This window comes from Olivibacter sp. SA151 (assembly GCF_054130995.1).
In genome coordinates this window covers 5,939,099-6,054,441 of sequence record NZ_CP096391.1, presented here as the reverse complement: position 1 = coordinate 6,054,441, position 115,343 = coordinate 5,939,099, and the positions used below count along the sequence as shown (strand labels likewise).

The 115,343-nt window shown below is 39.8% G+C and carries 107 protein-coding genes and 1 riboswitch (2 of these 108 running past the window's edge); of the genes, 56 read left to right on the top strand and 51 right to left on the bottom strand.

What is annotated here, in order from left to right; translation table 11 throughout:
- The 5 genes from M1D52_RS24785 to dusB form a co-directional block, all read right to left on the bottom strand.
- Nucleotides 1-849 carry the beginning of an Ig-like domain-containing domain gene (locus tag M1D52_RS24785; protein WP_437394131.1) on the bottom strand. It extends 858 nt beyond the left edge of the window, so 849 of the gene's 1,707 nt are visible here — the first part of the coding sequence; its start codon is at nt 847-849; its stop codon lies off the left edge, out of view.
- Between the two features lie 74 nt (nt 850-923).
- Nucleotides 924-2,786 carry a tRNA uridine-5-carboxymethylaminomethyl(34) synthesis enzyme MnmG gene (mnmG, locus tag M1D52_RS24780; protein WP_149105139.1) on the bottom strand — a complete coding sequence of 621 codons (1,863 nt, stop codon included), beginning with the start codon at nt 2,784-2,786 and terminating at the stop codon, nt 924-926.
- Between the two features lie 50 nt (nt 2,787-2,836).
- Nucleotides 2,837-4,678, bottom strand: coding sequence for an ABC-F family ATP-binding cassette domain-containing protein (locus M1D52_RS24775; protein ID WP_437394132.1), 1,842 nt, complete (start codon nt 4,676-4,678; stop codon nt 2,837-2,839).
- Nucleotides 4,679-4,916: 238 nt separating this feature from the next.
- A complete protein-coding gene (apaG, locus tag M1D52_RS24770) occupies nt 4,917-5,303 on the bottom strand; it encodes a Co2+/Mg2+ efflux protein ApaG (protein ID WP_013664593.1) in 387 nt (128 codons plus the stop codon).
- A 74-nt stretch (nt 5,304-5,377) separates the two neighbouring features.
- On the bottom strand, nt 5,378-6,379 hold the full coding sequence (dusB, locus tag M1D52_RS24765; RefSeq protein ID WP_437394133.1) for a tRNA dihydrouridine synthase DusB: 1,002 nt from the start codon (nt 6,377-6,379) through the stop codon (nt 5,378-5,380).
- 190 nt (nt 6,380-6,569) lie between these two features.
- On the opposite strand from dusB, the gene M1D52_RS24760 reads away from it, so the two are divergent.
- Nucleotides 6,570-7,445 carry a CPBP family intramembrane glutamic endopeptidase gene (locus M1D52_RS24760; protein WP_437361303.1) on the top strand — a complete coding sequence of 292 codons (876 nt, stop codon included), beginning with the start codon at nt 6,570-6,572 and terminating at the stop codon, nt 7,443-7,445.
- A 17-nt stretch (nt 7,446-7,462) separates the two neighbouring features.
- Entirely contained in the window at nt 7,463-8,263 is an 801-nt protein-coding gene (locus M1D52_RS24755) for a phosphatidate cytidylyltransferase (protein WP_149105143.1), read from the top strand.
- An 82-nt stretch (nt 8,264-8,345) separates the two neighbouring features.
- Here M1D52_RS24755 and hisS read toward each other — a convergent pair whose 3' ends face one another.
- Nucleotides 8,346-9,737, bottom strand: a complete 1,392-nt coding sequence (hisS, locus tag M1D52_RS24750) for a histidine--tRNA ligase (protein ID WP_013664597.1) — start codon at nt 9,735-9,737, stop codon at nt 8,346-8,348.
- A gap of 172 nt (nt 9,738-9,909) precedes the next feature.
- Here hisS and M1D52_RS24745 point away from each other — a divergent pair, with 172 nt between their 5' ends.
- Together M1D52_RS24745 and M1D52_RS24740 are read left to right on the top strand one after the other, a co-directional pair.
- Entirely contained in the window at nt 9,910-10,422 is a 513-nt protein-coding gene (locus tag M1D52_RS24745; RefSeq protein ID WP_013664598.1) for a DUF2911 domain-containing protein, read from the top strand.
- A gap of 532 nt (nt 10,423-10,954) precedes the next feature.
- Nucleotides 10,955-11,428, top strand: a complete 474-nt coding sequence (locus M1D52_RS24740) for an Lrp/AsnC ligand binding domain-containing protein (RefSeq protein ID WP_013664599.1) — start codon at nt 10,955-10,957, stop codon at nt 11,426-11,428.
- 306 nt (nt 11,429-11,734) lie between these two features.
- Here M1D52_RS24740 and M1D52_RS24735 read toward each other — a convergent pair whose 3' ends face one another.
- The 3 genes from M1D52_RS24735 to M1D52_RS24725 all read right to left on the bottom strand — a co-directional run bounded on the left by M1D52_RS24735 (nt 11,735) and on the right by M1D52_RS24725 (nt 19,087).
- Nucleotides 11,735-12,718 (bottom strand): pyruvate dehydrogenase complex E1 component subunit beta, encoded by a 984-nt coding sequence (locus M1D52_RS24735; RefSeq protein ID WP_013664600.1) that lies wholly within the window; start codon nt 12,716-12,718, stop codon nt 11,735-11,737.
- A gap of 88 nt (nt 12,719-12,806) precedes the next feature.
- On the bottom strand, nt 12,807-15,719 hold the full coding sequence (locus tag M1D52_RS24730) for a PD-(D/E)XK nuclease family protein (protein WP_437394134.1): 2,913 nt from the start codon (nt 15,717-15,719) through the stop codon (nt 12,807-12,809).
- Nucleotides 15,720-15,742: 23 nt separating this feature from the next.
- Nucleotides 15,743-19,087 (bottom strand): UvrD-helicase domain-containing protein, encoded by a 3,345-nt coding sequence (locus tag M1D52_RS24725; RefSeq protein WP_437394135.1) that lies wholly within the window; start codon nt 19,085-19,087, stop codon nt 15,743-15,745.
- 49 nt (nt 19,088-19,136) lie between these two features.
- On the opposite strand from M1D52_RS24725, the gene M1D52_RS24720 reads away from it, so the two are divergent.
- Both M1D52_RS24720 and M1D52_RS24715 read left to right on the top strand, forming a co-directional pair.
- A complete protein-coding gene (locus tag M1D52_RS24720) occupies nt 19,137-19,631 on the top strand; it encodes a thioredoxin family protein (protein ID WP_437394136.1) in 495 nt (164 codons plus the stop codon).
- A gap of 108 nt (nt 19,632-19,739) precedes the next feature.
- Nucleotides 19,740-20,102: a TM2 domain-containing protein gene (locus M1D52_RS24715; protein ID WP_013664604.1), complete on the top strand. Its 363-nt coding sequence runs from the start codon at nt 19,740-19,742 to the stop codon at nt 20,100-20,102.
- 19 nt (nt 20,103-20,121) lie between these two features.
- On the opposite strand, the gene M1D52_RS24710 is transcribed toward M1D52_RS24715, so the two are convergent.
- On the bottom strand, nt 20,122-21,672 hold the full coding sequence (locus M1D52_RS24710) for a glycoside hydrolase family 10 protein (RefSeq protein WP_437394137.1): 1,551 nt from the start codon (nt 21,670-21,672) through the stop codon (nt 20,122-20,124).
- 240 nt (nt 21,673-21,912) lie between these two features.
- Between M1D52_RS24710 and M1D52_RS24705 the strand changes: the two genes are divergently transcribed.
- Nucleotides 21,913-22,881, top strand: coding sequence for a hypothetical protein (locus M1D52_RS24705; protein WP_437394138.1), 969 nt, complete (start codon nt 21,913-21,915; stop codon nt 22,879-22,881).
- Nucleotides 22,882-22,892: 11 nt separating this feature from the next.
- Here M1D52_RS24705 and M1D52_RS24700 read toward each other — a convergent pair whose 3' ends face one another.
- From M1D52_RS24700 to M1D52_RS24685, 4 genes are all read right to left on the bottom strand, one after another.
- Nucleotides 22,893-26,615 carry a sensor histidine kinase gene (locus tag M1D52_RS24700; RefSeq protein WP_437394139.1) on the bottom strand — a complete coding sequence of 1,241 codons (3,723 nt, stop codon included), beginning with the start codon at nt 26,613-26,615 and terminating at the stop codon, nt 22,893-22,895.
- A gap of 95 nt (nt 26,616-26,710) precedes the next feature.
- Nucleotides 26,711-27,598 (bottom strand): ACP S-malonyltransferase, encoded by an 888-nt coding sequence (gene fabD / locus M1D52_RS24695; protein ID WP_013664608.1) that lies wholly within the window; start codon nt 27,596-27,598, stop codon nt 26,711-26,713.
- Between the two features lie 50 nt (nt 27,599-27,648).
- Nucleotides 27,649-28,305, bottom strand: a complete 657-nt coding sequence (gene folE / locus M1D52_RS24690; RefSeq protein WP_013664609.1) for a GTP cyclohydrolase I FolE — start codon at nt 28,303-28,305, stop codon at nt 27,649-27,651.
- 5 nt (nt 28,306-28,310) lie between these two features.
- Nucleotides 28,311-28,724: a 6-pyruvoyl trahydropterin synthase family protein gene (locus tag M1D52_RS24685; protein ID WP_130854615.1), complete on the bottom strand. Its 414-nt coding sequence runs from the start codon at nt 28,722-28,724 to the stop codon at nt 28,311-28,313.
- Nucleotides 28,725-28,816: 92 nt separating this feature from the next.
- Between M1D52_RS24685 and mqnB the strand changes: the two genes are divergently transcribed.
- The 3 genes from mqnB (at nt 28,817) to M1D52_RS24670 (ending at nt 32,264) form a co-directional block, all read left to right on the top strand.
- The gene (mqnB, locus tag M1D52_RS24680; protein ID WP_437394140.1) at nt 28,817-29,431 is read left to right on the top strand and encodes a futalosine hydrolase; all 615 of its coding nucleotides are present in this window, start codon (nt 28,817-28,819) and stop codon (nt 29,429-29,431) included.
- A 106-nt stretch (nt 29,432-29,537) separates the two neighbouring features.
- On the top strand, nt 29,538-30,395 hold the full coding sequence (locus M1D52_RS24675; protein WP_130854614.1) for a 1,4-dihydroxy-6-naphthoate synthase: 858 nt from the start codon (nt 29,538-29,540) through the stop codon (nt 30,393-30,395).
- Nucleotides 30,396-30,470: 75 nt separating this feature from the next.
- Nucleotides 30,471-32,264 carry a glycoside hydrolase family 15 protein gene (locus M1D52_RS24670; RefSeq protein WP_130854613.1) on the top strand — a complete coding sequence of 598 codons (1,794 nt, stop codon included), beginning with the start codon at nt 30,471-30,473 and terminating at the stop codon, nt 32,262-32,264.
- A gap of 5 nt (nt 32,265-32,269) precedes the next feature.
- Here the strand turns inward: M1D52_RS24670 and M1D52_RS24665 are convergent, their stop codons facing one another.
- A complete protein-coding gene (locus tag M1D52_RS24665; RefSeq protein ID WP_130854612.1) occupies nt 32,270-34,447 on the bottom strand; it encodes a bifunctional alpha,alpha-trehalose-phosphate synthase (UDP-forming)/trehalose-phosphatase in 2,178 nt (725 codons plus the stop codon).
- Nucleotides 34,448-34,919: 472 nt separating this feature from the next.
- On the opposite strand from M1D52_RS24665, the gene M1D52_RS24660 reads away from it, so the two are divergent.
- The 4 genes from M1D52_RS24660 to rplS all read left to right on the top strand — a co-directional run bounded on the left by M1D52_RS24660 (nt 34,920) and on the right by rplS (nt 37,249).
- Nucleotides 34,920-35,450: a 30S ribosomal protein S16 gene (locus tag M1D52_RS24660; RefSeq protein WP_013664616.1), complete on the top strand. Its 531-nt coding sequence runs from the start codon at nt 34,920-34,922 to the stop codon at nt 35,448-35,450.
- Between the two features lie 121 nt (nt 35,451-35,571).
- On the top strand, nt 35,572-36,096 hold the full coding sequence (rimM, locus tag M1D52_RS24655; protein ID WP_437394141.1) for a ribosome maturation factor RimM: 525 nt from the start codon (nt 35,572-35,574) through the stop codon (nt 36,094-36,096).
- A 5-nt stretch (nt 36,097-36,101) separates the two neighbouring features.
- On the top strand, nt 36,102-36,779 hold the full coding sequence (gene trmD / locus M1D52_RS24650; protein ID WP_041388015.1) for a tRNA (guanosine(37)-N1)-methyltransferase TrmD: 678 nt from the start codon (nt 36,102-36,104) through the stop codon (nt 36,777-36,779).
- A 122-nt stretch (nt 36,780-36,901) separates the two neighbouring features.
- Nucleotides 36,902-37,249 carry a 50S ribosomal protein L19 gene (rplS, locus tag M1D52_RS24645; RefSeq protein WP_013664619.1) on the top strand — a complete coding sequence of 116 codons (348 nt, stop codon included), beginning with the start codon at nt 36,902-36,904 and terminating at the stop codon, nt 37,247-37,249.
- 59 nt (nt 37,250-37,308) lie between these two features.
- Here rplS and M1D52_RS24640 read toward each other — a convergent pair whose 3' ends face one another.
- Genes M1D52_RS24640 through M1D52_RS24630 form a run of 3 tightly spaced genes read right to left on the bottom strand, consistent with a single transcriptional unit; the run spans nt 37,309 to nt 39,483 of the window.
- Nucleotides 37,309-37,959: an HD domain-containing protein gene (locus tag M1D52_RS24640; RefSeq protein WP_437394142.1), complete on the bottom strand. Its 651-nt coding sequence runs from the start codon at nt 37,957-37,959 to the stop codon at nt 37,309-37,311.
- Entirely contained in the window at nt 37,956-38,345 is a 390-nt protein-coding gene (locus tag M1D52_RS24635; protein WP_013664621.1) for a cupin domain-containing protein, read from the bottom strand. Before M1D52_RS24635 ends, M1D52_RS24640 begins: the two co-directional genes overlap by 4 nt.
- Nucleotides 38,308-39,483: a THUMP domain-containing class I SAM-dependent RNA methyltransferase gene (locus M1D52_RS24630; protein WP_437394144.1), complete on the bottom strand. Its 1,176-nt coding sequence runs from the start codon at nt 39,481-39,483 to the stop codon at nt 38,308-38,310. The genes M1D52_RS24635 and M1D52_RS24630 overlap by 38 nt, the downstream gene beginning before the upstream one ends.
- Nucleotides 39,484-39,556: 73 nt before the next feature.
- Between M1D52_RS24630 and M1D52_RS24625 the strand changes: the two genes are divergently transcribed.
- The 3 genes from M1D52_RS24625 (at nt 39,557) to M1D52_RS24615 (ending at nt 42,645) form a co-directional block, all read left to right on the top strand.
- Nucleotides 39,557-39,922, top strand: coding sequence for a DUF3127 domain-containing protein (locus M1D52_RS24625; protein WP_013664623.1), 366 nt, complete (start codon nt 39,557-39,559; stop codon nt 39,920-39,922).
- A gap of 213 nt (nt 39,923-40,135) precedes the next feature.
- A complete protein-coding gene (locus M1D52_RS24620; protein WP_041387153.1) occupies nt 40,136-41,938 on the top strand; it encodes a sensor histidine kinase in 1,803 nt (600 codons plus the stop codon).
- 11 nt (nt 41,939-41,949) lie between these two features.
- The gene (locus tag M1D52_RS24615) at nt 41,950-42,645 is read left to right on the top strand and encodes a response regulator transcription factor (protein WP_013664625.1); all 696 of its coding nucleotides are present in this window, start codon (nt 41,950-41,952) and stop codon (nt 42,643-42,645) included.
- Here M1D52_RS24615 and M1D52_RS24610 read toward each other — a convergent pair.
- Both M1D52_RS24610 and amaB read right to left on the bottom strand, forming a co-directional pair.
- Entirely contained in the window at nt 42,642-43,523 is an 882-nt protein-coding gene (locus M1D52_RS24610) for a bestrophin family protein (RefSeq protein WP_013664626.1), read from the bottom strand. The two genes, M1D52_RS24615 and M1D52_RS24610, sit on opposite strands and share 4 nt — an antisense overlap.
- 67 nt (nt 43,524-43,590) lie before the next feature.
- Nucleotides 43,591-45,099: an L-piperidine-6-carboxylate dehydrogenase gene (gene amaB / locus M1D52_RS24605; RefSeq protein ID WP_437394145.1), complete on the bottom strand. Its 1,509-nt coding sequence runs from the start codon at nt 45,097-45,099 to the stop codon at nt 43,591-43,593.
- A gap of 416 nt (nt 45,100-45,515) precedes the next feature.
- On the opposite strand from amaB, the gene M1D52_RS24600 reads away from it, so the two are divergent.
- The 9 genes from M1D52_RS24600 to M1D52_RS24560 all read left to right on the top strand — a co-directional run bounded on the left by M1D52_RS24600 (nt 45,516) and on the right by M1D52_RS24560 (nt 55,366).
- Nucleotides 45,516-46,919 carry a tetratricopeptide repeat protein gene (locus tag M1D52_RS24600; RefSeq protein ID WP_013664628.1) on the top strand — a complete coding sequence of 468 codons (1,404 nt, stop codon included), beginning with the start codon at nt 45,516-45,518 and terminating at the stop codon, nt 46,917-46,919.
- A gap of 64 nt (nt 46,920-46,983) precedes the next feature.
- Nucleotides 46,984-47,745, top strand: a complete 762-nt coding sequence (locus tag M1D52_RS24595; protein WP_130854607.1) for a phosphosulfolactate synthase — start codon at nt 46,984-46,986, stop codon at nt 47,743-47,745.
- 88 nt (nt 47,746-47,833) lie between these two features.
- Nucleotides 47,834-48,613, top strand: a complete 780-nt coding sequence (locus M1D52_RS24590) for a shikimate dehydrogenase family protein (protein WP_013664630.1) — start codon at nt 47,834-47,836, stop codon at nt 48,611-48,613.
- Between the two features lie 26 nt (nt 48,614-48,639).
- Complete coding sequence (gldD, locus tag M1D52_RS24585) at nt 48,640-49,224, top strand: gliding motility lipoprotein GldD (RefSeq protein ID WP_130854606.1); 585 nt, start codon at nt 48,640-48,642, stop codon at nt 49,222-49,224.
- A 63-nt stretch (nt 49,225-49,287) separates the two neighbouring features.
- A complete protein-coding gene (locus M1D52_RS24580; RefSeq protein WP_437361260.1) occupies nt 49,288-49,929 on the top strand; it encodes an MBL fold metallo-hydrolase in 642 nt (213 codons plus the stop codon).
- Between the two features lie 13 nt (nt 49,930-49,942).
- The gene (locus M1D52_RS24575; protein ID WP_437394146.1) at nt 49,943-51,169 is read left to right on the top strand and encodes an ABC transporter permease; all 1,227 of its coding nucleotides are present in this window, start codon (nt 49,943-49,945) and stop codon (nt 51,167-51,169) included.
- Between the two features lie 30 nt (nt 51,170-51,199).
- Entirely contained in the window at nt 51,200-54,538 is a 3,339-nt protein-coding gene (mfd, locus tag M1D52_RS24570) for a transcription-repair coupling factor (RefSeq protein ID WP_437394147.1), read from the top strand.
- 4 nt (nt 54,539-54,542) lie between these two features.
- On the top strand, nt 54,543-54,773 hold the full coding sequence (locus M1D52_RS24565) for a DUF3820 family protein (protein WP_013664635.1): 231 nt from the start codon (nt 54,543-54,545) through the stop codon (nt 54,771-54,773).
- A gap of 35 nt (nt 54,774-54,808) precedes the next feature.
- The gene (locus tag M1D52_RS24560) at nt 54,809-55,366 is read left to right on the top strand and encodes an NADPH-dependent FMN reductase (RefSeq protein ID WP_437394148.1); all 558 of its coding nucleotides are present in this window, start codon (nt 54,809-54,811) and stop codon (nt 55,364-55,366) included.
- 5 nt (nt 55,367-55,371) lie between these two features.
- On the opposite strand, the gene M1D52_RS24555 is transcribed toward M1D52_RS24560, so the two are convergent.
- The 4 genes from M1D52_RS24555 to galK are packed head-to-tail and all read right to left on the bottom strand — an operon-like array spanning nt 55,372 to nt 60,034.
- A complete protein-coding gene (locus M1D52_RS24555) occupies nt 55,372-56,046 on the bottom strand; it encodes a DUF2461 domain-containing protein (RefSeq protein ID WP_013664637.1) in 675 nt (224 codons plus the stop codon).
- Between the two features lie 51 nt (nt 56,047-56,097).
- Nucleotides 56,098-57,768 carry a sodium/sugar symporter gene (locus tag M1D52_RS24550; RefSeq protein WP_437394149.1) on the bottom strand — a complete coding sequence of 557 codons (1,671 nt, stop codon included), beginning with the start codon at nt 57,766-57,768 and terminating at the stop codon, nt 56,098-56,100.
- A gap of 21 nt (nt 57,769-57,789) precedes the next feature.
- On the bottom strand, nt 57,790-58,863 hold the full coding sequence (locus tag M1D52_RS24545) for an aldose epimerase family protein (protein WP_130854600.1): 1,074 nt from the start codon (nt 58,861-58,863) through the stop codon (nt 57,790-57,792).
- Entirely contained in the window at nt 58,850-60,034 is a 1,185-nt protein-coding gene (gene galK, locus M1D52_RS24540; RefSeq protein WP_013664640.1) for a galactokinase, read from the bottom strand. Before galK ends, M1D52_RS24545 begins: the two co-directional genes overlap by 14 nt.
- A gap of 271 nt (nt 60,035-60,305) precedes the next feature.
- On the opposite strand from galK, the gene M1D52_RS24535 reads away from it, so the two are divergent.
- The 4 genes from M1D52_RS24535 (at nt 60,306) to M1D52_RS24520 (ending at nt 64,836) form a co-directional block, all read left to right on the top strand.
- On the top strand, nt 60,306-60,665 hold the full coding sequence (locus tag M1D52_RS24535; RefSeq protein ID WP_013664641.1) for a PadR family transcriptional regulator: 360 nt from the start codon (nt 60,306-60,308) through the stop codon (nt 60,663-60,665).
- Nucleotides 60,666-60,678: 13 nt separating this feature from the next.
- On the top strand, nt 60,679-62,325 hold the full coding sequence (locus tag M1D52_RS24530; RefSeq protein WP_289554220.1) for a PspC domain-containing protein: 1,647 nt from the start codon (nt 60,679-60,681) through the stop codon (nt 62,323-62,325).
- Nucleotides 62,326-62,416: 91 nt separating this feature from the next.
- On the top strand, nt 62,417-63,730 hold the full coding sequence (locus M1D52_RS24525) for a UDP-N-acetylmuramoyl-tripeptide--D-alanyl-D-alanine ligase (RefSeq protein WP_377613154.1): 1,314 nt from the start codon (nt 62,417-62,419) through the stop codon (nt 63,728-63,730).
- A gap of 14 nt (nt 63,731-63,744) precedes the next feature.
- Entirely contained in the window at nt 63,745-64,836 is a 1,092-nt protein-coding gene (locus M1D52_RS24520) for a DUF4407 domain-containing protein (protein ID WP_437394150.1), read from the top strand.
- Between the two features lie 49 nt (nt 64,837-64,885).
- Here the strand turns inward: M1D52_RS24520 and pyk are convergent, their stop codons facing one another.
- Both pyk and M1D52_RS24510 read right to left on the bottom strand, forming a co-directional pair.
- A complete protein-coding gene (gene pyk, locus M1D52_RS24515; RefSeq protein ID WP_013664645.1) occupies nt 64,886-66,316 on the bottom strand; it encodes a pyruvate kinase in 1,431 nt (476 codons plus the stop codon).
- Between the two features lie 189 nt (nt 66,317-66,505).
- The gene (locus M1D52_RS24510) at nt 66,506-66,925 is read right to left on the bottom strand and encodes an IPExxxVDY family protein (RefSeq protein WP_041387154.1); all 420 of its coding nucleotides are present in this window, start codon (nt 66,923-66,925) and stop codon (nt 66,506-66,508) included.
- Nucleotides 66,926-67,195: 270 nt separating this feature from the next.
- On the opposite strand from M1D52_RS24510, the gene M1D52_RS24505 reads away from it, so the two are divergent.
- From M1D52_RS24505 to rnc, 3 genes are all read left to right on the top strand, one after another.
- Nucleotides 67,196-67,432: an acyl carrier protein gene (locus tag M1D52_RS24505; protein WP_013664647.1), complete on the top strand. Its 237-nt coding sequence runs from the start codon at nt 67,196-67,198 to the stop codon at nt 67,430-67,432.
- 24 nt (nt 67,433-67,456) lie between these two features.
- Nucleotides 67,457-68,710: a beta-ketoacyl-ACP synthase II gene (gene fabF, locus M1D52_RS24500; protein ID WP_013664648.1), complete on the top strand. Its 1,254-nt coding sequence runs from the start codon at nt 67,457-67,459 to the stop codon at nt 68,708-68,710.
- 84 nt (nt 68,711-68,794) lie between these two features.
- Nucleotides 68,795-69,526 carry a ribonuclease III gene (rnc, locus tag M1D52_RS24495; RefSeq protein ID WP_013664649.1) on the top strand — a complete coding sequence of 244 codons (732 nt, stop codon included), beginning with the start codon at nt 68,795-68,797 and terminating at the stop codon, nt 69,524-69,526.
- 26 nt (nt 69,527-69,552) lie between these two features.
- Here the strand turns inward: rnc and M1D52_RS24490 are convergent, their stop codons facing one another.
- Entirely contained in the window at nt 69,553-70,833 is a 1,281-nt protein-coding gene (locus M1D52_RS24490; RefSeq protein WP_013664650.1) for a replication-associated recombination protein A, read from the bottom strand.
- Between the two features lie 158 nt (nt 70,834-70,991).
- Between M1D52_RS24490 and M1D52_RS24485 the strand changes: the two genes are divergently transcribed.
- The 3 genes from M1D52_RS24485 (at nt 70,992) to M1D52_RS24475 (ending at nt 75,196) form a co-directional block, all read left to right on the top strand.
- On the top strand, nt 70,992-72,173 hold the full coding sequence (locus M1D52_RS24485; RefSeq protein WP_013664651.1) for a tetratricopeptide repeat protein: 1,182 nt from the start codon (nt 70,992-70,994) through the stop codon (nt 72,171-72,173).
- Between the two features lie 160 nt (nt 72,174-72,333).
- Nucleotides 72,334-74,520 carry a carboxy terminal-processing peptidase gene (locus tag M1D52_RS24480; protein WP_049794960.1) on the top strand — a complete coding sequence of 729 codons (2,187 nt, stop codon included), beginning with the start codon at nt 72,334-72,336 and terminating at the stop codon, nt 74,518-74,520.
- A 103-nt stretch (nt 74,521-74,623) separates the two neighbouring features.
- Nucleotides 74,624-75,196 carry a nitroreductase family protein gene (locus M1D52_RS24475; RefSeq protein ID WP_013664653.1) on the top strand — a complete coding sequence of 191 codons (573 nt, stop codon included), beginning with the start codon at nt 74,624-74,626 and terminating at the stop codon, nt 75,194-75,196.
- Nucleotides 75,197-75,214: 18 nt separating this feature from the next.
- Here M1D52_RS24475 and M1D52_RS24470 read toward each other — a convergent pair whose 3' ends face one another.
- The 3 genes from M1D52_RS24470 to M1D52_RS24460 form a co-directional block, all read right to left on the bottom strand.
- On the bottom strand, nt 75,215-75,865 hold the full coding sequence (locus M1D52_RS24470) for a peptidase associated/transthyretin-like domain-containing protein (protein ID WP_013664654.1): 651 nt from the start codon (nt 75,863-75,865) through the stop codon (nt 75,215-75,217).
- A 67-nt stretch (nt 75,866-75,932) separates the two neighbouring features.
- The gene (locus M1D52_RS24465; protein ID WP_013664655.1) at nt 75,933-76,211 is read right to left on the bottom strand and encodes a NifU family protein; all 279 of its coding nucleotides are present in this window, start codon (nt 76,209-76,211) and stop codon (nt 75,933-75,935) included.
- Between the two features lie 44 nt (nt 76,212-76,255).
- Nucleotides 76,256-77,344, bottom strand: coding sequence for an Mrp/NBP35 family ATP-binding protein (locus M1D52_RS24460; protein WP_437361234.1), 1,089 nt, complete (start codon nt 77,342-77,344; stop codon nt 76,256-76,258).
- A 203-nt stretch (nt 77,345-77,547) separates the two neighbouring features.
- On the opposite strand from M1D52_RS24460, the gene M1D52_RS24455 reads away from it, so the two are divergent.
- From M1D52_RS24455 to M1D52_RS24430, 6 genes are all read left to right on the top strand, one after another.
- Complete coding sequence (locus tag M1D52_RS24455; RefSeq protein WP_437394151.1) at nt 77,548-79,584, top strand: transglycosylase domain-containing protein; 2,037 nt, start codon at nt 77,548-77,550, stop codon at nt 79,582-79,584.
- A complete protein-coding gene (gene hpt / locus M1D52_RS24450) occupies nt 79,584-80,117 on the top strand; it encodes a hypoxanthine phosphoribosyltransferase (RefSeq protein WP_013664658.1) in 534 nt (177 codons plus the stop codon). Before M1D52_RS24455 ends, hpt begins: the two co-directional genes overlap by 1 nt.
- Before the next feature lie 164 nt (nt 80,118-80,281).
- Nucleotides 80,282-80,959, top strand: a complete 678-nt coding sequence (locus M1D52_RS24445; RefSeq protein ID WP_013664659.1) for a phosphatidylserine decarboxylase family protein — start codon at nt 80,282-80,284, stop codon at nt 80,957-80,959.
- 22 nt (nt 80,960-80,981) lie between these two features.
- Nucleotides 80,982-82,007, top strand: a complete 1,026-nt coding sequence (locus M1D52_RS24440) for a sensor histidine kinase (RefSeq protein ID WP_437394152.1) — start codon at nt 80,982-80,984, stop codon at nt 82,005-82,007.
- A 115-nt stretch (nt 82,008-82,122) separates the two neighbouring features.
- A complete protein-coding gene (locus M1D52_RS24435) occupies nt 82,123-82,770 on the top strand; it encodes a DUF47 domain-containing protein (protein ID WP_013664661.1) in 648 nt (215 codons plus the stop codon).
- A 57-nt stretch (nt 82,771-82,827) separates the two neighbouring features.
- Nucleotides 82,828-83,835, top strand: coding sequence for an inorganic phosphate transporter (locus tag M1D52_RS24430; RefSeq protein ID WP_013664662.1), 1,008 nt, complete (start codon nt 82,828-82,830; stop codon nt 83,833-83,835).
- 34 nt (nt 83,836-83,869) lie between these two features.
- On the opposite strand, the gene M1D52_RS24425 is transcribed toward M1D52_RS24430, so the two are convergent.
- Together M1D52_RS24425 and M1D52_RS24420 are read right to left on the bottom strand one after the other, a co-directional pair.
- Entirely contained in the window at nt 83,870-84,532 is a 663-nt protein-coding gene (locus tag M1D52_RS24425) for an energy transducer TonB (RefSeq protein ID WP_437394153.1), read from the bottom strand.
- Nucleotides 84,522-85,094 (bottom strand): RNA polymerase sigma factor, encoded by a 573-nt coding sequence (locus tag M1D52_RS24420; RefSeq protein WP_013664664.1) that lies wholly within the window; start codon nt 85,092-85,094, stop codon nt 84,522-84,524. The genes M1D52_RS24425 and M1D52_RS24420 overlap by 11 nt, the downstream gene beginning before the upstream one ends.
- 150 nt (nt 85,095-85,244) lie before the next feature.
- On the opposite strand from M1D52_RS24420, the gene M1D52_RS24415 reads away from it, so the two are divergent.
- From M1D52_RS24415 to M1D52_RS24380, 8 genes are all read left to right on the top strand, one after another.
- Entirely contained in the window at nt 85,245-85,652 is a 408-nt protein-coding gene (locus tag M1D52_RS24415) for a DUF4199 domain-containing protein (protein WP_013664665.1), read from the top strand.
- A 122-nt stretch (nt 85,653-85,774) separates the two neighbouring features.
- Nucleotides 85,775-86,254, top strand: a complete 480-nt coding sequence (locus tag M1D52_RS24410; RefSeq protein ID WP_013664666.1) for a hypothetical protein — start codon at nt 85,775-85,777, stop codon at nt 86,252-86,254.
- Nucleotides 86,255-86,257: 3 nt separating this feature from the next.
- The gene (locus M1D52_RS24405) at nt 86,258-87,355 is read left to right on the top strand and encodes a Nif3-like dinuclear metal center hexameric protein (RefSeq protein ID WP_013664667.1); all 1,098 of its coding nucleotides are present in this window, start codon (nt 86,258-86,260) and stop codon (nt 87,353-87,355) included.
- Nucleotides 87,355-88,098 carry a zinc ribbon domain-containing protein gene (locus tag M1D52_RS24400; RefSeq protein ID WP_013664668.1) on the top strand — a complete coding sequence of 248 codons (744 nt, stop codon included), beginning with the start codon at nt 87,355-87,357 and terminating at the stop codon, nt 88,096-88,098. The genes M1D52_RS24405 and M1D52_RS24400 overlap by 1 nt, the downstream gene beginning before the upstream one ends.
- Before the next feature lie 117 nt (nt 88,099-88,215).
- Nucleotides 88,216-89,703: a hypothetical protein gene (locus M1D52_RS24395; RefSeq protein ID WP_013664669.1), complete on the top strand. Its 1,488-nt coding sequence runs from the start codon at nt 88,216-88,218 to the stop codon at nt 89,701-89,703.
- A 9-nt stretch (nt 89,704-89,712) separates the two neighbouring features.
- Complete coding sequence (gene pepT / locus M1D52_RS24390; protein WP_437361222.1) at nt 89,713-90,981, top strand: peptidase T; 1,269 nt, start codon at nt 89,713-89,715, stop codon at nt 90,979-90,981.
- Nucleotides 90,978-91,436, top strand: coding sequence for a D-aminoacyl-tRNA deacylase (gene dtd, locus M1D52_RS24385; protein ID WP_013664671.1), 459 nt, complete (start codon nt 90,978-90,980; stop codon nt 91,434-91,436). Before pepT ends, dtd begins: the two co-directional genes overlap by 4 nt.
- Nucleotides 91,437-91,459: 23 nt before the next feature.
- Entirely contained in the window at nt 91,460-91,792 is a 333-nt protein-coding gene (locus M1D52_RS24380; protein ID WP_013664672.1) for a nucleotide pyrophosphohydrolase, read from the top strand.
- Here the strand turns inward: M1D52_RS24380 and M1D52_RS24375 are convergent.
- Genes M1D52_RS24375 through thiS form a run of 7 tightly spaced genes read right to left on the bottom strand, consistent with a single transcriptional unit; the run spans nt 91,789 to nt 98,050 of the window.
- Entirely contained in the window at nt 91,789-92,805 is a 1,017-nt protein-coding gene (locus tag M1D52_RS24375) for a ThiF family adenylyltransferase (protein WP_437394154.1), read from the bottom strand. The genes M1D52_RS24380 and M1D52_RS24375 overlap by 4 nt on opposite strands.
- A 17-nt stretch (nt 92,806-92,822) precedes the next feature.
- Entirely contained in the window at nt 92,823-93,935 is a 1,113-nt protein-coding gene (gene thiH / locus M1D52_RS24370) for a 2-iminoacetate synthase ThiH (protein WP_437394155.1), read from the bottom strand.
- Nucleotides 93,935-94,708, bottom strand: coding sequence for a thiazole synthase (locus M1D52_RS24365; RefSeq protein ID WP_437394156.1), 774 nt, complete (start codon nt 94,706-94,708; stop codon nt 93,935-93,937). The genes thiH and M1D52_RS24365 overlap by 1 nt, the downstream gene beginning before the upstream one ends.
- The gene (locus M1D52_RS24360) at nt 94,693-95,367 is read right to left on the bottom strand and encodes a thiamine phosphate synthase (RefSeq protein WP_457941614.1); all 675 of its coding nucleotides are present in this window, start codon (nt 95,365-95,367) and stop codon (nt 94,693-94,695) included. The genes M1D52_RS24365 and M1D52_RS24360 overlap by 16 nt, the downstream gene beginning before the upstream one ends.
- On the bottom strand, nt 95,342-95,932 hold the full coding sequence (locus tag M1D52_RS24355; RefSeq protein WP_437394158.1) for a thiamine phosphate synthase: 591 nt from the start codon (nt 95,930-95,932) through the stop codon (nt 95,342-95,344). The genes M1D52_RS24360 and M1D52_RS24355 overlap by 26 nt, the downstream gene beginning before the upstream one ends.
- A gap of 10 nt (nt 95,933-95,942) precedes the next feature.
- Nucleotides 95,943-97,811, bottom strand: coding sequence for a phosphomethylpyrimidine synthase ThiC (gene thiC / locus M1D52_RS24350; protein WP_013664678.1), 1,869 nt, complete (start codon nt 97,809-97,811; stop codon nt 95,943-95,945).
- Between the two features lie 38 nt (nt 97,812-97,849).
- The gene (thiS, locus tag M1D52_RS24345) at nt 97,850-98,050 is read right to left on the bottom strand and encodes a sulfur carrier protein ThiS (protein ID WP_013664679.1); all 201 of its coding nucleotides are present in this window, start codon (nt 98,048-98,050) and stop codon (nt 97,850-97,852) included.
- A gap of 45 nt (nt 98,051-98,095) precedes the next feature.
- A riboswitch (TPP riboswitch) is annotated at nt 98,096-98,190 on the bottom strand.
- A 237-nt stretch (nt 98,191-98,427) separates the two neighbouring features.
- Here thiS and M1D52_RS24340 point away from each other — a divergent pair.
- A complete protein-coding gene (locus tag M1D52_RS24340) occupies nt 98,428-98,853 on the top strand; it encodes a YybH family protein (protein ID WP_130854580.1) in 426 nt (141 codons plus the stop codon).
- A gap of 32 nt (nt 98,854-98,885) precedes the next feature.
- Here the strand turns inward: M1D52_RS24340 and M1D52_RS24335 are convergent, their stop codons facing one another.
- The 3 genes from M1D52_RS24335 to M1D52_RS24325 all read right to left on the bottom strand — a co-directional run bounded on the left by M1D52_RS24335 (nt 98,886) and on the right by M1D52_RS24325 (nt 100,859).
- Nucleotides 98,886-99,653: an exodeoxyribonuclease III gene (locus M1D52_RS24335; protein ID WP_013664681.1), complete on the bottom strand. Its 768-nt coding sequence runs from the start codon at nt 99,651-99,653 to the stop codon at nt 98,886-98,888.
- A 75-nt stretch (nt 99,654-99,728) separates the two neighbouring features.
- Entirely contained in the window at nt 99,729-100,472 is a 744-nt protein-coding gene (locus tag M1D52_RS24330; protein WP_013664682.1) for a peptidylprolyl isomerase, read from the bottom strand.
- 18 nt (nt 100,473-100,490) lie between these two features.
- Complete coding sequence (locus M1D52_RS24325) at nt 100,491-100,859, bottom strand: hypothetical protein (protein ID WP_041387158.1); 369 nt, start codon at nt 100,857-100,859, stop codon at nt 100,491-100,493.
- 569 nt (nt 100,860-101,428) lie between these two features.
- Between M1D52_RS24325 and M1D52_RS24320 the strand changes: the two genes are divergently transcribed.
- Nucleotides 101,429-101,818: a group III truncated hemoglobin gene (locus tag M1D52_RS24320; RefSeq protein ID WP_013664685.1), complete on the top strand. Its 390-nt coding sequence runs from the start codon at nt 101,429-101,431 to the stop codon at nt 101,816-101,818.
- Between the two features lie 38 nt (nt 101,819-101,856).
- Here the strand turns inward: M1D52_RS24320 and M1D52_RS24315 are convergent, their stop codons facing one another.
- On the bottom strand, nt 101,857-102,486 hold the full coding sequence (locus M1D52_RS24315; RefSeq protein WP_457941610.1) for a porin family protein: 630 nt from the start codon (nt 102,484-102,486) through the stop codon (nt 101,857-101,859).
- 155 nt (nt 102,487-102,641) lie between these two features.
- Between M1D52_RS24315 and M1D52_RS24310 the strand changes: the two genes are divergently transcribed.
- Nucleotides 102,642-102,857, top strand: a complete 216-nt coding sequence (locus M1D52_RS24310; RefSeq protein WP_013664687.1) for a hypothetical protein — start codon at nt 102,642-102,644, stop codon at nt 102,855-102,857.
- A gap of 121 nt (nt 102,858-102,978) precedes the next feature.
- Nucleotides 102,979-104,721, top strand: a complete 1,743-nt coding sequence (locus M1D52_RS24305; RefSeq protein WP_437394159.1) for a S41 family peptidase — start codon at nt 102,979-102,981, stop codon at nt 104,719-104,721.
- Between the two features lie 4 nt (nt 104,722-104,725).
- Here M1D52_RS24305 and M1D52_RS24300 read toward each other — a convergent pair whose 3' ends face one another.
- Nucleotides 104,726-105,451, bottom strand: a complete 726-nt coding sequence (locus M1D52_RS24300; RefSeq protein ID WP_013664689.1) for a LytR/AlgR family response regulator transcription factor — start codon at nt 105,449-105,451, stop codon at nt 104,726-104,728.
- Nucleotides 105,452-105,467: 16 nt separating this feature from the next.
- Complete coding sequence (locus M1D52_RS24295) at nt 105,468-106,475, bottom strand: sensor histidine kinase (protein WP_013664690.1); 1,008 nt, start codon at nt 106,473-106,475, stop codon at nt 105,468-105,470.
- Between the two features lie 619 nt (nt 106,476-107,094).
- Here M1D52_RS24295 and M1D52_RS24290 point away from each other — a divergent pair.
- Together M1D52_RS24290 and M1D52_RS24285 are read left to right on the top strand one after the other, a co-directional pair.
- The gene (locus tag M1D52_RS24290; protein WP_437394160.1) at nt 107,095-107,466 is read left to right on the top strand and encodes a BlaI/MecI/CopY family transcriptional regulator; all 372 of its coding nucleotides are present in this window, start codon (nt 107,095-107,097) and stop codon (nt 107,464-107,466) included.
- Between the two features lie 28 nt (nt 107,467-107,494).
- Nucleotides 107,495-108,769, top strand: a complete 1,275-nt coding sequence (locus tag M1D52_RS24285) for a M56 family metallopeptidase (RefSeq protein WP_437394161.1) — start codon at nt 107,495-107,497, stop codon at nt 108,767-108,769.
- Nucleotides 108,770-108,856: 87 nt separating this feature from the next.
- Here the strand turns inward: M1D52_RS24285 and M1D52_RS24280 are convergent, their stop codons facing one another.
- The 6 genes from M1D52_RS24280 to M1D52_RS24255 form a co-directional block, all read right to left on the bottom strand.
- Nucleotides 108,857-109,636, bottom strand: a complete 780-nt coding sequence (locus tag M1D52_RS24280; RefSeq protein WP_013664694.1) for a succinate dehydrogenase/fumarate reductase iron-sulfur subunit — start codon at nt 109,634-109,636, stop codon at nt 108,857-108,859.
- 27 nt (nt 109,637-109,663) lie between these two features.
- On the bottom strand, nt 109,664-111,601 hold the full coding sequence (locus M1D52_RS24275; RefSeq protein WP_437394162.1) for a fumarate reductase/succinate dehydrogenase flavoprotein subunit: 1,938 nt from the start codon (nt 111,599-111,601) through the stop codon (nt 109,664-109,666).
- A 47-nt stretch (nt 111,602-111,648) separates the two neighbouring features.
- The gene (locus M1D52_RS24270; RefSeq protein ID WP_013664696.1) at nt 111,649-112,422 is read right to left on the bottom strand and encodes a succinate dehydrogenase cytochrome b subunit; all 774 of its coding nucleotides are present in this window, start codon (nt 112,420-112,422) and stop codon (nt 111,649-111,651) included.
- Between the two features lie 343 nt (nt 112,423-112,765).
- The gene (locus M1D52_RS24265) at nt 112,766-114,319 is read right to left on the bottom strand and encodes a Do family serine endopeptidase (protein ID WP_013664697.1); all 1,554 of its coding nucleotides are present in this window, start codon (nt 114,317-114,319) and stop codon (nt 112,766-112,768) included.
- A 285-nt stretch (nt 114,320-114,604) separates the two neighbouring features.
- A complete protein-coding gene (locus tag M1D52_RS24260; RefSeq protein WP_437394205.1) occupies nt 114,605-115,174 on the bottom strand; it encodes a DUF3109 family protein in 570 nt (189 codons plus the stop codon).
- 48 nt (nt 115,175-115,222) lie between these two features.
- On the bottom strand, nt 115,223-115,343 hold the final stretch of the coding sequence (locus M1D52_RS24255; protein WP_130855137.1) for a DUF3108 domain-containing protein. The gene runs 656 nt beyond the window's last position; 121 of the gene's 777 nt are visible here — the last part of the coding sequence; the start codon falls outside the window, past its right edge; the stop codon is at nt 115,223-115,225.

The following is a 115,343-nucleotide window of genomic DNA, read 5'->3' as shown; positions in this document are numbered from 1 at the left end:
GGGTCTATTAAAAATGAAATTTATCGTACCATTTTTTTCAATTTTACGGTCTAGCAGTCTGAAAGTTGTTGGAACAGGTTTAGATATCGCTAAACGAATATTACTAGTGTCCTTGTTCAATAAGAAGGAGTCAGTTAAAAAGCCAATTTCCTCGTCTGTTCCGTTAAATATACGATCATTATTTTTTTCTTTTAGAGCATAAATGCGATATGTATCTTCTTTTAGATTGTGAATCTTGAAATTGCCTGCTGAATCGGTAAGCGTAAAAATATTCGCTTTTCTCTTACCGAATATTGAATCTTGGCGGGTAGGGATAAGCATAACCGTCACCTCCTTTTCCTTTTCTAAAGTAAGTGCGTTGCTGACATTACCCGATATATTAAGTGAATCTATTTGATCGCCGGTAGCAAAGACATAGCTGTAATTTAATAAAGGATTTCCCTCGTTATAATCCCCGAGGGCTTTTCCAAAGTTTATGGTGTATGTTGTTTTTTCTTCCAGGGTATCAGGTAAGGTAATGACTAAGGATTTCTTCTTTATTTTATAAATTGGAATTTTATCCATATCAGGCGTTACACTGATTTCTTTCAGTTCGTTCTGAAGTTTAACAAATTCGTCAAACTCGATAACGATTTCTTTGGATTTAAAATTTCTGCTGAGGTTGATAGGCGTTTCTTTTAAAACTTTTGGAGGAATGCTATCCTTTGGCCCCCCCATCGGTTGCTGTATGCTTGCACAATGCGTATTGAATAATAAAGTGACGAAAAGGATGACTAAAATAAGGTAATTTGTATTTAAGCTTATTTTTAAGCCTTTTAACACGTTTTTCTTCTTTTTGGAGATTAGCATCGTTTTTTAAAAGATAATGTCTCTTATCGCTTTATTTAATTTTTATATAACGTATTGATATTCAATAATTTATATTAATTTGACATATGAACCATAAGAACACTGACGTCAGCTGGTGATACGCCGGAAATTCGAGAGGCTTGACCGAGCGTTCTCGGTTTTATCTTTATAAGTTTTTCTCGAGCTTCTTTTGAAAGGGATATCAGTTGATTATAATCAAAATGCGGATTAATTTCTTTATCCTCCATTTTCTTCATTTTATTTACAATCTCAATTTCTTTATCGAAGTAGCTATCGTATTTTACCTTTATTTCGGCCTGTTCTATTATTTCCTCGGAAAAATCAGCGAGCAAGTCCTTTAAGCTACTATTTGCTTCAGCTAAATTCCAGATATTTACCTGAGGTCGAGTAAGGACATTGAACATTTTTATATTTTGGGTGAGTGGACTGGAAGATAATTTTTCCAATATTGGATTCATTTTAGAAGCTTCAACAGACGTTTTGCGAAGGTACTCTACTATCTCATCAGACTTGCTAATTTTAGTTTTCACTTTATCTAAGGCCTCTTCCGAAGCTAAACCAAGTTGGTGGGCCAATGGTGTTAGTCGAATATCAGCATTGTCCTGTCTTAAAAGTAATCGATGCTCTGCTCGAGAAGTAAACATACGATAAGGTTCTTCTGTACCTTTTGTCACTAAGTCATCAATCAAAACACCTATATAAGACTCCGATCTTTTAAGTATGAGTTCATGTAGATCGTTAATTCGTTGATGCGCATTTATACCGGCAATGAGGCCTTGACTTGCTGCCTCTTCATAGCCGGTGGTACCATTAATTTGTCCTGCAAAAAATAGGTTTTTTACCTTTTTTGTTTCAAGTGTTAAATCCAATTGCATTGGAGGAAAATAGTCATATTCAATCGCATACCCAGGTCTAAACATTTTGGCATTTTCAAAACCTGGAATTTGCCTCAAAGCTTTGAATTGTACATCTTCAGGCAGTGATGTGGAAAAGCCGTTAACATAAATCTCGTGGGTTCTCCATCCCTCGGGTTCAACAAAAATTTGATGTCTATCACGTTCGGCAAAGCGATTTATTTTGTCTTCTATAGAAGGACAATACCGAGGGCCCAATCCTTTAATTCTGCCAGTGAACATCGGTGATTTTTCAAAGCCTTCTTTTAAGGTATCATGAACATTGGTATTCGTATAGGTGATCCAACAGCAGCGTTGCTCTTGAGGCAAATCAATGGATTGATAAGAGAAGCGACCTCTTTTCTCGTCTCCCCACTGCTCTTCCATTTTGGTATAGTCGAGCGTTCTTCCATCTACACGAGGAGGTGTTCCCGTTTTCATACGACCAGACTCAAAGCCAATTGAGATGAGTTGCTCGGTTAATCCGGTGGCGGCCTTCTCGCCCGTTCTACCTCCACCAAATTTTTTTTCACCGATATGAATAATACCATTTAGAAAAGTGCCATTCGTTAATACAACTGCATCCGCTTCGATTCGTATTCCCAGTGACGTAATAACACCTTTTGCTCGTCCTTGAGCTACAATAATTTCTTTAACGGTATCTTGCCAAAAGTCTATGTTTGATAATGATTCCAATTGGAGTCGCCATTCTTCAGCAAAACGCATTCGGTCGTTTTGCGACCGCGGACTCCACATGGCCGGACCTTTAGATAAATTCAACATTCTAAATTGAATGGTGGTTTTATCAGCGATTATCCCGGAATAACCACCTAGCGCATCTATTTCGCGAACTATTTGACCTTTAGCAACACCTCCCATGGCAGGATTACAACTCATTTGAGCAATTGTACCCATATTCATAGTAATGAGTAGCACTTTTGATCCTAAGTTAGCAGCCGCTGCCGCCGCCTCGCATCCGGCATGGCCGGCACCTACAACAATAACATTATATTTTGAAAACATAACTCTTCGTGTTTCACGTGAAACATTTTATTGTGTTTCACGTGAAACGTTTATATTAATTCTCCTAATTCTATCCAGCGAACACTCTTTTCTTCTAGATCGTTATTTAGTACTTCTAGTTCTTTCGAAAGTATCGTAATAAGTTGATGATCTGTAGTAGATAGCAATTGTTCGGTTTTTTCTTTAATTGTAAATTCTATATGTGTAATTTCCTGCTCTAAAATCTCAAATTCTCGTTTCTCTTTAAAAGATAACTTGACCTTATCTTTTTTAGGTTCAGTAGTGTTTGATGTTTTTGTTTCTTTCTTTACCGGGTTTTCCTCTAGTTTGAAATCCGAATAATTTCCATTATAGATTCTTATTGGCTGTTCTCGCTGAAAAATGAATAATTGATCAGTAAGTTTATCAATAAGGAAGCGATCATGTGAAACAAGAAGTAAGACTCCCGTATAATTTTCCAGAAAATTTTCTAAAACATTTAGGGTATCGATATCTAAATCGTTTGTGGGTTCGTCCAGTATAAGAAAGTTGGGATTCTTGATAAGAACACGCATTAATTGAAGCCGCTTCTTTTCGCCGCCACTTAATTTTTCAACTAAATTGTATTGCTTTTCGGGAGTAAAAAGAAAATGAGTTAAGAGTTGAGATGCAGTAATGATCTCCCCTTTTCCGGTTGTGATGTATTCAGCTACTTCTTTGACAACATCAATTACTCGTTGCTTTTCGGTGAAATTTAATCCGCCCTGCTTATAATAACCGAAAACAGTTGTTTCCCCTGTGATGATTTCACCACTGTCAGGTAACTCTTGACCGGTAATTAAATTGAGAAAGGTAGATTTACCGCTACCGTTTTTTCCTGCTAAACCGATCCGATCTCCTTTTTTGAAAATGTAAGAAAAATTATCAACTATGGTATGCTTTCCGAATGACTTATTAATATGATTCAGCTCTAATATTTTATTACCTTGTCTACTTAATTTAATGTCTAAACGAAGGCTGTCCTTTCTTTTATCACTTTTTGTTTTTTCCTCCAAATCGTAGAAGGCGTCAATTCTTGCTTTTGACTTGGTACCGCGTGCCTTGGGTTGGCGACGCATCCATTCAAGTTCCTTTCTTAATAAGTTTTTATTTTTCTCTAGAGATGCCGTGTCGGATATTTCGCGTTCTGCCTTTTTTTCTAGGAAATACCCGTAATTGCCTTTATAAGAATAAAGGTTTCCTTCATTAAGTTCCTTTATCTCGGTGCAGATATTGTCTAGAAAATAGCGGTCGTGTGTTACGAATATAATTGTTTTCTGTCCGATCGTTAGCAAATTTTCCAACCACTCAATTGTTTCAATGTCTAAATGGTTGGTTGGTTCATCTAATATATATACGTCCGGTTCGTCTATTAATAACTTGGCTAAAGACAGTCTTTTTCTTTGTCCACCTGAAAGCTTGTTGATTGGTTGTTCTAAATCAACAATACCCATTCTATTCAAAATGGTCTTAATATTATTTTCAAAATTCCAGGCATCTTTAATGGTAAGTATATCTGCCAATTCCTGTAGACGGGGATTACTCGTTTGCTCTGTTCGTATAAGAAAATCGTACTCCTTTATGAATTGTTGGATATCATTGTCTATGCTATAAATAAAATCTGACACTCGTGTCAGATTTTCAAAGGAAGGTTCTTGTTCGAGATAGCCTATTTTCAGATCTTTGGTTTTTACTACTTTTCCTTCGATAGGGATCGTCTTTCCGCTAAGGATTTTTAACAAGGTAGATTTGCCCGTTCCGTTAATGCCGACAAGCGCCACCCTATCCCCCTTCTGCAAACCAAAAGTGAGGTCCTTAAATAGCCATCGATCACCAAAGGTATGGCTTATACGCTCTACTGATAATATACTCAAACTATAATATTGTTATTTGTTATATGTAAATATTTGTTTTATAAGTAGTTATGTATTAAAAATGCTAATCTTATCTTGGCCACCATCTTTTACCATAACTATCAAGCTTAACAGTTCTTGAAGTTATTTATCATACTAAATTGTGCCTAGCCACACGCATTGGGAATAACTATCAAAGAATACCTAAATTTTTTGTAAAATTAAGTAATATCTGTCAATAGAAGCGGTATTGAATATGTTAATTGAGCTTATGGTCGGGAATTAAATGGAATTTAGGAATGACTACATCAAATACCGCTCCGTCTATTTCCCTCAACATTTGATAGCTGCCCTGCATACTGCCCATGTCGCTCTTCAAATTGCATCCTGATACATATTCATACCGTTCTCCAGGCGCAATGAGCGGTTGCTGGCCAATTACTCCTTCACCTTCTACTTCTCTATGTGTTCCATTTGAGTCAAATATAAACCAGTGTCTTCTTAATAATTGAACATTGTAGTCGCTCATATTTTCTATGGTGATTTTATAAGCAAACATGAAATGTTCGTTTTCCGGATTTGAATACTCCGGTTGGTATATTGCCTCTACCGAAACTTTAACACCTTCAGTAATTTCAGTAACCATTCTTTTCTTATTTTGAGGCAATATAGGAAATGGAGAATTAAAATAGAAATACTCCGTTATCAATTTTTGTTCATTTATACATCAGTCGTGACGTCCGCGAACTGAAATGCTATCTCGTCTAAAACTTCATTAATCTCCGGCACTTTATCTAAGCTTACTAGTTTCATTCTATATTCTTTGAAATTGGGAATACCTTTGAAATAGTTTGCGTAATGTCTTCTCATTTCGAATATACCTGTTTTCTCACCCTTCCATTCTATTGACTTTACGAAATGAGTCTTACACACATCCACTCGTTCTTTGATGGTAGGACCGTCAAGGTAGGTACCTGTTTCAAAAAAGTGCTTGATTTCGCGAAATATCCACGGGTAACCGATAGAAGCTCTGCCAATCATGATACCGTCAACTTCATATTCTAAACGCCAAGCAGCGGCCTTGTCAACGCTATCTACGTCCCCGTTACCGAAAATAGGGATATGTATTCGCGGATTTTTTTTTACCTTTTTGATCAAACTCCAGTCAGCACTTCCTTTGTACATTTGTGATCGTGTCCTCCCGTGTATACTAAGTGCTTGAATTCCAATATCTTGTAGTCTTTCCGCTACCTCATAGATATTCTTGGTATGATCGTCCCATCCAAGTCTTGTTTTCACGGTTACCGGTAAATGCGTTGCATTAACTACGGCTTTGGTCATTGCTACCATCTTATCAATGTCTTGCAATAAACTTGCCCCCGCCCCTCTACAAGCTACATTTTTAACCGGGCAGCCATAATTAATGTCAATGAGATCCGGTTTGGCTAAAGTGGCTATTTCAGTAGCTTCTTCCATGCTTTTGATATCACTGCCAAAAATTTGAATACCGATGGGGCGTTCATATTCGAAAATATCTAACTTCTGCTTACTTTTAGCCGCATGTCTAATCAGTCCTTCAGAAGAAATAAATTCGGTATACATCATATCTACCCCATTCTGTTTACATACATACCTAAAGGGCGGATCACTCACATCTTCCATTGGAGCAAGCAGCAACGGAAAGGCTCCTAAATCAATATTATTTCCTATCTTGACAGACATTATCTATATTCAACTCAATCATTAAAATAATTTCCTCTACAAAATAAGCTCTTAATGGCAGAGGAGAGACCGATAATTCCTTTTATATGCAACGCGATTATATTGCATATAAAAGGCAATTTATCTAAGTTTGCAAAAATATAAAAAATTGAGTGCTTATCCTTATAATCGTTCTGATAATCATCCAAGTATGTCTTTTCTTTACTTACTCATTACGGTATTGCTTTCTGCCACCGTTTTTAGTTTAGTGGGGGTGTTTATTGGTTTTTTACTTTTTGGGCGTGATGTTTTGCAAATAGGAGCCAAGGGTTTTACCGGATTAACAGCGGATGAGTTAAACTTTATCAGTATATCACAGATTTTTTCAGCGATAGGAACATTTGTGGTTCCATCCCTGTTGCTTAATCGAATAGAAAAGAACAACCGACCGTATTTTGATTTATCTTTTAAGCCTAATGTTAAGCTCTATGCATTGGTTTTATTATTAATGGTGGTGTTTTCACCCTTTTTTGAAATAACAATCTTATTGAACGAGCAAATGCATCTTCCGGATTTTATGAAGAATATCGAACAATGGATGCGCGAGAAAGAAGATGAAACCGGGGCTTTGACGAATGCCTTTTTATCCCGCAAATCTTTCACCGGGTTGATTATTAACATCTTCATGATCGGAATTTTAGCAGCCGTTGGTGAGGAGTTTTTATTCCGAGGATGCTTACAGAACATTTTTATTAAGTGGATCGGGAAGCCGCATATGGCGATATGGCTAACGGCAGCCATATTTAGCGCAATCCACGTTCAATTTTATGGATTTCTGCCCCGAATGTTAATCGGTGCTTTATGTGGATATTTATACTTTTGGGGACGAAGTATCTGGCTTCCGGTAACAGCGCACTTTATTAATAATGTATCAGCTATTCTTATTGCCTATTATCTTGTTAAATCAAACAAGCCTTTGGATTCACTATCATTTGAACTTAATCAGTGGCCTTTGGCGATCGCCAGCTTATTTGCGGGTATCTTCGTTCTGTATTTCTATAGACGAAAAGCGAAGCAAATAAATTAAAAATCATTATTATTCACATGAAAACGCGCGCAATAACAGGTTTTTTCTTCGTTTTAGTTATGCTGGCATCTGTACTTTCAGGGGCTTATGCATTTAGTATATTCTTTATTGTTTTAGCCATTCTTAGCTTAATCGAATTTTATAGATTAATAGATAAAGAGGGTGTAAAACCTGATCGTTTGGGCGGTACCTTATTGGGAATAGTTCTTTTTATAATCGTGGCACTACTGGATTTAAATTTTGTAACGCCTTCTGCATTATTGTATTCTGTTCCTCTTTTAGCCTTTATTTACATACGGGAGTTATATCGAAAAAACGAACGGCCTTTTTACAATATTGCACTTACTTTTTTAGGTGTTATCTATGCAGTAATTCCTTTCCTGTTTTTTTTCAGACTTGGATTCCTGGGAGGTCATTACGAATACTATCTTCCCATGTCGTTCTTGTTTATGCTTTGGGCAAACGATACCGGTGCATACCTTGTGGGTATGAAATTTGGTAAAACGAAGCTATTTGAACGACATTCGCCTAAGAAGACATGGGAGGGCTTTATTGGAGGTGTAGCTTTAAGTGTTGGTGTAAGTCTTATTTTACACCATTATTATGCCAATCTGGCTCGCTGGGAGTGGTGTGTGATAGCGGTTATAATTTCTGTATTCGGAACCTGGGGAGATTTAACGGAATCGATGTTGAAGAGAAGTTTTCAGGTAAAAGATTCCGGATCATTGTTGCCAGGACATGGTGGATTATTGGATCGATTTGACGGCTTGCTGTTGGCGGCGCCTTTAGTCTATTGTTTTTTGAAACTGGTTGCCTAAGCAAGAGGTGTTCGCAGTCTCCATCGAGCCGATCATATTTCTGCCTGACTTCAGGGCAGGCAGAAACAAGATGTGATACTTTTTAGTTTGGGTCAGCGGTGTTTATAAGATAGCTGAAGAGATCATCAGCTGCCATTTTTTCTTGCTCGCCCGTAATCATCTTTTTTATAGTTAACATACCGGAGGAGAGCTCTTCTGCCCCTATGAATATAACATAAGGAATCTTTTTCTGGTCGGCATAAGTTAGCTGCTTCTTAAGTTTTGCAGCTACTGGATAAAGCTCACTTGCTATTCCGTTTTTTCTTAAGGTTTGGAGTAAACTCAACGCATAATCTTCGGTAGACTGATCAAAGTTTGTTACCAACACCTGCGTTGTTTTCGTTGTACTCTCCGGAAATAGATCGAGTTCCAAGAGTACATCATAAATACGATCGGCTCCAAAAGATATTCCTACACCGGTGAGACCCGGTAAACCAAACATTCCGGTTAAGTCATCATACCTTCCGCCTCCGCCTATACTTCCCATAGAAACTTCGTTGGTTTTGACTTCAAAGATGCTTCCGGTATAATAGTTTAATCCCCTGGCAAGTGTAATATCAACTTCTATATAGGGCAACGCATTGGCATCTAATTTTTGCGCATAAGCCAGGACCATTTCAATTTCTTCGATTCCTTTTTGCCCCATTTCTGAACTTTTCAATACTTCCTTTAATGTGGCTAATTTATCGACATTGCTGCCTGATAAAGTAATAATAGGATCTAACATTGCAAGCTCTTCCGTTGAAAAGCCTTTAGCCGCTAGTTCTTGTTTTACACCTACCAATCCAATTTTATCCAACTTATCGATAGCTACGGTCATATCGATAAGTAGTTCGGGCTTTCCTATAATATCCGCAATGCCGGCCAGTAGTTTTCGGTTATTTAGTTTAATGACGAAGTCTTTTAGACCGAGGGATGACAGCGCTTCCTGGTATACAAGGATAAATTCCGCTTCATTTAACAAGCTTTCTGAGCCAACCACATCTGCATCACATTGATAGAATTCTCTATATCGACCTCTTTGTGGGCGATCTGCCCGCCAAACGGGCTGGATCTGGAAACGCTTAAAAGGCAATGTGATCTCATTTTGATGCATTACTACATATCTAGCGAAAGGGACCGTAAGATCGTAGCGTAAGGCTTTTTCAGCGATAAGGGGCGTAATCGAATTTGAATGAAGTGTTGCAAATTTTTCGGCGGATATTTTTGAAATGAAATCACCGGAATTGAGTATTTTAAATATGAGCTTATCCCCTTCCTCTCCATATTTACCGGTTAAGGTTTGCAAATTTTCAAACGAAGGGGTTTGTATTTCCTGATACCCATATTTCCTAAATACGTCTTTTATTGTATTGAAAATATAATTCCTTCTCTCCATTTCAAGTGGAGAAAAGTCACGTGTACCTTTTGCTAAAGATGGTTTAATTTGTGCCATGGCACAAACTTAGATAAAATTTTACTCTTTCAGATTGCTTAAAGCTATTAAGCGGAGGGGTTAACCAATAAAAAAGGAATTTTTTCTAATCAACCTACAAATCAAACGGAGCATACAAACAAAGCTTCAAAATAAATGTTTTATAGAGACATTATTATTTATCCATTAAATCATGAAAAGAAATTTAATTTTGGGTGCCATCCTATTATTTATGGGCCTAGGCGTTTATGCGCAACAAGATAAAAGTAAGCGCGCTAGTCCTCCTGACAGCCTTCGTATAACAACATCATCGGGAGTGACTATATCGATCAATTATAGCAGACCCTCTGTTAAAGGGAGAAAGGTGGGTGAGGATATTGCCCCGGTAGGAAAAATATGGCGGACAGGTGCTAATGAAGCAACAACTTTTGAAGTAAATAAAGACGTTACAATTGAAGGAAAAGCATTGAAGGCGGGCAAATATAGCTTACACAGCATACCGGGTGAACAAACTTCAACTATTATTTTTAACAAAGTATGGAAAAAATGGGGACTCGATTACGATGAAAAGGAAGATGCATTACGTGTAGAGGTTCCGACGGAACAGAATAGCCAATCAGTAGAACAGTTTACCATATCGGGTTCTAAGGAGGGAAGGATAGAATTGATGTGGGGGACTTATAAAATAGCTTTTACGGTAAAATAAGAGATTAAAGGATTAAATGACTTCCATGAAGTGGATGATTAATCGTTCATTTCATGGAAGTCATTTTTTATGATGTGTATACGGACATCATGTAAGATAAGTACGACCTAATTTCCTTAAAACTTTTGTATAAATTTTATTAATAAAACGTATTATCAAATAAAAGGTTTAAAAAGTTTCTCGAATGAGAAAAAAACTCATTATTTTTGACAAAATTTTTAAAATATAGGCATTCAATTAAAAAATATATATTTGGTATGGTGATATTTCGGGATAGGATGTTATTTTTTAAAAAGATGAAGCTCCTTTGGGAGAGGAGCTTCAACGCTAACCAATTATAAACCTATATTAAACTGAGGGGCAAAACCAGACAAAAGTTGAATTGTTTTTGATATCTTATCAATAACTTATTCCCTTCTGTTGATACAAACATAATAAAACTTCATAATATTTACCATATTTTTAATAAAATTTTTCATTTTTATAAATATTTTAAAAAATACCGTCAATAATTTATAAACATCAAAAAATCATGGAAAAAAAGTCTCAATTTTTAGAACTTGATAACTTAGATACGCAAATTTTATCTATTTTGATGAACGATGCATCAGTTCCATACACTGAAATTGCAAAAAAGCTAGTAGTTTCAGGCGGAACGATTCACGTTCGCATGAAAAAAATGGAAGAACTTGGCATTATCAGAGGTTCTAACCTAATTATTAACCCTCAATCTATAGGATTTGATATTTGTGCATTCTTGGGTATATATTTAGAGAAAGGATCTCAATATAAAACGGCCGTTGAACAGTTAAAAGAGGTTAAAGAAGTGGTAGAATTGCATTATTGTACAGGTCAATATAGCATGTTTGCTAAAATTATATGCAGGGATACCAATCATTTACGTCATGTTTTGAATGAAGATATACAAGCTATTAAAGGAATAGCAAGAACTGAGACAATTATATCGCTAGAAGAGAGCATAAAGAGACAAATTTCACTGATATAGTACAAAAAAGGTAATAAAAATGAGTAAAATGAGATTATTTTATTATTTTTCTGTTTTACCTGTTCTTTAACAGAAGCTTTATTACCGCTTTATTGTTCTGTAGGAGGATATGATGTTTATTCAATTTTTCTCTAAAATAAGTGCATATTTTTGGAAAGGGTGTAGTCGTTAAGCTAATTGCCGGATTTCAAACGAGGAAGAGAACGTTTAATTATCTCATTCGTATTTGTCATAGGTTTTAGGAAGATGGCACAAAAAAAGCCTATCATTTAATGATAGGCTTTTTATTTAAGAGACGAATGTTTCTTATTTTACGTAAGAAACTTCTTTTACTGCGTTTATAATCTTTTTAATGCTAGGTAAAGCGGCTTCAATAAGCGTTGGTGCATATGGAAGAGGAACATCTGCAGAGGTAACACGAATAACCGGGGCATCTAAATAATCAAAAGCATTCTTTTGAACATTGAAAGCGATCTCTGATGAGATAGAGGCTAAAGGCCAAGCTTCTTCTACAATGACCAGGCGATTTGTCTTTTTTACCGATTCTATAATCGCTGCATAATCAATCGGACGCACGGTTCTTAAATCTAATAAATCGACGGAGATGCCATCTTTAGCCAACTCTTGGACAGCAGGTATTACGACCCGTGGAATCATCTTACCAAAAGATACAATGGTTACATCCGTTCCTTCTTGTATTTTATGTGCTTTTCCTAACTCTAAATAATATTCTTCTTCCGGAACCTCTCCTTTGTCTCCGTACATCACTTCTGACTCCATGAAAATTACAGGATCCGGATCAAGGATGGATTGCTTTAATAAACCTTTTGCGTCGTAGGGATTAGAAGGAACAACAACTTTTAATCCGGGACAGTTTGCATACCAATTCTCAAAATTCTGTGAGTGTTGCGCAGCTAATTGGCCTGCATTACCTGTTGGGCCCCTAAATACAATTGGACAGGAATATTGGCCGCCACTCATCGAGTGGATCTTTGCTGCACCATTGATCACTTGATCAATGGCTACCAATGAAAAGTTGAAGGTCATAAATTCTATGATCGGTTTTAGACCTTTCATAGCTGCTCCAATACCGATACCAGCAAAGCCTAATTCGGCAATAGGTGTATCGATAATACGCTTAGCTCCGAATTCGTCAAGCATGCCCTGACTTACTTTGTAGGCACCATTGTATTCAGCAACTTCTTCGCCCATCAAGAAAATTTTCTCGTCTTTGCGCATTTCTTCGACCATTGCCTCGCGAAGTGCTTCTCTGAACTGTATTTCTCTCATTAGATATAAGTAATGTATTTAAATCAATTTTTTGTACGCAAAAGTACTTTAAAAAACTGAAAATATGAAGTAAATGATCGCTAATTCATTAATATTCACTTTCGATTTCAATATCTTGATCTACACCTGACCGAAAGAATTCCTGATAGTGATCATTATAGGGTAAATCAATACGCGGATCATGTTTGAAAGGTATTTGTTGGTTAAAAAGGTCTTCTAAAACCTGTCTTAAGCGAAGCTCAAATGCTTCTTTAAAGCTGGACAAACTTGCTTCTGAAAGCAGAAATTTACTGCCTCTTGATTTGGTATAAAACAAACTACCTTCTTGCCTTAATCTTCTTGCCACATACAGGTTCGGCTCCACCCCTATCTTGCCGGTTTTTTTCTCATAGATATATGTATAAAAGAGTGTTTGCAAGAGGGCTTTATTGAATTTTCCTGAAGATGGATCAAAAAGGGAATCGATATCGGTGTAGTCGAGCGCATCGCTTCCTGTTTTATAATCTACAATACGGATTTTCCCATCTTTTTCATCTACGCGGTCAATGATTCCATAGAGTTTAACAGATGATTCTTTCCCGTCGACTGTAATTGGAAAGTCAATGACATAATCTTGTTTATTCTCCAACTCGATAATCGTAAAGGGTGTATTCTTTAAATCATGGTGGATGAAAATCTGCGCATATTCTTTAACGATTTCAAGCACGATTTTTTCTGTACTGGACGGGCTATTTATGTCAAAATAAGCAGGATTGCCATAAAAATCTTTTGCCGTTGCCTTCAGACACAAATGATCTAACCGGCTCAATTGATCTTTTATCCGTTGTGCGGTGATATGTGGGCTTACACGTTTAAGTTCTTCGTAAAACCATTGCATGATTTCATGTATAATGGAACCGATCCTATTTGCTTCAAAATCTTCGGTTAACAATTGGGGTTCCTTTATCTTAGCTACGTATTTGAGGAAGAAAAGAAGAGGAGATTGAAGAAAGGTTGTGAATGCCGTTGCCGAAATACCGGGACGTAGGTTATTGTCACGGTTCAAATAGGACTGCAAAATCTTCCCAATCTCATTCACCTTTTTTATTTCCATTGCGGGGGGCGCTTCGTTTGTTTTAATTATTTGTTGCTGCTTTAATTCGATGAAATTAAAGTGACTTTCGAATCGTAGTTGTTTGACAAATCGACTAATCTCTCCCGAGCTGTTTTCATCCACATGGCCATTATAAACAAGTGTAATTTGCTCGGCTCGCTGCATGAGTCGGTAAAACAAATAAGCGGAAAGTGCCTCTTGATTTTCCAGTACGGGGAGACCGTGAGCTCGGCGAATAGAATCAGGGATAAAAGTCGCTGAAGAGCTTGTTTTTGGTAAAATGCCTTCATTAACACCTAGTATATAAATTTCTTTAAAATCAAGATTTCTTGTTTCAAGAAGACCCATAACTTGTACACCGGATAAGGGATCACCCTCAATAGCAGCCGTTATTCCTTGCAGCGATTTCCTGATCAACGAGATTGTAAATTCGACGCTGAGTGAGGGGAGTGTGCTCAATGCATCATAGAGTTGGTTAAGTATCTTGAATACTTCTGTAAAAATAGCCGCGTCGGGATAAGTTAATAGCTCTTTTTCTTTTCTGATCTGGAAAATTTCGCGAATAATTTCCTGCAGGTTTTTGATTAGATATCTTCCGTCGGTTCTTTTGTCAAAGAAAGAGGTCCGGCTTACCGCTTGTAATTCGGCAAGGGGCACATTTATATAATGATTGGTGTATATGAGTTGCTGAACTTGCTCTTTGATGGGATCAGGTGTATGAATAAGGGGATGGGAAAGAAAAATTTCGACATCTTTATAATATATAAGATCGCTCTTTTGCTGCAGATATCGTTCTTGTATCCTTAACCATAAATCGACAATTCCATAGATTGGAGATTGTGAAATTGGAAATCCCATGGTTATATTAGTCTCTATTGATACCGGAATGCTTTGTAATGTTGGAATTAACAAACGTTCGTCTGCTAACAATACTGCTATCAGGCCCTGACTGATAGCATCCGTGGATTTTTTATCAACAAGGAAGCTATCCAACAGCTTTGCCTGTGCCGTATAGCTTGTCGTTTGGACGATCTTAATATTTTGCTTACGATCTGCTAGCTGATTAAACGGGGCACCGAGTGCATGAAGCAATCCATGGCTGTTTAAATTACGACGGAGAAAAGCGCCAGCCTCTTGCTGAACGTCATCCAAATAGTATCGATCTACATCGAAATAAAAAAGTGCACGTTTCTCTTTTTGCCATTTTTTAAATAAGAGCGCTTCCGCTTTGTTCAAGGCATTAAAGCCGACGAAAACTAATTGCTTAAATTGGTATATATAAGACGGACTGGTTTCATCCCCTTTAGCAAAAGAGCGATAAAATTGGGAGTTCGTAGCTAGTCCCCGTTCTTTTAATGCCTGATGAAAATCCGTATAAAGCAGTGGAAGTGTTTTCCAAAGTTCAATAAAACGATCCTGTATATAACTGTGTTTTTCGCTGTTGAAGGTCGACCAGAATTGAGCCATAAACGATAATTGTTCTTCCGAGAAATGAGGGAACTGTTTTTCTATTAAGGCAATATCGTATAATTCGGTATAGACCTCATTCGGTTCAACCAGGTCGTAGTCTAATTGAGCAAAATCATTTAAGATAGTTTCGGCCATAGGATAGAATCGCTCTATACTCATTGTTTTTCCATCTATGCGTTGCTGGATGGCGTTGTAGCATTGATAGAGCGTAAGAATTTGAGTCAGTTTATCGGCCTCCCGCTCAACAAAAGCGTTATTGAAAAATTGTTGAACAGTAAAGAAAGAAGGACTCCAGATCGGTTTACCGATAAGCTCAGCTAAGTACTTCTTCATATACACTTCAGGACGCTTATTATTGAATATAATAGCAATATCCTTTAACGCTGAACCAAAGCGAGCGATTAAATCATTTGCAACTTCTTTTAAAAATGGGATCATTGTAAGCGAGATAAAGAGAAAAATTAAACTTCTACCAACCGGTTATTGAATGCATAAAATAAAAAGGTGCGTATATTTGGGTAACCCATTTCCTGTAAGTTTTGCTGGTATTCTTTCACCTGGGCAATATGTTGAGGTCTTTCCATTCCGGTAAACTTAAAATCCAATATGATCGTTTCATGCTCTCCAATTAATACTTTATCCGGGCGTAACACACTTCCGTCTTTCGTTATAATACGTTGTTCATTCAGACTTTGATAAGGCTTGTCCAAAAGCGCCGCTAATTGTTCATTATTACGAAGTCGTATGGCCTCATCAAGTAAAGTCATAAGCTCATCTTTTGTAATTAAGCCCTCACTTTGCATTGCATGGAGATAATTTGGAAATTCCGCTATTTCAGTTGTCAGGGATAACAGCTCATGCAGCAATAAGCCTTGACGTGTTGCTGCGTTCTGTTCGCCCAGCGAAAGCAGTTCCTTTTTTATTTTTCGGTTGTCTAAGGCTTCCTTTAACAATTCGGAAATAGGATATTTATTAAAGCTCCAATTGTAATTGGGTGGGCTTTCCCAGAAATCGATACACCCTTCTTGGTATTTAACCGGAAGTATAGGAGATTTTTTTATATCTTTAAAAGGCGTTGTTGATGGATAAATAATGCCATGGCTATATTCTATACCGAGTTCGTCGCTATGTAGTGCTAGTACCGAGCGGAGCACATCCGCAATTAAGGAGTCACTTTCTTTTCCTTCTTTAATATCAGGCGCACTTATATAAAGTTCCTTTCTGGCACGCGTAGTAGCTACATAAAGTAGGTTTAACGCATCCATATAGTTGAAAAGCATTTCTTCCAGGTATGCCTTGAATAGCGATGATTTGACCAGCATACTGTTGTATTTTACGGGAACACTTCGAAGAATTTCATAAGAGGTGCCACTTGTATCCACCCAAAAGTTGCTGTTAACCATTCCGTCAAGTTCCCAAGAGCAAAACGGAATCATTACAACATCAAATGCCAGACCTTTTGACTTATGAATAGTCATAATTTCTACCGCATTACTTCCTTCGTTTGCCGGCAATGCCTTCGTTTTTCCTTCTTCATCCCAATAACCAAGGAAGGAAGCGATGCCGCGTTCGCCCTGCGAACTAAATTCAGCTATAATGTCCCTAAAGGCTATTAAATAAGGAATGGTAGCTTCATCATGGGTTATTCCATAGCCATTGATCAACGATTCAACTAATTCTGTTAAAGGGTGTTGTTGCCATACGTACCAATTATTAATGACAATAGGGGGCAAGATCTTTCCCCAGACTTTAATATCGTATTGCGTGGCATTTAACCAAATCGAGGCTTCGTCCTCTTGATTTAATCCGTAAACTTGTTGATAAAGAAGGAGGCAATTTGCTCGATAAAGCGAGGCCTCCTCTACGGGTGTAATCATAGCTTTCAGGGTGTTAATAAGCAAGCGTATGCCGGGATTGTTGACCAATAAAAGCGCGTCTCCCGAGATTACCTCGAACTTATGAGATTCGTCCAGTTCCTTCTGAATGTGAAGTAAATACTCGATAATTTCGCGGGCCTCCGTGTTGTTTCGTACCAGAATACCTATTTGGCGAGCTTGGTATCTGCCCTCAGTCAGCCAATTGATAATCGTGTCGGATAGCGCTTTTAAAGCTGCTGGTTTAATCTCTTTACCGCGTGTTTTTGCGAAGGAGCTCGTAACGGGAAAAAAAGAAACGGTAACCCTGCCTCCTTCTTCGCCTTTGTCGGAGGGGATTTTTTGGACGGTTTCTGCATAGGCGTCGGTTAATATCTGTGTATATCCCGAAGCCTGCCACCATGAATTATATAAGCTATCACCTATTTCGGTGTAAATCTTATCATTTATTATTTGTTGTAAAAGTTTAGGTGCTTGAGTAAATAAAAAATTGTTGAATTTAATGATATTGGGAAGGCTTCGATAGTTCTCTTGAAGCGTCTGAAAACGGATGTGATGATCGCCTAAATCTCTTGTGGACTGATACTGTAGAATCCGCCAGTCGCCATTTCGCCAACGATAGATGCTTTGTTTAACATCGCCTACAATGAGGTGATGGGGAATCGATCGGTTCCCTTCTGTACTAGCCAGCGCATTCACCAACAGAGGTTGAAAGTTATACCATTGGTTCGACGAAGTATCTTGAAATTCATCGAACAGAAAATATTTATAACGATTCCCGACTTTCTCATAAATAAAAGAAATGTTTTGGTTCTGATGGCGATTGATTTCTTTCAGGAGATTTTGTGCATCACTAATAAGAGAGACGTCATGCTCTGCTCTGTAATCAGCAAGCAACACGCTCATTTCTTTTAGTAGACGTAGGTAGTAAAAATTAGCCTGAACCGCTTTTGCTAAAAAGTAAGTGCGACTATGTTCTTCTTTATAGTTTAGAATCTGCCGCAAAAGCGGATTCAGTTTATTATACAGGTCGGAAACAGCCCCACTGACACCATTCTTTTGCCACTTTTCCGGATTATCAATATAATCGGCAAACTTGTCGATGGCTTCTAAATTATCGGGAGCCAAGGACGGGATTTTAGGAATCAGGTTTTGCGATTTACGTAGAAAAAGGTCGCTTGATACCCCCGAGCTATTCACTATTTCGGTCGCAATTTTTAACAAGCGTTCGATTTCTTTTTCAAAACGAGTAATGAGTTCGTCCGAAAGATCGCTAATCGTTGTGAAAACCACTTGTCGATCAGCTTCGCTCAGCTGAGAAATGGCTTCGTCAAAAGGATGAAATCGTTCTTTGAAAAGTTCATCGGCAAGTTTTTTCAGTACCGTTGTATAATTCCAATTCCTGTCGTTCTCTATCTGCTTTCTGGCGTAATTGATAATCCACTGTAGCAAGTCATCACGATCGTTCAATAGTTTATTGAGCCGTACTACCAAATCTTGCTTCACTTTATCGCTATTCATTTCCAAGCGATAGGCTGCATTTAAGCCCAGTTCGAAGCTAAAACTTCTAATAATCTTTTGGTAAAAACCGTCGATTGTACTGATGGCAAATCGACTATAGTTATGTAAAATTTGCCTGTAAACCTCCATCGCTTTTTGCTGTATATCTTGCCTGGAGAGTTGTGGATGGACCTCTAATATAATATTGCGATAAGATTCGACCGCTTCGCTGCCTAGCGCGAGGCCTTCAATGACCGTTAAAATGCGGTGTTTCATTTCGGCAGTAGCCTTATTGGTAAAGGTAACGGCTAGAATTTCCGAAAAATGAACCTTACTAGTGAAGAGCAGACTGATATAATGAGCGGTTAAGCTAAAAGTTTTCCCGGATCCGGCCGAAGCCTTTAATATTTTTACTGGAGGAAGATTGGCCATATTAAACAAAACGCTTTACTTTGTAAAGTACGTAAATTTATTCAGCGTGATGAAGAAAATCCTGGGTATATTCTTTATTTATATTGTTTTTGTTTTGCAAGTGGCTGCACAGCAAGAAAGACAGAAATTGTACCACCCTGAAGCAGATGCACAATCTGAAATACAAGCAGCTGTCGAAAAAGCAAAAAAAGAAAGAAAGCATGTTTTTATCCAAATCGGAGGAAACTGGTGTGTCTGGTGCTTGCGATTTAATGAACTGGTTACCGGAAATGATACATTGAAGAATTATATACAACGTAATTATGAGGTTGTGCATGTGAATTATAGTAAAGAGAATAAGAATGAAGCCGTACTAGCTTCCTTAGGTTATCCACAGCGGTTCGGGTTTCCGGTATTTGTTATTTTGAACGAAAAGGGGAATCGGATTCATACCCAGAATAGTGCCTATTTGGAAGAAGGAAAAGGACATAGCGCCAAGAAGGTACTTGAATTTTTGGAGAACTGGTCACCCACAGCATTAGACCCGAAATCGTACAAGCAGTAATTTTTCAGGAGAATGTCTCGTGATGGAAATAAATGACGTATCATACTTTACTCATGAAGTTATGTAACAAAAGTGCTATATTAAGCTCCAATATTAAAAGTAAAGGTAATGAAAGAGCAAAAAATCTTGATGATGATTCCGGATATTGCACCGGAGGAAATGATATTTTTAAGGAGCGCTTTACAAGCTATTAAGGAAGAGAATGCAGAAGAATTTCTTTTTCTTTACAAAGGGAAAAGAAAAGGGACGCAAGAAGTGATGCTGATGACCTTAATAGGCTTTCTCGGCATTGCAGGCATCCAACGCTTTATGCTAAAACAAATCGGCATGGGCATATTATATCTTTTGACCTTTGGCTTTTGTTATGTCGGAACAATTGTAGATCTCATCAATCACAAAAGGCTTACGAGCGATTATAACGAACAAATGGCTCTTGAAACAATGCAGCTTATGCAAATCTATCGCGCTTAACTCCAAAGGGTTGCATTTGTCAGTTAGGTATCGTAGTCTGCATATTCGATGGCCCGCTTTCGTTTTTTAAGCGATCAATAGCTGTTATGACATAAGTGTATCGCGACCCTCCTCTGACAGCCTGATCGGTATAAAAGGTTCGATTCGCATCAAAGATTATTTCCAGGATATTTTGAGCATTATTTAAATTAATTTCCTCCCCTTCGTCAAATCGATACACAACATAGCCATAGGCCGTTTCCCCATCGGTTGCTATTGGGGGTTTATCCCATCGTAAGGATACACCGCCGGTAGTTAAATTATGATAGAGGAGATTTTGTGGAGCCAATGGAGGAATACTATCGAGCCAGGGCATGGTAGGTTGGAGGGATTTGTATCGATAGAAATTGTATTGTAAGGAATCCCTAAAGCCACCAAGATTATTCACAAGTGATTTGGAGCTAAAATAAACACTTCCTTGTATAGCCGAAAACTTCCTCAAGTGGCGAATTTGATTTGGAAGTTGACGTCTGTCCCTCCAGCCCGTGCTATTGTCCGCGGCTCGATAGGCGGCTTGTCCAATATATATATGCTTGCCGTAGCCATTTGTACTCCACCAATCGATGAGTATTTCATAGGCCGCAGCGCGATTATTAAAAGGGAAATATATCTGCGGATTAATATAATCAACCCAGCCATTTTGGAGCCATGTTCTTGCATCAGCGTACAATTGAGAATAACCACTTAAACCGGAAGTTTCAGAGCCTTCAGGATGTTGTTTTTTATTTTGCCAGATACCAAAAGGACTGATACCGAATTTTACATATTTCTTTTCGTGGTGGATACTATCTGCCAATGTTTTTATCAATTGATTGACATTATTTCTTCGCCAATCATCTATCCTTGAAAAGCCTTGTCCATAGCGTTGGAAAGTATTTGCATCGGGAATAGATTGTCCCCCCGCTGGATAAGGATAAAAATAGTCATCAAAATGAACGCCGTCAATATCGTAGTTTTTAACAACAGACATAATTACTTCCACAATGTACTTTTTTACTTCGGGGATACCCGGATTGAAGAGCTTTTTTCCTGCATAAGTGAAAAACCAGTCGGGATGTTGTTTGGTAATATGATTGCTACTAACATTTGCTTCGTTTAAGTCGAAGGTAGCACGATAAGGATTAAACCAAGCGTGTAACTCCATTCCCCTATTGTGGGCTTCTTGTATGGCAAAATCCAAGGGATCATATAAAGGATTGGGAGCCTGTCCCTGGCTGCCGGTTAAGAAGCGTGACCACAACTCCTTTCCTCGTGCATATATTGCATCGGCGGAGGGCCTAACCTGTAGAAATATAGCATTAATGCCCGCCCGTTGATGGGCATCTAAGAGCCGTAAAAGCTCTTGTTTTTGGATGTCGGATGACAGGCCGGCTTTACTTGGCCAATCTATATTGACAACAGTGGATACCCAAACACCTCTTAGTTCTCTCTTAGGAATAGGATCTGTACTTTGTGCTTGCGTACTCAAGCAAAGAAATGGAAAAAGGTAAAATAAGAGGCCTAATGATTTATTAAAGAGGTGAATGTTCATCAAATATACAGTATTTGTTTCAGTAGCTTTTCTTTATAAAAAGCTGTAAAGATAAGTATAGTATTGAGTATGAGAAAAAAATTGAGCAAAAGTGTAACTGCTGATCGCGGTATGTATTGATAATAGTACAGGCGAAGGTTTATCACCATGAAAGCATACGGATATACTGCTTTTTTAGGATAATTGTTGTTGGAACAATTTTTGCTAATCGTTTTGAGCCTAATGTTTAAACGTACAAAAATGGAAGAGAATGATATAGTCTATAAACCGTCTGTTAAACTAGATAACAATCGGGGTGTTGAGCAGCAAATAGACGTACAGGAACGAGGAAAAGACAATCCAAAGATTTATTTTTTCATTTTCGCTATTTTAGCGTTACTAGCTACGAACATTTATTTTTATATTAAATATAAGAGTTCCAGCGAACAACAAACAACGATATTGAGTGAGAAAATTCAGATGGAGACCGAGCTGGATAGGATCGAAGTGGAGTTGGACCGCGTTACCAAAGAAAACCTGAATTTAACGGAATCCTTAAAAGCAACACAAGATAATGCGCGGACCAAAATAGAGGAATTGCGTGCAAAACTGACTCAAAACGAATTGAATCGTACCGAGCTTCAAAGGGCGAGGGAGGAAATTGCCGAACTGAGAGGAGCAGTATCTAGGTATACAAAGGATATCAAGCAGTTGAAAAACGAAAATGCGTTATTGGTATCGGAGAGGGATCGTCTGAAAGAGAGTGTTACTACAGCGACAAAGAAAGCAAGCGAGCTGGAGAATATTAATAGTGAACTTGAACATAAAGTAGAAATTGCTACGGCATTGAAGCTTTCTTCGATCAATATAAATGCAGTTAGAGAACGAAAAAGCAACAATGAAAGTGTAGAGACCAAAGCAAAACGTACGGATAAGTTAAAAATAGAGTTTAGTATTGCCGATAATCCACTTGCAAAAAAAGCGATTTACGATGTTTACATCAGAGTGATAGAACCCAATGGAAATTTGTTGATTACAGAGAACCACATTTTCGAAGTAGACGGCGTGGAGATGCAATATACAGACAAGACGGGAATAGAGTTTTCAAACGACGGAAAACTTTATACGATTGAGTGGAAAGGCGCTGAAAATTTTAAACCCGGAACATACACCATTGTATTATATACGAATAAGGGAACCATGGGAAAGGGGACCATTCGACTGACGTAAAAACGGAAAGGTCAGAGTGGTATTTCTATAAAAAAGGTCGTTCCTTTACCGATTTCTGTTGAATAGCTGATCGAGCCTTTCATACTTTCAACGGTTTGTTTTACGAAAGCTAAACCCAGTCCGGTACCGGAGCTTTTGGTCGTGAAATTTGGCTGGAATATGCGATCTCGAACCTGTTCATCTATTCCATTTCCATTATCTTTAATGGCGATAATCAACAAGCTTTTATTTCTTTTCACAGAGATATGGATTAAGCATTTTCCGCGGCCAGCCTTTGCTTCTATCGCGTTTTTAATGAGGTTGCTAAAGGATCTTCGGAGTTGGTCTTTGTCTCCTCTTACCATCACAGATCCTTCTGCCTGGTTGCTGAAAGAAATCTCAACGGCGGCGGTGTTGTTGTAGATCGGTATTATTTTTTCTATTGTATCGATAATATCCACGTCTTCAAGCTGTGTGTCGGGCATTTTTGCAAAATTTGAAAATTCGGAGGCAATAGTGGATAAACTATCGATCTGCTCAATGAACGATTTACTAAAGCGCTTGAATTTTTGGTCAAAATTAGGATCATTTTCCTTCCACGAGCGTTCTAGTAATTGCACACCGAGTTTTAAAGGCGTTAGAGGGTTTTTTATCTCGTGAGCCACCTGCTTAGCCATCTCCCTCCAAGCAGACTCCCTTTCAGATTGCGCTATTCTGTTAGCGCTTATTTCCAAAGCCGCAATCATGTTGTTATATTCTTTGATTAAGGAGCCGATTTCATCGTTTCTTTTCCAGAAAATGGGCTCATTTGTTTTTCCGATAGAAGTTTTTGCTAAACTTCTCTGAACCAGGCTTAAAGGCGAGGTAATCCGGTTAGCAATAAACACGGCAAATAAACCTAAAGCGACTATTACTAGTGCGTATATATTTATCAGCGTACTTAGCAACATCCCTATCCGATCCGCAAATTCCTTTTCGTCAGAAAAATAAGGAAGGCTTAAATAAGCAATCGTTTCGTCCTGATCATTTTTTATAGGGGCATAAGCAACCGGGTATTCTAAATTGCCGATCGCTTCCTTATGGAAATATTCAGATCGCCGGAATTTAGACATATGCAACCAAGCTTTGGCGTTCATGTGTTTTGACGTTAAGCCCAGGTCGTAAATCTTACTTTGGGTGGTATAAAATAAAACACCTTCTGTATTGTAAAGACTGATATCGGTTGCGTTTGAAGTTGCGGTATTGTAAAGTTCTTTTTCAATTTCGGGATTTTTGGCTTCGGGATTTTTAAAGGCGGAAGATTCCAGCCCGGATGTAATGGTTTCTAAACCGGAAACCATTTGATTAATGCGTTTAACTGTATTTATTTCCTGTTGGTGTGCATATTGATTACTTACACTGAAGAAGGTAATAACACCGGCGATAATCAAGGTAATTACAACAGCCGAAACAACAAAAGCTTGTATACGTGTCCGATACAGGATCTTGTTTTGTGTTATCCAAAAAGAGCGCCTTACTGTTCGAAAACTGAAATCATAATTTTTAAAAGTTATAATCAACCATTGTGAGGCATAGACCGTAACCGCAAAAACCAGGAGTACAAGGAATAAAAAGGACAAGGAGGCTAATTGCATCCAAAGGCCTTGCCGATCTTTGCTTAATACCATTAATATATGCTCATTTGGTCGATACATGAGTTCCCCTCCCCCATTGACCGTGTTTACCCGAATAAATTGAAAACGTTCTTTTGGATAATCACGATCGTTTGCAGGAAAAAGGTGATCCCCAAACTGATTGAGCAACTTTCCGTTCCGGTAAAGGGCAAAGGAATATTGCTCTAGATTTTCTTGCTTATTAAGTCGACCATTACTCAGGATTTCAGGAAAGGATGCATAACGCTCGAAGGCCTTACTTGTCAATTCAATTAATGTCGTGCCCACTTCTTTTCCATCGGCAATAACCGGGATTAGACCAAAATATAAAAGGCTCCCGAAATTGTTGTTAATGCGATAAAAATATTCCGAAACCTTGATGGAACCAGATTCCACCTTTTCTTTGTAATAAGCTAATTTTTGAACATTCTTAACCTCATTGGTGAAACCTTTTTTCAGTTCATATATGTTAAATTCGTAGCGAGAAAGGTAACCGCTGAAATAGGTTTGTTTGATGTAATCGTTCAGCACATGAACATTATACTTTTGAGGTTGTGAGAAATAGTTTATTAGATAATGATCTTTCGCAACCGTATTTTCTATGCTGTAAAAAATAAATACAGCATCCGGGTCGTCTGCCGACTCCAAGCGCTGCAAGATTAATTTCTGGGTTTCCAGTTCTTTATTATTAATAAACTTAGTCTGATTTAAGGATGCAATCCACGCAAAAAGCAGCAGGGTGGTAATGAATACAACCAAGTTAAAATCTTTCTTGCTGAAGAAAGTTAAGGCTCGCAGTAAAATGATGCTGCTAAAAAGAAAGAAGGATAAGGTCAGTTCATTTATGAAAAGAAGAGTAACGCTGTAAACAACAAGTGTTATAAAAGACAACGTGAACCATTGGCGTTTGTGAATATCAAAGCTTAAACTAACTGCCATCAACACTTCCAACAGTAAATAAAGGTTGAGTATAACCAGGCATAAAGCAGAGATTCCCAGCCAGCTAAAAATGTTGAGTTTCAAAACATTCGTGACATCGAATTGAATATTTGAATTTCCGATTAACCCACTAAAAACCTGAACAATTTGAGAACTGATCAGATAAATAAGAAGTGATGATAGTACAAAAAATAATACCTTCAGAAAAGTATTGGTGGAAGGCCTCTTTACAAAAAGCTGAAATCGATAATTGTAGATATAGCACATAAACCAGGCACCGGCAATTACATTCAATAAAAAGGCGCCTAAAGAGGGGAAAACAAAGCTTGAGGCATAATATTTCGGATCAAAAATCTCATTAAAAAAGTGAGTGGCGAGTAAACCATTAGATAAATCGAGGTATCTTGTCAGGATAAAAAATGAGAGAAAGGCCAAGGCTGACAACTTTACTTTTCCTTTACCTGCCATCCACGCGCAAACGCTGTTCATTAGAACGGTTGCAAAAAACATAGCGGCAAGCCACATCGCCAGCTCTAACTTGGAGAAGAGCGTATTGTATGTCTGTTGTTTCAGCTTCACCGAAAACAGGTATTTCCCATCGCTACTTCGTATATTATATACAGGATTATCGTCGTAATTGGCAATCGTCAGATTCTGGCTACGGATTAAATCCGGTGAAAAGTCCTCGTTGAGATAATCGTTTTTTAGTGCATATTTCGATTTAATAGGAATTAGGCAAACTACAGAAAATCCACCTTTTGATCTTTTAATCGCTTCATACCAACCATTATCTGCTACAATTAATGAGCTTCCTTCGGGTAATCCGGCATCTGATTGCGGCACGATCTTATCGGAGCCCCAAAAGGTCAGCTCGCTATTGGAATAGGTATATACCAGAACTTTTTTCTTTTCCCCAAAATATTGAACAACGTGCGCCGTTAATTTCTCATTGTTTTGAATGTCTTTAAGCGCATTAAAACTGGCACTATCTTTAAGAAAAGCTTTTATGAAGAGTTCCTTTTTATGTAGGTTCTGCTCGATCCGTTTTGCCTCTATCCGTAAAATTTCTTCCTTTCTGAAAGTTAAATGAATAGTTAGTGCCGTGCCAATAAAGCAGAGTGTTAGTACCAGAAGTAATACCCGTATTTTTAAAGAGTTATTCAAAGTAAAAAGTATTGCTTTTGGTAAAAATATGAAAAAACCTCATACGTATAAAGAAAACGTATGAGGTGTAGAAAGAATACGGTATTCTCGTAAATTTAGGGGAGCTGAGCAGCGGCGGTCTCTGCTTGCCTATTTACCTTCTTTACCAGTCCCTGTAACACATTTCCCGGACCTACTTCTGTAAAAGACGTTGCCCCATCGGCTAACATGTGTTCAATAGTTTGTGTCCACTTAACGGCACCGGTTAACTGCGCAATGAGATTTTCTTTAATTTTAGCAGGATCGGAATAGGCTTTGGCATCAATATTTTGATATACCGGACAGATCGGTTCTTTGATGGACACTTTTTCAATGGCTTCTTGCAATTCTGCGCGTGCCGTTTCCATTAATGGGGAATGAAAAGCGCCTCCGACATTTAATTTCAACGCTCTTTTTGCGCCCGCCTGCAATAAGAGTTCACAAGCTTTATCGACTCCCGCAATCGTTCCGGAAATTACCAATTGTCCGGGACAATTATAATTGGCAGGAACAACGACGTCACTAACGCGCTGGCAAATATCTTCGACCGTAAAATCGTCCAAGCCTAAAATAGCAGCCATGGTCGAAGGCTGAATCTCGCAAGCCTTCTGCATGGCGTTGGCCCTTTTGGATACTAAGATAAGACCATCTTCAAAGCTTAGCGCTTGGGCTGCCACAAGTGCTGAAAACTCACCCAGTGAATGTCCTGCTACCATTTGTGGATCAAATTGATCGCCGAGTGCTTGAGCTAGAATAACGGAATGTAAAAAAATTGCGGGTTGTGTAACGTTCGTTTTTTTAAGATCGTCTTCTGTTCCTTCGAACATTATATCCGTAATACGAAATCCCAAGAGTTCATTTGCCTGTTCAAATAGATTACGGGTATTTTCTTTGTATTCGTAAAGATCCCGTCCCATTCCTACAAATTGGGCTCCTTGTCCAGGGAATAAATAGGCCTTCTTCATGCGTTTATGATTGTTTTAATGGATAATTAAGGAAAGAAAGATAAAGCAAATTAGTCTAGACTAGCGGTTATCAGCCGCAAGAACTCAGCTCTCGTGCGTTCGTGGGCGAATTCTCCGGTAAACGCAGAAGTAGTGGTAACCGAGTTCTGTTTTTGTATACCTCGCATAGCCATGCACAGGTGCTTGCATTCGATTACTACCGCAACTCCAGCCGGATTCAATGTTTCTTGAATACAATCCCTTATTTCATTGGTAAGCCTTTCTTGTACCTGCAGGCGGCGGGCAAAAGCATCTACTACCCGCGGGATTTTACTGAGACCAACAATGTGTCCCTTTGGAATGTAGGCAATATGTGCCTTTCCGAAGAAGGGTAAAAGGTGATGTTCACACATTGAATAGACTTCTATATCTTTTACGACCACCATTTGGCTATAATCTTCTTCGAACATAGCGCTTTTTAAGATGGCAGCAGGATCGATATCATAGCCATGGGTTAGGTATTGCAAGGCTTTAGCAATACGCTCGGGTGTCTTTAATAGGCCCTGACGTTTTGGGTTTTCGCCAAGTTGAGATAGAATGTCTTCGTAGTGGTTGGCTATACTCTCAATTTTATCGGTGTTATAACGATCAATTTTTACATAACCATCAAGCTCCTCATCATCCAAAGGGGCTTCGTTATTGTTAATATTCATCGGATTGTTCCTCATTATTATTAGTTTCCAAAATATTCCACCGAATTGTTTTCGGTTTCCTGAAGTTTTATACTATGCAGTTGTGCGCCTGCCGTCTCAATAGGGCTTTTGAGCTGGTTGAAGATCTCTACGGCAAGAACTTCGGTAGAAGCCATTTTACCACGCATAAAATCCACGTCCAAGTTTACGTTTCGGTGGTCCAGCTTTTCGACAACGTGTTGCAAAATAATAGTCTTAAGGATTCGTAAATCCATTACAAACCCGGTGGTGGGGTCTATCTCGCCCTTGATGGTAACAAATAGTTCATAGTTATGACCATGCCAGTTAGGATTGCTACATTTACCGAAGGTCGCTTCGTTTTCTTCCAAGCTCCAATCGTCGCGGTATAATTTATGGGCTGCACTAAAACGCTCTCTACGAGTAATATAAATCATAATCAATTATTAGCCCGCAAAGATAAGCTTAATAATTTTAACATTTTAGGATTTTGATGGATGAAAATCATTATATTGCCTTTCTATTACTTATGACCAAATGTTTAATAGTTGCAGCAACCGCTGCAGAGATAGGGCCCTTTATTCAATCTCTAGAAGGAAAGGAGCAAAAACCGGATATCTTAATAACAGGTGTTGGCATGGTTGCTACCGCTTTTGCCTTGGGAAAGACCTTACCTAACAAAAGCTATGATTTTGCGATTAATGTTGGGATTGGCGGGTCTTTCTCAAGGGATATCGGTCTTGGCGACATCGTTTTCATTGAAAAAGACCTGTTTTATGAATTGGGGGCAGAAGATGATCTGCAGTTTTTATCGATAGATGAACTGGGTTTTGGGAAGGCTGCGTTTCGGGCGATACCGGGCTTCCCCGCAGATCTTATCGGAAGGTTTAGAAGCGTAAGCGGGCTAACCGTCAACAGGGTTCATGGAAATGATAAAAGTATTAAGCTTGCACTGGAAAGGCAACAAGCGGAAGTTGAAAGTATGGAAGGTGCAGCGTTCTATTACGCCTGCGAACAAATAATGCTACCTTGTGTACAGATACGAAGCATATCCAACTATATTGAAAGGCGTAATCGGGAAAATTGGCAGATCGGGCTCGCTGTCAAAAATCTAAATGATTGGCTCATCTCTTATTTTAACTAAACAGCATCTTTTGAGATAAAATGACATTCTAAACAAGAAAGATGCTGCGGGTTCTGCTACTTTTGCTATGGATGTTCACATGAAATAGAACGTAAACAGAAAAGCAATGAATTTGACACTTGGATTTTCTCCCTGTCCCAACGATACTTTTATTTTTGATGCTATGATCCATCACAAAATTGATACGGAGGGATTAACTTTTGATGTATTTTATGAGGATGTAGAATCCTTAAACCATAAAACATTTGATGGCACGCTTGATATTAGCAAGCTAAGTTTTCATGCCTATGCTTATGCGCTTGAAAAATACGTCTTGCTGGACGCAGGAAGTGCTCTGGGTTTCGGCGTCGGCCCCTTGCTTATTTGCAAAAAGGAGGAACTGGTGCAGCAAGTGCTTCAGGGAAGGGACGAACAAGTTATATCGGATTTAAAAGTTGCAATACCGGGGAAGTATACAACGGCGAACTTTCTGCTTGGTTTAGCCTTTCCTCAGCTTCAAAACAAAGAGATACTCGTTTTTTCCGAAATAGAACCAGCGTTATTGAAAGAGCAGGTCGACCTTGGTTTAATAATTCATGAAAATCGTTTTACTTATCAAGATAAAGGGCTGCATAAGGTTCTCGATCTAGGCGATTTTTGGGAAAAAGAAGCCGGATGTCCCATTCCATTGGGAGGAATCGTAATAAGAAGAGATATACCGAATGATATCAAAATGAAGGTCAATCGTATTCTAAAAAGAAGTGTAGAATATGCTTTTGCACATCCGGATTCCGGCATTGATTTTATTCGTCAACATGCGCAGGAAATGAGTGAGGAGGTCATGTATAAGCATATTGAATTGTATGTTAACAAGTACTCGCTTAATTTGGGACAAGAAGGCAGGAAGGCCGTACAGGTTATGTTTGAGAAAGCACGCCAGTTAAATTTAATACCTGCGATCCGGAAAAACTTGTTCTTAAATTAGCAAAAAATGCCTTTTGATCCGTTGGCCTAAACAGAAACATGTTTTTGTTGTTCTAAAACTGAAAATACTTAAAGAATGAATAGACACACCTATCAAAGTGGAATAATAGGAAATTGTGCCTACATTGCGCATGTACAAACAAATACGAATATTTCTTGGTTATGCTGGCCGGCCTTCGATAGCACCTTTGTTTTTGGCAGTAAACTTGATAAGGAAAAAGGCGGTGAATTTTCAATTCTTCCCGATGGGAAGTTCCAGTCGGAGCAGCGGTATATTCCAAATACCAATATTCTGGAGACGATAATTTCTAATGAAGAGGGGACCTATAAAGTAACCGATTTTGCTCCTCGATTTAGACAATATGACCGCTATTTTAAGCCATTGATGTTAATTAGGAAGGTAGAGCGTATTAGTGGGGAGCCGCGTGTTCGCATGCGTTGTTATCCGGTAACCGATTATGGAAGGACTGCGCAGGACCGGCATAGAGGGAGTAATCATGTCGAATTTACGGGCGGCAGCGATCATATGCGGTTAACAACCAATGTTCCTATCAGCCATTTTTTTGAGCCAGGTACTTTTGTACTTCATGACACGAAGTATTTAATATTAACTTATGGAGAACCCTTAGAAGCGCCTCTTGAGGAGACGGCAGAAACATTTCTGCGACAAACCATAAATTATTGGCGTACGTGGATTAAACACACCACGATTCCTCCATTTTATCAGGAGGCGGTTATTAGATCGGCATTGGCTTTGAAGCTTCATCAATATGAAGATACCGGTGCATTCATTGCCGCGAGCACGTCCAGTTTGCCTGAGTCGCCGGGCAGCGGACGAAATTGGGACTATCGATATTGTTGGATAAGAGATAGCTATTATGTGTTGGCTTCACTGCTTCGTATCGGTCAGTTTGAAGAAATGGAACATTATGCCGAATTTATTTCGAATATATCTGCTAATGAAGAAGGGCGGTATCAACCACTTTATAGCATTACGGGACGAAAGGAATTAATCGAAGAGGAACTGAGTCATCTGTCGGGTTATATGGATAATAAGCCGGTTCGGTTAGGGAATCAAGCATATGAACACGTGCAAAACGATGTTTACGGCCAAGTTTTATTATCACTGCTGCCCCTGTATACAGACAAGCGCTTCGTAGGAAAAGAGAAAGGGCATTCCTCCGTATGGTTGGATATGATCATTGGTAAAATAGAGCAAACAATTGACGAAAAGGATGCAGGAATTTGGGAATTTAGAAATTTTGCCAATTACCATTGCTATACGAATCTCTTTCAGTGGGCAGGAGCTAAAGCTGCCTATCGGATTGCTAAGGAAATCCGGGAACCAAAATTAGAACAACGTGCAGAAGCATTGATTTTACGGGCTTCAAAGCATATTGAAGATTGTTATGATCCCCAAAGAAAAGTTTACACGCACGCGGTAGGTAGTGGGCATCTGGATGCCAGTACGTTGCAGCTTATTATCATGAATTATCTGGATCCGGCGTCTCAAAAGGCCCGAGATCATTTAAGAGCGCTTGAAGGAGAGCTCCGAGCTGAAAATGGTCTTTTCTATCGGTATCTTCATGCCGATGATTTCGGTAAACCCAAATCGACTTTTCTTATTTGTGCCTTTTGGTATGTCGAGGCCCTGGCTTCTGTAGGAAGGACACAAGATGCGATTGAAACCTTCGAGAATCTGTTGCCTTATGCAAACCATCTGCTGCTGTTTAGCGAAGATATTGATGCAAATAATGGCGATCAGTGGGGAAACTTCCCCCAGGCATATAGCCATGTGGGGCTTATTAATGCCGTTAACAGGATTGCTGTGAAATTAGGGACACCACGATTTTTGGTAACGGGATCTTAATCCCGTTACGTTTCTACCAAGAAAGTAAGCAAATCGCGGACCTCTTCCTGATCTTCCAAATAATACTTTGCTGCTGACACATTGCTACCAACCTTGATACTAATCGCTTTTTCAGGCAGGGCTTTGAAAGTGTCCTCGTCGGTTCTATCATCACCTATTGCTAGAATAAAATCGTAATCGGTGTCATGTAAAAGATTTAGTGTGGCCCGACCTTTATTTACGTCTGCATTTTTCACCTCTACGACTTTGTCCCCATCAAGCATTTTAAGACCGTAGGCATTTAAGTGGTATTGAAGATTATCCATCAGTTCGTTTGCACGAAGCGATCCTAGTCCCTTCTGTACCTTGCGATAATGCCAGGCTAGCGAATAACTTTTCTCCTCAATAAAGGAACCTGGTGTTTTATCCGTATAATCCTCCATCAACTTTTGCACTTCACTTTTCCAGTTAGTGGATAGTCCGGGAACTTGCTCCCAATCGCCGACGCTATTCTTTTTCCAAGCGCCGTGTTCGGCAATCAATGTATAGCTTTTTGCTCCGAACCATTGTTCGAGCGTGGTGTGTTTTCTTCCGCTTATAATGACCAAGGTGTTCTTTTTATCCGCAACGAAAGCATCCAATAAATTATATAAGGCCAGGTCGGGGGAAGCTTCGTCGATTTCCTTTTTAAAGCCAACAAGCGTGCCATCGTAGTCAAATAACAACAGGCGATTACGGGCTGCCTTATATCTTTCTTGTATGGCAAGCCGAATAGAAGCTTTCACTAAATTCGCCATCGAATTCTTTTGCATCTGTTTGACATCCTGTAAACGATTCATAAAAATCTTTACCCAATGTTTGATGTTGAATTTGAAAACGACCGCTCGCATGGCTTTCATTCTTTCTTCCATTTCGGCTTTCGGCATATTTAAAGCGGTTATCAAGGCCTTTCGAATTTCTGAAATATTGTTTGGGTTTACCAGTAAAGCATCGTTAAGTTCCTTTGATGCTCCCGCCATTTCACTAAGAATTAAGACGCCGGTATTATCGTTTCGGCTCGCAACATATTCTTTGCTTACTAAATTCATCCCATCACGCATCGGCGTGACGAGGCATACATCCGCAACATTATATAAAGCAGAGATAATTTCAATTGGGTACCCATGATAAAAATAAGCAATCGGGTGCCATTCGAATGTTCTAAATCGTGCATTAATGTGGCCCACAAGCCGGTCAATCTCGTCTTTTAATCGTTTATATTGCGGTACGGTGTCGCGGGATGGTACCACAATCATATAAAGAGTAACCTGCTCAATATATTCAGGGTTTTTTGAAAGTAACAGTTCGAAAGCATTTAATCGTTGAATAATACCCTTACTGTAATCTAACCGGTCGATGGATAGAATAATCTTTTTTCCATTAAAGTTTTGCTTGAAATTCTGAATATGCGCTAATACTTCCGGATCGTTTCCTAATCGCGAAAATTTCTCACTATCCATGCCCATTGGAAAAGGTTCAGCCAGAACAATACGATTTTCTACACGCAGCCGATTTGCATCTGCATGGATGGGAAGCAAATGTGTAGCTGCGCTAAGGAAATGACGAACATCGTCAAAGGTATGGAAACCGAGTAGATCTGCCCCCAACATCCCACGCAATAGTTCTTTTCGCCAAGGTATTAAACGAAAGAGTTCCTGCGAAGGAAAAGGAATGTGGTTAAAAAAGGCAATGGACACTTCGGGTTGTTTCAGCCGGATTAAGCCCGGTACCAACAAAAGCTGATAATCATGGACCCATACCGTATCGCCGGGATTTAGTTCGCGTAGGATAATGTCAGCAAATTTTTGGTTCACCTGAACATAAGCTAACCAATTTTGGTAGTTGTAGTTTGCATATGTAGACAGGTAATGAAATATAGGCCAAAGGACTTCATTGCTAAAGCCTTCATAGTAGCGCTTAATTTCTTCTTTATTTAAGAATACCGGAATTAAGTTGAGCGACTTTAGTCTTTGCGTAACCTCCTGTTGTTCACGTTCTCCCTGAACGTCTACTCCAGGCCATCCAATCCATATATTGTTTCCCTCTTTATAAATAGAGCCCAAACCGGTAGCTAGTCCTCCTTCACTTGGAATAAAACTCAATTCGTTATTTTCTTCAACAATCTTTACAGGTAATCTATTCGAAACGATAATTGTTTTGTTCACGATATTTTTAATTTTTTATGATTATTAACCAAAAAACGGATCAACAGTTTGGAAAAGGGCCAATTTTTGGTGTGCTTTTTACGAAGTTGTTAAATATAACAAAATTTATTTAGGGGCGGAGCGTAATCGAAACCTGTTAAAGTGCATCTTTTATAGTGAGAACAATAAGAATAAACCGTAGGTTTGACATCAATATAATGAAAAAGCTTTTACCATTTTTATTGATATTGTTTGTTGCCCTCTTCTCTTTTTATTACAAAGGCATGCCGGAAAAATTGAAGAGAGGTTTTGGTCGGGTACTTGTAGTAGCCATCGTTGTGTTTTGGGTATATTTGCTGTTAAAATACATATAAGTTTAAAGAGCTTCAAATAATTGCTGTAGTTTTTTATTTTTTAATAGGAATTTTTTTTATCTTTGCAGCCCCGCAGTATATAGCTCCGGGAAATATGTTGAATACATAAATTATCTCAAATGGCAACTAAAATAAGATTGCAAAGATTCGGTAAAAAGGGAAAACCTTTTTATCATGTAGTAGTGGCAGACTCACGTGCACCTCGCGATGGTAAATTTATTGAACGGTTAGGTTCGTACAATCCGAATACGAATCCGGCAACAATAGACCTAAATTTCGACAAGGCTTTAGACTGGTTAACGAAAGGGGCACAACCTACAGATACCGCGCGTGCTATTTTGTCTTACAAAGGCGTGCTTTACAAAAAGCATTTGTTAGGCGGTGTAAAGAAAGGTGCTTTTGATGAAGCAACGGCTGAAAGTCGCTTTCAAGATTGGTTAAAAGGAAAAGAGGAGAAAATAGAAGGAAAGAAAGACTCGCTTTCTAAATCAAAAGAGGAAGTTAAAAAAGCAGCATTAGCAGCAGAAGCCAAAAAGAAAGAAGAGAGAGCAGCGGCATTAGCGGCTAAAAATGCTCCTGTGGAAGAGCCTGCTTCTGAAGAGGCTCCGGAGAATGCTTCTGATAGCGAAGAAACTACAAGCGCTGAGTAATAGAATAGCGTATTAATATTAAGTGCCATTCTTAAAGAAACATCTTAAGAATGGCATTTTGTTTTTCAAGCTTTTTTTCAGGAGAGTACATATTCCATTAGCATTTACAAAGGAATGAGTCATGCATATTGAGGATTGTTTTTATATTGGTTATATCAGTAAAACAAGGGGTTTAAAGGGGGAAGTCCAGCTATATTTTGCGTTTGACGACTATAAAAAGTTAGATTTCGATACGGTATTTTTAGAGATCGAGAAAAAACTCGTTCCTTTTTTTGTCGATTCTTTTAAAATCCAATCTAATAAAACCGGATATTTCTTTTTTGAAGATGTGGAACATATAGACGCGGCAAAAGAGCTTTTGCGTAAGTCTGTATATCTGCCTAAAAGCAAAATGCCTGAAAGGGATGAAAATGAATTCTATACCTCCGATCTTGTAGGTTATTTGGTGTATGATGAGCATCATGGCGAATTGGGGGAGATTATAGCGATCAATGAATATCCCCAACAGGATATCGCGGTGGTTCACTATCGGTTTAAGGAGCTGATGTTTCCGGTGAATGATGATTTTATTGTGAAAATAGATGAAGAACAACATGTTTTGCATGTCGACCTACCCGAGGGATTGGTTGATGTTTACAATGAATGATAATTATGCGCTTTGATATCATAACCGTACTTCCGGGGCTTTTGGAAAGTCCTTTTGCTCATTCTATCCTGCAACGGGCCCAAAAAAAAGGATTGGTAGAGATTTATGTTCACAATTTACGTGATTATGCTACCAATAAACATAAAAGTGTAGATGATTATCCTTATGGAGGAGGAAGCGGAATGGTTATGCAGATAGAGCCTTTTGCCGCTTGCATTGAGAAGCTACAAAGGGAAAGGAATTATGACGAGGTCATATTTATGAGCCCCGATGGGGAACGTTTAAATCAAACGATTGCCAATGGGCTGGCTTTACACGAGAACCTTATCATTCTTTGTGGACATTACAAAGGGATTGATCAGCGAATAAGGGATCTCTACGTTACGAAAGAAATTTCCATTGGTGATTATGTATTATCCGGCGGGGAATTACCTGCTGCGGTATTGGTTGATGCAATTGCTCGCCTTATTCCCGGAGTCCTATCGGATGAGACTTCAGCGCTCTCTGACTCCTTTCAGGGAGAACTATTGGATGCACCCGTCTATACCAGACCTGCTGAATGGCGTGGGCATAAAGTTCCGGATATCCTGTTGAGCGGCAATCAGTCATTAATCGATAACTGGCGATATGAACAGTCGCTGGCAAGAACACGCGAAAGAAGGCCTGATCTCTTGGATGAATAGTTGATAAAGGCAAAAGCAAGTAAAAATAAAAAAGCAAAATAGGTTTTTAATTTTAAAATAAAATAGCTAATATTGCAGTCCGATTTTTACGGGTTAAAAATCGTTGTTAATTACTTAAAATCATGGATTTAGTAAAATTTGTAGAAGAGCAGGCGGTAGCAAAAAATGAAGTTCCTGCATTTAAAGCTGGTGATACCGTTAGCGTTCACTATAAAATTCGCGAAGGTAACAAAGAGCGTATACAGGTATATAAAGGGGTAGTTATTCAAAGAAATGGGGCAGGATCAAATGAAACCTTTACGGTTCGTAAAATGTCTAATGGCATTGGTGTTGAACGTATTTTCCCTGTAAACTCACCTAATATTGATAAAATTGTCGTTGATACATACGGAAAAGTACGTAGAGCAAAACTATTCTATTTGCGTAGCTTAACCGGTAAGGCCGCTCGTATTAAATCGAAAAGAGTATAAGCAGAGCGATTCATTCTGCGCACGAAATAAAAAAGCCTCTTAATGACAAGAGGCTTTTTTTATTGCTTTCCCTCCCATTCATTGAAAAATTGATGAAGAAAGTCTAGCATATATTGATGCCGTGATTCTGCCAAACGTTTTCCCGTTTCCGTGTTCATTTTGTCCTTTAGCAGCAAGAGTTTTTCGTAGAAATGATTAATCGTTGGAGCGGTTGTATTTTTATACTCCTCTTTGCTTTGGTTCTCTTTTGGTTTTATGGCCGGGTCGTACATGCTTCTGTTTTTGTATCCCCCATAATTAAAGGCACGAGCGATACCAATTGCACCAATAGCATCCAAGCGATCTGCATCCTGAACGATTTCTAATTCTTTTGACCAAAATTCAATTTTCCCTAAGCTTGCTTTAAAGGACATGTTCTTAATAATGTTGCAGACATGTGCAATCGTCGTCTCCTCAAGGTGAAGGGAGCTTAAAAAGGAACGGGCTATTCGGGGGCCTAATTCCTCATCGCCGTCGTAAAATTTGCTGTCAGCTATATCATGCAGTAAGGCAGCTAACTCGACAACCATGATGTTCGCTGTTTCATTTTCTAAAATGAGCCTTGCGTTTTTCCATACACGTTCCACATGAAACCAATCGTGACCTGCTTCAGCCGTTTTTAGTTTTGATTGAACAAATTCTTTGGTTTTTAATATAATGCCGTTGGTCATAAGTGTTCTTGAAAATTGATGGGTTCGTTCTCCTCAAAAGCAACATAGGCTCTTAACCAAGGATCGGTACCGATCAGCTTCCACTTATGCCCTTTGCCAGTGGTATCTGTCGCGATTAAAACCTCCCCTGTTTGTAGTATGAATGTCTTTCCCAAAGAAGTGGTAAACTCCAAGCTTCCCTTCAAGGTGATTACATATTGTGTCCGTGGTGCGGTATGCCAGTCATAAGATGCTTTAGCGGCGGTTTCTTTGAAGTGTAGATGCCTAACATCGGTTATTAAATCATTGGTAACGAAACCCTCTTTAAAATGAGAGTGGCCATCGGCACCGGTATACAGTATATACGCTTTAATCATGTTCAGGATGGGTTCTTCTACTTCCATCATAAAGTTCGTATGCCAGTAAGCGGCAATCCAATTTTCCATTGTAGAACTCTACCCGTTTATAGGTATGAAGCCCAATTTTTTTCGCAAGGTCGGGATTTCCTGTAAAGATAAAACCATTGTAACCTTTGCATGATTGTTTCATAAAATCACCCATGCGTTTATAGGTGTGTTCGAGTTTGGTGTGAACACCCAAACGTTCTCCGTACTCAGGATTAAAAACAATAACGCCGGAGGAAGAGGGCACGGTCGTTTGTGCAAAATCACAAACTTCGAATGTAATTAGCTGATCTACGCCGGCCGTTTTGGCATTAGCCTTTGCTATTTCCACGGCTTCTTGCGAAATATCGGAAGCAATGATTTTTAAATCCGTTGGTTTGATGATTTTTTCTTTTAGCGCTCTCCTTGCAGCGAAAAATACCTGCTCATCATAGCCCAAGAAATGCATAAAAGCATAATTCATGCGAAATAGGCCAGGTTTTCTGTTGGTTGCATGGAGCGCAGCTTCTATGGCTAGTGTCCCTGATCCGCACATCGGATTAATAAACGGTGATTTTTTGTCCCATTCCGTAGCAAACAACACGCCGCTGGCTAAGGCCTCTAACATGGGGGCTTTCCCGGGATGCTTGCGATAGCCATGTTTGGCTAAGGTTTCACCGGAAGTATCTAAGTATAGATCTGCCTTGCTTTCTTGCCAAAAGAGGTGAACAACAGCTTTATTAAGTTCCGCTCCCGAATTGGGGCGGACACCCTTCTTTTCTTTAATACGATCAACGATAGCGTCCTTTACCTTCAGGTTGGCAAATAATGGGGTTGTAATCGTTTCGTTATTAACGGTAGATGTAACGGAAAAATATCCATTAAAGTCGATCAAATCTTCCCAGGCAATTTTCTTTATTTCGCTGTAAAGCTGAGCGGCATCAGCGGCTATGAAAGAGCTGATCGAATATAGCACTTGACTCGCACAATGCAAATTGAGATTGAGCGTAATACAGTCGTTCATACTTGCGCTGATTTCGACGCCGGTACTAAAAGCTCTTTTAATGGAAAAACCGAGTGCTTTGACTTCTTGCTGCAAATAAGGTGACAATCTTTTATTGCAGGTAATGATAACTTTTTGAGGAGTGTTGAAAACTTGCATAGCTTATTGTGCGAAGTTACTGATTATTGTCGCCAAAAATCCTTAATTTTACAATTTATATCGTTTTAATGTTATGGAAATAAAAGGCAAGGTACATGAAGTTGGTGCGGTACAGCAGGTTACGGATTCCTTTAAAAAAAGAGATCTGATCGTTCAGTATGCTGAAAACCCGCAGTTTGTAGAATATATAAGATTTGAAGCTACGCAAGATCGGGTTAATCTTTTTGATAACCTGGCTCCCGGCGAAGATATAGAGGTTTCTTTTAATTTAAGAGGGAGACCGTGGACTAATAAAGACGGTGTTACAACCTATTTTAATTCTTTGGTTGCGTGGCGGGTTAATAAGGTTGCACCGGAAGGTGCAGGCGCAACCCCTCAGTATGTACCGCCTGTAGACATCTCCTCTGCCCCTGGAGACGACGATGATCTACCCTTCTAAAAGTCTTTCTAAGAAAAAAGAGCAAGCTACTTCTATAGCTTGCTCTTTTTTTTAAGATATCTATTAAAAACATCAGACAGGTTCTTCACACGTTTCTTAAATACTGAAATTTTTAATACTTCGTGGCATGTTTTGGTCATTGGCCTCAAGCTTGGTGTGTTAAAAATTGTTAAAAGAAGTCTGAAAAGCAAGTGCTTGCGTATTTTTGTGTATATGAGGCGTAAAAGTATAGGGCTGATTATCGGGTTAATGCTATTTGCCCTTTTGGGTGTAATAGCGATGCAATATTATTTCATTCATCAATCTTATAATCTTAAAGCGCAATTGTTTGATGAGGCCGTTAATGCCGCATTAAATACGGTTGTGCTGAAAGCAGAGAAAAAGGAAGCTATTGATTTTATAGAGGCTCAAGAAGCAAAAAATATTCGTAACAAACAGCTTCGGGAAAAGCAGCAACGGGAGATAGAGGAAGAGTGGCAGACAAAAGCCGTTGTTGAACGTATGCGCAGGCGCCAACGCCAAATGGAAGCTGAATATCGTGAGTTGGAGTCGGAGCTAAAACGACAGTTTCCAAGTGCTACGCTCATACCAAATTGGTTCTATGAAACCTATATGCGTGATCCCAAGTTGAAAAGATTGGTAAAAGTATCACTGAAGCAGAGCGCATCAGGTATTTATCAGAATAATAGCATGGAGATATATGCCGAGCGATCTGTTACCAATCCCAAAAAGGCCAAGGACGATAGTGTACGATACGTGATTTTGGACGATTATGCCAATGAATTTGCTGTCGTGGTGCTGCCTCCGCCAAGAGATCGTCAATTAGATGAGCAGATTAAACGCTATGAAGAACAGGAGAAGATTCGGCAAGCCACCCAGTTCTTCGATTCTTATATGTCGAATGCGCAGCAACCGGCAACTTCGGTTATTGAAAATTTGGCAAATGACTTTGAATTGGCAAAGCAGCCATTAAAGAAGCGTATAAACCCCTCCTATATCGAAGCAGAGCTAAAGGAAGAGCTGTTGCATCGAAAGATAAACCTACCTTTTAATATGGTGATAACCGAGGGAAGCGATGATTCTGTTCTTTTTCAGATGGCATCTTTTAACGGTAATTTTGACCTAAAGAACTCCTATGCCACGCTTCTATTTCCAAATAGCATGATTAAGTCTTCAGGAAAGTTGGCAATTAATTTTCCGAGCAGGACCTCTTTGTTGTTAGGTAGTATGGGCGTCATGCTTGGGTCGTCGGCGGCATTACTGCTTGTTTTGATCGGATGTTTTACTTATACGATTTTTATCATCTTGCGACAGAAGAAAATTTCGGAGATGAAAACGGATTTTATAAACAATATGACACATGAGTTTAAAACGCCCGTTGCCACTATTATGATTGCCAGCGAATCGTTAAAGGATCCGGAAATTATTACGGACGCTAAACGCGTAGACAAGCTTGCCAGCATTATTTATGACGAAAATGTCCGGCTAGGAAATCATATAGAAAGGGTGTTGAATATTGCCAAAATTGATAAAGGCGATCTGAAGCTTGATAAGCAGGAATTGAATCTTAATGATTTGGTGGCGGCAGTTGTTGATAGCATGGATTTACAACTAAAAAAGCGGGACGCACAGGTAGATATGCAAATTGAGGCGGCTAATCCCATTTTGTATGGTGATGAATTCCATTTATCGAATGTTATCTTTAACCTTATAGATAATGCTATAAAGTACAGTAAGGATATTCCTGAAATTACGATTAGAACTAAAAATGTCGGTAACCATCTCCATATTATCGTAGCAGATAAGGGTATCGGCATGAGTAGGGACCAACTGTCTAAAATTTTTGATCAATTCTATCGAGTATCCACCGGAAATCTACATGATGTTAAAGGTTTCGGTCTTGGACTGAGCTACGTACATGATATTATTAAACGAATGAAGGGAACGGTAAAGGTGAAAAGTGAGAAGAATAAAGGAACGGAGTTCGAATTGATTTTACCTACTATAAAGAACTAATCTCATACGGTATGCGGAAAATTTTATTAGCGGAAGACGACCCGAATTTGGGCGAAATACTAAAGGATTACCTAGAACTAAAGGGTAAATTTGATGTTAAACTATGCCAGGATGGAGAGGAGGCTTTGCGCACCTTTAGCAAAGAAGAGTTCGACCTGTGTATCTTAGATGTGATGATGCCGAAAAAGGATGGCTTTTCACTCGGGAAAGAAATTCGAAAAGTGAACGAAAGCGTACCCATCATTTTTGCTACCGCTAAAGGTATGATGGAGGATAAAACCGAAGCCTTCAATTTAGGAGGTGACGATTATATTACAAAACCATTTCGAGTAGAAGAATTGTTATTGAGAATTAATGCCCTATTGAAAAGAAGTTCCTTCCAGGAAAGGGGTGTTGAGGAGGAACTTCCGGTTAAATTCAAATTAGGGGAATATAACTTCGACTATACAGCCCAATTGATTAGCCGCCATGGCCAACAACAGAAATTATCTACTAAAGAGGCGGAGCTCTTAAGGATGCTCTGTTTAAAGAAAAATGACGTGCTTACACGGGAAGAAGCCCTGATAAAAATTTGGCATGACGACAATTATTTTAATGGTCGTAGCATGGACGTCTTTTTAAGTAAACTTAGAAAATACCTTAAAGAAGACCCGAAGGTAGAAATTGTGAATGTACACGGGAAAGGATATAAGTTATTAGTGGGCTAATGAATAAGCTCCCCAACATGTTTTCGGATATTATCTGTCATTTTTTCTAAGGGTAAGTCATTGACATCCGTGCCAAAAGGGTCTTCAATTTCTTCGGCGATAAGCTCGAGTGATGTTAATACATAAAAAGCAAAAACAACGGCCGGTACGACAAAGTATCCGAGTGAAAACACAAAGCCATACGGTAAGGTTAGTACATAAATTGAAATAAACTTTTTGATAAAAGAGGTATAGGTGAAGGGTATCGGCGTGTTTTTTATTCGTTCACAGGCGCCACATATATCCGTAAAGGACAAAAGCTCGGCATTTAATATTATTAATTGGTCTCCGCTGATAACGCCTTCTCTGTACAATGTATCCGTTCTTTTAAAGATCATAGCAGCCACCTGATTAGGGCCATGCTTGTTTTCATCTAGGTGGTTGAACTCCGGGTGATCTTTTTCGTCTAACATGAAACGTGTTTGACTGGACTGTAAATGCTCTCGAAGTGTGCTTGCAAATAAGGGTATACTCTTTTTATAGAAGCTTCGGTTTCCCTTATCACCCTCGGGCAAAAGACTTTCAATTCGCAATGCAAGGTTTCTGCTATTATTCGTTAACTGCCCCCATAACTTTCTCCCCTCCCACCAACGATCATATGCTGTGTTCGTTCTGAATACCAGTAAGATCGATAGGACAAATCCAAGCAAACTGTGCATAGAAGGAATATTTCGCAGCCAGCTTTTCTCAGACAATTTAAGGTATTCTATTTCGAGATAAGCAATCGCCCAGGCATAAATCGCCATTAAAATAAGATAGGGATATAATTTTTTTATAGTTTCAGAACGGTGAAAAGATAAAACGGCATGCAGCCAGTCTTTTGGATTGTAAATAATCATTGCTAGAAATGAAATTGTGCGTGTAAATCTAAAAAAAGAAGATTAAAATTTCATCGGATGGTAAATGCTATAAATTAAAGGTAATTCCTTGAGCCAATGGAAGCTTGTCCGAATAGTTGATGGTATTGGTCTGTCTTCTCATATAAGCCTTCCAGGCGTCAGACCCGGACTCTCGTCCTCCACCCGTTTCTTTTTCACCTCCAAAGGCACCCCCGATTTCGGCGCCCGATGTGCCGATATTGACGTTAGCAATGCCGCAATCGGAGCCGTTAATAGATAGAAAATGCTCTGCTTCTCGTAAATTGAGTGTCATAATTGCAGAAGAAAGACCCTGCGGAACATTATTTTGTATAGCGATTGCTTCTTCTAAATCTTTGTACTTCATCACATATAAAATAGGGGCAAAGGTTTCTTGTTGAACGATTTTGTAATGTGGTTCAACTTCCGCAATACATGGTTTAACATAACAAGGCGAAGGATACCCGTCTCCTTTCAAAACGCCCCCTTCTACAATGAACTTACCTCCCTCCTGTTTACATCGTTTAATGGCTTCAAGATAGGAGTTGACAGCGGCCTCGTCAATTAATGGGCCGACATGATTCGCTTCGTCTAGCGGATTTCCTATCTTTAACTGTTTGTATGCATCAACCAATTGGACTTTAAAGGATTCATAAATGGACTCATGAATGATGAGTCTACGAGTGGTGGTGCAACGTTGCCCTGCAGTTCCAACAGCGCCAAAAACACTGGCTAATAAAGCGGTTTTCGTATCCGCATGCGCTGTAATAATGATAGCGTTATTACCGCCGAGTTCAAGGATGGTTCTGCCCAACCGAGCAGCTACAGCTTGGGCAACCGATTTTCCCATACGTGTTGAGCCCGTTGCGGAAAGGAGCGGAATACGTGGATCTGATGCCATCTGTTTACCTAACTCGGCGTCACCCTGAATAAGGCAAGAAATCTCTTGAGGTAGGTCATTCCTATTAAATATTTCAGATACGATTTTTTGACAGGCTAAAGCAGTTATGGGCGTTTTTTCAGACGGTTTCCAAAGACAAACATTGCCGCAAACCCACGCAATTGCGGCATTCCAGCTCCAAACAGCAACCGGGAAGTTAAAGGCCGAAATAATGCCAACGATACCCAATGGAAGCCATTGTTCGAACATTCGATGAGCCGGACGTTCTGATTGGGTCGTTAATCCATACAATTGCCGGCTCAAGCCAACCGCAAAGTCGCAAATGTCAATCATTTCCTGCACTTCTCCCAAACCTTCTTGTAGGCTTTTTCCCATTTCGTAGGAAACGAGCCTTCCAAGATCTTGTTTATGAAGCCGTAGCGCATCGCCAATCTGACGGACAATTTCTCCTCTTTTAGGTGCAGGAACCTGTTTCCACTGTGAAAAAGCGACGCCGGCCTTTCCGACTAATGCTTCATAATCTACACGAGTGGTTATCGGGACAGCAGCGATAGCTTTGCCATCCACGGGGGAGAAACTCGTTATAGAAGGCGAGGTGCCGCTAACATTTTGAATACAAAGTCGTTCTAAAATCGAGGAAATATGAATCGCTTTCATAAAAATGCCTTTTCAATTGAATGTATGCTATACAAACCTAAAGTAAAATTCCGGAAAAATATGTATATTTGTATATATAGATACAAAGGTTAGTAGGGGTTGTTTAATCCTCCAAGAGATTGCCGCTGGTGAATGTTATTAACAAAGTACTTCAAAAAACAAAATTGTAAAAGCTTATGAGACAAAGCCTTGGGTTTTTATTTGTTTGTTTGTGGAAAACTAAATTCTTAGAATAAGAGTTTTAACAGTAATTTGAAGGCATTATTTCATCAGCAAGTGTATTAGCTAAGCTGTTCGTTTTTGTACATATTGGCATTATGATTGAACGTTAATAAAGATTCCGTCTGGAGTCTGGTTCTGTTTTATGTGATACGTGGAGGGGCAAAGATAAAGAACTACTAATTATTTTAATTGCGATGGAAGACGATTTTGATTTTGAATTCTCTGAAGACCCAAAGTTTTCGGTAGAACGTTACGAAGAGATGATCCGTAATGAGGATCAATACTTTTTTGACGCCCAAGCATTTGAGGGAATCATCGATTATTATATGGAGAAGAATGATCCCGTAAAAGCTCTTCAAGTAGTTGATTACGCGGTTAACCAGCACCCCTTTGCCGCCATTTTTTATATCAAGCAAGCGCAACTATACTCTGTGACCAATCAATTGGATTTAGCATTAAAGGCGCTAGACAAAGCTGAGTTATTGGAAGCTTCTGAACCCGATATATATCTTATTCGTGGCGGGATTCTTGGAACAATAGATCGATACGAAGAGGCTATTGCAAACCTGGAGAAAGCGCTGTCTCTAACAGAGAATCCGGACGAGATATTCTTGCAAATGGCTATGCTTTTTCAAAATAAAGGCGACTATGAGCAAGCGATCAAATACCTAAAAAAGAGCCTTGAGCATAATATGGAGAACCAGGAAGCATTATATGAACTGGCTTTCTGCTATGATGTTTTAGATCGGCAAGAGGAAAGTATCGGGTTTTATCTTCAATACATTGATAATGAACCATATTCCTATGCTGCCTGGTATAACCTTGGAAACGCATATCATAAATTAAGTTTGTATGAAAAGGCGATCGATGCCTATGATTATGCGATATTGATTAAGGAAAATTTTGCCTCGGCTTATTTCAACAAAGGAAATGCATTGGTAAATTTAGATCGATATGCCGAGGCGATCGATGTTTATAAGGAGACCTTTGAGTACGAGCCGCCTAGTGCGGAGACCTACTGCGCTATTGGAGAATGTTATGAGAAGTTGGAACAAATGGATGAAGCAAGGTCGTATTATAAAAAGGCAGTGAAAATTGATCCGAAGCTTGGAGATGGTTGGTTTGGAATTGGTGTGACGCTTGATTACGAAGAACGCTACTTTGAATCCTTACATTTTTACAAAAAAGCGTTGGATATTGATGATCAAAATCCGGAATATTGGTTTGCAATAGCTGATGCCCGCTATAAGTTAAAGCAAATCGCGGAGGCCGAGGCTGCTTATGAAAAGGTGGTGGAATTGAATCCGCTTGATACGGAAGCTTGGCTTGACTATTCATCGATTTTATATGAGCAAGAAAAACTTACAACCGCTATTGAAGTAATATCAGAAGCTATAAAGAACAACCCCGATGCTCCTGAGTTATATTATAGAATGGTGGCTTATATGTTTGCTGCAGGAAAATATACAGAAGCGCTGAATTTTCTGGAATTGGCCCTGACGGCGGATCCCGAAAAATATCACATACTATTTGAATATCTCCCCCAACTACAAGATAATAAGGTGATTCTAGAAATTATCAACAAGTTTACCAAGTAACAATTACATTTTATCAACATGAAAGTATAGCAGTGTTGATTTTTTTTTTCACCTTTGCATTCCTATGAACTTTGAGTTAAATAATATCCCAATACGGACGCTCAAGCCTCGGAATAATGGGATAACGATGGTGATGGATAAAGGTATGAGTACCCGGCAGGCTCAAGATTTCATCGAAGTTGCTGCACCACATACCGATATAGTAAAATTGGGATGGGCAACATCCATGGTTACTCCAAAGCTTGAAGAGAAGTTACAGATTTATCGCGATGCACAGATGCCTTTTTATTTTGGAGGCACCTTGTTTGAAGCTTTTTTGATAAGAAATCAATTCGACGCATATCGGAAAGTACTTGATAAGTATAAGATGGAATATGCAGAAATATCCGATGGATCGATCATCTTACCCCACGAAGAAAAATGTAAATATATTGACATACTGAGTAAACAGGTTACGGTCATCTCAGAAGTTGGATCAAAAGACGATAAAAAAATAATAGCGCCCTATCGTTGGATCGAGCTTATCAAAGCGGAATTAGCGGCCGGGTCCTGGAAAGTCATTGCCGAGGCGAGAGAAAGTGGTAACGTAGGAATTTATCGTGAAACAGGAGAAGTGCGACAGGGACTCATTGACGAGATACTAACGCAGGTTCCGCAAGAGTCCATTATTTGGGAAGCCCCTATAAAAGCGCAACAGGTTTGGTTCATTAAATTGATTGGAAGTAATGTCAATTTAGGCAATATAGCGCCACAGGAAGTTATACCTTTGGAAACAATACGTCTTGGACTACGAGGCGATACGTTTGACCATTTTATTTCTATGTAGTTTTGCTAAGTGAAAAACATAGTAAATATATGTTTGTTAAATTCTAACGAAAGACGGGGCAAAGGTTCCCCGGATATTATAAATAGTGATGAAGAAATTTGGATTGATTGGATATCCGCTTAAGCATTCATTTTCTAAGCAATATTTTAACGAAAAGTTCGAAAGGGAGGGTCTCAAGGATTACCATTATGAATTATTACCGCTCCCCAATATCAGCGATCTACCCGATTTATTAAAGCAGCAACCAGAGCTTTGCGGTCTTAATGTAACGATACCACATAAGATTGGGGTTATGTTTTATCTTGATAAAATATCGCCTGAAGCGAAAGAGATTGATGCCGTTAATTGTATAAAGATCGTAAAATCGAATCCGGTTGAATCTTTTTTTAGTGGAGAAATGTGCATGAAAAAGGTTCAGCTGGAAGGGTATAACACGGATGTTTACGGTTTTGAGGAGTCCTTAAAACCTTTACTGAAGAAACAGCATTCAAAGGCGCTCGTTTTGGGTAACGGCGGTGCCGCCCGTGCCGTCTTTTATGTGTTAAAAAAATTGGGGATCGACTATGAGGTGGTTTCTAGACGAGCAAATCCTAAGCAGTTTTCTTACGAACAATTAAATAAAGAAATAATTGAAGGGCATCTGCTTATTATTAACACCACTCCTCTTGGAACCTTTCCGAAGGTAGATGAAAAGCCCGAAATTCCCTATGAGTTTATTGGTGAACGGCACTTGCTTTATGATTTGGTTTACAATCCGGAAGAAACGGCCTTTTTAATGGAAGGAAAGAAACGTGGAGCAATCATAAAGAATGGTTTGGAAATGCTTCACCTACAAGCAGAAAAGAATTGGGAAATATGGAACTCATAACCATAGAGAATCGCTAACTTAGCAAGGTGACTTCGAGAGGAATAATAGTAATTATATGCGTTCTTCTTTTAGGGCTATTTTCTTCATGTGGAAGAGATTATGCGCCTAAGCCCCGCGGTTATTTTCGGATTAAGTTTCCCGACAAGAAATATCAAGCCTTTAAAGGAGCATGTCCTTTTCGTTTTGATTACCCTCGCTATGCGATTATTGAGCCAGATACCAATGTTTCGGCTAGACCTTGCTGGTTTGATGTAGTCTTTCCATCTTACAATGCCCGCATTCATCTGAGTTATTATCCGATTTCCAGCCAAAAAGTTTTTAATCAATTGGTTGAGGATGCCCGAACCTTTGCCTTTAAACATACGGTTAGGGCGACCGCCATTGATGAATCGACCATTTCATTTCCGGATGAGCGCGTGTATGGCATTTTATATTCCATAGAAGGCAACAGTGCGTCTTCGGTTCAGTTTTTTGTGACCGATAGTACCAGAAACTATCTAAGGGGGGCGCTTTATTTTCACGAAAAGCCAAGGCTTGACTCTATTCGGCCCGTATTGGATTTCCTTAAACAGGACATCAACGTAATGATCAAATCAATGAAGTGGCATTGACACACTCCGATTTGTTTTGTTGTTGTTGGAGAATGCCAAGCATTTTATCTAAGTTTGTTTATTATGATATACGTAAAAAGGTTTGAAAATAATCCCTTTGCCGAGAATACTTATATTTTATATGATGAGACGCACAACTGCGCCATAGTAGATCCGGGGATGTATACGACAGCGGAGGAAGAAAGTGTACTTCATTTTATTAGATCGAATAATCTGAAGCCCACCTTGTTATTGAATACCCATTGTCATGTAGATCATGTGCTAGGAAATAAGTTGATTTATGAGGAATTTGGGCTACTTCCCCAATTTCATGAGCATGAAGCGGCTGTGTTATCGGATGTACAAGTACGAGCGCCGATGTTCGGTTTACGGTATGAGCAGTCGCCTATACCAGAACATTTTTTGTCAATGGAGGGTAATGTGAGCTTTGGTAACACTTCCTTGCAACTTATCTTTGCTCCCGGCCATTCTCCCGGTCATTTGTGTTTCTATAATCAACAGGAAAAACTACTTATCGGTGGAGATGTGCTGTTTAGAAGAAGTATCGGTAGGACAGACCTTCCAGGAGGAAACCATCAATTGCTTCTAAAGCATATTAAAGAAGATCTGTATAGCTTACCGGATGATACCATTGTATACCCTGGGCATGGTCCGGAAACATATATAGGAGAAGAAAAGGTCAGTAATCCTTTTGTTAGAGCCTAAGTAACTTAATGTTATGAATACTGCCACCTTTATTGCCAAGCGGTACCTGTTCTCCAAAAAATCTGTTAATGCGATTAACATCATCTCGGCCATCAGCATGGTAGGTGTATTGGTAGCTAGTGGTGCGTTGATTGTAATCTTATCGGTTTATAATGGGCTAGAAGGTTTGATATTAAGTATGTATAGCTCCTTTTCCTCCGAATTGCGGATTGAACCAGCTTCCGGTAAAGTATTTAAAGAAGATACGGTTGTTTTTGAAAAAATCAAAAAGGATTCGCGAATAGCAAGCTATAGCCAGGTATTGCAAGAAAAGGTGCTTCTAAGATATCGGGAATACCAGTACATAGCAAACATGAAAGGTGTTGACCCATCTTATGGCCTAAATAGACCGGCAGATAACTTGTTATGGGATGGAACATTTGTGTTAAGCGAAAACGGAATAAATTATGCCCTATTGGGGGCGGGCGTTTTTACTAATTTAGGTATAAGTTTAAATAATATTCTAGCAGAGATTGAAGTTTTCTCACCAAAGAAAGGGGTTCGGTCAGCTCTCAACCCAGCTGATGAATTTAATGTTCGGAATATTGCACCTGCAGGGGTTTTCAAAGCACAACAAGAGCTTGATGATCTTATCATTGTTCCAATTGGTTTTGCCCGTGATGTACTTGGAGAATATGATGAAATTTCGGCGATTGAAATTAACCTTAAAAAGGGGGCCGATTTGAACCGTGTCCAGAAGGATCTTCAAAAGTTACTGGGAAAAAACTATAACATAAAAAACCAGGTGGAACAAAATCCGGGACTTTACAAGTTATTAAATAGTGAGAAATGGATGGTATTTTTCATTTTAGCGTTTGTATTGGTGATTGCAGCGTTTAATATCGTCGGATCATTGACCATGCTAGTCATCGATAAACAAAAAGATGTAGCGGTATTAAATAGCTTAGGTGCGCCACATGGACTGGTAAAGCGTATCTTCTTTTTAGAGGGAATCTTTATTTCCATGATGGGATGTTTAGGTGGCTTGTTATTAGGTGCAGTCTTTTGTATAATTCAGGAAAAGTTTGGTCTGGTACGTATGGGAACAACTACCATTGTCTCGGACGTTTATCCTGTATCCATGCGATGGTCTGATTTTCTTTTGGTATTTCTGACCGTATTACTAGTTTCAGGGACTGCGTCTGCTATTTCGTCGAGATTGAGTGTTAAAAATATGGAACAATTAAAGGCTTCGGAGTAGCTTCCGAAGGATTATTCTTAATTTATTACAGTGACAATAAAAGATATTTTACAACAATATAAGGAACACAAAGGAGTCTTATCGTTTACAAAAGCACTTCAGGGAGCCAAGCCTAGAATCCAATTAAAGGGATTGATAGGATCAGCCGACGCCATAACGGCGGTTTCGAGTTATCAGCTGCAGGAACGACCTTTTATTTTCGTATTACCCGATTATGAGGAAGCAGCGTTCTTTTTGAGTGATTTAGAGGGCCTCCTGGATAAGCAGGTTCTTTTTTTCCCCTCCTCTTATCGGAAACCCTTTGATTTTACTCAAGCGGATAGTGCGCATGTATTGCAGCGAGCAGAAACCCTCAGTACGCTGAATCACACTTCGGAATTGCCAAAGATGATCGTGACCTATCCGGAAGCGCTAGCAGAAAAAGTAATTAACCGGACTGAACTAAGTAAAAATACACTTGAAATATCCATTAATGCAAAGTTGGATATCGATTTTATCAATGAATTTTTGATAGAGTACGACTTTGAGCGAGTGGATTTTGTGTACGAACCGGGACAATTTGCAATTAGGGGAGGGATCGTTGATATTTTTTCATTCTCAAATGATTTACCCTATCGCATTGAGTTCTTTGGCAACCTTGTGGAAAGTATACGCACATTCGATACAGAGAATCAACTTTCTGTTAATAAGATTCATACGGTAACAATTGTTCCAAATGTGCAGGCGAAGTTTCTAACAGAGAACAATATTTCTTTACTGGAATATATCGATAGTGACGCCGTCATCTGGATTAAAGATGTCCAATTTACCCTTGACATTGTGCAATCTGGATACAAAAATGCCAGCAAACTTTGGTCCGCTTTATCGGCCCAGGACAAAGAACATAACCCCGAATGGATCGATCCTAAATTCAGCTTCACGGATGAAAAGATGCTTGCGAACCTGTTACAGGATTTTCCGGTAGTTGAGTTCGGTAAGCAATTTTTCTACGATGCTGATCATCAAATTCAATTTAATCAGCGACCTCAACCCTCTTTCAACAAAGATTTTGGACTACTTATTCACAATATAAAGGAAAATGAGGAGAAGAAAATCACCAATTGTATTTTTAGTGACTCTCCGAAACAGATCGAAAGGTTGTTTGCCATTTTAGATGATCTGGATAAAACGGTCAAATTTATTCCCATAAGTATTGCCTTGCGTGAAGGATTTAGCGATGAAGAGCTCAAACTAGCTTGCTATACGGACCATCAAATTTTTGATCGCTATTATAAATATAAACATAAAAAAGGCTATGCCCGGTCACAAGCGATTACTTTAAAAGAACTTCGTGACCTTAAACCCGGCGATTATATTACTCATATTGATCACGGGATAGGTAAATATGCGGGCTTGGAAAAAGTAGAAGTTAATGGCAAAATGCAGGAAATGATTCGCCTGGTTTACGCCGACAACGATCTGCTATATGTTAATATAAACTCCTTAAATCGGATTAGCAAGTATACGGGTAAAGATGGTACTGTTCCTAAAATGAATAAATTAGGAACCGATACTTGGGATAAGCTAAAAAGAACCACTAAAAAAAAAGTTAAAGATATTGCCCGCGATCTGATTAAGCTATATGCTCAACGGAAAGCGCAAACGGGGAATGCTTTCAGCCCCGACACTTATTTGCAAACGGAATTGGAAGCCTCCTTTATTTATGAGGATACACCAGACCAAGAAAAGGCGACCAACGATGTAAAAAAAGATATGGAGGCACCGCATCCGATGGATCGGCTCGTATGTGGTGATGTCGGTTTTGGAAAAACAGAGGTAGCTGTACGGGCTGCTTTTAAGGCAGTCGCTGATAGTAAGCAGGTGGCGGTGTTGGTTCCTACAACAATTTTGGCATTACAACATCACAGGACCTTTTCCGAACGGTTAAAGGGATTTCCTTGTAATATTGACTATATCAACCGGTTTAAAACGAGCAAAGAAATAAAGGACACGTTGAAGCGACTCGCCGAGGGTGAAATTGATATTGTGATCGGAACGCATCGCCTGGTAAGCAAAGATGTGAAATTCAAGGATCTCGGACTATTGATTATTGATGAAGAACAGAAATTTGGTGTAGGTGTTAAAGAGAAGCTTAAGCAATTGCGTGTTAATGTTGATACGCTGACGCTTACTGCTACGCCGATTCCTCGGACACTTCATTTTTCGTTGATGGGAGCAAGAGATTTAAGCATCATAAGCACTCCTCCGCCAAATCGTCAACCTGTACAAACGGAATTGCATGTATTTAATGAAAAACTGATACAAGAGGCGGTGGCCTATGAAATTAATAGAGGCGGGCAGGTCTTCTTTATCCACAATCGGGTGCAGGATCTTCGCCAATTGGGAGCTTTGATCACTAAGCTGGTGCCAAATGCAAGATGTGGTGTTGCCCATGGGCAATTGGAAGGTGATGCCTTAGAGGATGTCATGCTCAAATTTATTAATCATGAGTTTGATGTGTTGGTGGCCACAACGATTATTGAGGCGGGTTTGGATATTCCGAACGCAAATACCATTATTATTAACCATGCGCATATGTTCGGCCTAAGCGATTTACATCAAATGCGAGGGCGAGTGGGCCGATCCAACAAAAAGGCTTTTTGTTATTTATTGTCTCCTCCCCTTTCGACCCTTACACCCGAGGCACGTAAACGTCTGAGCGCCATTGAAGAATTTAGTGAACTGGGAAGTGGGTTCAATGTAGCGATGAGGGATTTGGACATTCGTGGAAGCGGAAATCTATTAGGTGCAGAACAAAGTGGTTTTATCGCAGAAATAGGCTTTGAAATGTACCATAAGATTTTGGACGAAGCTATCCAAGAATTGAAAGACGATGAATTTGAAGGGTTGTTTAAGGAGGAAAAGGCTAGAGTATATGTTAATTTTACGCAAATAGACACGGATTTAGAGGTATACATTCCAGATTCTTATGTAACCAATGTAGGTGAACGTTATAATCTATACAATCAAATGGCGTCGTTAAAGACCGAAAATGAAATCGAGTCTTTCGAGCAGGATTTGGCCGATCGTTTCGGGCCGGTACCATTGCCGGTAAAGGAGTTGCTAAATACGCTTCGTTTACAATGGCTTGGTAAAGAAATAGGTTTTGAGAAGATATCCTACAAAAAGAACGTGCTTCGGGGGTACTTCATTAGCAATAAAAAATCACCGTATTTTGAAAGTGAACGATTTGGAAAGGTTTTGCAGTTTGTTCAGCAAAATCCATCGGTTTGTAACCTAAAAGAAGTAAAAGGAAGTTTGCGTATCGGATTCGACAGAATTCAAAGCGTGGATGAAGCTGTTATGCTTCTTCAGGAATTAGCCCGTTAAGCGTATGGAATCTGATAGAGAAATATTAAAAGAGCTCGTTGTCTATAAAATGCCTTATGGAAAATATAAGGATTGGCCTATAAGCCGTTTGCCCGAGCACTACCTTGTTTGGCTCAGAAATCAGGGCTTTCCTAAGGGAAAATTGGGTGTTCTACTTGCTACAATGTATGAAATCAAATTAAATGGCTTAGAGCATTTACTTTCTCCGCTCGAAAATAAGCGCTTCAACAAATGAGCTATCGAATTGTTATCCCTTAAAGATTAAGGCTTATGATTCAGTTAAAAATTATCTTAGGAAGTACAAGAAATGGCAGAAAAGGGCATGCTGTTGCCTATTGGGTATATGAAACAGCAAAGAAATATACAACGTTTGATACGGAATTGATAGACCTAAAGAAAGTCAATCTGCCTTTTATGGATGAGCCGGTACATCCTCGAATGCAGCAATACACCCATCAACATACCAAAGATTGGAGCTCAAAGATCGGCGCTGCTGATGCTTTTATATTTGTCACACCGGAATACAATTATGGTATGCCCGCCCCTTTAAAGAATGCACTGGATTTCCTCTTTAATGAGTGGGCCTATAAACCGGTCGCCATGGTAGGGTATGGAGGTATAGCCGGAGGGACACGAGCGATTCAGCAGCTTAAGCAAGTTACCAATGCACTACAAATGTTCCCTTTCGATGGATTGCTACTCGCAAATTTTTCCAAACAGCTTAATGAGGAGGAATCGTTTGCTGCCACTGAAGCGAACGAAAAAGCAGCGGAAGCGATGCTCGTTAAACTTGAAAAGTTACATTATGCCCTGAAGGAGTTGCGATGATGAGCTTACTCTTCATCTAAGGCTTGATGAAGAAACAGCTTGAAGTCATACATAGCTTCCGCAAAATTCAATAAACGAGTAATGGATCGCCCATCATCCTCGGAGAGATCGGCATCACTTAAGGTGCTGCTGGCGGTGAAGCTCTTTAGTTTAAGAAATTCAATATCCGGGTGGTCAGCATCATAGCCTGCCGGAACTTTTTTGAGTTTATCTTCGTTATTTAAAATACAGAACTTAGTGAACTTGGGGGCGTTGATGATCTGTCTAAACTGGGTGCCGTTGTAATCAATTTCCTGTCTGATTGCCGCCAAATGTTCTTTCTCCGGACGCCAATAGCCACCGGCAATAAATGAATTTCCCGGTTGTATATGGAGGTAGTACTCCGGGCCATTCAGCTTTCTTCCGGCAACAGATATACCGGCACCGAACCAATTTTTATAGGGAGTCTTATCTTTGCTAAAGCGTGTATCCCGATATATCCTAAAAAGGCATTTTGAAACGGGAATATCCTCGCTAATATAACGGTCTATTTTCGATAGCGCGTGGATGAATTCGGCAACAAAATCTTTAACATTTTGATGTGCTAAATCATAGTCAGATTTGTGCTCCTGAAACCACTCTCTATTATTATTTTGTTGTAAGCTCGTTAGAAACGTGAATGTGGATGGGAAAATATGCATTATAAAAATAACTTTTGCTACGGGGTAAAGCCCCGTAGCAAAGATAATTAATTACCAAAACAATAAGTATAGTGCGGCAACAACGCCTGTTATTAACAAAGAACCTATCGCAAATCCCGGATGGACGCGGAACATTTTTGTGTCCACTTCCAAACCTTTTGGCTTAACACCACGGTTATTTTCGATGATGCTTATTATAAGCATCGCCGCTATACAGATAATGAAAACAAAGCCCATACGGTCAAGGAATGGTATTTCATAAATACCTTCTGCATTTTTGACGGCAAAACCGGATGAAGCCAAGAAAGATAGATCCATGACGTTCGGCAAAAATTTAAAAATGACAGAAAGAATGAATCCGCCGACAGTTGCAAACATTGCAGCAGAGGATGTTGCTTTTTTCCAGAAAAAACCTAAGATGAACATCGCGAAAATTCCAGGAGACACGAAACCGGTATATTCTTGAATATACTGAAAGCCACCCTTTTTATCTATCCCTAAGTATGGTGAAATGACGATGGCTAATAGCATGGAAACGATAATGGTTGTTTTTCCCACATTAACCAGATTTTTTTCAGAAGCCTCTTTGTTGAAAATCTTTTTGTAAACATCCAATGAAAAGATGGTAGCAATACTGTTGGCTTTTCCGGCTAAAGAAGCAACTACTGCTGCTGTCAAGGCGGCAAAAGACAATCCTTTTAAACCGGTTGGTAAAAGATTCAGCAGTACAGGATAAGCGTGATCAGGATTTACACTTCCATCCTGAAGCATTTCTTCCTGAAAATAACCTTCTTTATAAAGTATATAAGCCGCAATTCCAGGCAGTACTACAATAACCGGCATTAACAGCTTTAGTCCTGCCGCAAATAGCAAACCTCCCCTAGCGGTTTTGAGGTCCGCACCCAAGGCCCGTTGGGTAATGTATTGATTACAGCCCCAATAATTCAGGTTTACGATCCAAAGACCGCCTATGAGCACCGAAAGTCCAGGTAAATCGAGGTAGTTTTCATTGTCTTTGCCGAATATCATTTCAAAGTGGTCGGGAGCTTTATCATACATAAGTCCCAAACCGTTTAATGCCCCATGCACGCCAAAATGATCGGCTACCAAATTGAGTGCGATATAGGTTGTCGCCAGTCCGCCGAGAATCAAAAAGAACACTTGGATTACATCCGTAAACCCAATAACTTTCATACCGCCCAGTGTAATGATAATAGCGAAAATAGCGAGCGCGAAAATGCACACGGTGAAATTGATGCCTGATATACTGGATACGGCCAACGCGCCTAGATACAGAATTGAAGTAAGGTTAACAACAACATAGAGCAGCAACCAGAATATGGCCATGACGATACTTACGGTACTATTGTAGCGCTGATTTAAAAATTGAGGCATGGTGTATATCTTATTTTTAAGATATACCGGGATAAAGAAAATACCGACGATAATCAGTGTGATCGCGGCCATCCATTCATAAGCAGCGATCGCCAGGCCCATTTTGAAGCCCGAACCACTCATTCCGATGAACTGCTCTGCAGAAATATTGGAAGCAATTAGCGAAGCGCCGATTGCCCACCAAGTTAAAGAACCCTCAGCAAGGAAATAGTCTTTGGAATCTGCAGTGAGTGATTTCTTTTTTTGATATACCCAGTAGCCGTATAAAGCTACGATCAAAAAATAGAATAAAAAAACGAAGTAGTCAGTAGTGTGTAAGGTTTTCATTGGGCTTGTTTTATGGTGTTTTTATTTTTGCACATGAAATCGATAAATTGTTTGTGATCGGAATGGCTGCTTTGCCTTTAGTAAGGGTGATGGGAATTGTGCTTGGTTCGGTGCATCAGGAAAGTGTTGTGTCTCGAAGCAGAACGCGTGTTGCTTGGCATAGTGGTTTCCTGATTTCCCTTTGTCCTTTCCTGTGAGCGCATTTCCCGTATAAAATTGTATCCCGGGTTCGGTAGTAAGCACTTCGAGCATAATCCCACTCTTTTCAGAAAAGGCAGAAGCTGCGACTTTTTTACCGTCTTTGTTTGCTTCGTTTAGAACGAAGGTATGGTCATATCCCCCACCTCCCTTTTGGATTTGTTCATCCTCGCTTGATATGCCCAAGGATATACGCTTCGGTTTACGGAAATCAAAAGCTGAATCGCTTACCGGTCGGAGCTCTCCCAAAGGGATTTGAACCTCGTTAATGGGAAGGAACGTTTCGGCTGCGATTTCAACAACATGATCAACGATGGATCCCGAACCTTCGCCATCCAGATTGAAATAGGCGTGATTTGTAAGGTTAATAATAGTGTCTTTATCGCTATTTGCTCGATAATTTATTTGGAGCTCGTTTTCATCTGTCAATAGATAATCTACGGACACGGTTAGTGTTCCTGGAAAACCTTCTTCACCGTCAGGAGAAGTATAATAGAAGGTCACCTGATTGGGATTGTTAATTCTTCGATCCCATATTTTTGTGTGAAAACCATTTTTCCCACCATGTAGCGCATTAGGGCCGTTATTTGGTTCAATTTTATAGGGTATTCCGCCAAGTTCAAATGTACCGTTGCTTATCCGGTTGGCGTATCGCCCAATAGTAGCCCCATGATATAATTCATCCGCATGGAGATAATCCAAGATGTTGTTAAAGCCCAAAACAACATCTACCGAACTTCCGGTCTTATCGGGAACAATCATACTTACTATTCGCGCGCCATAGTTTGTAAGCGCCACCTGCATTCCTCTGTTATTTTTTAGTATGATCAGCGCGCTACTCTTATCGTCTCCTTTTGTTTTGAAATCTTTAAGTAGTGGAAGCTTATACCTGGCCATACGATGCTTGTGTTAAATCAACGATACTCGTTCCGGAATTTATTTCAGCAATATAATACGGAATCTCTATTCCTGTTTGTTCTTTATAAGCAGCAGCAACTTGTTGAGCCACTTCCTCCGCTTTATCAGCTTTCACAAGATTAATCGTGCAACCGCCAAAGCCCCCACCCATCATACGGGCTCCTAGCACATACTGATTGCCCTTTACTAACTGCACCAATAAATCAAGTTCCTTGCAACTCACTTCATACTGTTTCTCCAAGCCTTCATGCGTTTCAAACATACGTTGCCCGAAAGCTTTAAAATCGTCTTTTTTCAAATCCTCACAAGCTAGCTGTAAACGTGCAATCTCTGCGACCACGTAGCTACACCTTCGATATACAATTTCGTCAACGGGTTTTACATATTTGAGAAGCATTTCTTCCGTAGCGTGCCGCAAACTGGTAACTGAGGGGTGATGCCGACTGATCAACCGAACGCCCTCTTCGCATTGTTCGCGGCGTTCGTTGTAGGCAGAGGAAGCTAACGAGTGTTTAACCTGCGTATCGAGCAGCAATATTTTTATGTCGCTTGTCTTAAAAGGAATATACTCGTATGAGTAATCTGCACAATCTAATTTCACCAGGTGCTGTTCTTTTCCGAATACACTCGCAAACTGATCCATTAAGCCGCAATTTACACCGACAAACTGATTTTCAGCAGCTTGAGACAGAAGTGCGATATCCAGCTTACTTATGTGGAGCTCAAAAAGCGTGCTTAGAGCAAAAGCGGTAGCGCATTCCAAGGCAGCGGATGACGATAAGCCTGCTCCTTGCGGAATATCTCCGGAGAAAGCAATATCGAATCCTTCATTAATGGCGTAATTATTTAATTGCAATTGTTCAATGACGCCGAGAATATAATCCGGCCAAAGTTTGTCAGTCTTTTTTATAGCATCAACGGTGGTTTCAAAAGAATCGGATAGATCTATGGCATAAAGACGAACTTTATCCGTGTTATTTTTAGCAATAGCTAAGTATACATTTTTATTAATTGCCGCCGGAAGAACGAGCCCTTCGTTATAATCGGTATGCTCTCCAATGAGGTTTACTCGGCCCGGTGAGCGGACGATTAATGGATTCTGACTAAATTTTTCGATAAATAGTTTCTTTAGGTTAGCCGCTTTAATCATGCTTTTGTTTATAAGGAATTAATTTGTAAATGTATTGGATGAAATATTAAAAAGCAAATGTATTGTGTTAAAAATACACTATTTGATAACCGCGAAAACAGAAAGGCCAAACGAAATACCTGAAATAATCGAAGATATAGCTTCTGATAACATGCATTTTTGTCGGTATTTTAATTTTTTATCGTTGATTGTCAGTCATTTATAATTCAGTATGTCTTTAACAAGCTACTATGTATTGCATAATACCTACCAAAACATATATCTTTGTTATATGATAGTAGAAAATACGCAAACCCAAATGAGGAAAGGAATACTGGAATACTGTATTCTGTCAATTATTTCCCGAGGGGAAATATACGCCTCGGATATCATCAATGAGCTCAAGGCGGCTCGCTTATTGGTGGTAGAGGGTACACTATATCCTCTGTTAACCAGATTGAAGAATAACGAGCTGTTAAGCTATATCTGGAAAGAGTCCAGCTCGGGTCCGCCAAGAAAGTATTATCAAATAACCGAAGCCGGCCAAGAAGTGCTTAAAGCTTTAGATGAAACTTGGAACGAGCTTGTGTTTGCAGTAAAAACATCCACTGCACCTAGAAATACAGAAGAAAACAGCGATGTGAACCTTTAATAAATGATTAACCATGAATAAAACAATAATAATAAATATAAACGGCATCGTTTTTCACATTGAAGAAGATGCTTACGATGCTTTGCGGTCATACATGATCGATGTGAAAAAGCATTTTGCTTATACGGAAGACAGCAAGGAAATTGTAGGAGATATTGAAAACAGAATTGCGGAGATGTTCAACGAACGGATTGTTCCGGGAAAGAAAGAAGTTATTACGATGCAGGATGTGGAAGAAGTTTGTGCACAGATGGGAAAAGTGAGCGACTTTGAAAGTGATAATGCCGGTGATTCTTATGATTATTCGCGGCAATCGTATTATGGGTCAGGCTACTCAGGAACACGCAAATTATTTAGAGATCCCGATGATAAAGTATTTGGGGGCGTATGTTCCGGGTTGGGGCATTACCTCGATATCGAAACATTATGGGTTCGGCTTGTAATGGTACTCTTGTTTGTTTTTGCCGGAACGGGCTTCCTTTTATACATTATACTTTGGATTGTTGTACCCATTGCAAAAACCCGGGCCGACCGTATGGCGATGCGTGGGGAAGCACCGAATTTGCAAAACTTCAAAAAGAATTTTGAAGAGGAAATGGAGGGCCTCCGCGGAAATTTTACTATGGCCGGGGAAAGAATCAAACCCGGCCTAAATAAGGCGGCAGACTCGTTGGAGGGTGCTGCGAATTTTATTGCAAAAGCATTCATTGTATTCTTAAAAGTTATCGGCGCTCTTATCATTTTCGGGTTAAGCGCAGGAATTGTTGCGTTGCTTGTTTGCCTAATTCTGGCAATACCAGATTGGACCGGAGATGGCTTCGGGGGCTTATATGACCCGGATTTCCCCTTGTATCTTGTTCCTGAATCTTATAAGGGTATTGTCATTGTGGCCGCTTTCTTCAGTTTGGCGATCCCTCTGTTGGCACTTATTATACTAGCCATCCGTATTGTATTTAATAGGCGAATAGCGGGTAGTTATGTAGGATTCGGGCTCCTGGTACTATGGCTCGTAGCTGCCGGTACGCTCACCTATTATACGATTCAAACAGCACAAGATTTCAGAGAGGATGCTTCCATTGTTCAGGAGCGCTTACTAGCCCCTTTCCCTGCATATTATGTGGATGTAAACGATGTCAACGTCATTAAAAAGGTTGATTCCAGCGGGAATCGACTGGACTCTTTGGGTACTATTATAAAATCCAATCGAAAAAGAGGTAAATTCCGAAATATGAATTCGGTCGATATTAAAATAATAAAGGGAGAGACGAACAGTCCGGCAAAACTCGTTCAAGAGTTTCACGCCCGAGGGAAAAACTTTGATCTAGCAGCGAAGCGAGCAGAACGAATCATTTATAATGTGAATCAGCAGGAACAGCATATCGTATTTGATAATAACTCCACCTTGCCACAAGGTGAACTAATGCGCGACCAGCGAGTAAGTATTAAAATGCTGTTACCTGTGGGCGCAAAATTATTTTTAAGTAATGAAGCCGATAACCACATTAGAAATTTGCCGGTTTGGCAATGTAGAGAAAATTTTCCCGAGGAAAATAGAGCATCTTATACAGAATGGATTATGACGGAAGAAGGGTTGAAATGCATAGCAGAGATGAAAAAGGAAGAAGAACATCAAGCAGATTCAGTCCATATTGAAAATTAATCAGATAGCCAACTTAAGTGAAAAAGCCTCATAAGGCGAGTCATTATTCTCAATATTATAATATGTAAATTAGTCGCAAAAATCATTTTTTATGGAGATTGCAACACTTTATAGGCTTTTTCAAGAATGTCAAAAAATATCAACGGATACGAGAAATATTCTTCCCGGGTCCATTTTCTTTGCATTGAGAGGGGCTACATTTAACGGTAATCAATTTGCTGAAAAAGCGCTGGAATTAGGTGCAAGATTAGCGATCGTTGATGAGCCGGTACCCATTGTTGACGAACGCATCGAAGTGGTTTCGAATGTTCTGGAAACACTGCAAAATTTAGCGAGGTATCACCGGGATCAACTGCAGATACCTGTTATAGGGGTCACCGGTACTAACGGAAAGACGACTACTAAAGAGCTTCTACAATCGGTGTTGTCGCAGAAGTTTAACGTTTATGCTACAAAAGGTAATTTGAATAATCATATAGGTGTACCGTTGAGTGTGCTGGCTATTGATTCAGCTATTGAGCTTGCCATTATAGAGATGGGTGCTAACCATATTGGCGAAATCGCTTTTTTATGTGGGATAGCGAGACCGGAGCTCGGACTGATTACAAATGTTGGGAAGGCGCATTTAGAAGGTTTTGGAAGTTTTGAGGGGGTGAAACAGGCTAAAGGCGAGTTATATGAGTGGCTGGAAGAACATAAAGGGGTTCTGTTTTTACAAGGAGATAATAATCATTTGTTATCAATGGCCAACAATAAAACCTTCAAGCAAATCATAACCTATGGTTTAGACAAATCGAACAATATTAGTGGCGAATTGCTTTCCGTTAATCCCGTTTTAAATTTAGGTTGGAGTAGTATTAAGGCATATGGTTACGATCGTCAGGTGGTACCTACGCATTTAACGGGCTCCTATAACCTGGAAAATGTATTAGCTGCCGTAGCGGTAGGTTTATATTTTGGATTGAACCCCGAGGAAATTAACCGAGGCATTACAGCGTACAGCCCTACAAATAATCGTTCTCAGATCACGCAGACTGAAAAGAATACCGTTATTTGCGATTACTATAATGCCAATGCAAGTAGTATGTGGGCGGCTCTGGATAATTTGGAAAGTATTCATGCGGAGAAAAAGGTATCGATTTTGGGTGATATGTTTGAGTTGGGAGAAGAAGCACCGACAGAACATCGTCGTTTGATCGAACGTATACGTGGCATGAAGCTTTATCGAAAAATTTTTGTGGGTAGAAACTTTTTCGGACAAAGGCAAGAAGAACATGATATAGAATATTACGAATCGCTCGATGCGGCTAAGCAGGCTTTACAGGAGAAACCACTTGAAAATACGACGGTTCTTCTAAAGGCATCTAGAGGAATGGCTTTTGAAGGCTTGCTTCAATATCTATAATTTAAAAGGGAGTTATGAGGAAGGTTAATCATTTTTTTTGGTTTTGTAGTGGGGCGCACATACCTACCTTATTGAAAACTCCCTCAGAGCACAACAAATATGCAGGTATTGGAGCAACGATTTTTTTTACCGGTTTGTTTGCCGCTATCGCCGGTAGTTATGCGCTGTATTTTGTTTTTAGCGGAAGCACTTATGCCTTACTCGCTTCCATTTCCTTTGGTCTCATTTGGGGAACGGCTATTTTTAATATGGACCGCTACATCGTTTCAACAATTAATAAAATGTCGACACCCTTTAAACAGTTTCTCCAAGCAGCACCTCGTTTAGTCTTGGCGATATTGATTGGGATTGTGATTTCCAGGCCTTTGGAGCTAAAAATATTTGATAAGGAAATAAGAGAACAGCTTAAGATAAATTATCTAAATGGACAAAAACAACGGATCGATCAATTAAATGGCTCCTTTGATCGTAAATACAATAGCGATATTGCTAAATTAGAAGGACTAAAATCGGAACTTGATTCCCTTTCGAAAACAATTAAGCACGATCGTCAAAGTTTAAATTTTGAAATATTTGGAAGTAAAACAGCTGAGACTTCGGGTATGATGGGCTATGGCCCTTACGCCAAAAGAAAGGAGGAGGCGTTAAAGGAAAGAGAGAGACGAGAAGAGGATTTACGTTCACAGATAAGCGTTCAGGAGCGCTTTATAAAAGAAAGGAGGCAGATCGATGGCCTGCTTGACGAAAAGCTAATGACATCCAAGGAGTTGGATAGCATCGTGAAACTAGCTGGTTTTGCTGATAGGAATGAAGCCCTCGGACAGTTAAAATACAGTGATGCAGGGAAGACGAATGCGAGTAATTACTGGGCGATAACATTCATTGGGTTATTATTCATTTTTTTTGAATGCTTGCCCGTATTGGTTAAGCTGATGAGTGGCAAAGGTCCCTACGACGCTTTGATTAACGATGAGGAATTTTTGGTTATTTATCGGTCAGAGCAAGACAGAACTACTGAAGTAACCGTTCTTGATCAAGTTCAACCTGCCAAAGTAAGTGCGGGGATAAAGAAAATAAGAAGTGAGCTTGAAGGTATTACAGGATAATGCTCATTATTTAATGTTTTCATGCATTAAATAATGAGCGTTTATTATCTTATTTGATTTCAGTGACTTTAATCATATTCGTTCTTCCTTTTTCGCTGATCGGAATAGAGGCGGTGTTGACTACGAGGTCGCCTGAAGAGATCAGCCCGGCTTCTTTAAGCTGAGAATTTACATCTGCTATAGAAGAATCGGTACTTTCTTCCCCATCATAGTAAAATCCTTTTACACCCCAAAGTAAGCTAAGTGTATTAAGAAGCGATTTGTTTCCGGTAAAAATATGGATGTCTGAATCCGGTCTGTGGCTGGAGATTTCAAAGGCCGTGTAGCCGGATGAGGTCATTGCTACAATCGCTTTTGCTTTTACCTGTTGAGCGAGGTAAACCGACGATGCACAAATTGAATCCGGAATGGAGGTAGATGGATTATGCCCGGGCTTGCGTGGTGAAAAATAAGGATAAGCCGTGCCCTCTACGTTTTTGATAATCTTTGTCATCGTTTCGATTACAATTTCAGGAAACTCACCTACAGATGTCTCTCCGCTAAGCATAACGGCGTCAGCTCCATCCAAAACAGAGTTAGCAACATCATTAACCTCTGCTCGGGTAGGTCTAGGCGTAGTGATCATGCTTTCCAACATTTGCGTGGCAATAATCACTGGTTTAGAAGCATCGCGGCATTTCTGAACAATCATTTTCTGCAATAGAGGGACTTGTTCCATCGGGATTTCGACACCTAAGTCCCCTCTTGCAACCATAACCCCGTCCGTAGCGGCAATGATACTGTCGATATTTTCGATCGCTTCCGGCTTTTCAATTTTTGCAATGACCCGCGCTGTTTTGCCCCTCTCCGCAATTATTTTTTTGCATTGTAGAATGTCTTCGGCGGTACGAACGAAAGACATACCGATCCATTCAACATCATAGTTCAATACGAAATGAAGGTTATCTAAGTCTTCTTCCGTTAAACTGGGGATAGAAACTTTTGTATTAGGAAGGTTAACACCCTTTCTGGACGTCAGTACACCGCCGTGTACCACCTCACAGGTAACCGAGTCGACACTATTGGTCTTTAACACCCGAAGCTGAATTTTTCCGTCATCTAACAAGATGATTTCTCCTTCAGTAACGTCTTTTGGAAATTCTTGATAGGTAATATAGATCTCTTCTTCATTTCCTATCATTTCTTTAGTAGTAATGCGAAGCTGTTTTCCATTTAATAAAATGGCTCCGCCTTCTTTCATTTTTCCTATACGTATTTTAGGGCCCTGTAGGTCGGCCAAGATTCCGATATTCAAATTGTTTTCGGCGTTAATCTCCTTTATCGTATTAATAACCTTGAGGTGATCTTCTTGGCTACCATGCGAAAAGTTTAAACGACAGACATCTACACCTTTTTCAATTAAGCTGCTTAATATTTCTTTTGGCGATGAAGCGGGGCCTAAAGTGGCCACAATTTTAGTTCTCTTATGAACTTTTTTCATTTTATTGCTAGTTTTTAATGGCGTTGAACATACTATAAGCCCTTGGTTTACCGGAAATATAGTTGTTCTTTATGGTTGTTAATTCTATTATTCTGTTAATTACCTTTTCTCCCCTCGGGAAAAAGTCGTTGTTTTTATTCACAATAGTGTAAAAGTTACACGGGCAAAGGTAAGAAAATCATTCTCAAGCTAAAATACTAAATTTTCTCTCGATTTCAATTTATGTGGATCTATTTCGGATGCTACAACTACCTCTTTTAAATTATTTATCTGATCGATCTGCCACTCCAGCAGCTCATCATCGATGGCATTTTTTATCAATAAGAAAAAATCCGTGACTTTCATCTCCGGAATGAGTACCCCCCCCTCGAGACCTTTATTATTTAAAAGGTAGTAGGAAATTTCATTATTGCTGTCTTCATAGTAGTATCTTCCGAAATAAAAGGAATGTTGATTGTCTTGCCAAATTTCATGATCGTCTATTTTGTGTAGGTCCAATCCTGTAACTTTATTAATATAATAGCATAGCCGATAATCCTTTAAAGGGCAAGTTATGGCCACCAAATTGAAGTCGATATCCAATTCGTATTTTAATGTCAGCTTATTCAATGTTTCTAAAACTTTGGTGCAAACTTAGATAAATTGCTATTCTATTGCAATTGACATACTTAACACAAAACAAAAAATCATTTGTTATTAAGGACACTTGGCACAACAAGTGTTTAAGGGAAGTAATTTTCTGCCTTAAGTTGAACAAATTGCCTATGGTAAAATGTCTTTGAGAATAAAGTAATTAGGCCTAAAACTTAAAAAGGTTTGATTTTTGCTGAATTTTATTTTTCTTTGCACTGATTTATTAAACATTAAACCATAAAAATCATGTCTGATATCGCTTCAAGAGTTAAAGCAATTATCGTTGAGAAATTAGGTGTTGACGAAAATGAAGTTACACCAGAGGCTTCATTCACCAATGATTTAGGTGCTGATTCATTAGACACCGTAGAGTTGATCATGGAGTTTGAAAAGGAATTCAACGTAGCTATCCCTGACGACCAAGCTGAAACCATCAGCACTGTTGGACAAGCTGTAGCTTACTTAGAGAAAAACGTTAACTAACTAAAAATTAGGCCAATCGAATAAATGGAGCTTAAAAGAGTAGTAGTAACAGGATTAGGTGCGCTTACTCCTATTGGTAATACTGTTTCTGAATATTGGAATGGTTTGATCAACGGGGTAAGCGGAGCTGCTCCTATTACGCATTTTGATGCAGAGAAATTCAAGACAAGATTTGCGTGTGAAGTAAAAGGCTTCGATCCTACTCAATTTATGGATCGGAAGGAGGCTCGTAAGTTAGATCCATTTGTTCATTATGCCCTTGCCTCTACAGAAGAGGCTGTACGGGATGCCGGGTTAGAGTTTGACAAGTTAAATACAAATCGTATCGGTGTAATTTGGGGATCGGGAATTGGCGGATTGAAAACCTTTTTAGACGAAGTAAGTAACTTTGCTAAAGGCGACGGGACACCTAGATACAACCCCTTTTTTATACCCAAAATGATATTGGATATATGTCCTGGGCATATATCCATGAAGTATGGACTGCATGGGTTGAACTTTTCAACCGTTTCAGCTTGTGCTTCATCGACACACGCACTGATAGATTCCCTCAATTATATCCGGACAGGATATGCCGACGTTATTATTAGTGGCGGGTCAGAGGCCATTATCAACGAAGCGGGTATAGGAGGCTTTAACGCAATGCATGCACTTTCAACACGTAACGATGACCCTGCTACCGCGTCGCGACCTTTCGATAATGATCGGGATGGTTTTGTGGCCGGCGAGGGATCGGGAACGATTATCCTTGAAAGTTTGGAACATGCAAAAGCACGTGGAGCAAAGATTTACGCGGAGTTGATCGGTGGAGGCATGAGTGCGGATGCGCACCATATTACTGCGTCCCACCCGGAAGGTCTCGGTGCGCGGCTAGCGATGACCAATGCCATAAAAGATGCCCGTATTTCTAATGAACATATCGACTATATTAACGTGCACGGTACTTCAACGCCGGTAGGAGATATAAGTGAATCGAAGGCCATTCTTGATCATTTTGGAGCTCATGCCTATGAGCTTAACATTAGCTCAACCAAATCTATGACAGGTCACCTGTTAGGTGCGGCTGGGGCGGTAGAATCAATCGCTTCCATTTTGGCCATCCGAAATGGTATCATACCTCCAACGATTAATCATTTCACCGATGATCCCAACTTAGATAGCAGACTTAACTTTACGTTTAATAAACCGCAAAGTCGAACAGTCAACTATGCTTTAAGTAATACATTTGGTTTTGGTGGGCATAACGCCTCCGTTATATTCAAGAAGTACGAAGAATAATGTGTTTCTGCCTTGAGAAACGTATCTTTTCGAAAGCTTCGCTGAATCATATCTATGGAATTCTGAAAATTTTCCAAATGAATAATGTCTATTTTTAGCATTTATAAGCTCTACCTCTCGTCCAAACGAAAATACGTTCGGGCACTAAAAAATTTACTCGGATTTATACCGGGAAATTTATACCTTTACCAAATGGCCTTTCGTCATAAATCGGTTGCGGTACAGGTAAAGAAAGGAACAAAAAATAGCAATGAGCGGCTGGAGTTTTTAGGTGATGCTATTCTAGGCGCAGTTGTCGCCGAGCTTTTGTTTAAAATGTACCCTTATAAAGATGAGGGCTTTTTAACGGAGATGCGTTCAAAGATTGTTAGTAGAGTTCATCTTAACCAATTAGCCAGAAAGCTGGGTTTCGATGAACTCATACAATACGATTCGAAAATGGTAGGATATCCCGGGAAATCGAGCTCTTTATTGGGCGATGCCTTTGAGGCTCTCATTGGAGCAGTCTATCTTGACAAGGGATACATGTTTACCCGTAATTTTCTTCTCAGCCGCATTATAAAGCCTCACGTAGACATTCACCTGTTAGAGCAAACCGAAACAAATTTTAAGAGCCGATTAATTGAATGGTGTCAGTCCACGGGGAACGAAGTGTTGTTTGAAGTAGCGAATAATGCAGAAGGAGAGAGCGCTAAATTATTTACGGTAGAAGCTATTATTTCCGGGGAAGTCAGGGGAACGGGGCGCGACTATAATAAGAAAAATGCCGAAAAGTTGGCTGCGGAAAAAGCCTGCGAAGCCTTAGGCATCATTTAGCGGCGTAAAGGTTAGGTCGTTGCCTACTAGTATCCATATTTATCTTTCCATAGTTTCCGTAGATGCTCCCTTAGCTTTTGTTCTGAAGGGTTTTTTCCCGGATCATACAATTGTTGGCCTCTTATTTCTTTAGGCATAAATTCTTGTTCAACAAAATTTCCATCGTATGCGTGTGCATACTTGTACTCCTTTCCATAATTTAAATTCTTCATCAGTTTAGTAGGTGCGTTTCTTAAATGTAAAGGAACCGATAAATCGCCCGTTTGTTTAACAAGCGCCTGTGCTTTGTTAATCGCTTCATAAGCAGCGTTGCTTTTGACTGATGAGGCCATGTAGGTTACCGTTTGCGAAAGAATGATTCTTGATTCAGGCCATCCGATTACATTTACAGCCTGAAAACAGTTATTTGCAAGCAACAGGGCATTTGGGTTTGCGTTGCCGATATCTTCGGAGGCCAGAATAAGCAATCGTCTAGCAATAAAGGATGGGTCTTCCCCTCCTTCAATCATCCGTGCCAGCCAGTATACTGCGGCGTTCGGATCACTTCCTCGGATCGATTTGATAAAGGCGGAAATAATGTCGTAATGCTGCTCACCGGCTTTGTCGTAGAGCGCCATGTTCTGTTGAACCTGTTTGAGCACGAATTCGTTATTAATATGATGGTTGCCTTCAGGAAGAGCATTGCTAACCAGTTCCAATACGTTAAGTAGCTTCCGGGCATCTCCCCCTGAAATTCGGAGAAGAGCCTCATGTTCATCAATAATGATTTTTTTTTCTTTTAGGACCGGATCATTAGCGAGGGCTTTTTGTAAAAGTGTTACAAGGTCACTTTCGTCTAATGGTTTCAACGTATATACCTGACAACGGGATAGTAATGCTGATATAACTTCAAAAGATGGGTTTTCTGTTGTTGCTCCAATTAAGGTAACCAGTCCCCGTTCAACAGCACTTAACAGAGAGTCCTGTTGGGATTTTGAAAAACGATGAATTTCATCGATAAATAAAATGGGTTGATCCTGAAACATGGCCTTACTTAAGTTCGCTTGTTCAATGACTTCCCTAACATCTTTAACCCCGGCATTTATTGCACTGAGGTTAAAAAACGGGCGATTTAAACGCTTCGAAATGATATAAGCTAAGGTCGTCTTTCCAACCCCGGGAGGTCCCCATAAAATCATAGATGGAAGATTGTTACTTTCAATGGATCTTCTTAAAACAGCATCCGGGCCCAATAGATGATATTGACCAACATAATCATTTATATTTTCAGGGCGCATGCGCTCAGCCAAAGGAGGAGTTGTTGCCATCTTTTTTAGCAAACCTACTATTATTTTTATCTAAAAGCAATACCAACATTGCGACAAAGAAGTCGAAAAAATAGGTTATGTCTTGGATATCATAAAATTGCAAATCAAATCAATTTTATATAAGTTTGTATAATAGGAAATAAATAAAAACGGCGTACGTGCAAAAGATACTTAAATATACATTGGTTTCTTGCCTATTAATGGGTTTCTCACCGGGGGTAAAAGGCAAGTTATCCAAAAGAAGAAGTGATAGGGGGATTGTGCCAGACACAGTATCCGTAAAAGATTTCTCAGGAATTGGCCCTGTTTTATATGAACTTCCACCCGAGAAGACCAAGGAGCAATTGCTGAAAGAAGAGTTTGACAAAAAGCGCATGGCTGCGGTCTTCGTTACAAAAGGGTTGGAAGAAAGAGGCCTCAGCGCTGTTTTGCAGCAGACCGGGCAGTATTATCCTTTACCCACGCATACAAGTATAAATAGAGCCGATCTACAGAATTCTCTCCAACGTTCTTTACAGTCCTATTTGCAAATCGGAAATATGGAAATGGTATCAGATCTGCAAAACCGGCTGGCGCTCTTATATGTAGAAGACAGGGGCTATGAACAAGCTATTGGTAGCTTTGAACGAGCCTTTGCTATAAAGGGAGAGATTAACGACTTCCATGCACAAGCTATTATTGCAAATAATTTAGGGGCCTTATATGAGTTTCTGGACAATACCGATAAAGCCCTGCTCTATTATGAGCTAATGAGTAAAGCTGCATTAAAGGCAAACAGTACACATAACATGGCGATAGCCTTAGAGCATTTAGCACTTTTGAAGGCTAGAAAAGGACAATTTAAAGAAGCACAGCATGATATCATTAAACGAGTTTTGCCTTTGTACAAAAAAGAGAAAAACACCAGCGGTCGTGTGAGTGCTTATAATAGTTTGGCTGCCATTTATTTGTTGGAAAAAAAATATACCGAATCCAGGTGGTTCCACCTTCAGGCTGTAAAAGTTGCTTCGTTGGCAAGTAATGGTCAGCGTGATTTGTCGTATAGCTTATACCATCTTGGTAAAGTAAAGAAATTACTGAAGGAGTATGATCTAGCCATCACCGATTATACTTCTGCAGCCGCATATGCTTTACAGGCAGGTGATGAGATGTTGAGCTTACGTATATATGATGATCTAGGGGATGTGTATTTGCAGACAAAAAATTATACAAAAGCCTCTGAATATTTAACAGCTTATCACCATATCAAAAATCGGTTATTTCCCACTAGCGATGTAAAGGCCACGGTATCAAAAACAAAAGAAGATACCATGACAGTAATGCAGAATACTTCCATGTAACAAGCCCTCCGACAAAGTATAGCATCGCATAAATGTAAAATTTATATGATTTACAAAAGAAATAGTTTTATACTATATTGCTGTGTGGTTTTTGGTTCTTTTTTTGATAATTTTAAAGCCTTGAGGACAGCGTTGTCCAAGAGAGTATTACGTATAAATAATGGATATTAAATCGTTCCAAGAGATGTTGAAAAAATTGTTTTTGGCGTTGTTTATTGCTGCAGCAGTTGCTTGTAGTGCTAACCCGCGCGTTAAATTGGATGAAGGTTCAGGAGCTCTGCGGCCCAATGCCAAACAAGAAATTATAACCAAAGATTTAGTCGCCCTGCTTGAAAAGGCGCATTACAAAAAAGTTCCTTTTGATGACTCTCTGTCATCCGTCGTTTTTGATCTGTATTTGAAAAATCTGGATCAAGGGAAAAATTATTTTCTCCAATCGGATATTGACAGTTTTGAACCTTATCGTAAAGTCTTGTTAAATGATTTAAAGAATGGTGATCTAAGTGCCATGTTTCATGTTTACAATGTTTACAGAAAGCGCTTTAATGAGCAATTAAAATACGCCATTTCCCAGATAGACAAGAAATATGATTTTACTAAAGAGGAGTCTTTCGTTTACGATCGAGAGAAACTTGCTTGGTTCAAAACCGAGGCCGAGGCTCAGGAAAGCTGGCGGAAAAGAATAAAATACGATCTTTTAAATCTGAAATTGAGTAGTACCGGAAAAGAAGGCGAGGAGACAAAAAATAAAAAAACGCTAAAAGAACGGTACCAAAATTTGCTTTCACAGGAAAACACGTCTAATAATTATGATGCGTTTCAAATTATGATGAATGCTTTTACGGGCGCTATTGACCCTCATACCAATTACTTCACTCCGGAAGATGCGCAGCGCTTTAACGAGAGTATGGCCCGTTCGTTTGAAGGAATAGGCGCGCAGTTAATGATGGATAATGAAGTCGTAAAGGTAATGCGTATAGTGCCTGGCGGCCCTGCCTTTCGCGATAAAACCCTAAAGCAAGATGATCGGATTATTGCTGTGGCCCAAGGTGACGGTGAATTTGTAGACGTAGTTGGTTGGCGGCTTGGTAATGTAGTCTCTAAAATAAAGGGGCCTAAAGGAACAACGGTTCGATTGAAAGTAATTCCCGCTGGCCAAGAACTTACTTCTGCTCCAAAAATAATATCCTTAGTGAGAGATAAGATTGTAGATGAAGAGCAATCAGCAAAGAAAGAAGTGAAAGAGGTTAAGGGCGCTGATGGAAAAACGTATAAAATAGGAGTCATAAAAGTTCCGGGATTCTACTTGAATTTTAAAGAAATGCAAGCTGGAAATCCTGATTATAAGAGTACAACAAGAGATGTACGGCGGATATTAGATACCTTAAAACAAGAAAAGGTCGATGCGGTTTTAATGGATCTGAGGGCGAATGGTGGAGGGTCTTTAATTGAAGCCGTAGAATTGACCGGACTTTTTATTAAATCAGGGCCGGTTGTGCAAGTTCGAGACCCGAACAATCGCGTGGAAATTAACAACGACGAGGATGAAAGCATAAGCTGGGAAGGGCCGCTAGGCGTTTTAATCGACCGATTCAGCGCTTCAGCCTCTGAAATTTTTGCTGCCGCAATCCAGGATTATGGACGTGGAATTATTATTGGAACCCAGTCTTACGGAAAAGGGACTGTGCAAAGTGCGGTAGCCATGGATCAATTTATTAGCCGTGCCGATAGGTTGTTATTGAGTGCCAGAGATAAAACGAATGAAGCTTCCAATGTTGATGAAAGCATGCCTCAAGGTGCCCCGAAATTCGGACAAATAAATTTTACAACATTCAAATTTTATCGAATAAATGGAAGCAGCACTCAACATAAGGGAGTCACGCCTGATATAGAATTTCCTATGATTTATGCAGCAGATAAATTTGGAGAAAGTTCAGAAAAAGCAGCTCTTCCTTGGGACCAAATTAAATCTTCTTCTTATAACCCTTATGCCGATTTAAGTGCGATCAAACCCGCCCTGATAAAGAAGCATAATGAACGGATGAAGACGTCTACAGAATATAAATATCTTTTAGACGATATCGAAGCGTTCAATAAGCGTGAAGGAGAGACTTCTGTATCCTTGCAGGAAACGAAGTTAAAGAAGGAAAGAGAAGATCAAGATGCAAAAAATAGAGATCGTGTAAACGCTCGCCGGCAACTAAAAGGCTTACCGGCCATAGCAAAAGGACAAGCGCTTCCACGGATGGATAACGATTTCATCGAAGATGAAAGTTTAGACATCATGGCCGATTTCATAGAATTGAAACCTGCTGTTCATAATCAAGTGGCTGCTTCGGCAAAGTAGTTTTTTGGTTCGACGAACACATCGGACTCATAGCCATAGCCACTGCAAGTGGCTATGGCTTTTTATAGCATGTAGCAACCGTTCATTTAATTACGACAAACATATGTCTGCTGAAAAGATAATTCTGGATAATATAAAATATAGACGAAGTGTTTTTCCTGTAAGTTATATCGATCAAGATATTCCTGATGAAATTATAAAGGAACTTCTGACATATGCTAATTATGCACCAAGTCATAAGCTCACCCAACCGTGGTTTTTTACGGTATTTAAAGGGCAAGGGCTCCAAGCGCTTGCTGATAAGATGGCCGAATTATATCGAGTGCAAACGAAAGAAGAGCAGTTTTTGATAAAAAAGTTTGATAATATCAAGGAAAAAATTCTAAAATCTGCGGCGGTAATTGCAATTAACATAGCTTATAGTGGAATCGTTCCGCGTTGGGAGGAAATAGCGGCTGTCGGGTGTGCGACGCAAAATCTTTGGCTTGCAGCAAAAGCGAAAGGCATAGGTGGATACTGGAGTACGCCGGGTACCTTGAGTGGGATGAGCGATTTTCTGCAACTCAGTCAAAATGAGGAATGTTTGGGACTTTTTTATCTAGGATATCATCATGAAAAAGAAGCAGAAGGCCAACGAAAACCTGTCGAAGAAAAAATTCGATGGATAAAAAGTTAATCATGTAAGGGAGTACAGCTAATTATCGCTCGCTCGACTCTTATTTCCTTGCGTAATTTGGTTGATAAAATTTGCCCAGGCTAAGGGACTAAACAATGCGTTGGAATTGCGTTGATTGACAGTCTTATTGGTTAAACCGATATGTCTGCTGGTCGCGTCTAAATTTTGTATTTCGGTTGCGTTTCTTGGAACTACCTTAGACATCGCTACCAATGACTCATAAGAAAGGTTTCTTTGAGCGATTAGATAATCGTCATCGGCGATCTGCAAATTCATGAATGCGTAGTTAAATTCATCTATACTGGCCCATGGATAAACCGTGACGACGGGCAAATCGATGATTTGCGCCTTCATTGTTAAATTGACCGTCACTTTGTTAGTGGTGGTTTTAGGAATCACTAATTGCTCGGAACGATATCCTACAGCGCTGAGTTTTATCGTGTCCCCTTCATGGGCTACAAAAGAAAAGAAACCCTGATGATTTGCGTTAAACAGCTGCTTTTGATAAGAGAGATTTGTCAATGTTACATAGGGCACAGCGATATTTGAATCCGCATTATGTATAACTCCGCTAAACTGTACCAGCTTCTTTTCGGTATGTTGTTGGGCAAATGCCAAGGTAGACACACTTAAAATAAGCAAGCAGGTTACAAAAACGATTTTTTTCATAATGCAATAAAACTACCAAAACTCAGCAAAAGCTCCTGTTAAATAATGTTAAAAGGATTTGCGTCAATTAGTTAACACGCTGGGGCATGGTAGCATTCGGGTCATTTGGATCGGTAATGTTAATTGCTTCTACTGCGGTAATTTCGGGAACAGCTTTTTGAATGGCCTGTTCCAGACCCGCTTTAAAAGTCATAATACTCATTGAACAAGACGCACACGATCCTAGCAGGCGCAAGCGAACGACATTCTCTGACGTAATTTCTTCTATGGTTACATTACCACCATCCGCCTCGAGATAAGGCCTTAGGGTGTTTAGTGCTTCTTCTACTCTCTCCTGTAAGCTCATAACCTTTGTGGTTTTAAAATAGATGTAAAGATACTAAAAATTATTTACTGTGTAAAATCCGGCTTTTGTACTTCCTTTAAATTATGTTGTAAGGACAGTTGTTGCGCCACTTTTTCGGCAATTGATATAAAGTTTTTGGAAATAAGCTCGTCCTCATCAGTTACAATGGGATAGCCATTATCACCGGCATCACTAATGCTTTTGACCAAAGGAAGTTCGCCCAAAAAAGGAGCATCAAACTTTTCAGCCAGTCGTTTGCCGCCATCCTTTCCGAAAATATAGTACTTATTGTCAGGTAGTTCCGCGGGGGTAAAATAGGCCATGTTTTCAACAACCCCTAGTAGAGGGATATTAATCGCATTCATCATAAACATGCCAATACCCTTTGTCGCATCGGCCAAGGCAACATTTTGAGGCGTCGTTACAATAACGGCTCCTGCAACGGGATAGTTTTGAGCTACTGTGATGTGTACATCGCCGGTACCCGGAGGCAAGTCAACCACTAAATAATCTAATTCACCCCAATCAGCATCGTTAAACAACTGCTTGATAGCAGCACTTACCATTGGCCCTCGCCAGGGAATAGGCTGATTCGGATCCGTAAAAAAACCGATAGATAATAGTTTAATCCCGAACTTTTCAATCGGTTCTATTTTCGTTTTTCCATCGGTTGTCTTAGAAGCCTTGGGACGTGCGCCTTCTACACCAAACATCATAGGGATGGATGGACCATAAATATCGGCATCTAATAAGCCGGTTTTTGCTCCTTTAAGATGAAGTGCTAACGCTAAATTAGCTGCAACGGTTGACTTCCCTACTCCTCCTTTTCCTGAAGCCACAACGATAATATTTTTAATATTATCCAGTTGTTGATTGGGAGCCGATTTTACCTGAGATGTCATGTTAATGGAAACTTCAATCTCTTTGTCGACAAAGTGCGCGATCGCATTACGGCAAGCATGTTCAATATGATCTTTCATAGGACAAGCAGGCGTTGTAAGCACAACACTGAAGCTGATTTTATGTGGTGTGATTTCAATATCTTTGATCATGTTTAAGGTAACAAGATCTTTTTTGAAATCAGGGTCTTCAACAAAACTTAAAGCATGTAATATCTGTTCTTTAGTTATCATTTGAACTCCATATTTTGTACAAAAATACGAAATATAGGGTAGATAATGCGGTCTTTACCCGGGTTTGCGGTATTTCTACATTTTATAAACAAACGTACAGTATACATTGCGTCGATAGTCATCCCCCTATCTTTGATGTGAATGAACCATTAATAATGAGAGAATAGTGTTACTTTTGACGAATAATAGTGCGTCCACCCGTTATGATAAAAGAATATTTAAAAAAAATTCATCCGAAGCACATTAAAATTGCGCTAATCGTTCTGGGGACGATTTTGGTGGTGTTAGCGATCGCGCTCGGCGTCATCTATAATAAAAGGGAAAGCTTGTTGCAGCAAGCACTGCAGCAAATAAAAAAGCAAGCTCAAACGGATTATGACCTCTATGTAAAGATAGATAAAGCGTATTTTTCTGGCTTTAGTACCGTGACATTCGAAGGCTTTCGCGTGGTACCAAACCAACGGGAACAGCTATTGGGCGTTGATTATTTAGATGTCACCGTGAAACTTTGGCCACTTTTATCAGGAGATGTAAAAGTCTCTGCGCTGAATCTACACGATGCTTCCTTATCTTTTGTAAAAAAAGACAGCCTGAGTAATTATGATTTCTTGTTTAAGCAGAAAAAGGCAGATACTACGCAACGGGGCACCAAAATGAATTTAGCCGAATTGGCCGATAAGCTAATCAACAGCGTGCTTTATAAAATTCCCGAAAACATGAAGCTTGCCAATTTCGAGGCAAGTTATGTGGACGATAGTGCTAAGCAAATTATAACGGTACCAAAAGCCATCATTGATGACGGTGATTTGTCTTCTACTGTAAAAATTAATGGGAATGAAGCGGTGTGGCATGTTTTAGGGCGCGTACGTCCGTCTAAAAAGCAATTGTATTTTAAAGTTTATGCCGAGGGCAAAGCAGTTGAATTACCGGTTATCAAAAAGAAGTATGGACTTACCTTAAAGTTTGATACATTGGAAACGGATTTGCGAAAGGTGACGATGAATGGCGGAGAACTACAAATATCAGGAGGGTGGGCGGCCAAAAATCTTGTTGTTCAACACTGGAGGATAGCTGAGCAGGAAATCGTCATTCCACAGGGGCATATCGATGCGAAGGTCTTGGTGGGCGAAAACTATATCGGTTTGGACAGGAGTTCGGAAGTGAAAATAAAAAAATTGTCTGCCCATCCTTTTGGAAAGATAACCTTTAAACCACATCGTACGGTGGAATTGGGTGTAGATATGCCGGAAATTGATGCGCAGGATATGTTTGACTCATTTCCTCATGGAATGTTTGATAATTTGGAAGGCATTAGGGTTTCGGGAAAATTGAAGTACCACTTAGATTTATTTGTAGATTTAGATAATCCTGACAGTGTACGTCTCGCTGCGGGAATGGATAAAAAAGGGTTTCGCATAAATTCATGGGGTAAAACGAATTTAGCAAAGATTAATACGCCATTTACTTACATACCTTATGAAGACGGAAAGGCGATGCGTAGTATTGATGTGTCGCCCAATAATCCCAACTTCACGCCACTTAATGAAATATCACCCAATCTCAGGAATGCGGTGTTGACCACCGAAGATCCTTCTTTTTTTAGTCATAAAGGCTTTGTGATTGATGCATTTAAAATGTCTATTACGGCCAACTTAAAAGCCAAAGCTTTTAAACGAGGGGGTAGCACGATTTCCATGCAATTAGTAAAAAACGTTTTTCTTGGAAGAGAAAAGACATTGGTGCGAAAAATAGAAGAGATATTGATGGTTTGGCTGATTGAAAATAATCAGATAGTCAGTAAAAATCGAATGTTTGAGGTTTATCTTAACATTATTGAGTGGGGTAGAAACGTATATGGAATCGGAGAAGCATCGCGATTTTATTTTGGAAAGCACCCTTCCCAGTTGAATGTAGGAGAAAGCATTTATCTGGCCAGTATCATACCGAAACCAAAGACAGGCCTTTATCCATTCCAGTATGATGGCCATTTAAAGCCCTACCTAGGAGGCTATTTTAGGTTAATAGGCGGTATTATGGCCCGGCGTGGCCTCGTGCCGCGCGATAGTAGCAGTTACGGGTTTTATAACGTAACGCTTAGGGAGGCACTCCGGCCCGCAAGGCCCGATACGCTTCAAGTGGATACGGTTAAACCGGACATTTTGGAGGAAGAGCTTAAAGAAGCAAAAAGTTTTTTTGAAAGGCTTTTTGGAAAAGATAAAAAAGACGAGCAGCAGGATTGATGAAAATACAAATAGATCAGAAAGATTTTGAGCTAATGATCGAGCATGAGCAGGTAAAAAAGCGATTACGGCTCATAGGGATACAGCTAAATGTAGCCTATGAAAATAGAATACCGGTGTTCGTGGGTGTGCTAAATGGCTGTTTTATGTTCATGGCCGATCTGATGAAAGAAGTACATATTGCTTCAGAGGTATGTTTTGTGAAAATGGCCTCCTATCGAGGTGATCAACGGGAAGAAGAAGTGAAAAACCTAATTGGCCTCAGTCATCCGCTCAAGGGAAGAGAGGTTGTAATTGTGGAGGATATTGTAGATACCGGCAATACGCTGAAGAAAGTGATTGCGTTAATCGCGGAAGAAGAACCGGCTTCTATTGCTGTTTGCACCCTGCTGTTAAAACCGGATGCGCTTGAACATGATTTTGAAGAAATTGCCTATGTTGGTTTTGAAATAGAGAATCAATTTGTTGTGGGGTATGGTCTTGACTATAACGGCATCGGCCGTAATTTAAAGGACATATATCGTGCGATATAATCCATCCTATTATCTGTACCTGTGCATGATGCAATGAACAAACTTGATATGACACAGCGATATGGGCATGCAAGATTATTAATAATTTATTCTGAGGAAAAAATATGCTAAGTTTGTATCGAAATAATGACCTTACAGGGCACACACAATAATAAATTATTCTAATGAAATTCCATAAAGAAGGTTATACGACATTAGCGCTTTCAATATTATTTGTTTTTGTAATAAATGCGTTGGTGCATTTTTTTTACTCAGACAATAGTATATTGACGTGGATCGTATATATACTTTCGTTTGTACTTCTTGTGACGGTTATACAGTTTTTCAGGAACCCAATCCGTAAAATCAGTCCAAGTGAACAAAAGATATTATGCCCGGCAGATGGGAAGGTGGTGGTTATTGAAGAAACAGAAGAAACAGAATATTTTAAAGACAGACGATTACAAGTATCCATTTTCATGTCGCCGATTAATGTACATAGTAATCGGAGCCCCATTACCGGTATCGTCAAATTTTTTAAATATCATCCCGGGAAATACTTGATGGCCTGGAATCCAAAATCTTCAACACTTAACGAGCGAACGACAATCGTTGTAGAAAGCTCATTTGGCGTAGAGGTTTTGTTTAGGCAGATCGCCGGAGCACTAGCGAGGCGAATCGTATGGTATGTTAACGAAGGCAAAGAAGTCAAGCAAGGAGAAGAATTTGGCTTCATTAAATTTGGCTCTCGTGTAGATGTCTTCTTGCCTATAGGAACAAAGGTGAATGTAAAGCTGGGCGATAAAGTGAAGGGCGGCATCACCATCTTGGGTGAATTTGATGAAGAGCAGCCTATTAATTAAAAAGTTTTAAACTAAACCGGTTATGCAATTTAAGTTGCTGATCTCAATAAATGCATTAATTGTTGCTTTATCATTAAGTTCGGTAAACTTCTACTTTCAGCATAGTTGGTATTACTTCCTAATAACGTTTGTTATTGCGTTCATTTGCAGCTTTTTTGTTTTTTACTACCTCATTGAACGCTATATTTATCGAAAGATTACGCTCATTTACAAAATGATCCATAACCTTAAATTGGGTAAAGATTTAAAGGAAGCTTTGGGCGAGCAATTGGGTGACGATCCTATCAACGATGTGCATGAAGAAGTAAGAGCCTGGGCGAGGGAAAAGAAAATTGAGATAGATGCATTGAAAAACCAGGAACAATTTAGAAGGGAGTTCCTTTCAAATATATCGCATGAATTTAAAACACCTCTTTTTGCTATTCAGGGATATTTAGAAGCCGTTCAAGATGGACTTATGTATGAAGATCCTGAAAGAGCAGAAGTCTTTTTGCAAAAAGCCTCCAACAACATTGACCGGCTAAGTTATCTCATCAAAGACTTGGATGAAATAGCTAAGTTGGAAAGCGGTGAAATTAAAATAAATTACCAACGATTTGATCTTTCCCTGCTCGTTAAGGAAGTAATGGAATCCTTAGAACTAAAAGCAGAAAAGCATGATATAGAACTAATCTTTAAGCAGAAATATAGTTATCCAATTTTTGTAAACGCCGATCGAGAAAAAATTCGACAAGTTTTGGTCAACCTAATTAGCAATTCTATTAAGTACGGCAAAGAAAAGGGACACACCTATATTAAAACCTACGAGTTGCATGACCAGGTGCTCATCGAGGTAACGGACGATGGCATCGGCATTGAGGAGAAGTACTTGCCCCGCTTATTTGAACGGTTTTTCCGAACCGATCGAAGTCGTTCACGGCAAATTGGTGGATCAGGATTGGGATTGGCCATCGTGAAACATATACTGGAAGCGCATCAACAAACAATTTCCGTAAGAAGTACTGAAGGATTGGGTTCAACCTTTGGGTTTACTTTAGCAAAGGCTTAAATACATGAACCGTTTTCCTTGTTACACAAATGTTCATTTGGATAGAGTTAGCACAAACTTAACATTAACTTAACATAAAGGATATACCTTTGCAACATAATATATAAAAAACAAAATGTCGCTAAACAGTATATTCCAATACTTCGTTCCAAAAGACAAAAAGTTTTTCCCTCTTTTTGAACAGGCAAGTACTAACCTGATAGACATCGCCCAAGCACTTCACGAGGCAGTTAATACAGATGATCTAGAACAAAGAAAAACGCTTTATAAAAAGGTTAAAGATTTGGAGCACAAGGGGGATGAAATCACCCATCAAATACATCTGGAGTTAGGAAAGAACTTTATTACTCCCTTTGATCGTGAGGATATTCATACACTTGCAAGTGCTTTGGATGATATCGCTGACTATATTTTTGATTCTGCAAATCGGATGGAGCTGTATCATGTCGATACCATTACAGATCCAATCCGCGAATTAGCGGGGCTGATTGTGGAAGCGGTTACTGCGCTTTCCAAGGGTATGCATGAGTTAAGAAATTTGAAAAATGTGCGAAGCATCGCAGATGCTTGCGTTCGTGTAAATAGTGTGGAAAACAAAGCCGACTACGTTTATAATAAAGCGATAGGCGACCTGTTCTTATACGAAAAAGATGCGATATCTCTTATAAAGTATAAAGAGGTGCTTGCTACATTGGAAACCGCAACCGATATGTGTGAAGATGTGGCGAATGTGTTAGAAAGTATTTTAGTGAAAAATGCGTAGCATCTTGCGCGTGCTATTTTTACATTTAAGCCCTTCACTAATTAAAATTTAAAATCTATGTTAACCATACTGGTCGTTGTTATTGTGCTAGCCGTTGCTTTTGATTATATAAACGGTTTCCATGATGCAGCTAATTCCATTGCCACCATTGTATCAACTAAAGTGCTGACACCTTTTCAGGCTGTGCTTTGGGCAGCAGCATTTAATTTTGCGGCTTATTTCTATTTTACAGATCACAAAGTTGCCAATACGATAGCGAAGACAGTAGTTGAAAATTATATTACGTTAGAAGTTATCCTAGCCGGATTGATTGCTGCCATCAGCTGGAACTTATTTACCTGGTATTACGGAATTCCTTCCAGCTCCTCACATACGCTGATCGGTGGGTTTGCAGGTGCGGGCATGGCCCATGCGCTATTTCTGGGTGATTCCATTATGGGTGCCATCAACTTAGGACCTACCCTAAAGATAATTTCTTTCATTGTGTTGGCCCCTGTAATTGGTATGCTGATATCAATTGTTATAACGCTGATAATTTTGCACTTGGCAAAACGGTCTCGCCCGGCGGTTGCAGAAAAATGGTTTAAGCGATTGCAGTTAGTTTCGTCGGCCGCTTTGAGCTTTGCTCACGGAGGAAACGATGCGCAAAAGGTTATGGGAATTATTGTAGTTGCCATGGTAGCAGGCGGGTATTTACCAAATGCCGATCATATGCCGGAATGGATCCCTTTAACCTGTTATAGTGCGATCGCATTAGGAACCATGAGCGGTGGATGGAAAATTGTAAAAACAATGGGAACAAAAATCACGAAAGTGACAGCTTTAGAGGGAGTTGGTGCCGAAACAGCGGGAGCCTTGACCCTAGGAATTACCGAGCACTTCGGAATCCCGGTTTCTACAACCCACACGATTACAGGTTCCATTATAGGTGTTGGTTTGGTTAAGCGTGTGTCGGCTGTCCGTTGGGGCGTAACAATCAGTTTGCTATGGGCATGGGTACTAACCATTCCTGTATCCGCAATCTTGGCGGGCATCACTTATGGCATTATGCATTATATTTTATAAAGAGCTTCAGGTTTGTTTTTGAATAGAATTACATCTATTCAAAAACAAACTCAACTTCCCCCGATTTATTCGCTTCCCAAGCCGGTCCACCTTTCAATAGCTGTTTGATTTCGTTTAGCTGACTATATTCGGTGCCTTTTATTACCTGTATGTTGAATGGCCGTCCCTGTTGGTTTACTTGAAACCGAAGAACAATGACTCCTTTAGCCATATTGGACTTCGCTTTTTGCGCGATGTAATCATTAAAGTGATCCCATCCGGCTGCCGGCGATGCCGAGGGTGCTGTTAACTTTCTTGCAATTGATAATCCGTTGCCGGAAGGAATAGGGTCACCTGTGTTCAGTTCTACCGTTACCTCTCGGTTCGTCTTATTTGCTGTATTTCGGGCGTTAACCATCCAAAGCAAGACACAAGCCAAAACAAACAACAAACAAGCAACAGCTGCTATGCCGAGCCTTTGCGAAGTAAAAAGCATGCGGTTTCTTTCTTGTGGCTGCTCCGTTATTCTATTCTGTAAGCGTTGTTGAAGTAAAGTTAAGTGTTGTGTGTTTACACCCTTTTGTAGATAACCTTCCAATGCATCATTCAGAAAAGGATCATCCAATGCTTCCCGTTCCAATTTGTTCATTTCCTCAGGAGATAGTTCTCCTTTAAGGTATTGCTGAATTCGTATAATATTCGTTATGTTACTTGTCATTTTTTTCCATACATATTTTTAAGTTCCGTTTGCCATTTTGTATATAGCTTTTAACCTTACTCAAATCGTAGCCGGTGAGGTCTGATATCTCTTTGTAGCATTTCTGATCCAAGTAAAATAACCGAACACATTCTCGCTGTTCCATACTTAATTGCTCTAAGCATTTCTCCATCTGCGTGAGTTTGCTTTCAAGCATATCTTCTCCTAAGAATTGATGCTCAACGAGCTCATTTTCCATAAAAGAATTTTCTTCTATGGAGATGGTAGTCTCTTTATTGGCTGCACGCAATTCCATTAGGCAGTAATTTCTAGCAAATGAATATAGCCAGCTTTTAAAATTATTAACAGTATGGATGCGTAGTTTCTGTATAAGCTGTTCAAATATCTGCATAACAGCATCCTCGCTGCGGGCCTCATCCTTTAAGTATTTTAAACATACACCATAAACGAGCGGCATATATGGTTCGTATAACACGCCCAATATGTGTAATTCTCCCGTAGATTTATATCGACTCAATAAATCAGCTTCATTATGTTTTTCTACTCTTTTTTGAAATGCCAATGTAATGCGTTTTTACCGGTAAACTAAAATAACTATATAAAACAACATTCGCAACGGTCGTTCGATATCGGGAACCTGAGCCGCGACCGGGAGTAACTAAACAATAATATATTAATCTTGTTATACAGAAACAATTTAAAAGCACTGATTATGAAACAAGCATGGCCATACGGTGTTCTCATCGGCATTCTAAGCGGAATATGGATTTTCGTTATTCAGAAAACCGGCGGAGGGTCTTCAGCAGGATTCTTAGGAATTTCATGGATGGAATATCTTTCTGTTTTTATCCCATTTTTAGGGCTCTATTTTGGAATCGCTCATTATAAAAATACGCTGCCTAATCATCAGATTTCGTTTTTTCGGGCATTTGTTCAAGGTTTTATGATTTTACTGGTAGGCGGAGTACTTGCAGGCTTGGCTACGGCGATATTATTACAGTACGAAAGGCAGCCTTATATGGAAGAATACATGGGGCGATTTGGGGGGGCTTTATTGGTCGGGATTTTGCTGAATTTGGCAGTGAGCCTTTGGTTCATGAATAAGCCTAAGAACCTTTAATTACCAATATTCTTTATGTTTTGCGCAAGATGGATCGGAAGTTGGCTGCTTAGGTGACGTATGGGTTTTGTAAATTGCACATAAAATTCAGTTATCTAAGTTTTTGATGTACTTTCGTACCAATGGAATTGGATATAAATAATATTGACCGGGAAACGTTAATTGCCGCAGGAGCTTTGGCTGCTCTCTTTTTATTTATCAAAGTTTTGTATGCAAATACGTTTAGGGCTACGTTGAAATTGATCGCACCGGAAAATAGATTCATGAAACCGGGCGAAGCGTTTTTAGTGTTAATTCCGATTTTTAACATTTATTGGAACTTTGAATTGGCAAGACGTATGTCGGATTCTTTAACAAATGAATTTTATGATCGTAAGATTGCTGAGGAGGAATTTCCCGGACGATCAACCGGTATTACCGTTGCTATTTTGTATATCATTACCATGCTTCCACTCCCCGTGAATATCCTAATGGGAGTGAATTTGGTCTATTTTTTCTATTTCTTTGCCTATTGGGTTAAAATGAACAAGTTTAGGGAATTGTTAAAAGACCATAATATATTCCTTAGCGAACAACAAGAGCATCAGGAGGAAGAAAACTAAATCATGATTTTAGCTGCATTAATAGATTATTTAGAACAGATTGCCCCTCTTTCTTATCAAGAGTCTTACGATAATTCAGGATTGATCGTGGGAAACCCTGATCAGAATATTGATCGGGCTATTATATCACTCGATTGTACAGAAGAGGTCGTAGACGAAGCGATTGACTTGGGATGTCAGTTAATTATCGCTCATCATCCCATTGTATTCAAAGGTTTAAAGCGCTTTAATGGACGTAGCTACGTTGAACGTGTTGTAATGAAGGCTATTAAGCATGATATTGCTCTTTATGCCATTCATACCAATTTGGATAATATTTATGGAGGAGTCAATAAGAAGATCGCGGAAAAGCTAAGTCTTCAACAGCTATCCATCCTTTCGCCTAAAGAGGAACTATTGAATAAACTGGTTGTCTTTGTTCCGAAGACGCAAGCAGAGCAGCTCCGGTCAGCATTGTTTAAAGCGGGTGCGGGTCATATCGGAAATTACAGTGAATGTAGCTTTAATGCATCAGGAACCGGAACCTTTAAAGCGGGGGCGGAGACAAATCCCTATGTTGGTTCGATCGGAGAACGACATTACGAAGTCGAAGAACGAATAGAAGTTATCTATCCGCAACATCGGGAAAGGCAAATTTTGATCGCTATGTATGAAACGCATCCCTACGAGGAGGTTGCCTACGATATTTATAAACTTCAAAATAAACATCACCAAGTAGGTAGCGGCATGATAGGGAGCCTACCGGAGCCTTTAGAAGAGCGCCAGTTTCTTGAACTTCTTAAGCAATGTTTGGGGGCGAGTGTAATAAGGCATACCCGTTTAAGGGGTAAGCGTGTGCAACGCGTCGCTGTTTGCGGAGGTTCGGGCGGCTTTTTACTACCTCAAGCTATTCGGCAAGGGGCTGATGTGTTTGTGACGGCTGACTATAAGTATCATGAGTTTTTTGATGCGGAGAAAAAAATTGTTATTGCCGATGTCGGACATTTTGAAAGTGAGCAGTTTACACAGGAATTATTGTTGGAAATAATTCAAAAAAAATTTCCTAACTTTGCAGTCCGTTTAACCGGAGTAAATACAAACCCCATAAATTATTATATTTAATGGAACAAACCGTAGAGCAAAAGTTGCAGGCCCTTTGGGATTTGCAGACAATTCATACCAAAATTGATAAGATCCGTCAGGTTCGAGGAGAATTGCCTATCGAGGTGGCTGATCTTGAAGACGAAGTAGCTGGTCTAGAAACTCGTATGGAAAAGATCCGTTCAGAGCTTGACGACTTAGAAGACGCTATCGTTAATCGTAAAAACATGATTAAGGAAGCGCAGGCTGCTATCAAGAAATATGAATCCCAATTAAATGAGGTAAAGAATAATAGGGAGTACGACGCGATTACCAAAGAAATTGAGATTCAAGGATTAGAAATTCAGGTTTGCGAGAAGAAAATCCGTGAGCATGAATTTGAGATTCGTAACAAAACGGAGATCTACGAAAAAACGCAAGGCGATTTAGAAGAACGTAAGAAAGATTTAGCCGTTAAACAAGAGGAATTGGATACAATAACTTCTGAAACGCAAAAAGACGAAGACGAGTTATTACGAAAAGCAGAAGAAGCGGAATCAAACATCGAAGAACGTTTACTCATTGCCTACACCAGATTGCGTAATAATGCAAAGAACGGTTTGGCTGTCGTAACAATCGACAGAGATTCGTGTTCAGGATGTCATAATCAAATCCCACCGCAGAGACAGTTAGATATCCGTCAACGTAAAAAAATCATTGTGTGTGAACACTGTGGCCGTATTTTGGTGGATGAGGCTTTTGTAGAGAACACATTGGAAGCCTAAAATTTATTATAACATATTGTTAAGCTCAGGTCATATGTCCTGAGCTTTTTTATTGACGGTGTATTTTGGCATTGTTACTGCTAATAAAGAGGAATCATATTCGTTAATCAAATGCACATGGCGCGCAAATTAGTATTACTCCTCACCCTTTCCTTTAGTTTATTTCCTAGAACCTATGCTGCTTTTGACTTCTCGGCTAATTGTAAACAAGCCTATGTAGAAATTTTAAATTTAAGGTTGGATTTGGCGAAACAATATCTCGAAAAAGAGAGACTGGTGAACCCGGAGAACAACTTCATTCCCTTATTGGAGAATTATGTTGACTATTTCTACATACTTTCATGCGATGACAAGTCGGCATTCGATAAGTTAAAAAAGAACAAATCAAGCCGTTTGTCTCAACTCGGTGGAGGAGATAAGAACTCTCCTTACTATCTTTTTGCACAAGCCGAAATAAACCTGCAATGGGCCCTTCTTCGAGGTAAGTACCAAGAGTATGTGGCCAGTGCGCTAGAGATTAAAAAAGCCTATAATATGCTCCATGAAAACATGGAGAAATTTCCGGAATTTCTTCCTAACAAAAAAGGTTTAGGCATGGTAAATGCCGTAATCGGCTCCTTACCCACGGGCGCGCAGAAGGCGCTGGGTACGTTGGGCGTACACGGTAGCACCCAAAGAGGCGAGAAGATGCTGGAAGAGCTTGTGAATAGTTTGCCAGGATCAGCTTATGAAATTTTTTATGACGAATCTGTTTTTTATCTGATGCAGGTTTGGGTTAACATCACCAAGAAGAAGCAAGCGTTTGAAAAAATTTATTTTTTGACCGGCAAAATGCAAGATGATAGTTTACTGAAACTTTACATCCGCGCATTTACGGCTTTTAAAACCGGTCATAACGATGAAGCAATAGCGTATTTAATCGCAAAGCCAAAAAGTGCCGATTACGTTAATTATCCCTATCTCGACTATTTACTGGGAATGGCCAAGCTTCATAAACTGGATTTTTCAGCAAAGGTAGATTTTCAACGCTTCCTAGAGGAAAGTGCAGGAGGAAGCTATATAAAAGACACTTATCTTCATTTGGCCTATATTTCTCTGCTGAAGGGCGATAGTTTGAATTATAAGGCTTATCTCTCAAAGATACAGCTTAACGGGACCACTTATGACGAAAAAGACAAGCAAGCCCTCAATGAAGCAAATGAGGGAGTACCCAATGAAAGTTTATTAAAGGCTAGATTTCTATTTGACGGGGGCTATTATGAAAGAGCAAAGGACGTTTTAGAAAAAGAAAATGCCAATAACTATAAGCAAAAACGAGATAAAATTGAATATTGTTATCGTTTTGCTCGCGTATTTCATGAAACCGGCGGGATTAATGGAGCGATCAAGTTTTATCAATACACAATCGCCTTCGGTAAAGACAGCAAATACTATTATGCGGCTAATGCAGCACTCTTCCTCGGAGATATTTATGTGGAAAAAAAGCGGTATAAAATGGCGGCAGATTGCTACAGTAAAGCAATCAATATGAAAAACCACGATTACGAAAGTAGCATAGAGAATAAAGCTAAAGAGGCTTTAAAAAGAATAGCAGGAAAGTATTAATTTTACCAAATGAGTATTTTGATAAAGCCCGAGGAGTATAGCGTTACCGAACGTTTTTTGCGCTACGTGAAAATAGATACGCAAAGTGATCCACACTCCATAAGCCAACCATCTACTGAAAAGCAGAAGAATTTAGGGCGGTTGCTGGTGGAGGAACTGAAAGCGTTAGGCGTACATGATGCGCATTTGGATGAATTTGGGTATGTATATGCTACGGTGGATGCCAATATTGATGACCCCGCTATACCTGTCATTTGTTTCTGTTCGCATATGGACACCTCTCCTGATTGTAGTGGCATGGATGTAAGGCCAATCATCCATAAAAATTATCAGGGCGATCCCATTGTGTTACCGGATGATCCTTCGCAGGTGCTTACGAAGAAAAACCATCCGGATCTACAAATGCAGATTGGAAATGACATCATCACCGCCAGTGGAACAACTTTGTTAGGAGCTGACAATAAAGCGGGGCTTGCTGCTATTATGGATGCGGTAGCCTTATTGTTAAAGCATCCGGAAATAAAACACGGTAAAATACGAATCCTTTTTACACCGGACGAAGAAATTGGCAGAGGTGTAGACAAAGTAGATATGGAGAAACTTGGCGCTGATTTTGGTTATACTGTTGATGGAGAAACCGCTGGTTCAATTGAAGACGAAACTTTCTCGGCTGACGGGGCATCACTTACCATTAACGGAATCAGTGCCCATCCCGGTTTTGCAAAAGGAAAAATGCAAAGTGCTATAAAGATTGCTGCTGAAGTTGTAAGTGCATTACCTAAAGACAGGCTTTCTCCCGAAACGACAAGCGACAAAGAAGGATTTATTCACCCCGTCTCCATATCGGGTACCGTTGAGCAGGCGAAAATTGATTTTATAATTCGAGATTTCAGGGATGAACAACTTCTTGCTCATGAGCAAATACTGGATAGCATTGCTAAGCAGGTCGTAGCACAATATACGGGGTGTTCTTACCAATTGATCATTCATGAACAATATCGCAACATGAAGCAAGTGTTGGATAAATATCCTGCAATTATCAATATCGGGCTTCAGGCCATCCGGTTGGCAGGCTTAAAACCCATCAGGAGAAGTATAAGGGGCGGAACGGACGGATCGCGACTTTCTTTTATGGGGCTCCCATGTCCCAATATTTTTGCAGGAGAGCACGCTTTCCACGGAAAACAAGAATGGGTTTCCGTACAAGATATGCAGAAGGCGGCATTAACGCTTATTCACATCGCCCATTTATGGACTAAAAAGGAGGAACGTAATTGAGAGCGGTACTACAACGTGTCAGCCGAGCTTCTTGTAAGGTATCTGAAAAAATTACGGGAGAGATTAAACACGGCTTATTGATATTATTGGGAATTGAGGAAGAAGACGGAGAGGACGATGTACGCTGGCTTGCGCAAAAAATTGTCAATATGCGAATTTTTGGCGACGACAAAGGGTTGATGAACAAATCGCTTATGGACGTGCAGGGTGATATCCTACTGATATCGCAATTTACGCTTTTTGCACAAACCAAGAAAGGCAATAGGCCTTCTTTTATACGAGCGGCAAAGCCGTTACAGGCAATGCCTATTTATGATAAAATGATTAACGAGTTGGAAACGTTAATGGGTAAAGCTGTTGCGAGAGGTGTTTTTGGTGCTGATATGAAAGTCGATTTACTTAACGATGGACCCGTGACCATCATAATGAACACAAAGGATAAAGAAAACTATTGAGTTTCATTTCTAGATAAAGAACTATGACAATAAAGGAAGCGCAAGAATTAGTTGATCATTGGATTCAAACAACCGGTGTCCGTTATTTTAATGAGCTTACCAATACGGCCATGTTAATGGAAGAAGTGGGCGAAGTTGCTCGCATCATGGCAAGACAATATGGTGAACAGTCCTTCAAAAAATCTGACAAGGAAGTAAATTTAGCGGACGAAATGGCCGACGTGCTTTTTGTCTTGATTTGCTTAGCAAACCAAACCGGAATTGATCTAACCGACGCACTTGAAAAAAATCTTCATAAAAAGTCTATTCGCGATAGCGAAAGACACAAGAATAACGAAAAGCTGAATCGACCCTAATCCAGCTTAGCGATCATAATTTGTCGGTTTTCATTTTTAAATAAGGCAGCGGCTTGCTTGCTTCTCAGTCCCGATTGACACAAAAAAATAATCGGGTGATTGCCTTTAATTTCGGAAATCCGATGAGGCAATTCATAGAGCGGAATATTGATACCTCCAATATTTTTCTCTTCAAATTCCCAATCTTCTCTTACGTCAACCAGTAATGTATTGGGATTTAATCGTTGATAAGTCAGCACCTCATGGCTATGCATTACATGTTTGTGGTGCTTCAAGGTGTTTATTTTCTTATTGTTCGGATCCACAGCAAAAGAGATGGTTTGATAGCGATTTTTTTGAATATCGATTGTCAGCAATTTGCCGCTTAATACATCTCCGTAGGTTGTAACGACCTTTATAACCTCATTTGCCATCAACAGACCAACAATGCCGGGTAATACATTGAGGATGCCATTGATCGAACAGCTATGGCAGTAATCAGGATCGGGTGCATCAGGGTAAAGGCAACGATAAGTTGGCCCTTCATTATAATTGAAGACCGACAGTTGCCCTGTGTAATCATTTACCGCACCCGATACGAAGGCTTTACCGCTTATCACACAGGCATCATTTACCAGATAACGTGTATTAAAATTATCGCTGCCATCAACAATTAGATCGTATTGTGATATGATGTCCAAGGCATTTTCAGCACTTAAGCTAAAGGGGTGGGATTTGAGTTGGATAGCTGGTTGTAGCTGCTTTAATTTCTTTACAGCAACAGAGGCTTTGGAATGGCCAATATCTTCTCGACTAAAGAGAATCTGTCGATGTAGGTTATGCACAGCAACAAGATCTCCGTCAATAATCGCGATATGCCCCACACCTGCTGTTGCGAGATATTGTAACGTCGGGCAACCAAGTCCACCGGCACCTATAACCAGCACCCTTGCCTGTTGTAGTTTTTTTTGAGCGGACTCGCCAAAACCCGTCAACTTTATTTGGCGGTCGTAATATTCTCTGTCAGTTAACATGAAGCCAATAATAAATGTCAATCCAGTTGTAAGATAGCATCCCAGTCTTTCCAAACAGGGTCATATCCTGCTTGTTTTATAACCTCAATGATTTCCTCCGGTGTCCGCGTATCATCAATCTCAAATTGTTCCAAACTTTGGGGTTCAACAGCATAACCGCCGGGGTTGGTTTTAGAACCGGCACTCATCGATGTAATACCTAATTTGATAATGTTATTCCGAAAGTTCTGACTTTCACGTGTAGACATGGAAAGCTCTACATCTTGGTTAAATAGGCGCCACGCGCAAATCAGTTGAACAAGCTCCGCATCGTTGATAACCGTTTTTGGTTCCAAACCACCCGCATGTGGGCGAAGGCGGGGGAAAGAAATGGAAAATTTACTTTTCCAATACGTCTTTTCCAAGTACTGCAAATGGAGGGCGGCAAAAGCACTGTCGGTGCGCCAATCATCAAGTCCTAATAAAACCCCCAAGCCAATTTTGTGGATTTCAGCGCGTCCGATTCTATCGGGTGTTTCTAAGCGATATCTGAAGTTTGACTTTTTGCCCTTGGTATGGTGTATTTTATAATCGGATTGATGATACGTTTCTTGATAAACCAAAATGGTGTTAACGCCGAGCTGACGTAATATTCGATAGTCACACTCCCCCAGTGGCTGCACTTCCATGGCTATATGAGCGAAATGTGGTTTAATGAGCGGAATAACCTTCTTAAAATAATCCATTCCAACTTGCTGTTGCGCCTCACCCGTTACCAGTAGAACATGTTGGTAACCCATTTTTTTTAACACAGCAATTTCCTGCAAGATCTCCAAGGACGTAAGCGTCTTTCTTGGTATCTTGTTGTCCAAACTAAAACCGCAATAGGTACAGATATTCTGGCATTCATTCGACAGATATAAAGGTGCATACAGCTGAATGGTTTTGCCAAAACGTCGCTGCGTTTCTCTTTGGCTTAATAGAGCCATTTGCTCTAATAAAGGGAGCGCTGCGGGTGCAATTAATGCCTTAAAATCCTCGTAGGTACGGTGCTTTGCCAACAGTGCCTTTTCAGCTTCGATCTGTGTTTTATTGTAGATAGAAGCCTTTTCTGTTTCCCAGTCAAACTGATCAAAAGTAGTTGTGAACATTATGTATTCGTTAAAAAGGAAGTTAGCGGACTGGAAGCACGTGCTTCTTGTCCTGAAATAGCCATTCCAGCTTCGTAAGCAATCCTACCCGCCCGGACGGCTTCTCTAAAGGCGATCGCGATGTTGATTGGATCGGGAGCTACCGCAATAGCCGTATTTACCAATACGGCGTCTGCTCCTATTTCCATTGCTTGCGCTGCATGACTTGGCTTACCGATACCTGCATCTATAATAACGGGGACATTCGCTTGTTGTATAATAATTTCCAACATCGGAAGTGTCTGTAGGCCCTGATTACTGCCGATGGGTGCCCCCAAAGGCATAACAGCAGCTACGCCCGCTTCCTCCAGCCGTTTACAAAGTACAGGATCAGCATGGCAATAAGGCAATACAACAAATCCCTTTTTAACCAATTCTTCCGCAGCAAGTAGGGTTTCTATCGGATCCGGCATGAGATACTTCGGATCCGGGTGGATCTCAAGCTTCAACCAATTTGTTTCCAAGGCTTCCCTAGCAAGCTCTGCTGCGTAAACAGCTTCTTTGGCCGTTCTTGCCCCGGAGGTATTGGGCAGCAAGCTAATTTGTGGATGATCGAGATGTTTGAGTAAATGATCTTGTGGCGTAACATCGATACGCTTCAGTGCAACTGTCACCAATTCAGACCCTGATGCGAGCAGGGCCTCTTCCATCATCGACAGCGAGCTAAATTTTCCCGTACCGGTAAACAAACGGGAGGAGAAGATCTTATCTGCTATTTTTAAACTGTTGGACATGATTGTGCTTCTATTTGTTTCAGTAAATTTTGGCAGTCTTTTCGTGGGTGATTACTGTTTGAGATAATTCCCGAGATGGCTATACCATGTACGCCTGTTTGGAATAAATGGCCGACATCCTCAACCTGGATTCCACCAATGGCAATAATAGGAACGGATAAATTGTGAGCCACTGCCTTTTTTATGATTTCATCATAGCCGACTAAACCTAAAATCGGACTTAGTTTTTCCTTTGTTTTAGTAAACCGAAAGGGACCTAAGCCAATATAGTCAATAGGTAGGTTGCTTAACTGTATAATATCATCAATGGTATTTGCTGTGCACCCAATGATTTTATCGGGGCCGAGCATTTCCCTCGCCGTGCGAGGCGACATATCTTCTTTTCCGATATGAATGCCATCTGCATCGATTTCTTTTGCAACATGTACGCGATCATTGATGACAAAAGTACAACGGTGCCGTTTAGCAATTTCCAAACAAGCCATAGCCTGCTGTTTAAAGGTATCATCGTCAGCATTTTTTAATCTAAATTGAACCCATTTGATGCCGGCGTCCACCGCAATATGGACTTGATCGATAATCGACTTGTCTTTTGTTGCATGCGTAATATATTGTAGCCGCTCTATATGTTTTTTAATTCGATTCATAAGTTCGTTCATCTACTAGATGCTTTAAATTGATGTAATTTGACAAGGGATTTGTTGTAAGCCATATATATCCTAATAACCCTGCGCCGTCGAAACCTTTTCTTTTTATTAGACCAATATTTCTATCCGAAATACCGCCAAGAGCAATAAGCTGCCCTTGCCTTGTTATGCTTCCCATTTCTAACAAATGCGGGGCCTTACGATATCCTGTTTTTGAAATACTATCAAAAACAGGACTGATAAAAATTTGTGTCCAAGGCCTGTCCATTGCTATAAATTCCGCTATTGAATGTGCCGAACTGGAAATAACCCCCCTCTGCTCCTTTAAAACCTCAAATTCACCTGCCTTCAAATGGATGCCTGCCAAATTAAATTCCTGAAGCAGATTACAGTCGCCATGAACAATTAACCTGTGATGAAAGAAAGGATCAATGGATTGGATAAATTTTCGAATAGATTTAATATCCGCATTTGGTTTCCTTACGTGGAAGACTTCCAGCCCATGATCAAACAGTTGATTAACAGTTTTTGATTCGTTCCTAATGAATGTTTCGGGACTTATAATAACCAGCTTCATGTTGTAAGTGTCAAGAATAAAGTTCAAAGTTATTTTGGCGAAACTCCTTTGCTTTTTCATGGAGCCCTTTATCAAGCGCCTCTTCCGGGTTTATTCCCTGTTCTGCAGCAAATTGCCTAACATCTTGTGTGATTTTCATGCTGCAAAAATTTGGGCCGCACATACTGCAAAAATGTGCTGTTTTAGCACCTTCCGCCGGCAAGGTTTCATCATGATATTCCCTTGCAGTATCCGGGTCAAGCGCAAGATTGAACTGGTCTTCCCACCTAAATTCGAAACGGGCCTTGCTCATGGCATTGTCGCGATACTGTGCTCCGGGATGACCTTTTGCAAGATCTGCGGCATGAGCAGCAATTTTGTAGGTGATAACACCGTCTTTTACGTCCTTTTTATTAGGCAGTCCTAAGTGCTCTTTCGGGGTTACATAACAGAGCATCGAAGTGCCAAACCAGCCGATCATAGCTGCTCCAATACCTGATGTAATATGGTCGTATCCGGGTGCTATATCTGTTGTAAGCGGGCCAAGGGTATAAAAAGGGGCCTCGCCGCATTCCCTTAACTGTTTATCCATATTTTCTTTAATCATGTGCATGGGCACATGGCCCGGGCCTTCGATCATGGTTTGAACGTCATGTTTCCATGCGATTTGTGTTAATTCTCCTAATGTTTCCAATTCGGCAAATTGTGCCGCATCATTGGCATCTGCTATAGATCCGGGACGTAAACCGTCGCCCAGCGAGAAGCAAACATCGTAGGCTTTCATGATTTCGCAGATCTCTTCAAAATGCGTGTAAAGGAAATTTTCCTGATGGTGGGCTAAACACCATTTAGCCATAATGGATCCTCCACGTGAAACAATGCCTGTTGTCCGCTTGGCCGTTAAAGGTACATAGGGAAGACGCACACCCGCATGAATGGTAAAGTAGTCAACACCTTGTTCCGCCTGTTCAATTAAAGTGTCTTTAAAAAGCTCCCAAGTTAATTCCTCCGCCTTGCCATTTACTTTTTCAAGCGCTTGGTAAATAGGCACCGTTCCAATAGGCACAGGCGAATTTCGAATAATCCATTCACGGGTCTCGTGTATATTCTTACCGGTTGATAAATCCATTACCGTATCAGCGCCCCATCGAATAGCCCAAACCATTTTTTCTACTTCTTCTTCGATGCTGGATGTTACGGCTGAGTTGCCTATATTCGCATTGATCTTAACCAAAAAATTCCGACCGATAATCATGGGCTCGGTTTCAGGATGATTAATATTGTTTGGTAAGACCGCCCGTCCGCGCGCGATCTCCGACCGAACAAACTCCGGTGTTATAAATCCCTGGTATATATGTGCGCCAAAATTCTGCCCTTTGTGCTGTTGCCATAAACTATTGTCCTTCTCATAAAGTTCTTCCAGGCGCATGTTTTCACGTACGGCTATAAACTCCATTTCAGGGGTTATCATACCTTTTTTGGCATAATGCATTTGAGAAACATTCGCTCCATCCTTAGCCCTTCTGGGGGATGTCGAATGCTCAAAACGTAAATAATCAAGCGCTGGGTTACTCAGTCGGGATTTGCCATATGCCGAGCTAATGTCGTTCAGTCGAACGGTGTCACCTCGCTCTTCAATCCAGGGATTCCGTAATTTCGGTAAACCTTGTCGCACATTAATAGCTGCATTCGGATCGGTATAAGGCCCGCTTGTATCGTAAACGGTGACAGGGCGGTTTTCTTCTGTTATATTCCGAAAACGATCGGTCGTTGCGCTCAATGATATTTCGCGCATTGGCACCTGAACATTATGCAAAGCGCCTTGCACATAGATTTTTCTGGAACCTGGAAAAGGAGTTCTGCTGATAGTTTGCGCCGAAGGCAGTTTTTCTGTTTTCATTTGAAAAGATTTTATGGGTAATTTTTCTTGTAAACGCGTTATCCGCCTTGTGCTGCGGTAATGATCGTTATATGATCTCCCTGATGGATCTGAAAGCTTTCCCAACTAGACTTGGGAACAACGTGCTCATTTACGGCAATGGCAACACCTTTTGTTTGCGTTAGTCCGTAACTCTCCAAGGCAGCGATAAGATGCTGGCCATTTACAAAAAATGTCTGATGATTAATGTTGACTTCCATATTGCAAAAAAATTGATGCTTTAGAAGTCAACCGGAACGGTATGAGAAGACTTGTCTACTTTTCCCTTCGCAGGCATTATCCTGAGCAGGTTGTGAGGGTAACTCTCAGCCCCAATAATGGGACACCCCTAAAGCTTTTGTTTCAAAAGTATAAAATATTTTTTAAAGAATAGAAATCCCTTTGGTTTATTTGTTGGAAAATTCTTCTTAAGGCGTTATTATAAACATTCAGCAGTAATATCTATATTGAGCACCGGAAAACGCTTGATATGAAGCGTTCCCGTTTAAAAAAAAATATTTACATCCCGGTTTATTAGCCATTAACCGCCGAATGCAGCATAAAAACAAGCAAAAAATGAATAAAAGACAATAATAGGATGAAAAAAAGTTTATTTTTTCTAGTACTGATCTCCCTATCAGCAGGCCTGTTCGCACAAGAAAAGGAGGTATCGGCCATTAAAAACGTATTGCAGAGGCAAGAACAGGCGTGGAATGTTGGAGATATCCCACGGTTTATGGAGGGCTATTGGAAAAGCGATAGCTTGCTTTTTGTTAGCAAGGCGGGACCTATTTATGGCTGGCAAGGGGCCTTTGACAGATATAAGAAAACTTATCCGGACCGGAACGCCATGGGAACATTAGCTTTTAATCTTTTGCGGTTTGACCGCTTATCTCCAACGAGCTATTTCGTATTGGGTAAATGGCATTTAAAACGGCTGAACGATGATCTTGGAGGGACCTTTACGCTCCTATTTAAAAAAATAGGAGGTAAATGGTTAATCGTTGCTGATCATACCAGTTAAAGGCTGTCATTAATGAACGACAGAACGATTTTTTAGCAATCTAATTCCAAAAATACGGGGCAGTGATCGGAATGTAGCGCATCTGTTAAAATAGCAGCCTGTTTGATACGGCCTTCTAAAGCGCGGCTGGCCATGTTGTAATCAATTCGCCAACCGAGATTTTTAGCCCGTGCATTTGCACGATAGCTCCACCAGGTGTATTGATGAGGCTCCGGATGGAGGTGTCTAAAGGTGTCTATATACCCGCTATTAATGAAGCTTTCCATCCAAGCCCGTTCTTCGGGTAAGAAGCCGGAACTATTGGCATTTGATTTGGGATTGTGGATGTCTATTGCGCGATGACAAATATTATAGTCGCCGGAAATGACAAGGCTGGGGAACTCTGTTAACAATTTATCGCTATAACGGCGAAAATCGTCCAGAAATTGATACTTAAAATCTTGTCGGGCATCGCCGCTAGAGCCGGATGGAAAATAAGCACTTATTATGGACAATTCTTCAAAATCTGCACGGATGATCCTTCCTTCCTTGTCATAGGCCTCAATGCCACAACCATATTCAACATGTTTCGGACTACGTTTTGTTAAAATGGCGGTTCCACTATAGCCCTTTTTCTCTGCAGGGAACCAGTAATGTTCATAACCAAGTCCTTCGATCAATAATAAATCAATAAGCTGATCGGGTGAAGCTTTAATCTCTTGCAGACAAACGATATCCGCGTCCGATTCTTTTAACCAATTTATCCAATCCTTACGCATGGCGGCACGAATACCGTTGACGTTATACGTTATTATTTTCATCAATCTAGAGTAGTTCTTTTGTTCTGTCTTGTAATGTACCGGAAATTAGGCGATCTTCTTCGATAAGAATCGCTGTTATTTTGCGAACAAATCTAAAAATCGTCTGAAAATGTTTGGCTTATACGGCACTCCCTTCAGCTCTGCTTCCAATTTTCTGGTTGCCAAAGGGGTAAGAATGCTCACCTCCATCGTAACGTTTTGGAGTGGTCGGTCATTGCTGTCTGTGGGCAATGCAGCTATGCTATCAATTAAAGACAAGCCCTTTACGGTTTCGCCAAAAACGGTATAGTTATGATCAAGAAAGGGAGTCCCTCCTATTGTCTCATAAACATTACGTTGGTAGGGTGGGATTTTCCGACCTTCCAGTTTCAACTGCTCTAAACGGTCCAGTTCTTTAGGACTGTACTTTTTGCCTTGGACGAGGTAAAATTGTGCTGCACTGGATGATTTGTCGGGGTTATTATCTCGAGCGGCGGCAAGAGCCCCTTTCTTATGAAAGAGACTATCATTGAACTCTGCCGGAATTTTATAATCCAGGTCTCCTTCACCCAAAAGCGTCCCTTGTGGTGCATTTTTAGAATCGGGATCACCTCCTTGAATCATGAAGTCTTTTATTACCCGATGGAAAAGAGTACCATTATAGAAGCCTTCTTTTGCAAGCTTAATGAAGTTATCGCGGTGCTTAGGGGTTTCATTATAGAGCCTTACAATGCATGCTGTGCCATTTACTGAAATACGCGCATAGGTATATTCAGGTTTTGCAGCGAATGTAAATAAGCTAAGAAGTGATAAAGACAAGAAGAGAACTGTTTTCTTCATATTAGATTAGCGGATAGATTATAGCGTTTTAGTATTTGTAGAGTTTGGGATATGTTCTTCAAAATAATCAATAATGAGCGACTTTAGAATGAGTTCCTGTTCTAAAAGGGTGTAATTGGGAATTGACTTAATCAATTTCCAATGTGGCCACCCATCTTGGTCGACGCCTTCCAGTTCATAGAAACCCATTTCGCTAAATAATCGGCAGGTTGCAATATGCATTAATTCTTCCTTCTGCCTTTTGGAGAATTTTTGTGGTCCCTTACCCAGCTCCTGTACGCCTATTAGAAACAAAAAAACTTTTATATCGGGAACCTCTGTATCAAAATGATCGGCCGTATATTTTTGCAATACACGCCAGCGATTATTTATTTCTGATGCATTCATATATTGCAAAGATAACATATACGACGGTATGAATGCAGGAATGGTTCCGTATTAATGCTAAATAATACGGGCCTTAAGGAGCGACTTTAAATCATCGCAGGATTTTTCGATGACCGATGTTACGCGTCGCCCGAAATTCAATTACCAAAATGTGGATTTTTTTCCACACTTTGTGTGCCTATGGCGAAGATGAGCGATAGAAAAATGAACTCTTAGGTGCATTGAGGCCCCTTTCTTTTTTTGGCACGCTATTTCTATACAGAATAGTGAAACAATGGCACAGCAAGATAAGAGAGCGTATGAAAGTCATTGTTAATGTCCATCGGGGGAGGCCTCAATAGACAATTAAATTGACAATTTGTGAAACCTATCAAAGGTTTAAATATACAAATGACTTTGCTTTTGAGATACCAAATCAAAATAGTAAAGTTAAGATAACGGTAAAGTACTTTAGAAGTATGTACTGTTTGTTTTAGTATCTGACGGAAGGCTACCATATTCTTGGTGGCCTTTTTTTATTATGCGTATCTTTGTCTAGCTAGTTTAACCAGCGCTTATGAGATAGAGAAATGAATGATATACAGGATAGACGGGATATTGAACACTTAGTTCGCTTATTTTATGAGCGAGCTACAAAAGATACGCTAATAGGGCATTATTTTACTTCGGTAGTTCCGATAAATTGGGATGAACATATTCCCACGATTGTATCTTTCTGGGAAAATATTTTATTTCAAACAGGAGCCTATAAAGGGGGGATGCTTTTTAAGCATATGAACTTAAATTATCTTTCCGCGTTTAAACCAGCCCATTTTGATAGATGGCTTGATATATGGGAAAATACCGTAAACGAGTTGTTTAGTGGCGAACGTGCAGAAGAAGCGAAATTCAGAGCGAACAGTATTGCTATTATTATGCAAACCAAACTAGGTGTATACCCTCCTGAGAATAAGAAGTAAAGAGCAGTGCGGAGAGACACTGCTCTTTTTTGCTAAAATTAAAATAACCTATAGCCAATGCCGATAGTCCATACGTTTATTTTTTGCGATTCTGCACCATCTTTAGTTAAGTTACTTAAGCCATGTTCGTAGCGCAAATCAGCTCTAAGCCGCATGATGTCTACACCTACACCACCGGTTAGAGCAATCGCTTGGTTTTTATAAGATCCGGTTTTACCAACCTCGCCTAATCTATCGAAAACCGAATTGTCTTTATCAATTATAAAGGAGACTACCGGACCTACTTGTACACGGGCAGCGATGGGGCCTAGTCCGATTCGAGTACCTAGTAATAGGGGTAAATCTAAGCTTGTAAAATCCATTTTTACTTCAGCGTCCCCTTCATTTACCTTTGCCTCCGCATTTTTTCCTGTTACGTAAAGCTCCGGTTGAAAATGAAAGCCTGCGCCGCCAATACGCGCCCAAAGGCCCGCTTGATAACCGGTGCGGCTGCTTTTGTCAAACCAGTTCCCGTCTGTTCTTAAGGAAGAAAAATTTAACCCTCCTTTAATACCAAGCTGAAAAGTAGGAAGTAATTGAGCCGAAGCGATTGTCACTGTACTAATCAGTATACAAATAGATAAAAGTGTTTTTTCATGTTCATACTCGTTTTTAATTGTTAATAGCATGTATGGTAAAGTTTTAGCATCTGTTAACTATACCGATACCTGATTCCACAAATTTCGAGCCTAAAATCGTTTTTTGAGGGTTACAGGCCCGGATATATGTGTTACCTGTTTGATTTAGTGAAATTTTGTTTTAAGTTTGTTTAAAACCAGAATATATGATGTCTTTTACGTTAAATGAAGCTGATTGGAAGGTTCTCCGGGAAAAGATTAAGCGAAAATATAATCACCTGACTGACGAGGACCTTGACTATCGGGCGGGGCAAGAAGAAGATCTCGTCAATAGGTTGTCAACACGGGTGAAAAGAAAACCGGAATATATCTTGTTTACATTAAAGAAGGGGCTAGCGGATTTATCGAGCAATAGGCTTTAGTATAGTTCGTGAGTTATTACCCGCCAATCTACGTCAGATTCTTTGTACAGATTATGCTTATAGTAATGCCTCAAGAGCTTGATTTTGGGGCATTGATCGTCTATCAATAAAATGCAAGCTGATGAAAAGATTAACCAAACGTAGTCACATCGTTAAGCTGTTAGTAGGACTTGTAGTTGGAGTCTTGTTCATGGCTTTCACGTTCGTTAAAGATGATTTCTTTGAGATTGGAAAAAATCTTGAGATCTTCTCAGCTCTTTACCGACAAGTCAGTATGACTTATGTCGAGGATGTAAATCCAAATCTCTTAATGAAAAAGGGAATCAATGCCATGCTGGAAGAATTGGATCCATACACCGAATTCGTGCCTGAATCAGATTTAGATGATTTTCGTCTTAGGTATATAAACACACAATATGCAGGATTGGGTGCCAAGATTGTAAGTTTAGAAGATAAAAGTATTCAAATTGCCGAAATATTTGAGGCCTATCCTGCCCATAAAGCAGGGTTGGAGGTGGGAGACGAAATTATACGTATCAACGGCCAGGCGGTTAAAGGAATGACTTCGGAAGATGTTAGTCATCTATTAAAGGGGGAAGAAGGGACCGTAATTGAACTGGGCATTAAAAAGAACCTGACCGGAACCCTGGAAAATATCAAAGTTACCCGTCAGAACATCATACAGCCTAATGTGAGCTATTCGACTACACTGCCCGGAAATATAGGTTATATAAAACTGGATAAGTTCCTAACCGGCGCTGCGGATGAAGTTCGCAAAGCGATTCTTGAAATGAGGCGAACAGCTCCATTAAAGGGGCTTGTGCTGGATTTACGTGATAACGGAGGGGGAATACTGCAGGAATCGGTGAAGATTGTAAATTTTTTTGTTCGGCAAGGACAGGAAGTAGTTTTTCAACAAGGAAGACAAGGGGATAACCGATTTACTTATATCACGAAGCAAGCTCCTTTAGCCCTTCAATTACCTTTAGTTGTATTGATCAATGAGCGCTCGGCTTCTGCCTCTGAAATAGTGGCGGGTGCGTTGCAAGATTTGGATCGTGCGGTAGTTATAGGAAAAAAGAGTTTCGGGAAAGGACTCGTGCAACAAACCTATCGTTTGCCTTATAATAATTTAGTAAAAGTAACGGTAGCAAAGTATTATACACCCTCAGGCAGATGCATTCAAGCGCTCGACTATGCGCACAAGGATAACCGGGGCAAGGCGATAAAGATTAATGATAGTTTAATCACGGAGTTTAGTACGGTAAATGGAAGAAAAGTATATAATGGTGACGGTATATCGCCTGATATTGAAATAAATGAACAAGCCCAAAGTATGATTGTACAGGAGTTGAAAAATAAATTTTTAATTTCCGGTTATGCCAATCAGTATTATCATAAACATAGTTCGCTAAAAGACCTTCAGTCGTTTCGGCTGTCGGATGAAGATTATAGCGACTTTTTGACGTATCTATCGGCCCATAATTTCATCTACAGTACACGTTCGGAAAAGGCTCTTCAATACTTGCGGTCAGAGCTGGAAAAGGAACGTCGGAGCGAGCAGGTTGCAGACGAATTGAAAGTCCTTGCGCAAAAGATAAGGTCGCACAAAAATCGAGACTTAGTACTTTATAAAGAATATATAAAGGGACAGCTTGAAGAAGAGATTGCGTCGCGGTACTATTTTCAGAAAGGTAGGTATCGTGTAGCATTAACGAAAGACGACGCTACAAAAAAGGCACAACAGATCTTAGCCGCGACCGATATGTTGGTTTATAATAACGTGCTTTCGGGAAAAGGTAACTATCATATTATTGGAAAGCCGAAGGTCCACCTAGCCTCTGCAGAGCCCTTGAATAATTGAACTTTTAACCATGTTTTTCGCCGATGCGTTTAAAAAAGGAATCCCGGTAGGTATCTCCTATTGGAATCAACTTTTCTTTTAATGAGATCCGGCCACGTTCTATACTCTCAATTTTTTCCAAAGCTACGATGTATGACTTATGAACGCGGACGAATCGCTCCTCGGGAAGCGTTTCTTCCATCTTTTTCATATTTTGAAGGGTTATTATCCGTTCACTGGAAGTATAAATCGAGATATAATCTTTGAGCCCTTCGATGTAATAAATGTCATCATAGTCGACACGTTGAATCTTATGCTCTGTTTTTACGAATATAAACTCACTGTTTTTATTATGATTCTGTGATTGATCAACCGAGGAGTTTTTTGGAGAAAAATGAATCTTTTGACTAATGACTTTCTGAATGGATTTATAAAACCTATCAAAGGCAATGGGTTTTAGTAAATAGTCAGTGACGTTCAGCTCGTAGCCTTCGAGCGCATATTGAGGGTAAGCCGTGGTGAGAATTACATCACATTTTCCATTTATGATTTTTAAAAATTGGATGCCGGTTAATTCCGGCATTTGTATGTCCAGGAAGACCAGATCAATTGCCCCTTGTTGTACCAAGCCTAAACCCTCGATGGCATTGGTGGTTGTTGCTGATAAGGTAAGCTCCGGTACTTTTTGAATATAATCTGCTATAATATCTAATGCCAAAGGTTCGTCATCAACTACTAAACATCGTATCATGGTTTATGAATTTGCTTTATAAATATACAAATAATTCGCTGCTGTAATAATCTTCGTTATCGTGTACAATGAAGCTATGCTTGTCGGGATACCCAAGCTCTAACCGCCTTTTTAGATTGGTCAGGCCAATTCCTCCGGACTTATCTTTATTTAGCTTGTTCTTCTTGTTCTGCGCTTTGAAGTGCAGGCGACTATTCTGAACTTCAACGGTGATTCTAATCGGATGTTCCTTGTCTGTTGCAACGCCATGCTTGAAAACATTTTCAAGAAAGGAAATTACTAACAGTGGCATGATGCGGTGCTGATAATTGTCGATGTTGATATGAAGATCCAGATACACTTGTTCCTTAACGCGAAGTTTTTGGAGTTCTATATAATTTTCCAGGTAATTTATCTCTTCTTCTAAGGACACCTTCTCGTCATTGCTTTCATATAGCATATAACGCATAATTTCAGATAATCTCAATATGGCTTCCGGTGCTTTATCTGATTTTTGGTACGCAAGTGAATAAATATTATTGAGCGAGTTGAAAAGAAAGTGTGGGTTAATCTGCGTCTTTAAAAAAGCCAGCTCTGCGTTCAGTTTTTCCGTTTCTAGTGTTTTCCTTGCCTGTTCCATTTGATAGGAATTCGTCGCCAGCCGAAAGGCATAACCTAGTAGCATAAAAAACAGGGTGATTATAATGGCTGAAGTAAAGTACTCTGCTTTGGTTAAGGTTCTTTCCATATGGTCACCGTAACGCATAAGAATAGGTTCATTATAGACGGCGATTGTCAACTTAATGAGCGCGCAAACAAATAAGCAGCAAGTGGAGATAATAAAGCCCGAAAGGTAACGCTTGTTTCCAATAAAATAAGAGGCAGTAAAGAAATAAGTAAAATAAAAGATTCCAACATTAAATACCGTGAACAGACTGTAAAAGATTAAATGCGGAAGACTGTTCTTATTGTCATTTGCCAAAAATAATAGGGTGGCTAAAATAAGCCAAACGAGTATATGGTAAAGGATGTGACTTCTCTTCATGTAGGCTAAGCGCTCTTATTTTTATATTATGCTTTTATAGCTGCTTACAAGGTAACAAATATATCTTTTATGTGGCAATTTAGGTACTCTTGATATACTAACGGCCCCGCTTAAGCGATGAACTTGCTAATACAGCCGATGTAATGAATCTCCTGTTTGTCTAGAAATATAAAGCGTTAGTCTAAAAAACTTTATTAAAAAAGAAAACACTCGTTTATTTGTATCATAATAATTAAGAAAAAAAATGAACACCTTAACTCCTAAAAATATGAAAACGCTTTTATCGAATATTTCTCCATTCTTGTTGTTATTGATACCGATATTAATAGCAGCTTTGGTGATATGTACACATGTCAATACAGAAGTCATACAAAGATCCGCAGATTTAAATGCCTCCTTTGTTACGATCCCTAAATATTTAAACGTGAGGGCTCTTCTTTTCTGATTCGGTTAAGATAGCGAAACTGTTTTTTAAGGAGAAAAGGTTGTAAGATTTCCCCCATCATATATTTTTATGGACGCCCATTTAATAGGGCGTTTTTTTTTATTTTAAAATAACTAAGAAAATAGTTGTAAAACTAAATATTTAGTTTTAAGTTTGTGTTATTAAATGGAAAATATGGAAATCAAAGAATTAACGCGCGCTGAAGAGCAGGTTATGCAAGAGCTTTGGAAGCTGGGTAGAGCTTTTGTGAAGGATATCATTGAGCAAATGGACGAACCCAAACCTGCATACAATACCGTATCTACAATCATTCGCATTCTTGAAGCCAAAGGTTTTGTTGATCATGAAAGTTTTGGGAAAAGTCACCGTTACTTTGCCAAGGTGAGTAAGGATGCCTATAAAGAGTTTGCGACGGGCAAATTGTTATCCGGGTATTTTGATAATTCACCTCGCAGTATGCTGTCGTTTTTTTTACAAGAGCATAAGCTGGATGTAAAGGAAACGGATGAGCTATTAAAACTACTCGAGAAGGCGAAGAAAAAATAGAAAATTCAAATCATTAGAAACAACAATTATGATGAACTATCTGATTATAGCCAACATTTATTTAACCCTGTTTTACGGCTTTTATAGGTTTTTCCTAGCGAGAGAGACATTTTTTCAGTTGAATAGAATTTATTTGGTAGGGACTGTCTTCTTGTCGTTTATTTTTCCGCTCATTCATTTAGAGTGGTTACAAAACACCTTTGGATCATCAACGGTTTTTGTTGCGAGATCAAGTTTAGATGCCGTTACAATTGATATGACCGTGAATAATACCCCTAGTGATACAATGGGCGACATCCATATTTCAATTTTGGGCTACATTTATATTAGTGGCTTTTTGGTACAGCTAGCGCTATTAATCAGAAAGTTAGTTCAATTAAGGAGGCGTTTAAAAACCAATAATCGTGGGGATGCCTATTCATTTATGCACATGATTAAGGTTGATGACGGGCAAGAAGGCAGTCCAACGGTACTTCGTCACGAATTGGTTCATGTGCAACAATTGCATACCTTGGATGTACTACTTTTGGAGGTGGTTAAGTTATTTAACTGGTTTAATCCGGTTGTATATTGGTTAACTAATTCGCTTAAGTTAACGCATGAATACATTGCCGATGAGGCCATCAACGCCAGTCGAGACGATAAGATTGCTTATGCCGAACTGCTCATTAGTCGTACCTTTTCAGTCTCCTCATCAGTCTTGACTAACAATTTTTTGAATCAATCATTTATAAAAAGTAGAATCGTTATGCTCTTAAAAGACAAATCTAAAAGATCGGCATTGCTAAAATATGTTTTGGCGGTACCACTGTTTGCTGCTATGTTAATATTTTCGTCAGCTAAAGTCAGTGATAAAGAACTCGCGCACATCAACGCCGATCAGAAGGAAGGGCTCAAACTTCCAAATGAATGGGGGGTGAAGCAAGATAGTATCAAAAAAAACGTAGTTGATTTTAATAAGGTAGAAAAACAACCAGAGTTTCCAGGCGGATTGCGTGCCTTCTATAATTGGGTAGGTGAGCATTATAAATATCCAGCGGAAGCCAAAAAGAATGGGATTGCAGGCACTTTACATGTGAGGTTTATTGTGGAATTGGACGGATCACTCAGTGAAATTGAAGTTTACAAAGACCTAGGCTCGGGAACAGGAGAGGCGGCTATAGGACTATTAGAAGCCTCCCCAAAATGGGCCCCAGGTCTTGTAGATGGCAAGCCTGTCCGAGTATCCTATTCTCTTCCTATAAAATTGAACCTAAGCAAGTCAAAACAAAAGGAGCAGGTCTCGCAAACAGCAGCCAACTAACGAACGCAATCTAAGCCGGTAAAATGAAAAAAGCGGTATCCTCCAAAAGAGGAACCGCTTTTTTTGCTTAGTTAGTGTAAAACGGTTTTATGAATGAGCAGTTTTTTCTTTAAAGAACTTCGCATTAAAGTAATCTCTATTCATTCTCGCAATATTTGTCAATTTGATGCCCACCGGACATTCTGCTTCACAAGCCTTTGTAACGGTACAGGCACCAAAACCTTCTTTATCCATTTGCTCTACCATAGCCTGTGCTCTTTGGTAACGTTCTGCCTGTCCTTGCGGCAATAGTGCATATTGTGATATTTTCGCCGAAACAAATAACATGGCAGAGGCATTCTTACAAGCCGCGACGCATGCTCCACATCCAATACAGGTAGCTGATTCAAAAGCTTCATCCGCCTTTGGTTTGGGAATTGGAATAGCGTTTCCGTCAGGAACGCCACCGGTGTTCACGGATACATATCCACCTGCCTGTTGAATGCGGTCAAAAGCCGTACGGTCAACCGCTAAGTCCTTGATTACCGGAAAAGCTGCAGCTCTCCAAGGTTCAATGACGATAGTTTGTCCATCGTGGAAGCTGCGCATATGTAATTGACAGGTGGTTGTTCCTTGCTTAGGACCATGTGGCTGCCCGTTAATATGCAGCGAACACATGCCGCAGATACCTTCACGGCAATCGTGATCAAAATATATGGGATCTTCTCCCTTTCTTGTCAGGTCTTCATTTACAACATCAAGCATTTCTAAAAATGACATATCCGAGGAAATACCATTTGCTTGTATTGTAACAAATTTACCTTTTGTATTTTCATTTTTTTGACGCCAAACTTTTAGCGTTAAATTCATTGTTCTTTCTTCACTCATGATGCTTTATATATTTGAGTGGTTAAATTATTTATAACTTCTTTGGGTCAACTTCACATTCTCAAATACGAGTGCTTCTTTGTGAAGTGTTTCCGGTTGATTATCACCGTTATACTGCCATGCTGCTACATAAGCGAAATTGTCATCGTCCCGCTTTGCTTCACCTTCCGGGGTAGCGCTTTCCTCGCGGAAATGGCCGCCGCAAGATTCACTGCGATTTAAGGCATCATCAACCATTAATTCGCCAAGTTCTAAGAAATCGGCTACGCGACCGGCCTTTTCCAATGACAGATTTAGCTCTTCGTTCTCTCCTAAGACGGTGACATCACTCCAAAATTCCTTCCGAAGTTCTTGAATCATTACTTTTGCTTTTTTCAACCCTTCTTCATTTCTAGCCATACCGCAGTATTCCCACATAATGTGGCCAAGCTTCTTATGAATGTCATCTACGGTTTTCGATCCCTTAAGGCTAAGAAGTTTTTTGACCTTCTCTTCTACTTCTTTTCGGGTAGTTTCAAAAGCAGGATGATTTTTGTCAACCGGAGCAAAGCTTCCCAAGCTGGTTAGGTAATCACCTACAGTATATGGAATTACAAAGTAACCATCGGCCAAACCCTGCATGAGTGCAGAAGCACCCAACCGGTTTGCTCCGTGGTCAGAGAAATTACATTCACCCAAAGCATATAGACCAGGGATACTGGTCATCAGATTATAGTCAACCCATAATCCCCCCATGGTGTAGTGTACAGCCGGATAAATACGCATAGGTTGTTTGTATGGATTTTCATCCGTAATCTGATAGTACATATCAAAGAGGTTGCCGTATTTAGCGCGCACCGTATCTTCGCCCATCCGTTGGATGGCCTCTGCAAAATCAAGAAATACCGCTAGTCCGGTTTTGCCGACGCCTCTTCCCTCATCGCACATCATTTTAGCATTTCTGGAAGCCACATCACGGGGAACCAGGTTACCGAAGGACGGATATTTTCGCTCCAAGAAGTAATCTCTATCGCCCTCTTTAATGTCCGACGGCTTTAACTGTCCTTTTCTGAGCTTCTCGGCTAATTCAACTGTTTTAGGCACCCAAACTCTACCGTCATTACGTAATGACTCGGACATCAAAGTTAACTTCGATTGGTGGTCGCCGGTTACAGGAATACAGGTCGGGTGAATCTGCGTGTAACAAGGATTCGCAAAGAAAGCACCACGTTTGTGCGCTCTCCAGGCAGCAGTTACGTTACATCCCATGGCATTTGTAGATAAGAAGAAAACGTTGCCATATCCGCCGGTACACAATAGAACCGCATGCCCTTCATGCGACTCGATTTTACCAGTTTTTAAATCACGGGTAACAATGCCTTTCGCATGTCCGTCAATCATTACCACGTCCAACATCTCATGACGAGTATAGGATTGTACTTTGCCGGCATTAATTTGGCGGTTCAGTGCAGAATAGGCGCCCAGTAAAAGTTGTTGCCCCGTTTGACCGCGAGCATAAAAAGTACGGGAAACCTGTGCTCCACCAAAAGAACGGTTGTCTAACAAGCCGCCGTATTCCCGGGCAAATGGAACGCCTTGTGCTACACATTGGTCGATTATATTGACCGAAACCTCAGCCAAGCGATATACATTGGCTTCACGGGCTCTATAATCGCCTCCTTTAATGGTATCGTAAAATAAGCGATATACACTATCGCCATCATTTTGATAATTTTTAGCAGCGTTTATACCGCCCTGTGCGGCAATGGAGTGTGCACGACGGGGGCTGTCCTGATAACAGAATGTTTTTACATTATAGCCTAGCTCGGCAAGCGATGCCGCAGCAGAAGCTCCTGCTAATCCCGTTCCAACTACAATGATGGTAAACTTACGTTTATTAGCAGGGTTAACTAACTTAAGATTGAATTTATGTTTTGACCATTTTTCGGCTAATGGGCCTTCTGGTATTTTAGAATCTAACATCATCTTTATTCTATTTTTATCACAATTCCGGCGAACCGGGAAAGTGAATTTTATTTACAAAAGAAAAAATACAATGGCATAGCAGCAAAGGCTATCGGAATAATAACGCCAAACAGCCATACTGCAAGAAAGCGCACAATCGGCACATACTTTTTATGATCGAAACCCAGTGATTGGAAGGCACTGTTAAAACCATGAATTAAGTGAAAAGATAAGGCCGCCATTGCCAGTACATAAAAAGCAACTAGAACCGGGTTTTGGAAGGCATATTCTACCTGCTTATATAAATCGCGCGCTTTCGTCACCTCTTCTCCGTTTTCAGTAAACTTTTGATAATCTGTAAAATCTGATGCATTTAGCTCCGTAACCTGTGTTTCAAGCGTACTTAAATTGGTGCGATACTCTATATAAGGCACTTCATCGTTATGGAATTTCCACCAAAAATTGGCCATGTGAGTTGCGATGAAAACCAAAAGCACGGTCCCTAAAATACCCATGTTTCTCGAATTCCAAGTACTGTTTTTATTACCCGCATAACTTGCATAACCAACAGGACGAGCTTTCTTATTATGTAAGGTCAATAATAAGGCATAGATAGCATGGATTATAATAGACGCATACAATAGATAGGACACTGCCTTAATGGGAGGAAAGTGTGTCATGAAGTAGGCATAGTCATTAAAAGCCTTGCCTGCATCATCCTTAAATAATTGGAGATTACCAATCAGGTGTACTATCAGGAATGTACATAAGAACAAACCTGTTAAGGCCATGATTAGTTTTTTCCCTAATGTGGAAGTTAATGCTTGATTAAAACTACTCATTTTGTGTGTTAATTTTATTAATGGTAGGCAAAGCTATTTATTTGATTTAATAATGACATAATAATGGCTATCTATTTACGCAATTTAGAATGGTTCTAATTTTTGACCATTTTTACACAATTTTATCACCGATTTTGTATGTCTCTTTTTGAGGCGATCCTCGGTCTTTTTTTTGAAATCAAGCTTAAACGAGTTGAAGAAGAAGGCTTTATATAATTAATTTGAAATAAACAAGTCCAGGAGGTTCGATGATTGGCAGAAGGCGCTGATCCTGGATGTCGTATAACAAAAAAGGGCTCTTCTTGCGAAGAACCCTTTCTGTTTAAAGGTTATATATACTATGTTATTTTAAAGGGAATGTCGACGTATAACGAGCCCCGTCTTGCGTAACACCGCTAAGCTGAATCATGTCATTCTTGCCATATGCTAATGCGCTTTCGACATCATCCACATTATTAACCGGTTTACCATTGATCGCTGTAATGATAAATCCTTTTGGAACATTGTATTCGGCAAATAAACCGTCTCTCCTCACTTCAGATACGACAACACCCGAAGAAATGTTGAACTTCTTTTTCAATTGTGCATTTGCTGGAATGAAGCCTGCGCCTAGCTTGTTGTAAAGTTCAGCAGTACTACGGTTACTACCACTCTTACCTTCTTTATCTGACTTAATGGAGTCATCTCCTTTCAAGGTTACAACTACTTCTTTTTCCTTTCCATCGCGTTTGTACGTCAACTTAACTTTATCACCAGGGCGTAGTCTTGCTACACGCTCTTGTAGGTCTGGACTTGAGTAGATTACATTTCCGTCAATTTTAGTGATGATATCACCTTTTTTCAAACCTGCTGCGGCACCGCCTCCATTTGGCACTACACTATTGATGTAAAGACCATTAATTTCGGCAACACCCAATTCTTTCGCTACTTCGGTATTGAGCTCTTGGAAGGTTACGCCTACATAGCCGCGTTTTACGCTTCCATATTTTACAAAGTCATCGGCAATCTTTTTAACCAGGTTAACCGGTATGGCAAAACCGTAACCGGCATAGTAGCCACTCTGCGACATAATGGCAGCATTTATACCAATTAACTCGCCGTTGGCATTTACCAGTGCACCGCCACTATTTCCTTTATTGATCACTGCATCGGTTTGAATAAACGATTCGACTGCAGAGCTCGCCGGTATATTATTCGGATCTGCGCCATTTTGCTGCCACTGCTGGTAAAGTTCTTGTCTCTGTTGATCAGCTAATATACCGATGGCGCGACCTTTCGCACTGACGATACCTGCTGTAACGGTCGATTGTAAACCTAAAGGATAGCCCACAGCTAAAACCCATTCGCCAATATTTACATTATCTGAATTACCTAATTTAACAATTGGGAGATTTGTTGCATTAACTTTGATTAATGCCAGATCAGTATTCGGGTCGCGGCCAATGATTTTGGCATCATAAACCTTTTTATTGGTAAGTTCAACGGTGATTTTATCAGCTCCTTCCACCACGTGATTATTCGTTACGATATAACCGTCATTGGAAATGATTACCCCGGAACCTGAAGCCCTTGCCGGCTGCGCTTGACGCTGACGTCCTCTCGGTGCGCCAAAAAATTCCTCAAACATATCCTGAAAAGGATCACCGCCCGATCGACCCGATTGCTCATATTCTGTTTTAATGTGAACTACTGCGGGAGTAACTGCTGCGGCCGCTTGCGTGAAATCAAGATTACCGGTTGAAGCTGCTATGTTACTCGGGTTATTCGCATAGTGAAGTTGTTGCCGCTCTTCAAACGACATTTGGCTAATTTGTTTCTTCTCCAACAATTTGTAACCTCCAACAGCCACCGCTCCACCAATAAGGGCTGTTAGTAGTGTCAATCCTATTTTCTTCATTTTCTATTTTATTTTTTAGCGGTTTGTACCATTATGCGGAGCTTGATAACTTATTACCAGGGTGTTGCTTTTTTTCGTTCAAGGAAAATTCGATAAAAATTTGGACCCCTAGTAAAAGTCCTTCGCTCTCCTGTTTGTTTTAGTCAAGTCTGCAAACTTTGATTTGACTCTTTCAAAAGTAATACCATTTGGTGCTTAAAGCCAAATTTTTGGCTTGTCATTTCTGTTAAAAAATGTTAAAGAAAACTTAAAAAACAAGATTAATATGAAAAACTTACAAAGCCATTAAATATGTGGGGATTTTGCTGCTTCCTCCAGTTCTTTATACCATTCTTCTCCGTATTTCCTGATTAATGGTTCTTTCAGAAAGCTATAAACAGGAACCTTTAACTCCCTTCCATAGGAACAAGCGTCATGACAGATATGCCAACGATCATAGTTTAGGACGTCAAATTCCGGATATTTCGTAATACGAATGGGGTATAAGTGGCAGGAAATGGGCTTCTTCCAATGTATAAGACCTTTTTGATAGGCGATCTCAATCGCACATTTTGTAATACCATTTTCCCAGGTCACGTATGCACATTCCTTATTTCCGTCAACACATGGCGTTGTCAAATCACCGTCTTCATCCACCACGTGTGTTCCGGTGCTTTCAATGGTCTCAATTCCTTTAGCCGTCATGAAGGGTTTTACTTCAGGATAAATCTCCTTAAGTATAGTCAACTCGTGCTGATCGAGTGGTGCGCCCGAATCGCCTTCCACGCAACACGCTCCTTTACATCTGTTCAGATTACAGACAAATTGTTCTTTAATGATTTCCTCATTAACCAATACGTCATTAACTTCAATCATCATATCGTTAATATTGCGACAAAATGGCGTTTTTATGTCTTTTTGTCGTTACTTAGTTGTTTTCAGTGGATATTTTAAACCTTTGGCGCCGGTAAGTTCCAAGGTTACCGCTCCTATTAAAATATCTACTTGTGCCTTTACCGGTATTCGGTTATCATCATCCGTTACC

Coding starts and splice junctions, on each gene's coding strand:
- M1D52_RS24705 (WP_437394138.1), top strand. CDS start 21,913: ATGGAAGAGAATGATATAGTCTATAAACCGTCTGTTAAACTAGATAAC.
- M1D52_RS24400 (WP_013664668.1), top strand. CDS start 87,355: ATGGAACAAACCGTAGAGCAAAAGTTGCAGGCCCTTTGGGATTTGCAG.
- rimM (WP_437394141.1), top strand. CDS start 35,572: ATGCATATTGAGGATTGTTTTTATATTGGTTATATCAGTAAAACAAGG.
- M1D52_RS24505 (WP_013664647.1), top strand. CDS start 67,196: ATGTCTGATATCGCTTCAAGAGTTAAAGCAATTATCGTTGAGAAATTA.
- rnc (WP_013664649.1), top strand. CDS start 68,795: ATGTCTATTTTTAGCATTTATAAGCTCTACCTCTCGTCCAAACGAAAA.
- M1D52_RS24380 (WP_013664672.1), top strand. CDS start 91,460: ATGACAATAAAGGAAGCGCAAGAATTAGTTGATCATTGGATTCAAACA.
- M1D52_RS24760 (WP_437361303.1), top strand. CDS start 6,570: ATGTCTTTTCTTTACTTACTCATTACGGTATTGCTTTCTGCCACCGTT.
- M1D52_RS24525 (WP_377613154.1), top strand. CDS start 62,417: ATGGAGATTGCAACACTTTATAGGCTTTTTCAAGAATGTCAAAAAATA.
- M1D52_RS24260 (WP_437394205.1), bottom strand. CDS start 115,174: ATGATTGAAGTTAATGACGTATTGGTTAATGAGGAAATCATTAAAGAA.
- M1D52_RS24530 (WP_289554220.1), top strand. CDS start 60,679: ATGAATAAAACAATAATAATAAATATAAACGGCATCGTTTTTCACATT.
- M1D52_RS24320 (WP_013664685.1), top strand. CDS start 101,429: ATGAATGATATACAGGATAGACGGGATATTGAACACTTAGTTCGCTTA.
- M1D52_RS24555 (WP_013664637.1), bottom strand. CDS start 56,046: ATGCATATTTTCCCATCCACATTCACGTTTCTAACGAGCTTACAACAA.
- M1D52_RS24355 (WP_437394158.1), bottom strand. CDS start 95,932: ATGAAGCTGGTTATTATAAGTCCCGAAACATTCATTAGGAACGAATCA.
- M1D52_RS24545 (WP_130854600.1), bottom strand. CDS start 58,863: ATGGCCAGGTATAAGCTTCCACTACTTAAAGATTTCAAAACAAAAGGA.
- M1D52_RS24430 (WP_013664662.1), top strand. CDS start 82,828: ATGTTAACCATACTGGTCGTTGTTATTGTGCTAGCCGTTGCTTTTGAT.
- M1D52_RS24460 (WP_437361234.1), bottom strand. CDS start 77,344: ATGATAACTAAAGAACAGATATTACATGCTTTAAGTTTTGTTGAAGAC.
- M1D52_RS24280 (WP_013664694.1), bottom strand. CDS start 109,636: ATGAGTGAAGAAAGAACAATGAATTTAACGCTAAAAGTTTGGCGTCAA.
- M1D52_RS24520 (WP_437394150.1), top strand. CDS start 63,745: ATGAGGAAGGTTAATCATTTTTTTTGGTTTTGTAGTGGGGCGCACATA.
- M1D52_RS24335 (WP_013664681.1), bottom strand. CDS start 99,653: ATGAAAATAATAACGTATAACGTCAACGGTATTCGTGCCGCCATGCGT.
- dusB (WP_437394133.1), bottom strand. CDS start 6,379: ATGTCTGTCAAGATAGGAAATAATATTGATTTAGGAGCCTTTCCGTTG.
- M1D52_RS24620 (WP_041387153.1), top strand. CDS start 40,136: ATGAGGCGTAAAAGTATAGGGCTGATTATCGGGTTAATGCTATTTGCC.
- M1D52_RS24270 (WP_013664696.1), bottom strand. CDS start 112,422: ATGAGTAGTTTTAATCAAGCATTAACTTCCACATTAGGGAAAAAACTA.
- amaB (WP_437394145.1), bottom strand. CDS start 45,099: ATGAAAGCGATTCATATTTCCTCGATTTTAGAACGACTTTGTATTCAA.
- hpt (WP_013664658.1), top strand. CDS start 79,584: ATGAAAATACAAATAGATCAGAAAGATTTTGAGCTAATGATCGAGCAT.
- M1D52_RS24670 (WP_130854613.1), top strand. CDS start 30,471: ATGAATAGACACACCTATCAAAGTGGAATAATAGGAAATTGTGCCTAC.
- M1D52_RS24685 (WP_130854615.1), bottom strand. CDS start 28,724: ATGATTTATATTACTCGTAGAGAGCGTTTTAGTGCAGCCCATAAATTA.
- M1D52_RS24535 (WP_013664641.1), top strand. CDS start 60,306: ATGATAGTAGAAAATACGCAAACCCAAATGAGGAAAGGAATACTGGAA.
- M1D52_RS24325 (WP_041387158.1), bottom strand. CDS start 100,859: ATGAATGCATCAGAAATAAATAATCGCTGGCGTGTATTGCAAAAATAT.
- M1D52_RS24410 (WP_013664666.1), top strand. CDS start 85,775: ATGGAATTGGATATAAATAATATTGACCGGGAAACGTTAATTGCCGCA.
- M1D52_RS24480 (WP_049794960.1), top strand. CDS start 72,334: ATGGATATTAAATCGTTCCAAGAGATGTTGAAAAAATTGTTTTTGGCG.
- M1D52_RS24445 (WP_013664659.1), top strand. CDS start 80,282: ATGAAATTCCATAAAGAAGGTTATACGACATTAGCGCTTTCAATATTA.
- M1D52_RS24550 (WP_437394149.1), bottom strand. CDS start 57,768: ATGAAAACCTTACACACTACTGACTACTTCGTTTTTTTATTCTATTTT.
- M1D52_RS24610 (WP_013664626.1), bottom strand. CDS start 43,523: ATGATTATTTACAATCCAAAAGACTGGCTGCATGCCGTTTTATCTTTT.
- M1D52_RS24465 (WP_013664655.1), bottom strand. CDS start 76,211: ATGAGCTTACAGGAGAGAGTAGAAGAAGCACTAAACACCCTAAGGCCT.
- M1D52_RS24300 (WP_013664689.1), bottom strand. CDS start 105,451: ATGATACGATGTTTAGTAGTTGATGACGAACCTTTGGCATTAGATATT.
- M1D52_RS24310 (WP_013664687.1), top strand. CDS start 102,642: ATGATGTCTTTTACGTTAAATGAAGCTGATTGGAAGGTTCTCCGGGAA.
- M1D52_RS24735 (WP_013664600.1), bottom strand. CDS start 12,718: ATGAGAGAAATACAGTTCAGAGAAGCACTTCGCGAGGCAATGGTCGAA.
- M1D52_RS24575 (WP_437394146.1), top strand. CDS start 49,943: ATGAATACTGCCACCTTTATTGCCAAGCGGTACCTGTTCTCCAAAAAA.
- pepT (WP_437361222.1), top strand. CDS start 89,713: ATGAGTATTTTGATAAAGCCCGAGGAGTATAGCGTTACCGAACGTTTT.
- M1D52_RS24470 (WP_013664654.1), bottom strand. CDS start 75,865: ATGAAAAAAATCGTTTTTGTAACCTGCTTGCTTATTTTAAGTGTGTCT.
- M1D52_RS24265 (WP_013664697.1), bottom strand. CDS start 114,319: ATGAAGAAAATAGGATTGACACTACTAACAGCCCTTATTGGTGGAGCG.
- M1D52_RS24745 (WP_013664598.1), top strand. CDS start 9,910: ATGAAAAGAAATTTAATTTTGGGTGCCATCCTATTATTTATGGGCCTA.
- M1D52_RS24305 (WP_437394159.1), top strand. CDS start 102,979: ATGAAAAGATTAACCAAACGTAGTCACATCGTTAAGCTGTTAGTAGGA.
- M1D52_RS24285 (WP_437394161.1), top strand. CDS start 107,495: ATGATGAACTATCTGATTATAGCCAACATTTATTTAACCCTGTTTTAC.
- M1D52_RS24455 (WP_437394151.1), top strand. CDS start 77,548: ATGATAAAAGAATATTTAAAAAAAATTCATCCGAAGCACATTAAAATT.
- M1D52_RS24635 (WP_013664621.1), bottom strand. CDS start 38,345: ATGATGGAAGTAGAAGAACCCATCCTGAACATGATTAAAGCGTATATA.
- M1D52_RS24640 (WP_437394142.1), bottom strand. CDS start 37,959: ATGACCAACGGCATTATATTAAAAACCAAAGAATTTGTTCAATCAAAA.
- M1D52_RS24295 (WP_013664690.1), bottom strand. CDS start 106,475: ATGAAGAGAAGTCACATCCTTTACCATATACTCGTTTGGCTTATTTTA.
- thiH (WP_437394155.1), bottom strand. CDS start 93,935: ATGTTCACAACTACTTTTGATCAGTTTGACTGGGAAACAGAAAAGGCT.
- fabD (WP_013664608.1), bottom strand. CDS start 27,598: ATGAAGAAGGCCTATTTATTCCCTGGACAAGGAGCCCAATTTGTAGGA.
- hisS (WP_013664597.1), bottom strand. CDS start 9,737: ATGGCACAAATTAAACCATCTTTAGCAAAAGGTACACGTGACTTTTCT.
- thiC (WP_013664678.1), bottom strand. CDS start 97,811: ATGAAAACAGAAAAACTGCCTTCGGCGCAAACTATCAGCAGAACTCCT.
- M1D52_RS24395 (WP_013664669.1), top strand. CDS start 88,216: ATGGCGCGCAAATTAGTATTACTCCTCACCCTTTCCTTTAGTTTATTT.
- thiS (WP_013664679.1), bottom strand. CDS start 98,050: ATGGAAGTCAACATTAATCATCAGACATTTTTTGTAAATGGCCAGCAT.
- M1D52_RS24560 (WP_437394148.1), top strand. CDS start 54,809: ATGATTCAGTTAAAAATTATCTTAGGAAGTACAAGAAATGGCAGAAAA.
- M1D52_RS24365 (WP_437394156.1), bottom strand. CDS start 94,708: ATGTCCAACAGTTTAAAAATAGCAGATAAGATCTTCTCCTCCCGTTTG.
- mqnB (WP_437394140.1), top strand. CDS start 28,817: ATGACCAAATGTTTAATAGTTGCAGCAACCGCTGCAGAGATAGGGCCC.
- M1D52_RS24405 (WP_013664667.1), top strand. CDS start 86,258: ATGATTTTAGCTGCATTAATAGATTATTTAGAACAGATTGCCCCTCTT.
- M1D52_RS24290 (WP_437394160.1), top strand. CDS start 107,095: ATGGAAATCAAAGAATTAACGCGCGCTGAAGAGCAGGTTATGCAAGAG.
- M1D52_RS24715 (WP_013664604.1), top strand. CDS start 19,740: ATGAAAGAGCAAAAAATCTTGATGATGATTCCGGATATTGCACCGGAG.
- M1D52_RS24360 (WP_457941614.1), bottom strand. CDS start 95,367: ATGAACGAACTTATGAATCGAATTAAAAAACATATAGAGCGGCTACAA.
- M1D52_RS24720 (WP_437394136.1), top strand. CDS start 19,137: ATGAAGAAAATCCTGGGTATATTCTTTATTTATATTGTTTTTGTTTTG.
- rplS (WP_013664619.1), top strand. CDS start 36,902: ATGGATTTAGTAAAATTTGTAGAAGAGCAGGCGGTAGCAAAAAATGAA.
- M1D52_RS24565 (WP_013664635.1), top strand. CDS start 54,543: ATGGAATCTGATAGAGAAATATTAAAAGAGCTCGTTGTCTATAAAATG.
- M1D52_RS24630 (WP_437394144.1), bottom strand. CDS start 39,483: ATGCAAGTTTTCAACACTCCTCAAAAAGTTATCATTACCTGCAATAAA.
- M1D52_RS24340 (WP_130854580.1), top strand. CDS start 98,428: ATGAAAAAAAGTTTATTTTTTCTAGTACTGATCTCCCTATCAGCAGGC.
- M1D52_RS24595 (WP_130854607.1), top strand. CDS start 46,984: ATGAACTTTGAGTTAAATAATATCCCAATACGGACGCTCAAGCCTCGG.
- M1D52_RS24415 (WP_013664665.1), top strand. CDS start 85,245: ATGAAACAAGCATGGCCATACGGTGTTCTCATCGGCATTCTAAGCGGA.
- M1D52_RS24675 (WP_130854614.1), top strand. CDS start 29,538: ATGAATTTGACACTTGGATTTTCTCCCTGTCCCAACGATACTTTTATT.
- M1D52_RS24660 (WP_013664616.1), top strand. CDS start 34,920: ATGGCAACTAAAATAAGATTGCAAAGATTCGGTAAAAAGGGAAAACCT.
- M1D52_RS24490 (WP_013664650.1), bottom strand. CDS start 70,833: ATGGCAACAACTCCTCCTTTGGCTGAGCGCATGCGCCCTGAAAATATA.
- M1D52_RS24435 (WP_013664661.1), top strand. CDS start 82,123: ATGTCGCTAAACAGTATATTCCAATACTTCGTTCCAAAAGACAAAAAG.
- fabF (WP_013664648.1), top strand. CDS start 67,457: ATGGAGCTTAAAAGAGTAGTAGTAACAGGATTAGGTGCGCTTACTCCT.
- M1D52_RS24615 (WP_013664625.1), top strand. CDS start 41,950: ATGCGGAAAATTTTATTAGCGGAAGACGACCCGAATTTGGGCGAAATA.
- M1D52_RS24580 (WP_437361260.1), top strand. CDS start 49,288: ATGATATACGTAAAAAGGTTTGAAAATAATCCCTTTGCCGAGAATACT.
- M1D52_RS24725 (WP_437394135.1), bottom strand. CDS start 19,087: ATGGCCAATCTTCCTCCAGTAAAAATATTAAAGGCTTCGGCCGGATCC.
- trmD (WP_041388015.1), top strand. CDS start 36,102: ATGCGCTTTGATATCATAACCGTACTTCCGGGGCTTTTGGAAAGTCCT.
- pyk (WP_013664645.1), bottom strand. CDS start 66,316: ATGAAAAAAGTTCATAAGAGAACTAAAATTGTGGCCACTTTAGGCCCC.
- M1D52_RS24755 (WP_149105143.1), top strand. CDS start 7,463: ATGAAAACGCGCGCAATAACAGGTTTTTTCTTCGTTTTAGTTATGCTG.
- M1D52_RS24730 (WP_437394134.1), bottom strand. CDS start 15,719: ATGATCCCATTTTTAAAAGAAGTTGCAAATGATTTAATCGCTCGCTTT.
- M1D52_RS24740 (WP_013664599.1), top strand. CDS start 10,955: ATGGAAAAAAAGTCTCAATTTTTAGAACTTGATAACTTAGATACGCAA.
- M1D52_RS24710 (WP_437394137.1), bottom strand. CDS start 21,672: ATGAACATTCACCTCTTTAATAAATCATTAGGCCTCTTATTTTACCTT.
- M1D52_RS24375 (WP_437394154.1), bottom strand. CDS start 92,805: ATGTTAACTGACAGAGAATATTACGACCGCCAAATAAAGTTGACGGGT.
- M1D52_RS24475 (WP_013664653.1), top strand. CDS start 74,624: ATGTCTGCTGAAAAGATAATTCTGGATAATATAAAATATAGACGAAGT.
- M1D52_RS24590 (WP_013664630.1), top strand. CDS start 47,834: ATGAAGAAATTTGGATTGATTGGATATCCGCTTAAGCATTCATTTTCT.
- galK (WP_013664640.1), bottom strand. CDS start 60,034: ATGATTAAAGCGGCTAACCTAAAGAAACTATTTATCGAAAAATTTAGT.
- M1D52_RS24425 (WP_437394153.1), bottom strand. CDS start 84,532: ATGACAAGTAACATAACGAATATTATACGAATTCAGCAATACCTTAAA.
- M1D52_RS24600 (WP_013664628.1), top strand. CDS start 45,516: ATGGAAGACGATTTTGATTTTGAATTCTCTGAAGACCCAAAGTTTTCG.
- M1D52_RS24330 (WP_013664682.1), bottom strand. CDS start 100,472: ATGAAGAAAACAGTTCTCTTCTTGTCTTTATCACTTCTTAGCTTATTT.
- folE (WP_013664609.1), bottom strand. CDS start 28,305: ATGAGGAACAATCCGATGAATATTAACAATAACGAAGCCCCTTTGGAT.
- M1D52_RS24440 (WP_437394152.1), top strand. CDS start 80,982: ATGCAATTTAAGTTGCTGATCTCAATAAATGCATTAATTGTTGCTTTA.
- apaG (WP_013664593.1), bottom strand. CDS start 5,303: ATGGTTACTGAAATTACTGAAGGTGTTAAAGTTTCGGTAGAGGCAATA.
- mnmG (WP_149105139.1), bottom strand. CDS start 2,786: ATGTTTTCAAAATATAATGTTATTGTTGTAGGTGCCGGCCATGCCGGA.
- M1D52_RS24275 (WP_437394162.1), bottom strand. CDS start 111,601: ATGATGTTAGATTCTAAAATACCAGAAGGCCCATTAGCCGAAAAATGG.
- M1D52_RS24625 (WP_013664623.1), top strand. CDS start 39,557: ATGGAAATAAAAGGCAAGGTACATGAAGTTGGTGCGGTACAGCAGGTT.
- M1D52_RS24315 (WP_457941610.1), bottom strand. CDS start 102,486: ATGCTATTAACAATTAAAAACGAGTATGAACATGAAAAAACACTTTTA.